Here is a 95,614-nt window from a genome sequence, read left to right as displayed (position 1 = left end):
GCTGGCGGCACCGGACCAGCCGGCGGCGCCGGACCGCGCCTCCCGCGAGCGTCCCGAGCTCGGCGGCGACCCACCCGGCGACCGTAACGCACGCCCCGCCGAACCCGGCCCGGACGGGGCGCGCGAACGCCGTACGCAGCCCGCCGCCCGGCTGCTCTGGACCCTGCCGCCGATCGTCGTCCTGGGACTCGTCTTCCTCTATCCGCTGGTGCTGCTGGTCCGCCAGTCCTTCTCGCCCGAGGAGGGCGGCACCTCCCTCGGGCCGTACACGGAGGTCTTCGCCTCGGAGGAGTTCCGGGAGGCGTTGTGGACCACCGTGGCTATCGCGGGCGGCGCGACGGTGGGCTGCCTCGTCCTGGGCCTCGTGCTGGCGTTCGTCCTCGCCTTCGTGCCCTTCCCCGGGAGTCGGGCGGTCGCCCGGTTCATCGACGTGTTCCTGTCCTTCCCGTCCTTCCTCATCACGCTCGCGCTGCTGTTCATCTACGGCAGCGTCGGGATGGCGAACGGCCTCTGGACGGACGTCACCGGCTCCGCCGAGGGCCCCTTCCAGTTCCTGACCACGCCGTGGGGCGTACTCCTCGCAGAGGTCAGCTATTTCACCCCGTTCGTCGTGCGCCCGCTGCTGGCGGCGTTCTCCCAGCTGGACACCGCGCAGTTGGAGGTCGCCTCCTCCCTCGGCGCCCGGCCGGCCCGCGTCGTCCGTCGGGTGATCCTCCCCGAGGCGCTGCCGGCACTGGCCGCCGGCGGCAGTCTCGTGCTCGTCCTGTGCCTCAACGAGTTCGCCATCGTGCTCTTCACCGGCGCCAAGGACGTCGTCACCCTCCCGACGCTCATCTACACCAAGGCCATCCTGGAATCCGACTACCCGGCGGCCTGTGTGGTGGCGACCGTCAACATCGCGCTGTCGGTGGGCCTGTACGCCCTCTACCGGCTGGCCGTGGGTCGTGCCACGCGTGCCGCGGGAGGGAGGTAACCGTGCTGGTGCACAGTAGAACGGGCCGACTGGGCGCCTGGCTCTGCTTCCTCGTGCTGTTCGTACCGTTGTTCGCGCTGCCGTTGCTGGTGATCGGCGCCGCCTCGTTCGCGACCAACTGGAGCGGCGCCCTGCCCTCCGGCCCCACGGCGGAACACTACGACGCCGCGGTGCGCGGCGAGTCGTTGGCGGCGCTGTCCGTCAGCGTGCAGACCGCCCTCGCGGCGAGCCTGATCGCGCTGCTCCTGGGCACCTGGGCGGCGCTGGCCGCCGACGCGCTGGGGCCGCGCGCACGCCGCGCGGTGGACGCGTTGTTCGTGCTGCCGGTGGCGGTGCCGTCGGTGGTGGTCGGGCTGTCGGTCCTGGTGGCCTTCAGCCGCGACCCGGTGCTCCTCAACGGCACCCGCTGGATCGTGATCATCGCTCATACGGTGCTGGTGACCGCCTTCGCGTACCAGTCCGTCAGTGCCGCGATCACCCGGCTCGACCCGGCGTACGAACAGGCCGCGGCCAGCCTCGGCGCCCGCCCCGCCCACGTGTTGTGGCGGGTGAAGCTTCCTCTGCTGCTGCCCTCGCTGAACGCCGCCGCCGGTCTCTGCTTCGCACTGTCCATGGGCGAGTTGAGCGCCACGATGATGCTGTATCCGCCGGACTGGGCGCCGTTGCCGGTCAAGATCTTCGCGGCCACCGACCGCGGCTCCCCGTACGCCGGTTCCGCGATCGCCGTCGTCCTGATGACCACGACGCTGCTGGTGCTGCTCGCCCTGTCCCGGCTCCGCACCAGGGCCTCGTACCGATGAGGCCCCGGCGCCGGCAGTCCGGCGCCGCGTCCCGCGCCCCCGAACCCCCGGGCCCCCGGACTTCCGGGCCCCGTGATCCGTCTCCACCCCCGCACTGGAGGTCAAGCTCCGCCATGCCACCCACCCCACACCGGCCGCGTTTCGCCCTCGCCCTGGCCGGCACCCTCACCCTCACCGCCGCCCTCGCCGGCTGTGGCGGCACCGGAACCGCCGGCGGCGACGGGAGGGTCGTCACCGTCTACAGCGCCGACGGGCTCAAGGGCACCAGCGCCGAGGGCTGGTACGACGCGCAGTTCAAGGCGTTCGAGAAGCAGACCGGCATCACCGTGAAGTACGTCGAGGGCGGCTCCGGGGAGATCGTGCAGCGCGCCGTACGGGAGAAGAACAACACCCAGGCGGACGTACTCGTCACGCTGCCGCCGTTCATCCAGCAGGCCGAGGGCGAGGGGCTGCTGGAGCCGTACAAGCCGCGCGGCTGGGGCAAGGTGGCCGCCGCGGACAAGGCCGCGGACGGCAGCTGGACCAGCCTCGTCAAGAACTACGCGGGCTTCATCCGCAACTCCGAGAAACTGTCCCAGAAGCCGGAGACCTGGCGGGACCTGCTGGACGAGAAGTACCAGGACAAGCTGCAGTACTCCACCCCCGGCGTCGCCGGCGACGGCACCGCCGTGCTCATCAAGGCCATGCACGACTTCGGCGGTCTGAAGCCAGCGATGGACTACTTCGAGAAGCTGCAGGAGAACAACGTGGGGCCCTCCTCCTCCACCAGCAAGCTCGGCCCCAAGGTGGACAAGGGCGAACTGCTGGTGGCCAACGGCGATGTGCAGATGAACTTCGCCCAGGCACGCTCGATGCCCAACCTCGACATCTGGTTCCCCGCCCGCGAGGGCGGCGAGCCCAGCACCTTCGCGCTGCCGTACGCCGCCGGGCTGACCAAGTCGGCTCCGCAGTCCGAGAACGGGAAGAAGCTGCTCGACTTCCTCCTCGGTAAGAAGGCCCAACTGGACGTCTCCGCCACCGGCGGCGGCTTCCCGGCCCGTACGGACGTCGACCCCGAGGACGAGAACGCCGCCGCACTCGACCGGATCATGGAAGGGGTGAAGGTCTTCCGTCCGGACTGGCGGAAGATCGACCGGAACTACGACACCTACATCGACGCCTGGGAAGGCGCCACCGGGAGCTGACCCCAGCGGCCGGAACTCCTGGCCCCAGCTCACGGGGGCGACGCGAGCCGCCGAAACCCGCGCACCGGCCCGCGCCCCGCGGCCGGTGCGCCGTACGGGCCCAGCACACCTCGTGTCAGAGCCACCGCATAGGGTGCCACCATGACGACATACGCGGCGCTCCTGCGGGGGATCAATGTCGGCGGTCAGCGGAAGATACCGATGGCCGAGCTGCGGGAGCTGATCAGGGGGCTGGGCTGGACGGACGTGCGCACCTACCTGCAGAGCGGAAACGCCGTGTTCGACGTCCCGCCCGGCAGTGAGGGGGAGGAGCGGCCACGGGAGCGGCTGGAGCGCGCGATCGCCGGGCACTTCGGCTTCGAGGTCCACTGCCTGCTGCGGACCCAGGCCGAGCTGCGGGCGGTCGCCGACGCCTGTCCGTATCCGGTGGCGGAGCTGGACCCGGCGAAACTCCTCGTGCTCTTCCTGGAGGAGAGACCCGCCCCGGACCACTTCGACTCCCTCGACCCGTCCACCTACGCCCCGGACACCTTCGAGGTCGGGGACAGCGCGGTGTACTGCTACTTCCCGCACGGCATGGGACGCAGCAAGCTCACCGACGCCCTGAGCGCGGTCCGACCTCCGCTGACCATGACCGGCCGCAACTGGCGTACGGTCACCAAGCTGCTGGAGCTGACCGCCTGAGCCGTCGCGCCCCCGCGTCGCGGCTCGTCACCGGCCCAGCACAGCGCGGGAGTTGCGCTGCTCGGGAGCCCTCTCGATTTCGCTCTGCGCGTGCACCGGCTGTGTTCCGGCCCGGTAGCGGACATAGTGAGCGGCATGCGACTACTCATACTGGGCGGCACCGAGTTCGTCGGACGCGCGTTGGCCGAGGCGGCCGTCGCCCGTGGCTGGCAGGTGACCGCGTTCAACCGTGGCCGGCAGCCGAGTCCGGCCGGCACCCGACCGTTGAGGGGAGACCGTACGGCCACCGACGGGCTGGCCGCGCTGCACGGAGGGGAGTGGGACCTGGTCGTCGACACCTGGTCGGGGGCGCCGCGGGTGGTGCGCGAGGCCGCTCGGGCGCTCTCCGACCGGGCGGACCGGTACGCCTACGTCTCCAGCTGCTCCGTCTATCCCTTCCCGGCACGCCCGGGCAACGACGAGAGCGACCCGGTCGTGGACGGTTCCCCGGACGCCGGGCAGATCGACTACGCCTCGGACAAGCGTGGCGGTGAACTGGCCGCGGTCGAGGCGTTCGGCGCGGAGCGCGCGCTGCTCGTACGTGCCGGACTGATCCTCGGGCCGTACGAGAACACCAGGCGGCTCACCTGGTGGTTGAACCGGATGGCGCGTGGTGGCCCGGTGCTGGCGCCGGGACCGCGCGAGGCGGGGGTGCAGTACGTCGACGTGCGGGACCTCGCCGAGTGGACCCTGGACGCGCTGACCGACGGCCGCGATGGACCGTACAACCTGGTGGGCCCGGCCGGTGCGACGACCATGGGCGAGCTGCTGGAGACCTGTGCCGGGGTGGCGGGCCCGAACGCGGAACTCCGTTGGGTCGAGCCGCGCGTCCTCACCGAGGCCGGCATCGAGCCCTGGACGGAAATGCCCATGTGGCTGCCTCCAGGCGACCCGAACGCGGCGGTCTACCAGCAGGGCGTGGCCAAGGCCCTCGCCGCCGGACTGCGTCCCCGGCCGCTGGCGGAGACCGTACGCGACACCTGGGCCTGGCTGTCATCCCGCGGCGGCGACGCTCCCCAGCGCCCCGACCGGCCCTCGGTACGGCTCGACCCCGCGAGGGAGGCGGAGGTGCTGGCCGGACTCGGGTGAGCCCGGGTGGGGCGGCCGGGAGCCCGGTTGGGGGAGCGCGGGCGGAGGCGCGTCCTCAGGCGGATAGCCGCGCCGAGAGCGGGTCCGCCCGACGGGCCTCGTCGTAGCGCAGCAGGAGCACCCGGACCAGTTCCTCGGCCGCTCCCAGCACCGGGGCCAGCACGTCGGCGCCGGCCTCCCCGGCACCCTCGACGATCCGCTCCGGGAGTCGTCCGGGCGCGATCACGTACGGCGCCACGGCCACCCGCTCGGCGCCCTCCGCGCGCAGTCGCCGTACGGCCTCGGCCGTCCCCGGTCCGGTCGCCGAGGCGAAGGCGGGACGTACCGCATGCCAGCCGCGGGCGCGTCGCCACTGCCGCGCGACCTCCGTGATCACCGCGTGGGCCCCCGGGTCGGTGGAACCGGCCGAGGCCAGTACGACGCCGGTCCGGGCGGCCTCGGCGGGTGTCGGGCGCAGGCCCGCCTCGGACAGCCGCCGCTCCAGGGCGGTGACCAGCAGCTGGTGCGGGCCCAGCACCTCGGCCTGCCGGACGCTTAGCCGGGGCAGCCGGCCGGCCACCGCGCGGAGCACACCCGGGATGTCAGTCTTGGCGTGGAAGGCGCGGCTGAGCAACAGCGGAAGCGCGATCACCTCCCGCGTGCCGGCACCCGTGCCGGTGCTCACCACGCCCGTACGACCTGGGCCGCGGCCGGCACGGCCCGAAGCCGCCAGCCGCTCCAACACCTGCGGCACGCTGGGCGCGTTGAACTCCAGATAGCCGGCCGTCACCCGCAGCTCGGGCCGGTGTGTCCGCAGGCTCGCGCACAGCGCCTGCACCGTGGCCGCGTGCCGCGGGTCGCGGCTGCCGTGGGCGACGAGCAGCAGCGTCGGCCCGGCGTCCTCCGACCAGACTGGCTCGGACGCCTGGTCCTCCGACCAGACTGGCTCGGACGCCTGGTCCTCCGACCAGGCGTCGGGGAGCCCGGCTCGCGCGGTCACCTCAGCGCTCCGCTCCGGTCAGGCCGCGCTGCCGCAGCACCCGCCGCTCCAGCGGGGTGAACAGCACGGACTCGACGAACACGCCCACCGCCAGGATCAGCGTCACCGAGGCCAGCACCAGGCCCATCGACTCGGTGTCCCGCCCCTCGGACAGCATCCGCCCGATGCCGGGCAGCGGTGTCGCGGTGATCAGCTCGGCGGTCATCAGCGCCCGCCAGCCGAAGGTCCAGCCCTGCCGCAGCGCGGACACGAAACTCGGCAGCGCTGCCGGTACGAGCACGTGCAGGGTGCCGTTCAGGCCGGTGGCGCCCATCGACTTGCCCGCGCGCAACAACAGTGGTGGCACCTGGTCGATCCCGGCCGCCACCGATACGGCGATGGACGGTACGGACCCCAGCAGCACGACCGCGTACACCGCCTCCTCGGAGTTGCCGAGCGCGATCACCGCGATCGGCACCAGCCCGGCGGCGGGCAGTGACTGGATCGAGGACAGGATCGGCCCCAACACCACCCGCAGGGCGGACAACCGGGTCAGCACCACCCCGAGCGGAATGCCCAGGGCCGCGGCGGCTCCGAAGCCGAAGACACAGCGCAGCAGGCTGTGCCCGATGGAGGGCAGCAGCGTCCCGTCCGCGTGCGCGTCGGCCAGCTCGCCCCACACCTGGGACGGGGAGGGCAGCGAGGCCGACCAGTTCAGGCTGTACGCCAACTGCCACAGCGCCAGCACGCAGACGACGGCGAGCACCGGCGGGGTGGCCTTGGCCAGCACCCGCTGCGACACGGCCTTGGCGTTGGCGCCGGCGGGCGTCTCCAGCGCGTCCAGGCCGGAGGCCATCTCGTCCGAGGGGTCGGTGGCCGCGTGTCCGGTGACCGAACGGTCCGTCGCCGAGGAGCCTGAGCCCCGGTCCGGCGTACGGGCCGTCGAGCGTATGTCGGACTCCGGCTCCGAGGGCCCCGGCTCCGAGGTCTCCGGCGGTGAGGCGTCAGTGGCGGGCATGGCGAACGATCTCCTCGTGCAGGTGGCCAGTGATCTCCCGGGTGAGTTCGGTGACTTCGGCGTCCTCGATCCGGCGCGGGTGTGGGACGCCGACCTGCCACTCCCGTGCGATCCGCCCCGGCCGTGAGGTCAACAGCACCACCCGCTCACCCAGCCGTACGGCCTCCCGCACGTTGTGCGTGACGAACAGTACGGTCAGTTTCCCCGCCGCCGACCCGGCCGCCTTCGCGGCGCTCCACACCCGGGTCAACTCCTCGTGCAGCAGGTCCCGGGTGATGGCGTCCAGTGCCGCGAACGGCTCGTCCATCAGCAGCACCTCGCTGCCCTGGGCCAGAGCCCGGGCCAGCGCGACGCGCTGCCGCATGCCGCCGGAGAGCTCGTGCACCCGCTTGCCGTGCGCGTCCGGGAGGCGTACGAGCCGCAGCAGCTCCTGGGCCCGCTCCCGTCGCTCGTCCTTCGGCACCCCGCGGAGCTTGAGCGCCAGCTCGATGTTGCGGCCGGCGCTGAGCCACGGGAAGAGCGCGTGGTCCTGGAACATCAGCGCCGGCCGCCCCAACGGCGCCTGGGCGGTGCCGGACGTGGGCTGGTCCAGGCCCGCCACGAGGTTCAGCAGGGTGGACTTGCCACAGCCGGAAGCGCCCAGTAGGCAGAGGAACTCGCCCGGCGCGGCGTGCAGGTGGATGTCGTCCAGCACCACCTGCCGGGCTCCGGCCGGCCCGAACGACTTGGAGACATGGTCCAGCCGCACGGCGTACGGCACGTCGTCGGGCGTGGCGGCGGGTCCCGCCGTCGGCTGCTGGGTGTCCGGGGCCGCGAGTTCGGCGTGCACGGGGGCGGTCCTCTCGTCGTCCCCCGCTGCGCGGAGGCGGCTGCGGCTGGCTGCCCTGGCGGGCGCTGAGTTGCTGCCGGTTGCTGTGTTCGGTACACGGCGGCCACGCCGAACCGGTCGGGTCCGTCCCGGGCGCGCCCGGGACGGTTTCCGATCCGGGCGGGTGGCGAGGGTCGGCCCCGTCCACCCACGGGCGCGGCACGCCCACGAGCGGACGGGACCGCCGTCGCCACCCGGTTTCGGTCAGAAGTCCCAACCGTCCTCGTCCGGTGCCGCCGGCTCGGCACCCTTAGTCTCCTTGGCGGCCTCGGCGAAGGCGTCACCCGCCATGCCGGCGGTCAGCGTGGTGCCGTCGGAGGGGTCGAGCAGCAGGAACGAGCCGGTGCGCCGCGAGTCCGCGTACGGGTCGACGGGCAGCGCCTCGGCCGTACGCAGCACGACACGTCCGATGTCGTTCGCGAGCAACTCCTCGGGCGCCGGGTGCTGGGAGAGGTCGTCCAGCGTCAGCCGGGACGGGATGTCCTTCACGATCGCCTTGACGGTGCGGGTGGAGTGCTTCAGCAGCACCCGGTCACCGGGCTTCAGCGGGCGGTCGGCGACATGACACACCGTCGCGGTCAGGTCCTGGCTCGGCCGCACCTGGGCCTCCACCGGGGCGATCAGGTCGCCCCGCGAGATGTCCAGGTCATCACTCAGCAGCAGGGTGACCGACTGCGGCGCCCACGCCTCGTCGACGCGGCGCCCCAGCAGGTCGATGCCCGTCACCGTGCTGGTGCGGCCGGACGGCAGGACCGAGACCCGGTCGCCCGTACGAAACACCCCGGAGGCGATCTGCCCGGCGTAGCCGCGGTAGTCCGGGTGTTCGGCGGTCTGCGGCCGGATCACGCACTGGACGGGGAAGCGCGCGGGGTCGTCCGTCGGGTCGTGGCTGACCCGCACGGTCTCCAGGTGCTCCAGCACGGTCGGCCCGCCGTACCACTCCATCGCGGGGGAGGAGGTCACGACGTTGTCGCCCATCAGCGCGGAGATCGGGATCGCGGTGATCCGAGGGACGCCCAGGGACTTGGCGTACCCGGTGAACTCCTCGGCGATGGCGGCGAACACCGACTCCTCGTAACCGGCGAGGTCCATCTTGTTGACCGCGAGCACCACCTGCGGGACGCGCAACAGGGCGGCGACGGCGGCGTGCCGTCGGGTTTGCTCGACCACGCCGTGCCGCGCGTCCACCAGCACCACGGCCAGTTCCGCGGTGGAGGCACCGGTGACCATGTTGCGCGTGTACTGCACGTGTCCCGGGGTGTCGGCGAGGATGAACCGCCGGCGGGGGGTGGCGAAGTAGCGGTAAGCGACATCGATGGTGATGCCCTGCTCCCGCTCGGCACGCAGCCCGTCGGTCAGCAGCGCCAGGTCCGGCGCCTCCTGACCACGGTTGCGGGACGCCGACTCGACCGCCTCAAGCTGGTCGGAGAGCACCGACTTGGAATCGTGCAACAGCCGCCCGACCAGCGTGGACTTGCCGTCATCGACGGATCCCGCGGTCGCGAACCGCAGCAGCGAGGTCGCGTTGAGCGCCGCCTCGCTCGTCTCGATGATGGTGGAACTCATGATCAGAAGTATCCCTCGCGCTTGCGGTCTTCCATGGCGGCCTCGGAGAGTTTGTCGTCGGCGCGGGTGGCGCCGCGTTCGGTCAGGCGGGAGGCGGTGATCTCGGTGATGACCTTCTCGATGGTGTCGGCGTCGGAGTCGACGGCTCCGGTGCAGGACATGTCGCCGACGGTGCGGTAGCGCACCCGGCGCTTCTCGAGTGGTTCGTCCTCGCCGGGTCCGCCCCAGTGGCCGGGGGAGAGCCACATGCCGTCGCGGGAGAAGACCTCGCGCTGGTGGGCGTAGTAGATGGCGGGCAGGTTGATGTCCTCCCGGGCGATGTACTGCCACACGTCCAGTTCGGTCCAGTTGGACAGCGGGAAGACGCGGACGTGTTCGCCGGGGGCGTGGCGGCCGTTGTAGAGCTGCCACAGTTCGGGGCGTTGGCGGCGTGGGTTCCAGCCGCCGAACTCGTCGCGCAGGGAGAAGACGCGTTCCTTGGCGCGGGCCTTCTCCTCGTCGCGGCGTCCGCCGCCGAAGACGGCGTCGAAGCGGTTGCCGTTGATGGCTTCCAGCAGGGGCGTGGTCTGTAGGGGGTTGCGGGTGCCGTCGGGGCGTTCGCGTAGTCGTCCGTCGTCGATGTACTCCTGGACGGAGGCCACGTGCAGGCGCAGGCCGTGCCGGGCGACCTCGGTGTCCCGGTGGTGGAGGACCTCGGGGAAGTTGTGTCCGGTGTCCACGTGCAGCAGGGCGAAGGGCACGGGCGCGGGGGCGAACGCCTTCAGCGCCAGATGGAGCATCACGATGGAGTCCTTGCCACCGGAGTAGAGGATCACCGGCCGCTCGAACTCCCCGGCCACCTCCCGGAAGATGTGCACCGCCTCCGACTCCAACGCATCCAGATGCGACAGCGCGAATGGACTGTCGGTGTCCTCCGGCACCGCGGTCGCGCTCGTCATACCAGTCCCCTTTCGGCGAGCAGCGCGTGCAGCACGCCCGCTGAGTCCTCAACGCTCTGCTGATGCGCCTCGATCCGCAGGTCCGGATCGGCGGGCATCTCGTACGGGTCGTCGACCCCGGTCAACCCCGTGAGGTCACCCGCCGCCTGGCGGGCGTACAGGCCCTTCACGTCCCGCTCGGAGCACACCTCCACCGGAGTGGCGACGTGCACCTCCACGTACTCCGTGCCCGCCGCCTGATGTCGCTTGCGCACCGCCTCCCGGCTGTCCGCGTACGGCGCGATGACCGGCACCAGAGCCTTGACTCCGTGCGAGGCCAGCAGCTCGGCGACGAACCCGATCCGCTGCACATTAGTGTCCCGGTCCTCGGGCGTGAAACCGAGCCCCTTGGAGAGGAACGTACGGATCTCGTCGCCGTCCAGCACCTCCACCCGGTGCCCCTCGTCCGCCAGCCGGTCTCCGAGCGCCCGCGCGATGGTGGTCTTGCCCGCGCTCGGCAGGCCGGTGAGCCACACCGTGGCTCCGCGCTCCGGGGCGTGACCGTCCTGGTCAGTGCGGCCCATTTCCCGCTCCCTACGTTCCCTGCGTTCCGTCCGTGTCAACAACCGCTGGCAACCGGGCGTGCGTTCACAGATGCAGACCGCACTCGGTCTTGTCGAAGCCCGCCCAGCGTCCGGCACGGGCATCCTCGCCTTCCCGCACCCGGCGAGTGCAGGGCGCACAGCCGACCGACGGGTAGCCGTCCATGAGCAATGGGTTGGTGAGGACGCCGTGCTCAGAAACGTACGCTTCCACATCCTGCCGTGACCAACGGGCTATGGGCGACACCTTGACCCGCTGGCGCCGCTCGTCCCAGCCGACGACGGGCGTCAACGACCGGGCCGGTGACTCCTCCCGACGCAGGCCGGTGGCCCAGGCGGCATAGCCACGCAGCCCCTTTTCCAGCGGACGCACCTTGCGCAGCGCACAGCACAGGTCCGGATCGCGCTCGTACAACCGTGGCCCGTGTCGGGCGTCCTGCTCATCCACGGACTGCTCGGGTGTGACGGTTATCACTTCGACGTCCATGACCGCGGCCACCGCGTCCCGGGTCCCGAGCGTCTCCGGGAAGTGGTAGCCGGTGTCGAGGAACAGCACGTGCACCCCGGGAAACACGCGGGACGCCAGGTGCGCGACCACCGCGTCCTCCATGGAGGAGGTGACGCAGAACCGGTCACCGAAGGTGTCGGCCGCCCACCGGAGGATCTCCAGCGCGCTGGCGTCCTCCAGTTCGCGGCCGGCGGCCAGGGCCAGTTGGCGGTTGCGGGCGGCTTCGCTCGGGCTCGGGTCCCGTGGGTGCTCGGAGCGCGGGGAGTGTGGGCTCTGCTGCGTGACGGTCATGGGGTGGTGTCCCTTTCGGTCCTGGTCCCCGGAGTCGGGCCGTCGGCCAGCAGCCCGAGGAAGGTGAGAGTGAACGCGCGCTGACAGCCGGAGCACTCCCAGGGCGTACCGCTGGGCGCCTGGGCCTCGGAAGGGCGCAGCTCCTCCTCGCCGCAGTACGGGCAGTAAAAGGGCGCGGCACGCTCGCTCACGTCAGGACCTCGTCGTCCGCCCGGGCCGCCCAGTCGGCGAAGCGTTCGCCCTCCGCCCGCTGGTCCTGGAACGCCCGCAGCACCCGTTCGATGTAGTCCGGCAGTTCCTCGGCGGTCACCTTGAGTCCCCGGACCTTACGGCCGAAGGCGGGCTCGAGGCCGAGCGTGCCGCCCAGGTGCACCTGGTAGCCCTCGACCTGATCGCCGTGCTCGTCGGTGACCAACTGCCCCTTGAGACCGATGTCCGCGATCTGGATACGAGCGCAGGAGTTGGGGCAGCCGTTCAGGTTGATCGTCAGCGGCTCGTCGAAGTCCGGGAGACGGCGCTCCAGTTCCTCGATGAGGTCGGCGCCGCGCTGCTTGGTCTCCACGATCGCCAGCTTGCAGAACTCCAGGCCGGTGCAGGCCATCGTGCCCCGCCGGAAGGCGGACGGCTCCGTGGTCAGGCCGAGCGCCGCCAGCTCCTCGGTGAGCGCGTCCAGCTGCTCCGCCTCGACGTCCAGGATGAGCAGCTTCTGCTCGACGGTCGTACGGATCCGGCCCGAGCCGTGTGCCTCCGCGAGGTCGGCCAGTTTGCTGAGGGTGCTGCCGTCGACCCGGCCGACCCGGGGCGCGCAACCGACGTAGTAGCGGCCGTCCCGCTGCTCGTGCACCCCGACGTGGTCGCGCCAGCGCTGCACCGGCTGGTCCGGCGCCGGGCCGTCCGCGAGACCGCGCAGCAGGTACTCCTCCTCCAGCACCCGGCGGAACTTCTCCGGGCCCCAGTCCGCGAGGAGGAACTTCATCCGGGCGCGGTTGCGCAGCCGCCGGTAGCCGTAGTCCCGGAAGATCGCGGTGACCGCCTCGTGGACGTCCGGGACGTCCTCCAGCGGCACCCAGGCGCCCAGCCGAACGCCGATCTTGGGGTTCGTGGAGAGCCCGCCGCCGACCCAGAGGTCGAAGCCGGGGCCGAGTTCGGGGTGGCGTACGCCGACGAACGCGACGTCGTTGATCTCGTGCGCCACGTCCAGCAGCGGCGATCCGGAGACCGCCGTCTTGTACTTGCGCGGCAGGTTGGAGTACGCCTTGTTGCCGACGACGCGACGGCCGATCTCCTCCACGGCCGGAGTGCCGTCGATGATCTCGTCCTTGGCGACACCAGCGACCGGGGAGCCGAGAATGACCCGGGGCACGTCGCCGCACGCCTGGGTGGTGGACAGGCCGACGGACTCCAGACGCCGCCAGATCTCGGGCATGTCCTGGATGCGAATCCAGTGGAACTGCACGTTCTGCCGGTTGGTGATGTCGGCGGTGCCGCGGGCGTACTCTTGGGAAAGCTCTCCGATGACCCGTAGTTGACGGGTGGTCAGCTGGCCTCCGTCGATCCGGACCCGGAGCATGAAGTGCTCGTCCTCCAGCTCCTCCGGCGCCAGTACGGCGGTCTTGCCGCCACTGATCCCCGGCTTGCGCTGGGTGTACAGGCCCCACCAGCGCATCCGGCCGCGCAGGTCGGCGCCGTCCACTCCGTCCACACCGGTGTGCGCGTAGATTGTCTCAATGCGTGTCCGTACATTGAGACCATCGTCGTCCTGCTTGGTCTGCTCGTTGCCGTTGAGCGGGGTGTGGTGTCCGGCTGCCCACTGTCCTTCGCCGCGGTGTCGGCTGACCTTTCGGCGGGATCGTTCCGGAGCGGGGCGCTGGGTGGTGTCGGCCATGGCGATACGTCCTTCAAGCTGCCGGGATATGGCTCATGACCTGCACGGATGCGGACGGGCGCAGCTTGGTGCAGGTGGGGTCACTCACATGCGGGGAGTGCTCGCGCCCGGTTGCGGGCGCCTGTGGTGCGGCGGTGCTGGGACTGTCAGCTCGCTCGACACATGGCACTGGACAGCCGGCCGAGGTCGACGTGGCGTCGACGGATCAGGGCGATTCCGGCTCGAGACATGGGGAAAAGCCTGACACGGGGCATCGGGGCCGTCCAGCATAGTCCGTATTACGGACGACAACGTCTCGCATGATGAAAGTGCCGTGGTCAGACGGAGCGCGGCGGATCACGCCAGCCCGGTCGGTCCCGCCTCGGGCCAGGGTCCGGGGGTGGCCCTCTCTGGTTCCGGGCCCGTGGTGGTGTCGTACAGCCGGAAGCCGCGTCGCTCGTAGTTCCGCAGCGCGTGCGGGCCGTCCTTGCTGCAGGTGTGCAGCCATACCCGGCTCGTGGGCGCGCGCCCGGGGAGCCGTTGTGCCATGTCCCAGGCGCGTGCGGTGCCGTACGAGAGCAGGTGCCCGCCGATGCCCCGGCCACGGAAGGCCGGCAGGAGCCCGAAGTAGCTGATCTCCACCGTGTCCGGGGGGACTTCGGCAGCCGTGTCGGCGTCCCCGCCGGCGCCGTTCAGCTCGATGAAGCCGGCCGGCGTCCCATCCACGTACGCCACCCAGGTCTCCACCCCGGGCCGCTCCAGGAACTCCCGCCACCGCGCGTACGTCCAGCCGAGCCGGTCGGTCCAGGTGACGTCGCCGCCCGCCGCCGTGTACAGGAAGCGGCTGAACTCCGGGCTGGGTGTGCCGGAGCACGCGATCCGTATGTTGGATGCGTCGTCCGGCAGGTGAACAGCGGCCAGGTCCTCGGGAGCGCGCTGCTCAAGCCACCAGGTGGTGACGGTGATGCTGGTCATGCCAGGAGCGTACGCAAGGAGCCCGCCGACGCGTACCCCGAGCGGATGTGCCACGAGTCACCGCCCGGCCCGCTCCCGGAGCTGGTCGCAACCGGAGTGAATCGGACGGCGGCCCTGCTGGTCACTCCCGGGTCCATGGCGGCGAAACGTTAATTTGGTCTGATGCCAGCCCGCCGAAAGTCCGCCGACCACTCCTCCGGAGCGTTGCGCCGGGCCCGTGTCATCTACCGCAACGTTCGGAAGCGGAGGATGGCCTGGTTGCTGCTCAAGGACACGGTGAAGTCCTGTATGGAGAACCGGGTGCTGGGCCTGGCCGCCGAGGCGGCGTTCTTCACCCTGATCTCGATTCCGCCCCTGCTGCTCGGCATGGTCGGCCTGCTGGGCTATCTCGACGCCTGGATCGAGCTGGACACCATCGCCTCCATGCGTCGCAACTTCCTCAAAGCGGCCGAGACCGTGCTCTCCGACCGAGCCGTCGAACAGATCGCCCGCCCGCTGATCGACGACGTGATCAGGGGCGGCCGACCGGACGTCATCTCCATCGGCTTCGCGCTGGCCCTCTGGTCCGGCTCGCGCGCGGTGAACGTCTTCATCGACACCATCACCGTGATGTACGGACTGGACGGGCACCGCGGCATCATCAAGACCCGGCTGCTGGCCTTCCTGCTCTACCTCGCCGCCCTTGTGATCGGACTGGTGGCGCTGCCCCTCATGGTGGCCGGCCCGGAGACCGTCATGCGGCTGCTGCCCGAGGCCACCTGGCTGGTGGAGGTCTTCTACTGGCCGCTGGTGCTGCTGCTGTCCATCGTCTTCCTCACCACGCTCTACCACGTGTCCGTCCCGGTGCGCTCTCCCTGGCGGGAGGACGTGCCCGGAGCGCTGGTGGCCCTGGTGATGTGGGTGGTGGGCAGTGTCCTGTTGCGGGTCTATCTCGCCAACACCGTCGAGGGTCCGACCATCTACGGTTCGCTCGCGGCGCCGGTCGCGGTGCTGCTGTGGATCGGGATCTCCGCGTTCGCGGTGCTCGTGGGCGCCGCGGTGAACGCCGCCATAGACCGGGTCTGGCCGTCCGTCGCCACCGCCGCGGCGCGCCGGCTCACCGAGCAGGCGCGCGTGGAGGCCGCGGCGGACCTGGTCGCGGCGGCCGAGGCGCGTCGGGCGGTGCGTGGCGCCGAGGGCGAGGGCGAGGGCGACGGTGGGGCGGAGGGTACGGAGGACTCGGGGCATCACGGATTGGCGTACCTGCCGGAGCGCTGGACCCGGTTGCTGTCCCCGAGTGACATGCGCGCGCGGCTGCGTTCCCATACGAAGGCGCGGTCCGAGGAGCGGCCTCCGGGCCCCGGCGCGTACGAGGGACCGAGCGAGGCCCGGCCGGACCGGATCGAAGGGAGCACGGAAGGGGGCCCGTCGGACACCGATGATCGTGGGAGCGACGAACCGGGCGGTGGCGACGACCATACGGCCGACCGCGCGGACGACCGCCCGGCCGACCAGACGGACGACCAGGCGAGTACCGGAGCGGACGGCACCGCCCGCCCGCGGCGGCAGGACGGTGATGATCCGCCGAGCGGGGGGCGCAAGACCTGACCGGCGGTCCGAGCACACGCAGGGCGACTTCCGGCCCCACCGCACCCCCGGCCGCGCTCCGGGAAGCGGCGTAGCTGGTCAGGACTCCAACAGCACCCTCGCGCGCTCTGTGAGCAGGGGCAGCAGTCTCTCTCGCCACTCGTTGAGACTGACCCCGCCACTGGACATACCACCATGAGCGAACTGGTCGCGACGCACCCACGGTTCCGCATGGGTGACCAGGTCGACCCCCACGAGCTCACTGAACGCCACCCGCACCAGGCTGACCGCCTCGTCGACCGATGCCGGCACGTAGGTCTCTGACAGGTGATCGCGAAGCGCCCGCCAGACGTGGGGGTCGCCACGAAGCCCCCATGTTATGGGCTCCGGGTCGAAGAGTTCGGCCATCTTCACGCCTGAGGCGTTAGCACGTGTCATGACGTCAGTTTGGCAAGCGACGTGGACGTCGGAGCGCCGCCAGTCCCATCGGGCGGCACGCCTACGAGCACGCCTACGAGCACGCCCACTTCATCTCGTGGACCTCGAGAGTAACCGTCAAATAATTGTTTGACGGTCGCCCGTCATGCCCCGCACACTCCTTCCGTGCCCCCTCTCCTCCAGCGTGGCCCGCTTCTGCGTACGCTGCGCCACCGAAGCTTCCGGAGTCTCGCCCTCGGACGCGCCCTGACGTACTTCGCGAACGCCATGGCGCCGATCGCTCTGGCCTTCGCCGTCCTCGACCTCGGCGGCTCGGCCGTGCAGGTCGGCGTGGTGGTGGGCGCCAGGTCGGTGGCCAACGCCCTGCTCCTGCTCTTCGGCGGGCTGCTGGCGGACCGGCTGCCCCGCGCGGTCCTGCTTCAGGGCGCGAGCGTCGCCGCGGCGCTGGCCCAGGGCGCGGTGGCGGCCACCCTGATCCTCGGCTCCGCCTCGGTGCCGGTGCTCGTCGTGCTCAGCGTGCTCAACGGCGCGGTGTCCGCCGTCTCCATCCCGGCCGCCGCGGCGCTCGTACCGCAGACGGTGCCGGCCGCGGAGCTACGCCCGGCGAACGCCCTGGCCCGGATGGGCCTGAACGCCGGCATGATCGCCGGGGCCTCACTCGGCGGCCTGCTGACCGCCCTGGTCAGCCCCGGCTGGGGCCTGGCCTGCAACGCGTGCGCCTTCCTCGTCGCAGCCGCCGCGTACCGTGCCGTGGGCCGTACGGCCAGCGCTGCCCGCCCACCGCAGGTCAAATCGCCCCAGTCGCCCTCGGCCTGGCAGGAACTGCGTGCCGGGTGGCGGGAGTTCGCGTCCCGGACGTGGGTCTGGGTGGTCGTCGGGCAGTTCTGCGTGGTCAACGCTGTGGCCGCCGGCGCCCTCCAGGTGCTGGGACCCACCATCGCCGACCAGACCTTCGGACGTACCGCTTGGGGCCTGCGCCACCCAGATGGCCGGAGCACTGGTGGGCGGGGTGCTGGTGGCGCGCGCCCGCACCCGGCACGCGCTGCGTCTCGGCGTCGCCGTGGTCGCGCTGGACGCGCTGCCGCTGCTGGTGCTGTCGCAGTCCGCGGGCCTGGCGCTGCTGGTGGTCGCGATGTTCGTCAACGGCATCGCCATCGAGCTGTTCTCGGTCGCCTGGGACCTCTCCCTGCAGGAGAACATCCCGCAGGACCGGCTGGCGCGCGTCTACTCGTACGACGCGCTCGGCTCGATGCTCTCGCTGCCGCTGGGCGAGATGCTCGCCGGGCCGCTCGCGGAGCGCGTCGGCACCCGGACCACCATGCTGGGCGGGGTCGTGCTGGTGGTCGCGGTGACTCTGGCGGCGCTGTGCAGCAGGGAGGTACGCGGGCTCACCACCCGCTCCGGCGGCCCCGCGGGAAGCTTCGTCGCCCCCGCCGGAGGTCCGGAGGGCACGTCCAACGAGGCCGGCGAGACGTCCGTGCCCGGCCCACTGGCGTACGAGAAGGACTCGCCGGGCTCGGACGACGGCGCGCCACGGGCGCTTTGATCGCCCCAGCGGGCCCCGGCATACTGAGCCGATGCCCGCGCCACGAGCCTCCGCCGACGTCGGCGGCCTGCGCGCGCTCGCCCACCCGCTCCGGTTGCGGCTGTTGTCGCTGCTCACCGCCGCTCCGTACAGCGCGGCGGAAGCGGCCCGGGCGCTCGACGAGACGCAGGCGAACGTCAGCTATCACCTGCGCAAGCTGTACGCCGCCGGGCTGCTCGACCTGGTGGCGGAGGAGAGCGTGCGCGGTGGCCGGGCCAAGCGCTACCAGCACGACCCGGACAGTGGCGAACGCCTCGGCACCGGCAGCCCGGAGGACCACCGGATGCTGGCCGCCGTCCTCGGCGAGGAACTGAGCCGGCGTACCGCGCACCGACTCCCGGACAGCCGGGGTGAGTTGACGGACGCCGAGTTGTGGCTCGCCCCGGAGGACTGGGAGCGGGTCCGGGAACTGGCCAGGGAGCTGAGCGTCGAACTGCACAACGCCGCCCGGCCGCCGGGGACACCGGAAGCCGTACGCGTCAGCGCGATGCTGTTGATGTTCCCCATGACCATCGACCAGCCGTCGGCGACCGAACCGCCCCAGCCGCCCGGGGCTTCCCGGACATCCGGGGCTTCCGGATGGTCGTACGGCCGCCCCGTACGACCATCCGCGCCGGAGTCGCGGGGCTGACCCGGAGCGGCATACGGGCAGCGGCGCCGCCCGGCGCGCGGGTCGCCGAAAAACCCTTGGACCTCCCTCGATCGCCGTGCCTAGACTCCGCGGTGGCGGTCGGTCAATCGGCCGCCCTCATGAACCACCGGCGAGGGAAGGGAGGTGCGGACCGTGACGACGGCTGAAGTCCGCGTGGGCGCTGCCCGCGCGCAGAAGATCACTTTCCCGCTTCCCGTGGCTCCCGGGCGTGCCGCTTCCTGAGCACACGCGCTCGGCCGGGCCACCCTGCTGAAGGGTTCAACCCATGAGCGACCTTCTCGCCTACGGCTGGGACTCCCAACTCGCCGACTCCTTCGCACCGTACGACGCCGAGGGCGTCGTGCCCGCCCGTGTGGTGCGCGTCGACCGGGGCCGGTGCGACGTCATCACCACCAACGGCCCGATCCGCGCCGGCACCACCGCACTGTCCGTCGCCGACGCCGCCACCGACCCCACCGGCGCCCTGTGCACCGGTGACTGGGTCGTGCTCGGCACGAACGGCAGGGGCGAGCCGGAGCTGAACGCGCTGCTGCCGCGGCGTACGGCCTTCGTACGCGCCACCTCCTCGAAACGCAGCGAGGGCCAGGTGCTCGCGGCCAACGTCGACCACGCGCTGGTCGCGGTGTCCCTCGCGGCCGAACTCGACCTCGCCCGTCTCGAACGCTTCGTCTCGCTCGCCTGGTCCAGCGGAGCACAGCCGCTGGTCGTGCTCACCAAGTCGGACCTGGTGCCGGACTCGGCAACCCTGGCGCAACTGCTCGCCGATGCGGAGGGTGCCGCGCCCGGCGTGCAGGTGCTGGCCGTCAGCGCCAGCACCGGTGACGGCATGGACGTGCTACGGGCCGTCCTGTCCGCCGGCACCACCGTGCTGCTCGGCGTGTCCGGAGCCGGCAAGTCCACGCTCGCGAACGCCCTGTTGGGGGAGCAAGCGCAGGAGGTGGCGGCCATCCGGGACCAGGACGGCAAGGGGCGGCACACCACCACCACGCGTGACCTGCTCCCGCTGCCCGGCGGCGGCGTCCTCATCGACACCCCGGGCCTGCGCGGCGTGGGCCTGTGGGAGGCGGAGGGCGGGGTGAGCCAGGCGTTCGCGGAGATCGAGGAGTTGGCCGAGGACTGCCGCTTCCATGACTGCGCGCACCAGAGCGAGCCGGGCTGTGCCGTGCTCGCCGCCGTCGACGACGGCTCCCTGCCGCAGCGCCGGCTGACCAGCTACCGCAAGCTCCTCCGGGAGAACGCCCGTATCGCCGCGCGTACGGACGCCCGGCTCGCGGCCCAGCAGAAGCAGCGGGTCAAGCAAGGTCAGGTGCTGCTCCGGCACGTGATGGAACGCAAACGCGGCCCACGCAAGGACCGCTGACCGTGCGCCGGGACGGGTGCGGGTCCGGGTACGACCGGCTCGCCCGCTCCCGTCCCGCGCACGCGGGTCCTGCTCGTAGGCGAACGGTCAGGCGTGGTCGACGAGTTCGGCGCGGCCCTGCATCCGCGCGCAGTGCGCGCAGCAGTAGAAGTGGCCCTGACTCTCCAGGCCGTGGCCGAGGATGCGGCACTGGCAGTGTTCGCAGATCGGCGCCAGCTTGTGCGCGGCGCACTCGAAGCTGTCGAAGACGTGCACCTCGCCCGCCGTACGGACCTCGAAGGACATCGCGTAGTCGTTCTGGCAGACCTCGCACTCGGCCATGACGATCACTTCTCCCAGGGGGGTCGATTGCTGCGGGGCGGGCCGCTGCCTCGCGGCGTCCCGCTGTCCGACCCAGCACACCGCACCGTCCCGCGCGCCGGCGGGGTGCCGGGCCGAGGCCGCCGGTGCGAATCACCCGCCCGGCTGACCTGCTCCGGTACGGCGGCCGGCCCCGCCCGCCGTACCCACGGAAGCGGCCGCCCGCCGCCGTGTTCCGCCGTACCGTGCCGTCCGATTTCCGCTAGCCCGGGCCTTACGGGAGGCGCAGACTGGACCTCGTGATGACGGAAGAGAGCAGGTACGAGGCGGTACGCAGCCGCGACGCGCGGTTCGACGGCGTGTTCTTCCTCGGCGTGATGAGCACCGGCATCTACTGCCGGCCGAGCTGCCCGGCCATGACGCCCAAGCGGGACAACGTACGCTTCCATCCCACCGCCGCCGCGGCCCAGCGAGCGGGCTTCCGTGCCTGCCGCCGCTGTCGCCCCGACGCCGTCCCGGGCTCGCCCGAGTGGGACGTACGCGCCGACGTGGTCGGCCGGGCCATGCGCATGATCGCGGACGGTGTGGTGGACCGCGAGGGCGTCTCCGGCCTCGCGCTTCGCCTCGGCTACAGCGCCCGTCAGCTCCAGCGGCAGCTGACCGCCGAGCTGGGCGCCGGCCCCGTCGCCCTGGCCCGCGCGCAACGCGCGCACACCGCGCGGCTGCTGTTGCAGACCACGTCACTGCCGGTCACCGACATCGCCTTCGCCGCCGGGTTCGCGAGCGTACGACAGTTCAACGACACCGTTCGGGAGATCTACGCCGCGACCCCCAGCGGACTGCGCGCGGCACGTCGCGGCGGCATCGGCTCCGTGGGGAAGGCCACGGTCGCCCCGGATACCGCGAACACAGCCTCCGCCAGCCCGCCCTCCGCCGCCCCCGCTGGGACCCCCTGCGCCGGCGTGCCGCTGCGCCTCGCCTACCGTGGCCCGCTCGACGCCGCCGCGCTCTTCGACTTCCTGGAGCGCCGTGCCGTCCCGGGCATCGAGGAGGTACGGCACGGCGGATCGGGCCGGGTCTACCGCCGGACGCTGACGCTCGACTACGGCGTCGGCGTCGCCGAGGTGGACGAGCACGCGGGCGGTGGCGGCGACCATCGCTGGCTGGCGGCGCGACTGCGGCTGGCCGATCTGCGCGACCTTACGGCGGCGGTTGCGCGGCTGCGGCAACTCCTCGACCTGGACGCCGATCCGTACGCCATCGCCGAACGACTCGGCGCCGATCCGCTGCTCGGGCCGCTGGTCACCGCCGCGCCCGGCATCCGCTCGCCCGGTGCCGCCGACCCGCACGAACTGGCCGTACGCGCGGTGCTGGGGCAGCAGGTCAGCGTCGCCGCGGCACGTGGCCTGACCGGGCGGCTGGTGGCCGGCTACGGCAAGCCGCTGCCCGCTCCGGACGGCGCGCTCACCCACCTCTTCCCGCGAGCCGAGACGCTCGCCGGCGCGCCACTCGAGGAACTGGGCATGCCCCGCGCCCGTAAGGACACCCTGCGCGCCGTCTGTGCCGCGCTCGCTGACGGGACCGTCGTCCTCGAACCGGGGGCGGAGCGGGCGGAGTGCGAACGGAGCCTGCTCGCGTTGCCCGGCATCGGACCGTGGACCGCCGGCTACGTGCGGATGCGTGCCCTCGGTGACCCCGACGTCTTCCTGCCCGGCGACGCCGGCGTACGCCACGGCCTGGCCGCCGTCGCGGGCGCCGTCGGTGGGGCCGCCGTGCGGGGAGCGCCTCCTGTCCGGGACCCCGGCGGGGCGACCGACGCCGAACGCTGGCGGCCCTGGCGCTCGTACGCCCTCCACCACCTCTGGCGCGCCGCCGCCCCCGGCCCGTTCGCCTCTGCCACCCGCGGCTCATGACCACACGGCACCAAGGAGACATGATGTTGTACACCACGCACCCCAGCCCGCTCGGCGAACTGCTGCTGTCCGGGCCCGAACCGGGCACCCTCGCATCGGTGTCCATGCCCGAGCAGAAGGGCGGCGCCACCGTCGGCGGGCACTGGCGGCGGGACGACACCGCCTTCGGCGCCGCGGTCGACCAGTTCGACGCCTACTTCGCCGGGGACCTCAAGGAGTTCGACCTGAGGTTCGCCACCGGTGGCTCTCCCTTCCGGGAGGCGGTCTGGGCGGCGCTGGACGAGATCCCGTACGGCAGCACCGTCACGTACGGCCGACTCGCCGCCATGGCGGGCCTCGACCCACGGGCCGTGCGGGCGGTGGGCGGCGCCGTGGGCGCCAATCCGCTGGCCGTCGTGCACCCCTGCCACCGTGTGGTCGGGGCGAACGGCTCGCTCACCGGATACGCGGGCGGCCTCGACCGGAAGCGCCGACTGCTCAGCCTGGAGGGCGCGCTGGACTCCGCGGGCACGCTCCTCGCCCGCTGAGTCCCCGCCGGCTGCCGGGAAGTGGACCGTCCCCACGGGCGGGTGCGGGCACGTCGCCGGTGGCCGGGAATCGTGTGGTGATGGCGTCCGGGCGCGCGTGGTCGGGGAGAATGACGATATGAGTGACGAGGGGGAGCGGCGTGGTCCGCGTACCGAGCAACAGGACGACTGGTGGCGGCAGTTGTACGAAGCCGACACCCGGGACACCGGCGGCGCCGAGGGCGGGGACACGCTGGATGACCGCTTCGCCTCGGTGACGCGCACGGTGGGATCGCGGGCCGGTCGGACCAGCGGCCCGACGGCCGAGCGACGGGACGGGGCTCCCTCGGACGTAACCCGGTCCGAGGAACCCGCGGGGTTGGCCGAACCGAACGGCTCGCGGAGCACAGACCAGCCGGAGGGGCCGGACCAGCCGGAGGGGCGAAGGGAGCCGGAGGCACGGGACGAGCCGGAACGGGCGGGGGAGCCACCGCGTTCGGACGACGTCCCAGGGTGGCCCGCGACCGATTCGCTCGACCCCTGGCACCTGGGCCCGACGTATCCGGAGCCGCCCGCGACGGACGAACCGGCGGCTCCGGAACGGCCTTCCACGGATCCGGCGCCGGAGGCCGCCGCTCCCGCGCCGGCGGCCCAGTGGCCGGTAGCCCCCGCGGCCGCGCATACGACGCAGGTGTCGCAGCACGTACCGGAGCCCGAGCCGGTAGCGGAGCCCAGCGCGTCGGAGCCCGCGCCCGACGCAAACGCCGCGCCCGAACCAGCCCCGACGACGCGGGCGGCGGAACCGGGCCTGAGCCCGCAAGCGGACCAGTCCCCGCAGCAGCCGGCTCCCTCCCCGGCCGCCGCCACCGGCCCGGAGCCCGCTGAAGAGCGGTCCGCGACCGAGCCGCCGACACCACCCGCCCGGCGCCCCGAACCCGCCGAGCCGCCCGCCGCACACCCCGAACAGCTCGCCGAACTGGTCCCGGACACGGTGCTGGACGGCGCCCGACATGGCCGACTCGCCCTGCGAGCCACCTCGTTGCGCGGCGACACGGCCAGGGAGCTGGGCGAGCCGCGTCGGGACGCGCTGTTCACCGCACGGTTCGGCCAGGGCGGGGACGCCCTGCTGCTGGTCGCCATGGCGACCGGGGCCGGACCCGCGGCCGTGGCGGGCGCGGCGGCACGGGACGCGTGCCACTCGATCGCCGAGACGGTGGGCCGCAGCCACACACGGCTGGCCGAGGACATCGCGGCCGGTCGGCGGACCGCGCTGAAGTCCGGCCTACAGCGACTCACCGACCGGAGCTACGGCAGGCTCTGCCTCTCCTCGGAAAGCGGTCCGCCGACCGATGAGGCGGAGCCGGCTCCCGCCCTCCGCTGCCTGCTGCTGCCGGCGGATCCGGACTGCCCGAGCAGGGTGTTCTTCGGGATCGGCGGGGGCGGCCTCTTCCGGCTGCGCGAGGGCGTATGGCAGGACATTGAGCCGAGCGTGGCGCAGCGTCCCGAGAGCGCGGAGCATCCGCCGAGCACGGCTGGTACGACGGGCGCCCCGGCAGCCCCCGGGCCAGCCGGAGCGCGGCAGCACGCCGAAGCACCGGCGGACTCGGCCGGCGCCGCGCCGTACGCCGCCACCGAGCCCGGCGCGGACCCGCGCGCCACGATGCACCTGGGCTTTCCCGCCCCGGCGACGCCGGAGCAGCCGCCGCCGGAACCGTTCCGGACCGAGCCGGCCCGCCCGCAGCCCTTCCTGTTCCGCGCCTCGACGGCCCGCCCGGGCGACACGCTGTTGCTTGCGAGCGCGGGCCTGGCCGAACCGCTACGGGAGGCAGCGCACTTCGCCGAACGCCTGGCCGCCCGCTGGTCCGACACGGCCGGCCCGCCGGAACTGGCCGCCTTCCTGGCCGAGGTGCAGCCCCGTCCGCGGGACGTGTACGGCGCGGACCGTACGGCCGCCGCGGTCTGGGAAGGGTGACGAACACCGCGCGCGATGAGGACGCCGGTGCCGGAGGCCGGTGGTGGCGGGGTGGCGCGGCCCGGAGCGTCACGCCGTCAGCGGGAGAGCTTCCGCAGGTAGGTGGCGAACTTCTCCAGGCCGTCGATGTTGCGCGGGCCGCTGATTCCCTCGTTGTAGTCGAGCACGAAGAAGTTCTCCTTGCGTACGGCCGGCAACCCACGGGTCTTGGGGGAGTTCTTCAGGAACTCGATCTTCTCCTTGGCCGGTTTGTCGCCGTAGTCGAGGATGATGATGACCTCGGGGGCGGCCCGGGTGACGGATTCCCAGTTCACCTGCGTCCAGCGTTGGTTGAGGCCCCGGAAGATGTTCTGACCGCCGGCGGCCTTGATGATGTCGTTCGGCGGCACCTGGTTTCCCGCGGTGAAGGGCTGGTCGCTGCCGGAGTCGTACAGGAAGACGGGCGTCCGGTCGCTTCGGGGCGCCTTCTCCTTGACCTTCGCCACCCGTTGCTGCATGCGTCGTACCACCTTCTCGGCCCGTTCGGGGACCCGGAATATCTGTCCGAGCCGCTTCAGGTCGGTGTACAGCCCTTCGAACGGGTCGACCGTCTCCGGGTGTTCGGGATAGTTGAAGCAGCTCTCACTGTGCATGAAGCTCTGGATGCCGAGCTTGTCCAGGATCTCGGGAGTGATGCCGCGCTGGTCGCTGAAACCGGAGTTCCAGCCGGCGACCACCAGATCGGCCTTGGCCTCCATGACGACTTCCTTGTTGAGCAGGTCGTCACCGAGATTCCGCACCTTGGCGTACTCCTCCGCCCAAGGGGACTCGCTCACTGGCGGGTTGGCGGGTGGCATGACGTACCCGTGTACGTGGTCGGTGAGCCCCAGCGCGAACAGCTTGTCGGCGCTCCCGCCCTCGTAGGCGACGGCGCGCTGGGGGAGCGTGTACTCCACGGGCTCACCGCATCTGCGCACGGTGGCCTTCCGACCGCTCTCGTCCGACGGGTCGGTCTGTGCACCGCAGCCGGTGAGCAGCAGCGAGCACAGCACGAGTGGCACGCCGATCCGGCGCGAGTGACGGTGGGTGGGTGGGGTCGCCGACATGGGGGACGGCACCGCCTTTCCGAGTTCTCCGGAGTGCCGGATGCTTTGGGTTTCCAGGGGGCCTTGGGTCATCGCGTAGCGGGATGGTCGAGATCGAACAACAGTTGTGGGCAGCCGTTCAGCGGATGCGGCACCACGCTGGCGCGCACTCCGAAGACCTCCCGAACCAGCTCCGCGCTCAGGACGTCCTCCGGAGTGCCGGCGGCCACCAGCCGACCCGCGGCGAGTACGCCGAGGCGGTCGCAGGCCGCAGCGGCGAGGTTGAGGTCGTGCAGGACCACGAGGACGCTGACCTCCTGCCGGCGCAGCAGCGAGAGCAGCTCCGTCTGGTGACGGAGGTCGAGGTGGTTCGTCGGCTCGTCGAGGATCAGGACCCTCGGCTCCTGCACGAGGGCACGCGCCAGCAGTACGCGCTGTCGTTCGCCGCCGGACAGCGTGACGACGCCACGGTGGGCCAGTTCGCGGATGCCGACCTGGTCCATCACCCGCTCGCACAGCTCCCGTTCCGCGCGGCCTGGTGTCCGACCGCCGCGCAGGTGCGGCGTGCGACCCAGGGCGAGCATCTCGGTGACCGTGAAGTCCAGGTCGAGATCGGCGTCCTGGGTCATGGCGGCGACGTGCTGGGCGGCGTGCCGGGCACTCATCCGGGGCAGTTCCTCGTCGTCCAGCCACACCGTGCCGGCGTTCGGGCGCAGTGCTCGGTACACGCACCGGAGCGCGGTGGACTTGCCGCTTCCGTTCGGTCCCACCAGTCCTACGACCTGGCCATCGGGTACCCGCAGGGAGAGTTCACGCAGCAGTGCCGCGCCACCTCGTCGGACGGACAGATCGTCAAGTGTCAGGTTCATCAGCGTCCTCCGAACAGATAGGCCCTGCGGCGCAGGAGAGCGACGAAGACGGGCACTCCGACGAGCGCGGTGATCGCGCCGAGCGGGAGTTCCCGTGGGGCCACCAGGGTCCGGGACACCAGATCCGCCCAGACCATGAACACTGCCCCGGCCAGCGGAGCCACAGCGAGCACACGTGCGTGGGTGGCGCCGACCGCCATGCGCACCACGTGTGGCAGTACGAGCCCGACGAAGCCGATCGCTCCACTGACCGCCACCATCGCGCCGGTTACCAGCGACACGAGCACCAGCAACTGTTTGCGCTGCCGGTCCGGGTCGATCCCCAGGCTGGCCGCGGCCTCGTCACCGAGGGAGATGACGTCCAGAGTGCGGGCGTACCGACGGAAGACCAGCACACCGAGCAGGACGAATACGGTGACCAAGGGCAGCGTGCCCCAGGTGGCCTTGCCGAAGCCGCCCATCGTCCAATAGAGGATCAGACTCGTCGCCTCGGCGCCCGGAGCGAAGTAGATGATCACGCTGAGCAGCGCCTGGAGTCCCAGCGAGATCGCCACTCCGCTCAGTACGAGCCGCAACGGCGAGAGTCCGCCACCCGGTCCGGCGGGTCCCACGGAAACGGCGTACACCAGCGTCGCCGTCGCCAGCGCGCCGAGGAACGCGCCCAGGGACACCGCGTGCACGCCGAACGCGGCAAGTCCCCCGGTCACCGTGATCGTGACGGCGCCTACCGAGCCGCCGGAGGAGACACCCAGTACGAACGGGTCGGCGAGCGCGTTGCGTACCAACGCCTGAATGACCACCCCGACCGCGCTGAGCCCGGCGCCGACCACCGCCGCCAGCAGCACCCGTGGGGTACGTATCTGCCAGATGATCTGGTAGGCCGTGACCTCGTCCGCCGCTATGTGCCCGCCGCTCAACGCGGCCCACAGATGGCGGGCCGTCTCGTCCGGTGCCACTACGGCGGGCCCGAGGCCGATCGCCAACAGCACTGAGCCGAGCAGCAGGAGGGCGAGCGGGACGCAGAGGGCGCCCAGCCGCACCCGGGAGGTGAACGGGCCGTCCCGCCGTGCGCGGGCGTCACCGCCGGTGTTCGTGTCGGTCTGGCCCGCGGCCGGCTCGTTCTTCGACTCCTCGGAGGTCACGGAGCCGGTGGTGCCCCGTCCCGAGCCGCCGGCCACCAGGAAGGCGGCCACTGACGCGAGGAGGATCAGGGAGCCGAAGACCACCGCGGTGCCCGCGTAGCCCGCCAACGCGAGACCGGCTCCGCCGAGCGTCGTACCGAGGAAGACCCCGAAGCTCATGCCCGCGGCGTTGACGCTCAGCGCCGAACCGCGCTGTCCCGCACAGCGCCGGACCAGCAGACTGACCACACAGGCGGCCACCGTCGCGTGACTGGCCGCGTGCAGCGAGGTGAGCAGCAGGGCCAGGGGCAACCACGAGGTGAGGAAGAACCCGACGACGGAAACCAGCGCGAGCGCCAGCGCGAGGATGAGTACCCACTCGGTGGAGACCCGCGCGGTGGCGGAGTTGGTGAACCGTCCGGTGAGCAGGTTGCTCACGAAGAACGAGGCCCCGCTGAGGGTCCACACGAACGCGAAGAGGCCGGGGGTCAGTTGGAAGCGTTCGTCGTAGTACGCCGCGAGGTAGGCGAGGTAGCCCATGAACACGGCGGTGCGCAGGCAGGCGATGAGCAGCAACGGCGGTACACCGGGCGTGGCGGCGAGCTTCCGGTAGGACGCCAGGTAGCCGGTCCTGGAGGCCGGACCTGCCTCGGTGGGCGGCTCGACGTTGTCACTTTCATCATCGGACCGGCTCCCGCCGCCGCTGGTTCCTCTTACGAGGAACGCCGCCAGCAGCACCGACAGGACCGCTACCGCGAGCAGGTCGCCGGCCCAGCCCCACAGCAGTGCGGGCAGCGCCACGACCGGCGCGGCGAGCATCGCCGTCATCGACTGGGTCGCTGTGACCAGCGTCGCGGCGCGGGCGGCGGCGACGTCCGTATCGAACCGGTCGGCCGCCGCGGCGGTCAGGGCCGGGTTCAGTACGGAAGTGGCGGCGCCGACCAGCAGGCAGAAGACGGCGAGCAACAGGAGGTCCCCGCTCGCGCCCAGCGCGGCCGCCCCGCCGAGCAGCAGCAGGGCGCCGGCACTCGCCCGCTCCCTGCGCACCCGGTCGAGTAGCGGCGCCAGCGCCGTACCCACCAACAGGGCCGCGATTCCGCCCAGGCCACGCAGGCTGCCGAGGCTGGCGACATCGCCGCCGGCCTCCTCTGCCATGGGCACCAGGTACGTGCTGAACACGGTGAACGGGAGCAGGCTGACGGCGGACGCCAGCAGTATCGGCCACAGGTTGCGGACCATCCGCCGGTCACCGGGTGGCCGGGGATCCGCCGTACCTCGCTCCGCCGCCGTGGAGTTGTGGACCTCGGCGCTCACGGTGCCCCCTGGACGGTCACGCACCCGGTGGCGGGGGAGCGGTAGCGGTACAGGGCCGTGGAGTCCGCGCTGCACTGCGAGAAGGGAAACGGTTCCGCGGACAGCGCGGTGACGCCGGCGGCCAGGAACGCCCGTACGACGGCAGCGCCGGTCTGGGCATATCCGATCAGTGGTGTGCCGTGCGACCGACAGTGTTCGAGAAGCCGGTCGAAGGTGCCGTTGCTGAGCGTCATGCCGGTGGCCACCACCACGTCGGCGTGTGGGAGGACGGTGGTCATGTCCTCGGAGACCGGGTCGTTCCACTGGGTGGAGCGCAGGTTCAGATCGCAGGGCAGCGGGATCCCGCCGCGCAGTCGTATCGCCGCGACGAGCGGGTTGACCACGCCGATCAGCGCCACCCGGGCACCCTCGGGGATGTCCAACAGCTCCGCGACGGCGGTGTCCCGGGCCTGAGCCCGCTCCTCCGGTACGCCGCCGGGCAGGGTGACCGCTTCGGCACCCGCCCCGGCGTGCGGCCGTACCCGCGTGAGGTAGGCGTCCAGGGCCGCGATCCGGACCGGCGTGCTGGGGTGGTGAAGCAGGCCCGCGAGGCTGCGCCCCGAGGTCGTCGCGCAGCAGTCGGGGGCCAGCTCACCCGGCTCGAACGCGGAGGCGCCGAACGCGGCACCGGTCCGCAGCAGCAGGTAGTGGTTGCGGTAGGTGACGTCCCCGCCGGTCAGACGGGTGGTGTGGTGGAGCCAGAACGCGCTGGTGACTGTCATGGTTGACGGCGCGGGGCCGTGCTGACCGGCGAGTACCGCCTCGGTCAGCTCGGCCACCGTGCTCGGTGGTGAGGGTGACATGTGCTCTCTCGTTCAGACATCGGTGCGGGCGTGGCCCGGCGCGTCGCCGCTCCGAGCGGGTGTGGCTATCGCCACGGCGCGGTTGACCAGGGGGCGCTCAACTCGCGGGGGCCGGTGACCTCGTGCGGCTTGAGGGTGTCGATGTCGAGGGCCTCGGCGTGGCGCGCGTAGACCTGCTCCACGTAGCGGTGGCCCGTGTCGGCGGCGACGAACAGGTGGGTCCGTGCGTGGTCCCGTTCCTGCTCCCAGCGCGCCGCGAGGTAGCTGGCGCCGGAGGACAGGCCGGCGAACACGCCGCTGTCCCGGAGCAGACCGACGGCGCCGGCCATGGCGTGCTCGAAGTCGAGCCAGTGCAGCTGGTCGTAGAGCCGGTGTCGGACGTTGCGGAACTCGATGGCGCTTCCGATGCCGGCGATGATCATGTCCGGATCGGTGATGTGCTCCGCGCCGAAGGTGACGCTGCCGAAAGGCTGCACACCGACGAGGCGGACGTCCCGCCCCTGTTCCCGCAGCCGGGTGGCGATGGCGCCGGTCGACGCCCCGGTGCCGACCCCGCCGGTGAGGCTGAGCGGACCCGTGGGGATCTCCCGGGCGATCGTCTCGGCGACCTCGCGGTATCCCAGGTAGTGGATGTCGTCGTGGTATTGCCGCATCCAGTGGTACGAGGGGTTGCGCTCGATGAGTCGGGTGATCCGTCGGACCCGCTCGCCCTGGTCCAGTCGCAGGCTGCGGGACGGGTCGACCTGTTCCAGCGTGGCCCCCAGCGCTTCCAACTGCACGCGGAGGGTGGGGTCCACGGTCGTGGAGCCCACGATGTGGCAACGCATGTCGTAGCGATGACAGGCGAGCGCCAAGGCGAGGGCGTAGATCCCGCTCGAGCTGTCGACGAGGGTGTCTCCGGCCCGGACGGTGCCGGAATCCAGCAGCCGGCGAACCGCCCCCAGCGCGGAGGGCACCTTCAGGATCTCGAACCGGAGACATATCAGCTCCGGCCGCACAGTGACCAGAGCCGGTTGCTTCACCACCTCCGCTATGTGGTCGTGCATGTGATCGCCCATCAGTCGGATCGTCCTTGTCGCCCGTCGGGTTCGGACCCCGGCCGTCCCGCCGGGGTGGGTCGCTCCGTCCGGACACGGATACGCACGGCGCCGGCGTCGGCCGGGGTCGGTGTTCCGCGGTGTGCCCCACGGTTCGGGCGCTGGCGTGCGCGCTCTGAGAGCATTCAGTAAATGAAAATGATTGTCAATATCGAATGTGCGAGCCGTGCTCTTCCGGCGACCGCTCTCGGTGACCACGGGAGTGGCGCGGGGCACACGAGAGCCCCCGCGCCGTCCCGCTCGAGGCGAGTGGCGCGAGGGCTCGATGCAGACCGGCTGGTGGCCGACTCAGCTGAACTGCCGCTCGATCTCCGCGAGTTTCTCCTCCAGCGAGTCGAGTCGCGGGCTGGCCTGGCTGGTGGGTTCCGCGCCCGCGCTCGCTCGCGTACGTCCCTCCGCCGGGTCCGTACGACGCTCGGTTCCGCCGTCCGTCACGGCCTGCAGCGCCGGACGTGGGAGCTCCGACTCCGCTCCGGGTGGCAGGGCGGCGCCTAGTGGACTCTCCGCCGGAGCGCCGGTCTGCTGCGCGGGGCCGGCGGAGACCTCCACGTCGGTCGTCGGCGACCCGGCCGGGCCCCGGCGCCACGACCGCTGCTGCCGGTGCTGGCGGTTGAGCGCCTTCACCCGTGCCCGCTCCAGCTTGCCGTGCTCCCGCCGGCGTTGCCGCTCCTGGGCCGCGCGGCGACGTTCCTCGCGCACGGCGTCCACGGCCTCGTCCAGCGTGCGTACGCCCTCCAGCAGCATCAGCGACCAGGCGCGGTACGTCTCACGCGGTGCTCGGAGCCAGCGTACGAACCGGATCTGCGGCAACGGTCGGGGCACCAGGCCACGTTCGCGCAGCGCGGCGCGACGGGTCTGCTTCAACGCCCGGTCGAAGAGGATCGCCGCGGACAGCGACATCCCGGCGAAGAACTGCGGTGCCCCGGCGTGCTCCGCGCCGCGCGGCGCGTGCACCCAGTTGAACCAGGCGGCGGCCGCGGCGAACGACCACACCAGCAGCCGGGAGCCCAGCGAGGCGTCACCGTGGCTGGCCTCCCGGACCGCGATCACCGCCGAGAACATCGCCGCGCCGTCCAAACCGAACGGCACCAAGTACTCCCAACCCCCTGAGAGGTTGAGGTTCTGCCGCCCGAAGCCGACCAGGCCGTGGAAGGAGAGCGCCGCCGCGACCGCCGCGCAGCAGAACAGCAGCAGGTACGAGGCGGTGGCGTAAACCGTCTCCTTGCGGCGGCGGCGCTCCTCCAGCCGCTCCCACGAGTCGGCCGCCGTCCCGTCTTCCACGTGCTGCTCCGCCGCCGCCCGCCGACCGCGTGCCAGCAGCGCCACCGCCGCCAGCATCCCGACGAAGAGCACGGCGCACGGCAGCACCCAGGTCATCGGTACATCCGTCCACGTCATCGACTCGTCCCTCGCCCCGGCGTCGTTGTCGCCGAGCATCCTGGGGGCAACCCCCCGCCGATACCGGGGGTTTGGGACAGAGGGCACGCCAACGGGCGGTGCCCGGGCGCGTGCCGACCGTTTTGCGTCGAACGGTTCAGCCCGGGTCGGTCAGGCGCTCGATCCGCTCGGCGTCGCTCGTGCGGGGACAGGTCACGCAGGTGTCCTCGGGGCGCAGGGTGTAGTAGAGGCAGCAACTCGCCCGATCCCGGGTGGTCAGCGGCTCGCCCGTCCGGGGCGTCAGGGTGCGGAAGCCCGCCCCCTGGACGTACGGCGGAGTGCTCCCCGGAAGCAACCGGCCGACCTCGGCCCGCGCGCGCTCCTCCGCGCCGAGCAGATGGCCCATATACCAGAGCCCTTCGGTGATCTCGTCGGTGGCCATCCCCCACAGGGCCCGCGCTCCGCGCCGTATCAGCGGGCGAAAGGCGTGCAGGACGGGCTCGAGGTGCGTGGCGATGGCGGTCCGTACGGCGACCCGCAGCGCTTCCTCGTCCGGGACGATACGGGCGCGCGGGTCGCCGGCGGCAGGATCACCGGGCAGGCAGGCGAACTCGTCCACGCGCACGGAGAGTTGACCGAGCCGCCGCTGGTAGGAGACCGCGTCCACGGGGATCGACGGGACCCTGCGGTACAGGAACCAGGGGAGGGTGACCAGCAGACAGGCCGGCCAGGCGTACCGGTGGAGACCGAAACTGGCCACCACGTCGGGTCGAGCCGGGCGGTCGTGGTCCCGGAGCAACTGCGCGCGGTCCCAGGCCAGGAACTCCTCCAACGCGGCTCCGCCTCGAGCCAACTCGGCCGCGGTGACCCAACCGTCCCCGGTGTGCGGCGTGTCGCTCTCGTGCACCCGCAGCGTCGGGAAGACCGCTGCCAACCGCGCGTACGCGGGGGAGAGCGGGGTGTCCCCGGCCTCCCTGGGCGGGGGCCGTCGCTCAGGCGCCGCGGGGGAGGCTACAGCAGCGGACTGGAGCATGGGACGGACCACCGGGGAGGAGAGGGCTTGCAGGCAAGGCTTACCTTATCCGACGGTGCGCCGGGATGCCTTGTCGGCACCGCCGCTGGTCGGGGCGTGTTGGCGCCGGTTCCTCCGGCCGCCTCGGGGGTGGCCTCGCGGGGTGACCCGCGCGCCGGGACTGTCGTACGGATGATCCCGCCGTCGTACCGTCCCCGGAGGTGGTGCTCCGCTCCCTCGGCCGCGCCGGCCGGCCCTCGTGCGCCTCGTGCGGCCGTGGTGGCCCGCGCCCAGCTCCCGTACGACCGCTTCCGCACGACTGCCCCGTCACGCCCCCGCCAGCTGCGCCTCCAGCCAGGTCGGCACGCCGCCGAGCAGCCGGAACAGGCGCTTGGCCTCGTCCCGCAGCCGGCCGGCCTCCTCGTCCGGCTGCACGTCGGCCAGCGCCGCCAGCGCCGGGGCCATCCCCACCAGGAAGCCGAGCCGCTCGCGCAGATGCAGCGACTCCGCGAAGCCGTGTCGGGCCTCGGCCAACTCGCCGTCCCGTAGCGCCAGTCCGGCCAAATGCCGCCAGGTGGAGGAGCACAGCAGCGTGTCGCCATGGGCGGTGGCGCCCGCGTGCGCCCGCCGGTACGCCGCCTTCGCGGCCGGTGGATTCCCGCCCAGATGCTCGGCGATCAGCCCGCGCCGGAAGTCCAGCAGCGGACGGCCCTCGGCCGTCGGAGCCAGCAGCGCGGCGGCCCGACCCAGCGCGGAGCGCGCCTCGTCGGCCCGGTCCCGCTTGCCCAACACGGTGGACGCGTACGCGAGATGGCCGCGCTCACAAGCTGCCGCCCCGCGCTCGTCGTCGTCGCTCGCCGTCGCCTCCGCCGCGCGCAGCGCGTCCTCCGCCTCCGCCCAGCCGTCGGCGGTGAACACACAGCGCTCCACCAGCAGCGCCGCCCGCTGGATGGCCGCGGTGGAGTCCGCGTCAGCGCGCGGTTCGAGCAGGGCGGCGGCGTCCGCCCAGCAGCCACGGGAGCGCAGGCGCCACACAGCCTGTTCGGACGGGGTCGCCCCGTTGAACGTGTCCGAGGGTCCCTGGTGGGAACTCCTTCGTGCCGGCCCTGGCATGGCGCTCTCCGCCACAGTGCCCTCCCCAAGCGCGCCGTTGAGCTGGATGTGCACGAATCTCAGCACGAACACGGGCGCGTCGCCAAGAGAAGGTGTGAAGCACTTCACAAAGTTTTACTCGGTGGCCTCATCTGCCAAGCCGCCGAGGGTGGCCGCTCGTCGGCCGCCCGGTGCTCGTACGTCGGTCGCACCCGCGGGCGTACGACCGGTGGTCACTCCGCTGACTCCCGCGGGAAGCCGTCCGTGCTGAGCACGAACGCGTCCAGGCTGTCCCCGAAATCGATCGGCTCCCCGAAGTCCGTGCTGAGCGTGCTCGCGAAGCCGCCGTCCTTCGGGTGGACGTGCAGCAGACACCGGCCGACGTACGGATCGACGATGAGGTACGCGGGGATACCGGCCTCGGCGTACGCCCGGAGCTTGGGGCCGTAGTCGTTGGGCGCCGTGGGGCGGGAGATGACCTCGACGATCAACTCCACGTCCGGCGGGGCGAATCGGTCACGACTGTCCGGTCGCGCGCCGTCGGCGATCTTCGCGAGGTCCGGTGCGAAACCGTTGAGGTGACCGGGAAAGTCGATCCGGACATCGGAGTCGATCTCCGTTTCCTCGCCGAAGTGTCCCTCGAGCTGGCGAAGGATCGTTCGGATGACCTTCCAATGCGTGCGGCGCTGTGGCGACATGTGTACGGACCCCTCGACGATCTCGACCTTGTAGCCCTCGGGAACAGGCATCCGGTCCAGTCGCTCGAACAGTTCGTCCAAGGTGAGCTCGCTCGGCTCCGTCATGGGCATCCTGTCGGCTAGTTCGACGGTCACGGTGACGCTCCTCCCCGCCGTGCCGGACGGCACAGCCGAGTGGTCCAACGATACGTCCGTACGAAGGTCACGGCCGAGGTCAGCACGCACCAACCCCGCAGCAAGCCGCGCCAAGGCGGCGCCAAGCGCATGCCCCACGCACGCCATGCCCCGCTCAGCTCATACGCAGCGCCAGGAAGAAGTCCAGCTTGTCCTCCAGCCGGGACAGGTCACGCCCGGTCAGCTGCTCGATCCGCCCCACCCGGTAGCGCAGCGTGTTCACGTGCAGGTGCATTCGGGAGGCGCACCTGGTCCAGGAGCCGTTGGCGGCGAGGAACTCCTCCAGGGTGGTGATGAGTTCGGCGCCGTGCCGATGGTCGTACGCCCGGATCGGGTCCAGCAGCCGGGCGGTGAAGGCCCGTCGCACGTCGTCCGGGACGAACGGCAGCAGCAGCACGTGCGAGGCCAGTTCCTCGTGTCCGGCCGCGCACACCGTGCCCGTACGAGCCGCTGCAACCCGACGGGCGTGCCGGGCCTCCTCCAATGCCCCGCGCAGGCCGTCCGCGCTGTGCACGGCTGCGCTCACCCCGAGGGTGAGCCGTCCGTCGCCCGCGAGGCCGCGCTCCAGCGGCACGCGTACGGCCTCCAAGAGGCGTTCCGCGCGCAGCTCCGCACGGCCCGGGCCCGCCTCGGCTGGGTGCGTCGCGTCCCGCGGGTCCGTGTCGGTGGCGCCCGTGTGGGTGGCGTCCCCGTCAGGAGCGTCCGCCGGCGATTCCGACCACCCCGAGGCGGATCCAGGGAAGGAGTGGTCCTCGCTGGTACGGCCGTCCCGCGTGGCCGGCAGGGGCACGAGCGCCACCGCCTCCCGCGCGGTGTGGGCGACCGCCGCGCGGTCTCCGCCCTCCGGCTCGGCGGCGGTCCACGGGCCGGACAGCGTCTCCTCCAGCAGCGACTGCGCGGCCCGCCCGTGCCCGGTGCCGTCCGGCCCCCACTCGACGCGCGCCACCAGCACCTGCCAGTGCGGGGTGTTCCCCAGCTCGGGCAGCAGCACCGGAGCGGCGACCCGTAGCCGGGCCGCGACGTCCCCGGAGGGCGCCCCGCTCTGCACCAGCTCCAGCACCTCCTGGGCCAGCCGTCGGCGTACCGTACGGGACGCGTCCCGGCGATCGCGCTCCGCCGCGATCAGCTGCGTGACCCCGCGCAGCAGGTCCAGCCGCTGGGCCGGCCAGTCACGCGGGTCGGCACGCACCGCCAGCAGCCAGTCGGACAGCATCGTCTCGCGCGGGTCGCCCTCCTCCGTCCGGACGGGCAGCAGGGCGTAGGCCACGTGTTCCACGACCGTTCGGTACGGGCCCGGCCGTCCGTTGCGTACGGCCGACAGGTACGCGCCAGCGAGCTGCGCCCGGACCCCGGAGGGCAGCGCGCGGGCGCCGGGCGCCTTCGCCGCTTCCGGTTTCGCCGCTTCGGTGCTGACCGGACGGCCTTCTCCGGTGCTTCTTCGTTCGGCCTCGCCCGTCCCCGTACCGCCCGCCCCGGCCACCTGGCGGCCGGTGGCCGAGAGCACCCAGGCGCGCAGGTCCAGGTCGCCGAGCAACAGGTCCAGCAGCGCCTCGGGTCCGCCGCCGCCCGGGCCGGCGGAGACCAGGCGGCGGTGCCGGTCCACGACGGCGGCCAGGTCCCCCGCTCGTTCGGTCGACACCTGCCGTACGACGTGCTCGGTGATCGTCGCGAAGGCGACGTCCTCCTCCACCGCGAACAGCGGCAGCCGGTGCTTCCGGCAGGCGGCGACCAACTCCTCCGGCACCGCCCCCAGCTCGGCCTCCCCGGCGGCCAGCGCCGCCACCTGGGCCCCGACCAGGATGCGTACGAACGGCTCCGCGTCCGCTGCCGTACGCCGCCACGCCAGGCCGGTGAGCACCAGCTCGCCCCCCGAGAGGTAGCGGCTGGGGTCGCGCAGGTCGGTGGTCATCACGCCGTGCACCGTCCGGTCGAGTTCGTCCTCACCGCCGAGCAGCCGCAGTCCCAGGGAACCCGTCTCCAACAAAGTGCGCAGCCGCATGTCCTCGCCCGCCGTTCCGTCGCGTCCTGTGCCAGTGAGTGGTGCGTGTGTGGACGACCACCCGTGCCCACGAACGTCGGCCCGATCCCGCACGGGTGCTGCACCACGTCGGCGGGAACCACGTACGGGCCCGAGGGCCATTATTGTGGGAATCTACAAGACGGGGTGGCGAGGACGTCAACCGGTTCATGGTTTCGGTGACTGCACCGTGCCGGGGCCCGCCCGGTCTACTGGGTCCCCTGCCAAGACCGGGCGGCTCGTCCATGGTTGGGCCGGGGCAGGCGCCCGGGCCGACAGGGCCAGCCAGGCGACCGACGGAGAGCAGCGAACCCGAGAAGCGAACGAGAGGCGAACGAGAACCGAACCGCTCCGCACCGGGGCGGCCCACGACCACCCCATCGGTATCGCCGGTGGAGTCCTCGCGAGGAGACTGATGGAGTTCCTGCGCCCCACGGGCTGGGACGAGGCGCTTGCCGCCAAGGCCGAACACCCCGGCGCCGTGCCCATCGCGGGAGGTACGGACGTGATGGTCGAGCTGAACTTCGACCACCGCCGCCCGGATCACCTGCTCGACCTGAGCGGCATCGCCGAGCTGCGGGACTGGGAGACCGGCCCGGAGACCGTACGACTGGGAGCCGCCGTCCCGTACACCCGCGTCATCGAGGACCTGCGGGACGAACTGCCGGCTCTGGCGCTGGCCGCGCACACCGTCGGCTCCCCGCAGATCCGCAACCGCGGAAGCGTCGGCGGCAACCTCGGCGCCGCCTCGCCGGCCGGTGACTCGCACCCCGCGCTGCTCGCCGCCGGCGCCGAGGTGGAGGCGGAGTCCGTACGCGGCAGCCGGCGGATTCCTGTGGAGGAGTTCTTCACCGGGGTCAAGCGGCACGCCCTGGCGCCGGACGAGCTGATCCGGGCCGTGCGCGTCCGCCGGGCGACCGGACCGCAGCAGTTCGCCAAGGTCGGCACCCGCAACGCCATGGTCATCGCGGTCTGCGCCTTCAGCGTCGCGCTGCACCCGGACACCCGTAGCGTGCGTACCGGAATCGGTTCGGCCGCGCCGACACCCGTACGGGCGCGGACCGCCGAGGACTTCCTGACCGCCGCGCTCGAGGACGGCGGCTTCTGGGACAGCGGCGCCGCCCTGCCTCCCTCCGTCGCCAGGCAGTTCGCCGAACTGGCCGGCGCGGCCTGCAACCCGATCGACGACGTACGCGGCAGCGCCGCCTACCGCCGGCACGCCGTGTCCGTGCTGGCCCGGCGCACCCTCGGCTGGACCTGGGAGAGCTACCGCGGCGGTCGTACCACCGAAGGAGGCGCACAGTGCGCGTGAGTTTCCGTGTCAACGGCCGCCGGCAGCAGGCGGACGACGTCTGGGAGGGCGAGTCGCTGCTCTACGTGCTGCGCGAGCGGCTCGGCCTGCCCGGCTCAAAGAACGCCTGTGAGCAGGGCGAATGCGGCTCCTGCACGGTTCGGTTGGACGGCGAGCCGGTTTGCGCCTGCCTGGTGGCGGCCGGCCAGGTGGAAGGCCGCGAGGTCGTCACCGTCGAGGGCCTCGCCGATTACGCCAACCAACGGGCGGCGGGCACCGCGGCGGCCGATCGGGGAGCCGCCCNGGCTCGGCCTGCCCGGCTCAAAGAACGCCTGTGAGCAGGGCGAATGCGGCTCCTGCACGGTTCGGTTGGACGGCGAGCCGGTTTGCGCCTGCCTGGTGGCGGCCGGCCAGGTGGAAGGCCGCGAGGTCGTCACCGTCGAGGGCCTCGCCGATTACGCCAACCAACGGGCGGCGGGCACCGCGGCGGCCGATCGGGGAGCCGCCCCGGGCGCCGCCTGGGAGTCCGCCTCGGCGGAAGCCGGGCCGGCGGGCACCTCGCTGGACGCGGCCCGTCGCTGGCAGGCCCGGCCAGCCCCCGGGGAGCAGCCGGACGGTGCCGAACTGGCGCCCGTACAGCAGGCGTTCATCGACGCCGGAGCCGTGCAGTGCGGCTTCTGCACCCCTGGCCTGCTCGTCGCCGCCGACGAACTGATCGAACGCACCCCGCAGCCCTCGGACGCCGACATCCGTGAGGCGCTCTCCGGCAACCTCTGCCGCTGCACCGGCTACGAGAAGATCCTCGACGCGGTCCGGCTGGCCGCCGCCCGTAGCGAGGACCCCTCGGCGACGGGGGAGGTGCGGAAGTGACTCCCCACGCCGAACCCCGTGGCGCCGAACCCCGTACGACCGAGAACCGTGCCCCGGAAGGCGCCGCACGCCCAGCACCCGCCGGCACGCCCCCGCGTGCGCAGACCGCCCCGAGCCGGGTCCCCACCAGCTTGGAGCAGGGCAGCGCCACCCGCGGCGGCATCGGCGAGTCGACCCTGCGCCCGGACGGCACCCTCAAGGTGACCGGCGAGTTCGCGTACGCCTCGGACATGTGGCACGAGGACATGATCTGGGGCTACACACTGCGCAGCCCGCACGCGCACGCCGAGATCGTCTCGATCGACGTCTCCGAGGCGCTGCGCCAGGCCGGCGTGCACACCGTGCTTACCCACGCCGACCTGCCGAGCGACACCACCCACTACGGCCTGGAGATGCAGGACACCCCCGTCCTGGCGAACGACCGGGTGCGGCACCACGGCGAGCCGGTAGCCCTGGTCGCGGCCGACCACCCGGAGACCGCGCGCCGGGCCGCCGCCAAGATCCGGGTGGAGTACGCCGTGCTGCCCGTCGTCCACGACGAGGAGTCCGCGACCGCCCAGGACGCCCCGTTGCTGCATCCCGGCCGCGCCGACCACCACGCGGAGCACGTCCCGCACCCGAACATCGTGCACCGCCAGCCCATCGTGCGCGGCGACGTGGCGGCCGGGCGGGACCGGGCGGACGTGATCGTCAGCGGTGACTACGAGGTCGGCATGCAGGACCAGGCTTTCCTCGGCCCGGAGTCCGGGCTGGCCGTGCCGTCCGAGGACGGCGGCGTGGACCTGTACGTCGCCACCCAGTGGCTGCACGCCGACCTGCGGCAGATCGCCCCGGTACTGGGACTGCCCGAGGACCGGGTGCGGATGACCCTCTCCGGTGTCGGCGGGGCGTTCGGCGGGCGCGAGGACCTGTCCATGCAGATCCACGCCTGTCTGCTGGCGCTGCGCACCGGCCGCCCGGTGAAGATCGTCTACAACCGCTTCGAGTCCTTCTTCGGCCATGTGCACCGGCACCCCGCCCGGCTGCACTACGAGCACGGCGCCACCCGGGACGGCCGGCTCACCCACATGACCTGCCGGATCGTGCTGGACGGCGGTGCCTACGCCTCGTCCTCACCGGCCGTCGTCGGCAACGCCGCCTCGCTGGCCGCCGGCCCGTACGTCATCGACGACGTGCGCGTCGAGGCGCTCGCGCTCTACACCAACAACCCACCCTGCGGCGCCATGCGCGGCTTCGGCGCGGTCCAGGCGTGCTTCGCCTACGAGGCGCAGATGGACAAGCTCGCCGCCGAACTCGGCCTGGACCCGGTGGAGTTCCGACAGCGCAACGCCATGTCGCAGGGCAGCGTGCTGCCCACCGGGCAGCGGGTGGACGCACCGGCGCCGGTCGCGGAGATCCTGCGCCGGGTGCGGGCCATGCCCATGCCGCCGGAGCGGCAGTGGGAGAGCGCCGAGCCCACCGGCGGCGCGTCCCCCGGCACGGCGGTGGACGTACGCGCCCTGCCCGGCGGACTCTCCAACACCACGCACGGCGAGGACGTGGTGCGCGGTGTCGGCTACGCCGTCGGCATCAAGAACGTCGGCTTCTCCGAGGGCTTCGACGACTACTCCACGGCGCGGGTCCAGCTCCAGGTCATCGGTGGCGAGCCGGTCGCGCTCGTGCACACCGCGATGGCCGAGGTGGGACAGGGCGGCGTGACCGTCCAGGCCCAGATCGCCCGTACGGAGCTGGGCGTCACCCGGGTCAGCATCCAGCCCGCGGACACCCAGGTCGGTTCGGCCGGCTCCACCTCCGCCTCCCGGCAGACGTACGTGACCGGTGGCGCGGTCAAACACGTCTGCGAGCTGGTACGGGAGCGGGTGCTGGAGCTGGGTCGCGCCCGCTTCGGGACGTACCACCCGGCCTGGGCACAGGCGGAACTCCTGCTCGAGGGCGGCAAGGTGGTCACGGACGGGGGCGAGGCGCTGGCCTCGCTCGCGGACGTGCTCGAGGACGAGACGATCGACCTCGAGAGCGAGTGGCGGCATCGACCCACCGAGGCCTTCGACCTGGTCACCGGCCAGGGCCAGGGCCACGTGCAGTACTCCTTCGCCGCGCACCGCGCCGTCGTCGAGGTGGACACCGCGCTCGGTCTCGTCAAGGTCGTCGAACTGGCCTGCGCGCAGGACGTCGGCAAGGCGATCAACCCGGACGCGGTGATCGGACAGATCCAGGGCGGCAGCACACAGGGCCTCGGACTGGCCGTGATGGAGGAGATCGTCGTGGACCCGGACTCGAAGGTCCGGAACCCGTCCTTCACCGACTATCTGATCCCGACCATCCTGGACACCCCGACGATCCCGGTGGACGTGCTCGAACTCGCCGACGAGCACGCTCCGTACGGCCTGCGGGGTGCCGGCGAGGCACCCACCCTGTCGTCCACCCCCGCGGTACTCGCCGCGATCCGGCAGGCGACCGGACTCGACCTGCCCCGGGTGCCCGTACGCCCGGAGCATCTGACCGGCACGGACAGCGGCACCGACGCCGGCTGAACACCGGACGGTAGCCCGCCGTACGGGCTGGCCAAGCCCTCCGGGCGGGGGGCACGGACTGTCACTCCTCGCCCCGCCCGGAGCCTCGGCACGGCGATCCCGGCCCCTCCGGCCGGTGGGTTGTCGCGCCCCCGCGCCTCGGGCCGTCCCCCGGGTCGTGCATATCCCACGTCCGTGCGCCCACGCGCGCCGGGCGCACCCGTGAACGCATCCTGGGAGAAGCACGCATGACCCACTCACACGTGGGGCCGGAGACCACGTCCGAGGACGCGGGCCGCGGCTCGCGCCCGCCCGCCGGACGGTCCTGGCTCGACCGGTACTTCCACATCTCCGACCGCGGGTCGACGCTCGCCCGCGAGGTACGCGGCGGCGTCACCACCTTCATGGCGATGTGCTACATCGTCCTGCTCAACCCGGTGATCCTGTCCGTCCCGGACGCCACCGGAGCCCATCTCGACCCCGGGGAGCTCACCACCGCCACGGCCTTCGCCGCCGCGGTCACCACCCTGACGATGGGCGTACTGGGCAACGTGCCGCTCGCGCTCGCGGCCGGCCTCAGCGTCTCCGCGGTCGTCGCCTTCCAGGTAGCCCCGGAGATGACCTGGGGCAACGCGATGGCCATGTGCGTCATCTACGGCGCGGTGATCATCCTGCTGGTGGTCACCGGGCTGCGCGAGATGATCATGAGCGCCATCCCGCTCTCGATGAAGCACGCCATCACCATGGGCATCGGTCTCTTCGTCTGCCTCATCGGCCTGGTCCAGGCGGGCTTCGTCACCAGCATGGGCGGGCCGGGCGGTGTGGCCGGCGAGAAGCCGATCCAGCTGGGCAGCGGCGACCAACTGGCCGGCTGGCCGGTGCTCTGCTTCTCCGTCACCGTGTTGCTGATCTTCCTGCTGCAGGTACGCCGGGTGCCCGGCGCCATCCTGATCGGGATCGTCAGTGGCACGCTACTGGCCGCGCTGGTGCACCAGTTCGCCGGCATGACGCGGAAGGACTGGGGTGGCCGGAACGCCCCCGAGGTCACCGGATCACTGGTCAGCACCCCGGACTTCGGGCTGTTCGGCGAGGTGTCGTTCGACGGCATCGCGGACGTCGGCGGGGTCACGGTGGCAGTGATCGTCTTCACCCTCGTCCTGGCGGGCTTCTTCGACGCGATGGGCACCATCATCGGCATCGGCCAGCAGGCCGGGCTGGTGCGTTCCGACGGCCGGATGCCGGGTCTCAGCAAGGCCCTGGCCATCGACGGTGCGGGCGGTGTCGTCGGGGGCCTGGCCGGAGCCTCGGGACAGACCGTGTTCGTCGAGTCGACGGCCGGTGTCGGCGACGGCGCGCGTACCGGCTTCGCCAGTGTGATCACCGGACTGGGCTTCTCCGCCTGCCTGTTCTTCACGCCGCTGGCGCAGGTGATCCCGACCCAGGTGGCCGCGGCGGCCCTGGTGGTCATCGGCGCCATGATGATGAGCAACGCCAAGCACATCGACTGGGACGACCCGGGCACCTCGGTTCCGGTCTTCCTGACCACCGTGCTGATGCCGTTCACGTACTCCATCACCGCGGGGATCGCCGCCGGGGTCATCGCCCACGTGCTGATCAGGGCGGTGCAGGGGCGCTGGCGGGAACCGGGCTGGCTGATGTGGACGTTGGGCTTCGTGTTCCTCGTCTACTTCGCGCTGGGGCCCATCGAGAGCTGGCTCGGAGTACGGTGACAGGACGTTTCGTACGTCCGGGTACGGCCGTGGGCGCCCGTACCCGGACGTACGGCTGACGCCCGTGCCGGAACGCCCGACTGACGCCCGCGGACCGACGAGGGCGGACCGACAACCGAAGGCATGGCCGTAAGGAGCAGCCCGATGCTGGACATCGCCGAAGAACTCGGCCGATGGTGCGCGCAGGACCGCGACTTCGCCGTCGCCACGGTGGTCGCGGTAAGCGGCAGCGCGCCCCGGCAGCCCGGCGCGGCACTGGCGGTGGACGCGGCGGGCACCGCCGTCGGGAGCGTGTCCGGCGGCTGTGTGGAAGGCGCGGTGTACGAGCTGTGCCAGTCCGCGCTCGAGACCGGACAGGCTGTGCTGGAGCGCTTCGGCTACAGCGACGCGGACGCCTTCGCCGTCGGCCTCACCTGCGGCGGCGTCATCGACGTCCTGATCACCCCGGTGCCCGCCGGGGCCCCCTGGCGGGCCCTGCTGGCGGAAGCGCTTGACGCCGCGGTGAGCGGCGCGACGACGGCGGTCGTGCGCGCCGTGGCCGGGCCCGCGGAACTCCTGGGCCGGTCGCTGCTGCTCGTGCGTGCCGACGGTTCCCACGACGGCGGACTCGGCGGGCCACCGGAGCTGGACCGTACGGCGCTCGACGAGGCGCGCGCGATGCTGGACGCGGGTCACACGGGCACGCTGGAGATCGGCGCCGACGGCAGCCGCTGCGGGCAGCCGGTGACGCTGCTGGTCGAGTCGCGGGTGCCGGCGCCGCGGATGCTGGTCTTCGGGGCGATCGACTTCGCCGCGGCGCTGGTGCGTACGGGCGCCTTCCTCGGATACCGGGTCACGGTGTGTGACGCCCGGCCGGTCTTCGCGACGGCCGCGCGTTTCCCCGAGGCGGACGAGGTGGTGGTGGAGTGGCCGCACCGGTATCTGGCGGCCACCGAGGTGGATTCCCGCACGGTGGTCTGCGTACTCACGCACGACGCGAAGTTCGACGTGCCATTGCTGGAGTTGGCCTTGCGCATGCCGGTGGCCTACGTCGGCGCGATGGGTTCCCGGCGTACGCACCTGGACCGGCTGGAGCGGCTGCGTGCGGAGGGGCTGACGGAGGCGGAGCTGGCGGCGCTGCGCTCGCCGATAGGGCTGGACCTGGGCGCGCGTACCCCCCAGGAGACGGCGCTGTCCATCGCGGCGGAGATCGTCGCCACCCGGCGGGGTGGCACGGGCGTGCCGCTCACCGGAGCGCACACGCCGATCCACCACGACGGTCACGGCGGCGCGGGCAGCGCGGCCGGCGCGGACGGCGCGATGGGTGAGGACGGCCGGGAGCCGGCGCGGTTGGACCCGGCGGCGTAGGTCACCACAGCGCTCGCGCGACGGCCGCGCCCGGCGTGCGCCAGCGTCACGCCGAGGATCACTCCGGGGGCAGCCGCCACGGTCGCGCACTCCCGCGCGCCACTCGCATGGCCCAGAGGGGCCCTTCGGTCTCCTCCGCCCGTCATGGTGCTGGGAGCCCCCTCCGACGAGCGCGTGTGGCGCGGAACACCGGCGGCCGGCGCCGCGGACGCCCCAAGGAGCTGCGACATCAGCCGGACAGATCTGTGGCATCGATTCCTCGCTACCGATGGATCTCGCTCCCTGAGAGAGCGACACACTGCTGGTCGCGGATTCGTCCCGGGCCGGCGGAAGGGATCAACCGGTGGTCAACGGGCCAATACGGTAGAGGACTTCATCGTGGTGAATCTCAGAGAAGAGGACGCTGGGAAACAGCACACGAGTCTCGATGGAGGCAGAGTGCTTATCGGCGAACCGCTTCAGCATCATGATGATCGACTTGTTCTCGGCACAGACGGTGGTTTCAACGTACCGGACACCCCTGGCCACCTCCTGGTCGGCCGCGGCCTGGAAGAGTTTTTCCCTGAGGAAGGGGATTCCGCGCCGCGGGTTGACGGCGGTTTGCCGGACGAAGTAGGTCTCGGGCTCGTCCGGGCGGCGGTAGCCAGTGAGAAAGCCGATGAGTTCGTCGTTCAGGGTTACAACCAGAGAACCGTCGGCGAAATCCAGGAACCACAGCGCGTAGTAATGGAGGCTGTTGGAGTCCAGGTCGGGGGTGTTCTCGGCCAGCTTCCACGCAGCTGGACTGTCCTCGGGCAACGGAACACGTAGAACGACTTGCTTGTTCGAGACGGTGCCGTCGTCTGCGCCGGCCGCGGATGTAGAGGTAATCGCCATCGTCAGACCACCTTGGAGCCCGACAGCAGTGGACGGGCGCCGTTCCCGTCGTGGTTATCGCCCCTGCTCACCGTCGAGTTGTACGATGCTGCTGACCTGGCCATGTGGGCTCGGAGGCAAGCGCGGAGAAGCACTCTGGCTCGGTGAAAACCCGGTCATGTCGAGTCGCCGTTCAGGTCAGGACAGGACGCGGCCCTGCCCAAGCGCATCCGCGGTGGGGAGCCGACAGTCCGCTACTGCGGCTATGTGCGGTCGTACTGCGCCTGAGTTTTCCGGTGCGCCCCTTGGGGAGGCGGTGCCGGCCGGTGGAGCGGACCTCGCCGGGAATATGAGAAATCGACAAAGCCCCGGCGGCTTGGCTGCCGGGGCTTTGTCCACGTATATTGAAGGATCGCATGTCAGATTTGGAAGTACGTGATCCTTTCTCTATGAGGAATCATATCCGGGTGGGAGTCGAATTGTCAAACGAGGAACTGCGTAGCGAGCAGGAATTCCTGGACCTGCTCCACGAACGTCTCGCCGAGCTGCGCGGTGGCGCCGAGTCCGCGGTGTCCGAGGCCCTGGCCCGCGAGGGGTCCACGTACCAACAACGCCTGGAGCGGGACGTCCTGGTGGCCGAGCAATCCGGTCTGCTCACGGCCTTCGACGCCGGCGAGCGGGGGCTCTGCTTCGGAAGGTTGGCCTTCCGGGACGGCCGTGATCACCACATCGGGCGGATCGGCCTGCGACGGGATGACGCGGACCGCACGCCACTCGTCGTCGACTGGCGGGCCGAGGTCGCCCGCCCGTTCTACCTCGCCACCGGATACACCCCGATGGGCCTGCGCCGCAGACGTCACCTGACCACTCAGGGAAGTCGGGTCACCGCGCTGCACGACGAGATCCTGGACCTCGCGGACGTCGAGCGCACCGGACACGAGGACACCGACGCGGACGCCGTGCTCTTCGCGGCGCTGGGCGCGGCACGGACCGGTCGGATGCGCGACATCGTGCGGACCATCCAGGCCGAGCAGGACCGGGTCATTCGCAGCCCGCACCGCGGGGTGCTGGTGGTGGAGGGCGGTCCCGGCACCGGGAAGACCGCCGTGGCACTGCACCGGGCGGCGTACCTGCTCTACGCCCATCGGGAACAGCTCACCCGGCGTGCGGTGTTGATCGTCGGACCCAATCCGGGCTTCCTCGGCTACATCGCCGAGGTGTTGCCCGCCCTGGGCGAGACCGGCGTCCTGATGGCCACCCCCGGGGAACTCTTCCCCGGGGTCACCGTGACCGAGGTCGACGGTCCGGAGGCCGCCCGAGTGAAGGGCGACACGGCGATGGCCGAGGCGCTGGCGCGGTTCGTACGGGATCAGCAGACCCTGCCGGATCCCGAGATCGTGATCCAACACGACGACGGTGAGCTGTCATTGGACGTGGAGATCGCCGCCGAGGCCAGGCGGCGGGCCCGGGAGACGGAGGCGCCGCACAACCTGGCCCGGCCGACGTTCGCCTTCCGAGTCATCGACGCGCTGACCGCCCAACTCGCGGACCGACTCGGCGCCGACCCCTACGGCGGCCCGAACTTCCTCGGTCCCGACGACATCGCCCAGCTCGGCAAGGGGATCGCGAGCAGCCCCGAAGTCCACGCGGCGATCGAGGAGTTGTGGCCGCGGCGCACCCCGGAGCAGTTGCTCGCCGACTTCCTCGCCGAGCCCGTCCACCTCCCGGAGGCCCACGCCGAGGCGATCCGTCGTACGGGCGGGGGCTGGACGGCGGCGGACGTGCCGTTGCTCGACGAGACCGCCGAACTGCTCGGCGTGGACGACTCGGCGGCCCGCGCGGCGGCGGAGGCCGAGCGCCAGGAGCGTATCGCCTACGCCCAGGGCGTCCTGGAACTCTCCTACGGCTCCCGCACCCAGGAGTACGAGGACCTCGACGACGAGGAGTCCGAGGTGCTGGCCGCACACGACCTGATCGACGCGGAACGGCTGGCCGACCGCAGCGAGGAGGCCGACCACCGCACGGCCGCCGAGCGTGCCGCGGCCGACCGCACCTGGGCGTTCGGGCACATCATCGTGGACGAGGCACAGGAGCTGTCGGCGATGTGCTGGCGACTCCTGATGCGCCGTTGCCCGACCCGGTCGATGACGCTGGTGGGCGACCCGGCCCAGACCGCGGAACCGGCGGGCTGCGGCAGCTGGGAGACGATCCTCGCGCCGTACGTCGGGGACCGCTGGGAGCACATCGGACTGGACGTCAACTACCGTACGCCGACCGAGGTCATGGACATAGCGGCGCGGGTGCTCCGGTCGGCGGACGGCACCTTCGAGCCGCCGCGTTCCATCCGCTCCACGGGGCACCGCCCCTGGGCGCGACGGACCGACCAGTTGCCCCCGGCCGTAGCGGCCGCGGTGGCGGGGGAGACGCCGGCGGAGGGACGCCTCGCGGTCATCGCGCCCGGCGGCTGCCACGCCGCGCTGTCGGCCGCCCTGCCGGAGGCGGCCACCGGTCCGAACCCGGATCTGACGCGTACGGTGGTGCTCCTCGATCCGCGGCAGGCGAAGGGCTTGGAGTTCGACACGGTGATCGTGGCGGAGCCGGCGCAACTCGCGTCGAGTGACCTGTACGTGGCCCTCACCCGGGCGACGCAGCGACTGGGCGTCGTGCACACGGGTCGGCTGCCCGAGGAGCTGACCGGGCTGGTCGAATCAGTCGGGTAGGGCTGGATCGACCGAGCGGGGTGGGCCGTACGGGCCGGCGGCGCGGAACCGTACGGCGGCACGCGGCCGGTACGGCGCCGGCCCGACGGCTTGGTGTCGCCGTCGAGGCCGGGAGGTACGGCATCGGCCCGCCCCACCCGCGTCTGACGCGGGTGGGGCGGGCCGATGGGAACGGTGGCCGGTGTCCGCCGGCACCGGCCACCGCCGTCATCGGCCGTGGCCTGGCCCGGACTCCGAGGCTCAGTAGGCGCTGTCGACGTTGTCGATCGAGCCGTACCGGTCGGCGGCGTAGTTGCAGGCCGCGACGATGTTGGCCACCGGGTCGTACTGGTCGTTCGGCGTGCCCTCGACGTGGTACGCGTCGAAGGTCGGCTTGATGACCTGGAGCAGCCCGATGGAGGGCGTGCCGTTCTGGGCGTTGATGTCCGTGTTGTTGATGGCGCTGGGGTCGCCGCCGGACTCGCGCATGATGTTGCGCTCGATGCCCTCGTAGCTGCCCGGAATGCCCTCTTCCTCCATGATGGCGAGGGCCTCGTTGATCCAGCCGTCCAGGTTGTCTGCGTACTGCTGGTCGCCGGACTGCTCCTCGCCGGACGCGGACTGCTCGGCGCGCGAGTCGTCCTCCGAGGGCTGGCCGGAGGCGCTGAGCGACAGCTCCTGACCCGGGAGGATCAGGTTCGGGTCGCCGCCGATGACGTCCTTGTTGGCGTCGTAGACCGTGGACCAGCCACCGTCGACACCGTTCTCCTCGGCGATCGTGTGCAGGGTGTCGCCCGCGGCCACGGTGTAGCTCTCCTCCTGCGCGGATTCCGAACCCTCGCTGCTGGCCTGTTGGACCTGCGAGTTGGGGGCCGCGGGGGCGGGTGTCGCGTTCGCCGCGCCCGCGGTGAACAGCGGTGCGGCGATACCCGCGCTACTGGCCATCAGGACCAGCGACATACGGGACGCACGGGAGGTAAGGGACAAGCGGCTGCGGCGATGACGGCCACGAGACATGGGTGTTTCCTCTCCTGCGCCTGCGAGGTGAGCTGTCGGATTCGGACTGGAGCAGCCCGGCCACTCCCGTGGCGCCCGTGGCGCGTGGGCGTGGCTTCACCCCAAGCCGGCCGCGGTTCGCGGCACGGCGCTTACCTGGTTCCCCCGCTCCTGCCGTAGCGGTTGCTGCGATTCCCTTGCCGGGCGGCAGGATTCGGCGTCCCGGCGTTGGGGCCTTCGTCGGGGTGCGAAGGCCCGGTCACAAAAACACAGCGAATTGCCGCAGACAAGTTGCTGGGATTCGAAGACGATTCGTACTGCCCAGGCCGGCGAGATCGTAATCGACGCAGCGCAGTGGATCTCTTTCCGTGCGTAAGAAGCGGCGTACTTCGGAATGGTGCCAAATATCGGTGCGCCGCACGGGAGTTGACGGATTCAGCGGGATGCGATTGTCCGCTCCCCGTGGGGCGGGCGGCGCCATTGCTGTGACTCCCGACACAGCACGTGCACGAAAAGTGCGAATTCGGACTAACGCCCCTAATAGGTAGGTGTCTGCGAAGTGAGGACACCTCTCCTTACTTGCTGCCCGTTTGCGCGGATGCTGTCCCGCGTTGCGGCCGGTTGTCCCGGATGTGCCGGAACGGGCCTTCCCGTGCGGATCGGCGCGGCGGGCGAGTGCGGACATGGGCGGGATGCCAGGCGGGCGTCCAGTGGGAAGCGGTGGCAAATAGCGGCATATTGTGCCCTTTGCCCGATTCTTCGCAGGCTCACCACTCCCTTCCGGGAGGACGTAGCCACGCGCTGACCGGTTCCGTCCGCGAGGCTCTTCGGCGCGCGTGTTTCGCACGCTTGTCCCGAGTCCACGGGTGCTCACGGGAGGTCGATCTGGGGGCATGGGCCATTTCGTTCAGCGATCCGCGGTGTGTGGACGAGGCCCCGTACCCGCACGATTTTCCTCGCGGTCAAGGGAGTTGGCCGGGCGACGGGTTCTCGCGCGATCGCCGTCCGGAATCCCTCGGCGGATATTCAGAATTCTTCCCCCCGGCGGTGGAGAATCGCCCGGACGCTGCCGATGTCTCTGGTGAACGGCGCCCACTCCGGGTGCCTCGCACAAGGAGCACAGGGAGCACACGGATGAAGTACCTGCTGATGATCCAGTCCAGACAGTCCGACTATGAGGCGATGGGCGGTGGGGAGCCGGTGAGCGGCGCTCGCTGGACCAAGGACGACATCAGGGCCATGGTCGAGCACATGAGTTCGCTCAACACCGAACTGGCGGAGACGGGCGAGCTGATCGACGCGCACGGCCTGGCCGAGCCCGCGCAGACCCGCCAGGTCGTCGGAAGCCGCGACGGGCGGCCCGTACTCTCCGACACTCCCTACGGCACGTCCCACGAGGTGCTGGCCGGCTACTGGCTGCTGGAGTGCGTGGACATCGAACGGGCGACGCGGATCGCCGCCCGGGTCAAGGAGTGTCCCCAGCCGGCCGGCGCGCCGGACTACCCGGTGCTCGTGCGGCCCGTCCCGGACACGCCGCCGAGCCCGGACGAGTGACGGGTTGACGGACTGACCGGCGCGCCCACTGGGGAGCGCCCCCGCGCCTCGCTTCGGGCGGAGCCCTCCGCCCGAAGCGGGCAACGCACGGCAATGGCAAGGAGCTTGCCGCTCCTTGCCATGCTCAACGTATAGCGCACCGGGGGCCTTGCGGCAAGACCCCCGTGCTGCCGCACACTCTCCGTCCGAGCGCCACAACCAGCCGGAATCCGGGATTTCCCTGACATGTTCGGCTTGATCAAGCCGTGATGGCGGCCGTGGCACACCAGCCGTGGGATGGGGAGAGTGATGTTGACGGACGTCATCGTGGTCGGTGCCGGACCGACCGGCCTGATGCTGGCCGCGGAGTTGCGGCTGCACGGCCTGCGCGTGGTCGTGCTGGAGAGGCTGACCGTGCCGACCGGGGAGTCCCGCGGACAGGGCCTGCACGTGCGGAGCGTCGAGCTGATGGACCAGCGCGGTCTGTTGGAGCGGTTCCTCGCCGTCAGTGAGCGGTTCCAGATCGGCGGCCACTTCGGTGGCGTCCACAAGCCGTGGCCGGTGGGCATGGACACGGCTCACCCGTACGGCCTCGCCACTCCGCAGCCGGCCACCGAGCGGCTGCTGGGCGAGCGCGCTCTGGAGCTCGGTGTGGAGTTCCGGCGCGGCTGCGAAGTGCTCGGGCTGAGCCAGGACGAGGCCGGGGTGAGTGTCGAGGTGGCGGGCGTGGGCAGCTCCGCCGAACAGGGCACGGCTGGTGGCGGAGGCCCCCGGCTGCGTGCCAGCTACCTGGTCGGATGCGACGGCGGGCGTAGTACGGTGCGCGGGCTGCTCGGTGTCGGCTTCCCCGGCGAACCCGCCACGGTCGAGACGCTGCTGGGAGAACTGGCGGCGACCGAGGACCCGGCGACCATCGCCGCCGTTGTCGCCGAGGTCCGCGAGACCCAACCGGTGTTCGGCGCGATGCCCCTGGGGGAGGGTCGGTACCGCTGGATCGTGCCGGCCGAGGGGGTGGCCGAGGACCGTACCGTCGCACCGACGCTCGAGGAGTTCGCTGAGCGGCTGCGGGCCTTCGCCGGCACCGACTTCGGCGTGCACGCGCCGTGCGGACTCGCTCGGTTCGGCGACGCCACGCGGCTCGCCGAGCGGTACCGGATCGGTCGGGTGCTGCTGGCCGGCGACGCGGCGCACGTCCACCCGCCGACCGGCGGGCAGGGGATGAACCTCGGGGTGCAGGACGCGTTCAACCTCGGCTGGAAGCTGGCCGCCGCCGTGCACGGCTGGGCCCCGGAGGGCCTGCTGGACAGCTACCAGGTCGAGCGGCGTCCGGTGGCCGCGGAGGTGCTGGACAACACCCGCGCGCAGATGACCCTGTTGGGCTCCGACCCGGGCGCGACCGCGCTGCGCGGGCTGCTCTCGAGGCTGCTGGACTTCGAGGAGGTCAACCGGTACGTCACCGGGATGATCACCGGGGTCGAGGTCCGCTACGACTTCGGCGCTGGCCACGCCCTGCTCGGTCGGCGGCTGCGGGACGTCCGGTTGAAACGAGGCCGCCTCTACGAGCTGCTGCACGACGGCCGGGGGCTGCTGCTCGACCAGACCGGACGGCTCTCGGTGACCGGCTGGACGGACCGGATCGACCATGTCGTCGATGTGGTCGAGGACGGCGACGTCGGCGAGGAACTGGACGTGCCCGCGGTGCTGCTGCGGCCGGACGGCCATGTGGTGTGGGCCGGCGACGACCAGCGGGAGCTGCTCGAGCAGGTGCCCAGGTGGTTCGGTGCCGCCGCCGGCTGACCCTCCGGCCCGGGCTGACCGTCCGCTCGGCACGATGCCCGTCAGTACAGCTTCAGGTCCGTCAGCAGCGCCCGGTGGTCGGTGTCCGCCAGGTCGACGAAGGTCGCGTCGACCGCCTCGAAGCGCTCGCTCAGCAGCACGTGGTCCAACTGGGCGCCCAGTGGCGGGGCCGTGGCGGTCGGCCAGGTCGGCGTGCGGGACTGCCCCTGCAGCCGCGCGGCGTCCCGCAGCCCGGTGTCCAGCAGGGCGCGGAACGCCGCGTGGTCCTGGGTGGCGTTGAAGTCACCGGCGATCAGGGTGGGTTGGCCGGCACGGTCGGCCGCGTACGTCCGCAGGTTCGCCAGCTCCGCACGCCAGGTCGGCAGGTCACCGGGCGTCGGCGGCATCGGGTGGGCGACCTGTACGTGCACCCGGGTGCCGGCGATGTCGGCGTACGCGCCGGGCATGGAGAGCAGCCCCTCGACCGGCGGGGTGCTCCGCAGCCGATAGGTGCTCAGCAGGGCGGAGCCCTCCGCCGCGCTGCCCGCCACGATCACCCGGTGTGGATACGCCTCCCGCATCTCGGGGGACCGCAGTTCGTCCGCGCACCGCTGGTCGCACTCCTGTACGGAGACCAGCTGGGGTCGCTCCCGGCGCAGCACCTCGAGCAGCGGGTCGACGGCCTGGCCGTACTGCAGGTTCGCGGTCAGCACCCGGAACCGGGCGGTGGCCGGCTCGTCGCTGGGTGGTGGCGCGTCGGCGCCGTACGGCTGGATGAACCAGGCGGTCAGGGCCAGCACCACCACCGCCCACAGCGCCGCGAGCCAGCGTCGGCCCAACACCGTCAGGGCGAGCGCCAACCAGCCGGGCGCCAGGAACCAGGGCAGGAAGGCCAGCAACTGCGGCACCGGAGTCGGCCCGTCCGCGTCCGCGAGGCGGAACCCCAGCGGCACGCTCACCGGCAGCAGAAGCAGTACCACCAGGGCCAGCAGCAGTCGGCTGCGACGCCTGCGCGGCGGATACCCGGCGTCCGGACCCCAGCCACCGGGTACCTCGGCGTGCGCTACGGCGTCCCCGCCCCCGGGCATGTCGTCCCGGCGCGTCGAGGGCCCGCTGTCGGTCTCGGCACGCAACTCGGGGGGAACCTCGCCCCGATACTCGTTCTCCTCTGCCCCCGCCCGCACGCCATAGATGGTGCCTCATCCGGCGTCGTACCCGGCCAACGGGGGCGCGCTCGCGCATGTCGGACCGGTGGGGCGGGTGACTCCGGTCCGCGCCGAGGTACGGACCTCCGAACAGCCGGCCCGGGGTCAGGATGGGGTGTGCCGGACGCTGACGGATGGTATCCGTCCGGGGGTCGGAGGGTGACCGTGTTCTCGTCGGCGCGGAGATTCGCGAGCCGCAGCGTGAGTCGGCCCTCTTCCGCGGAGGACAGACCAGAAATTGTTCATGACGTAGGCGTACGGATGCCCGTTGGTTTCGGTGAACCGCGAGGGCCAGGTGCCGCGGACCAGGTCGGAGGCGGAGAACAGCGGGCTGTCGGGGGCTGACCAACCGCGACGCCATGCCATGCCGGGCCGGGCCGTCGCGGAGTCGGGCGGGTCGCAAGAGACGCAGCCTCGACACGGGCGCCGGGGAAGTCGGGGCCGGTGACGCCTGGCGTCCGTCCGGTCGGGTGACCATGATGAAGGTCAGCAGCACGTCCGCACCTTCACCGGCATGGGAGTACGAATGCCACAGCTCAGCCCGTACGAGGAGTTCCGCGCCGCCAGGGACACGCTGCTGGAACACCGGGAGGACTACGACACCGCCCGCGCCGCCTTCACCTGGCCGCGACCGGAGTACTTCAACTGGGCGCTGGACTGGTTCGACCAGATCGCCGAGGGCAACGAGCGAACGGCCCTGCACATCGTGGAGGAGGACGGCGCCGAGACCCGGATCTCCTTCGCGCGGATGCGGGAGCGTTCGGACCGGGTCGCGGGCTGGTTGCGGCAGACGGCCGGGGTGCGGGCGGGCGACCGTATCGTGGTGATGCTCGGCAACCAGGCCGAGCTGTGGGAGACGCTGCTGGCCGCGATGAAGCTGCGGGCCGTCGTCATCCCCGCCACGCCGCTGCTGGGCTCCGCCGACCTGGCCGACCGGATCGCACGCGGCGGGGCCCGGCACGTGCTGGTACGGGACGCGGACGCCGGCAAGTTCGACGAGGTGCCCGGGGACTACACCCGGATCGCCGTGGGCTCTGCGCCCGCCGGCTGGCTGTCCTACGCCGAGGCGTACGACTCGGACGCGGCGTTCACCCCCGACGGGCCGACCCGCGGCGAGGACACGCTGCTGCTCTACTTCACCTCGGGCACCACCGCGCAGCCCAAGCTGGTGGAGCACACCCATCTCTCGTACCCGGCCGGACATCTGGCCACCATGTACTGGATCGGCCTGCGCCCCGGCGACGTCCACCTGAACATCTCCTCGCCGGGCTGGGCCAAGCACGCCTGGTCCAGCTTCTTCGCCCCGTGGAACGCCGAGGCGACGATCTTCGTGCACAACTACGGCCGGTTCGACGCCGATCGACTGCTGGCCGAGATGGACCGGGTCGGGGTGACCAGCTTCTGCGCCCCGCCCACCGTGTGGCGGATGCTGATCCAGGCGGACCTGAGCCGGCTCGTACGCGCGCCGCGCGAGGTCGTCGCTGCCGGGGAACCGCTGAACCCGGAGGTCATCGAGCATGTGCGGCGCGCCTGGGACGTGACCATCCGGGACGGTTTCGGCCAGACCGAGACCGCCGTGCAGGTCGCCAACCCGCCCGGTCAGCCGCTCAAGCCCGGCTCCATGGGCCGCCCCACCCCCGGATACTCGGTCGTGCTGCTCGACCCGATCAGCGGGGAGCCGGCCGAGGAGGGCGAGATCTGCCTGGACCTCACCGGCCCGGACGGCCGCCCGATCGGCCTGCTACGGGGCTACGAGGGTGACCCGGGGCGTACGGCCGAGGCGATGGCCGGCGGCTACTACCGCACGGGGGACATCGGCGCGCGGGACGCGGACGGCTATCTCACCTACGTCGGCCGCTCGGACGACGTCTTCAAGGCGTCCGACTACAAGATCTCCCCGTTCGAGCTGGAGAGCGTCCTCCTGGAGCACGAGGCCGTCGCGGAGGCCGCGGTGGTGCCATCCCCTGACCCCGTACGGCTGGCGGTGCCCAAGGCGTACGTGGTGCTGGCCGAGAGCTGGCAGCCGGGAGAGGACACCGCACGGGCGATCCTGGAGTACGCGCGGTCGCGGTTGGCGCCGTACAAGCGGGTGCGGGTGCTGGAGTTCGCCGAGCTGCCGAAGACGATCTCCGGCAAGATCCGCCGGGTGGAGCTGCGCGCGCACGCGGCGGGCACGGGGCTGAGCGAATACCGGGAGTGAGCCGCGCCGCCGGCCTGCTCGTACGGGTTCGGTTCGTACGGACGGGCCGTCGGGCCGGCGGCTCGCTCAGGCGGTGGCGCGGATAAGCTCCTCGGCCGGATCGTTGACCGGCTGCGGAGTGCCGGTGAGGTCCAGAACGAATAGCGCGAGGGCGAGTTCGTCGGCCCGCTGCCGCGCGTCCCGCGAATAGCCCGCGAGCGAGAAGCACACGGCGGTGGCCGACTCGTTGAGCCCGTTGAGCCACAGGGTCTCGATGTCCCGCAGCGTGGTGGGGCTGGTCGTCGGGTCGACGTGCGCCACCACCTCGGGGCTGCGCAGATCGACCCCGGACGCGGGGCGGTTGCCGGCGATCCGTACCTCGGCGAAGCCCAACCAGCGCAGATACTGCGCGGCGGCCGTCTTGGCGTCCTGCGCGGTGCGGATGGTGACCGGATCGAAGGCCGGGCGGCGGGTGGGAGCGCGGGAGGGCCGCCGCTCGGCGGCGGGCCGGGCCGCTGGCTGCTCACCGGTGGTCGCACGACCGCTGCCGGGCTGCTCCCCGGCCGAGCCCGTGGGACGTACCGTCCGCTCCGGGCCGGACTCGCCGGGAGTCCCGGGGGGTTCGCTCGCGGTATCGGACGGCCGGGGCGCCGACCGGCCGGTGCTCCGGCCGCCCGACACCGCACCGACCCCGCCGTCGGAGGGCTGCGAGGCCACCGGCACCCGCACCATCGTGCCGCAGACACAGCCGAACTCCGGCTGGGGCCACTCGTCCAGGGTCCCGCAGCTCGTACAGCGCACGGACACCCAGGACCCCGCCCAGGTGCGTCGCTCGATCCGGGTGGGGACGCCGCCGCGCAGCAGCGGCAACCGCACGGCCACGCCACAGGCGCACGGATAGCTCGGGGGCGCGTACGTGTGCTCACGGCGGCAGGTGGGACAGCGCACGGACACGCTCTCGGCCATCTCGGGGACTCCAACGGGAAGGCGGGTGACAGGGATTCGAGTCATATCGTCCCCTATGAGACCGGCATTCCGAAGAGTGCCGAGGTGCAAACCTCCCTCGCGCGCGGACGCTTGAGAGCGCCCCGCGGCGCCGACGTTCCGGAGCGGCGAGGAGGCCGCTGGCCCGTACCGTACGGCGGGGCCACGGCCGGCCCGCCCGCCCTCGCCCGCCGTACGGGGACACCCGCTCAGTCCTCGCGCAGCTGGTGTACGGCCTCGGTCACCAGCTTGCCGTACTCCGGGTCGGCGGCGTGGAAGTGCGTGAGGTTGGCCTCGACCACGTCCTCCCGGCTCACCTGGGAGAGGCCGCCCGCGATGTTCGCGACCAGTCGGCCGCGCTCCTCGTCGGACATCAGCCGGTACAGCTCGCCCGCCTGGAAGAAGTGGTCGTCCTGGGCGTGTTGGGGCGCCTCGTGGGTGCCGGTCCGGCCGGTCAGCGGGCGCGGCGCGGACAGCGGAGCGCCCGTCTCGACCGGACCGGCGTACGAGTTGGGCTCGTAGTTCTTCGCGTGCCGGTCCTGCGCGTTCGCGGCCATGAGGCCGTCCCGGCCGTAGTTGCGCGCCGTCGTCGCCTTGGGGGCGTTCACCGGCAGCTGCGTGTGGTTGACCCCGAGACGGTAGCGGTGCGCGTCCGCGTACGCGAACAGCCGACCCTGGAGCATACGGTCCGGGGAGGGGCCGATGCCCGGCACGAAGTTGTTCGGGGAGAAGGCGGACTGCTCGACCTCGGCGAAGACGTTGTCCGGGTTCCGGTCGAGGACGAGCCGGCCGACCCGGTGCAGCGGGTAGTCGGCGTGCGGCCAGACCTTGGTGACGTCGAAGGGGTTGAAGCGGTAGTTCGCGGCGTCCTGGGCCGGCATCACCTGCACGTGCAGCGTCCAGGACGGGCACACGCCACGCTCGATGGCCTGCAGCAGGTCGGTCTGGTGGCTGTTCGGGTCGCTGCCGGACAGTTCGGCGGCCTGTTCGCTGCTCAGACAGCGGATGCCCTGGTTCGTCCGGAAGTGGTACTTGACGTAGAAGACGGCGCCCTCGGCGTTCGTCCACTGATAGGTGTGCGAGCCGTAGCCGTTCATGTGGCGGTAGGACGCGGGGACGCCGCGGTCGCCCATCAGCCAGGTGACCTGGTGGGTGGCCTCGGGGGAGTGCGCCCAGAAGTCCCATACGTTGTCCGGCTCCTGCTTGCCGGTGAACGGGTCACGCTTCTGGGAGTGGATGAAGTCCGGGAACTTCAACGGGTCCTGGATGAAGAAGACCGGCGTGTTGTTGCCGACCAGGTCGTAGTTGCCCTCCTCGGTGTAGAACTTGAGCGCGAAGCCGCGGGGGTCGCGTGCCGCGTCCGGGCCGCCGAGGTTGTCCGCGACGGTGGAGAACCGGGCGAATACCTGCGTACGGCGTCCGACCGCGCCGAGGAAGTGCGCGCCGGTGTAGGCGCTGATGTCGTCGGTCACCTCGAAGTGACCGTACGCTCCGGAGCCGCGCGCGTGCACGACGCGCTCCGGTATCCGCTCGCGGTTGAACCGGGCGAGCTTCTCCAGCAGGTGCTGGTCCTGTAGGAGCACCGGACCGCCGGCACCGGCGGTGGCGGAGTTCTGGTTGTCCGCGACGGGGGCGCCGGACTCCGTCGTCAGAGTGCGCGGTGCCGAGGTGGGTTGGGGCATGGGGGACCTTCCTCGTTGGGTGCTCGGCCCGCCTCCGAGCGCTCGAACCGTTCGACACACCGGACCGCCCCCGCCGTTGGCGGGTGGCCGCGGGCGTACTCGCTGATCTGCGGGATCAGCACGGACATGGGATTCCGTGTGCTGGAGCGTAGGGAGCGCCCCGCGGTGGCGTCAACAGTTTGTTGAATGTTTGGGTGTGTCCGCCTGTCGGATCAGCTCAGCGGCAGCACGGCGGTGGGCGCGTGACCGGGCTCCGTGGCCAGCTCCTCGAACTCGTTGACGCTGCCGAGGTCGCTGCCGCTCATCGAGATGTTGGTGACCCGTTCCAGGATCGCCTCCACGATCACCGGCACCCGGTGCTCCGCCGCCAGCTTCCGGGCCTCCTCGAAGGCCGGCAGCAACTCGTCCGGCTCGCTGACCCGGAGCGCCTTGCAGCCCAGGCCCTCGGCGACCCGGACGTGGTCCACGCCGTACCCGCCCAGCTCGGGGGCGTTGATGTTCTCGAAGGACAGCGAGACCTGGTAGTCCATGTCGAAGGTGCGCTGCGCCTGGCGGATCAGGCCCAGATAGGAGTTGTTCACCAGCACGTGCACGTACGGGATGTGGAACTGCGCGCCGACCGCCAACTCCTCCAGCATGAACTGGAAGTCGTAATCCCCGGACAGCGCCACCACCTGCGCCGTCGGGTCCGCGGTGGCGACGCCGAGCGCAGCCGGCACGGTCCAGCCGAGCGGCCCGGCCTGTCCACAGTTGATCCAGTGCCGGGGCTTGTAGACGTGCAGGAACTGCGCGCCGGCGATCTGTGAGAGGCCGATCGTTGAGACGTAGCGGGTCTCGGGACCGAACGCGCGGTTCATCTCCTCGTACACTCGCTGCGGCTTCATCGGCACCTCGTCGAAGTGCGTGCGCCGCTGCATGCTCGCCTTGCGTCGCCGCGCCGTGGCCGCCCAGCCGGAGCGGTCCGGGAGGGCGCCGGCCTCCCCGCGTTCCCGGGCCAGCTCCACGAACAGCTCGAGTGCCGCCCGGGCGTCCGAGACGATCGAGTAGTCCGGGGGGAAGATCTTGCCGATCTGTGTGGGCTCGATGTCGACGTGCACGAACGTACGATCCGCCCGGTACGCCTCCAGGGCGCCGGTGTGCCGGTTCGCCCAGCGGTTGCCGATTCCGAGGACGAAGTCCGACTCCAGGAAGGTGGCGTTGCCGTATCGGTGCGCCGTCTGTAGGCCGACCATGCCGGCGTTCAGCTCGTGGTCGTCGGGGATGGTGCCCCAGCCCATCAGCGTGGGGATCACCGGCACTCCGGTCACCTCGGCGAACTCGGTGAGCAGCGCGGAGGCGTCCGCGGTGATCACCCCGCCGCCCGCGACGATCAGCGGACGCTCGGCCTCGGCCAGCAGATCCAGTGCCTTCGCCACCTGCCCGCGGGTGGCGGCGGGGCGGTGCACGGGCAGCGGCTCGTAGGTCTCCGGATCGAAGTCGATCTCGGTCAGCTGCACGTCCAACGGCAGGTCCACCAGCACCGGGCCGGGCCGGCCGGAGCGCATCAGGTGGAACGCCTCCTGGAAGACCCCCGGCACCTGTGCCGCCTCCAGCACGGTCGTCGCCTTCTTGGTGACCGGTGACGCGATGGCCTGGATGTCGACGGCCTGGAAGTCCTCCTTGTGGATCACGGGCGTCGGCGCCTGGCCGGTGACGCACAGGATCGGCACGGAGTCGCCGATCGCCGAGTACAGACCGGTGATCATGTCGGTGCCGGCGGGGCCCGAAGTCCCGACGCACACCCCGATGTTGCCCGGGGCCGCACGCGTGTAGCCCTCCGCCATGTGCGAGGCGCCCTCGACATGCCGGGCCAGGGTGTGGCGGATGCCGCCTCCGGCGCGCAGCGCCGCGTAGAACGGGTTGATCGCGGCACCGGGCACGCCGAACGCCCTGTCCACACCTTCCCGTTGGAGGATCTCGACTGCCGCGCGGGCAGCGGTCATTCGGGGCATGAGTATCTCCTGTTCCGGGCCCTGGCCGTGCGGTGATCGGGCCGTACGGATATGGGTCGTGGGTCGGGGCGCGATGGTTCGGGGCGCTGTCCCCGTCGGGGGGGTCCGGACGGCGGCGCCTGGGCGCGACAGGACAGGTGTCAGCGCCGCCGCCCGGAGAACGGGCCGGCCCGACGGGCCGGGTGGTGCCCAGGGTCAGCCGTCAGCGGTCAGCCGTCGACTGGCTGGCCGGACAACCGCTCGACGCCGCGCAGCAGCGCGGAGTGGTCCAGTCCGCCGTCGCCCTGGGCACGCAGCGAGCCGACCAGGTTGGCGACGACCGCGCCGACGGGCAGCGCGGCGCCGACGTTGCGGGCGGCGTCGCTGACGATGCCCATGTCCTTGTGGTGCAGGTCGATCCGGAAGCCGGGTGTGAAGTCGCGGTGGGCGAAGTTGTCCTTCTTGCGCGCCAGCACGGTGGAGCCGGCGAGTCCGCCGCCCAGCACGTCCAGCGCCGCGGGGAGGTCCACGCCGGACTTCTCCAGGAACACGACGGCCTCGGCGCAGGCTTCGATGTTGACCGCGACGATCAGCTGGTTGGCGGCCTTCACCGTCTGCCCGCTGCCGTGCGGGCCGCACAGCACGACGGTCTTGCCGAGGGTGTCCAGGACGGGCCGGGCACGCTCGAAGTCGGCCTCTTCGCCGCCGACCATGATGGAGAGTACGGCCTCCACCGCGCCGGCCTCGCCACCGGACACCGGAGCGTCCAGCACCGCGACGCCCTTGTCCGCGGCGGCCTTGGCCAGGTCGACGGAGGTCTGTGGCGTGATCGAGGACATGTCGATCAACAGCGCGCCGGAGCGAGCGTTCTCCAGGATGCCGTCCGGCCCGTACGCCACGGCCTCCACCTGCGGGGACGCCGGCACCATGGTGATGATGACGTCGGCCTCCCGGACGGCGTCGGCTATGGAGGAGGCGGCCGTGCCGCCGTTCCGGCCGAGGCGGTCCAGCTTGTCCTTCTCCAGGGTGAAGCCGGTGACCTGGTAGCCGGCCTTGAGCAGGTTCTCGGCCATGGGGGAGCCCATGATGCCGAGGCCGATCCAGGCGATCTTGGGGAGCTTGCTCATCGGGTTCGCCTTTCGCGAGAGGGTGCGGGGAGGGGCGTACGCGCGTCCAGCCGTCGTGGCGAGCGTCCGCGGTTGGTGGCGTCACCAGGGCCATGGGTCAGCGCTACGGACTTGCTGGGTCAGCACCGCGGACCGGCGCAGCCGGAGCATCGCCACGGGTCAGCGCAACGGCCTGGGCAGCCACTCGAAGGCGCTGGCACTCGGCCGGTCGCCGGGCTTGTACTCGAGGCCGACCCAGCCGTCGTAGCCCGCCTTCGACAGCCGCCCGAACAGGTCGGTGAAGTCCAACTCGCCGGTGCCGGGGGCGCCTCGGCCAGGGCAGTCGGCGATCTGTACGTGCCCGGTGGCCGCGGCGTGGCTGGCGATGACTCCGGGCAGGTCCTCCCCGTTCATGGCCAGGTGGTAGAGGTCCATCAGGAACCGTGCGTTTCCCAGGCCGGTGGCGGCGTTCACCGCGTCCACCACCTCGAGCGCCTTCGGCGCGCTGACGAGGGGATAGTCCGGTGACTCGGGTGCGTTGAGCGCTTCGACGAGCAGCACCGCGTCCGCCCGGTCGGCGGCGCGGGCTGCCAACGCGAGGTTTTCCAGAGCGAGTTCGTCCTGCTGGGCCTCGGGGACTCCCGGCACCCGGTTGCCGTACAGGGCGTTGAGCGCCGTACATCCCACGGAGCGGGCGAAGTCGGCTGCGACGTCCACGTTCGCCCGGAACCTCTCGGACTCCTCACCGGGGAGGGACAGGGCGCCGCGGTCCGGGCCGGGCAGCTGTCCGGCGTAGAAGTTCAGGCCGGTCAGCTGGGTGCCAGCGGCGCGCAGGGCGGCGCGCAGGGCGTCGAGTTCGTCCTGCGGCGGGACGGGCGCGTCGACCCAGGGCCACCACAGTTCGACGGCGCCGAATCCGGCTGCCGCGGCTGCCGCGGGGCGCTCCAGCAGGGGCAGTTCGGTGAAGAGGATCGACAGGTTGACGGAGAAGCGGTGTTCCGTACCGCCGATCTCGGCGAGGGGGGCCACAAGCGCTCCCTTCCGTATTGCGGAAGTAAGTTTCTATACAACGGAAGAGTGGCGAACGCGGTGCCGGGCTGTCAAGAGGTGCCGCAGCGGTACGTGAGCCGCGGGGCGACTGATGGCCTGTGGACACACGCCTGGCGGGACCCTCGGGCACACGGTGAGAGGGCGGCTTCGGCCGCGACCGCACGCCAGGGGCGGGAAACGACGCCGGCTGACGGGACGTTGGCGGGCGCGGACCCGTACGTCACGCCGGGCCGGGACTGAACAGCCGGGGCCACGCGCGCGGGGACGGGCGGGTGCTGCCCGGTGAGCCGTCCGACCGGTAGCCGGGCATGAGCAGCGGTAGCCGCTCGTGGCGGGCCGGCCCTCCGTTGCCATCGGGTCGGCCGGCGGACGTAGGGTCAGTCGCGGAGGGCGGTCGCGCACGTCGTCACGACGCGGCACGTCCGTGACCTCAGCCCCGAGGGGATGCCGCGCTCAGCCAGGGCAGACCTTGGCGCGAGTGCCCGCGAGGTGCCCCACGCCCACGGTGGACAGGGAAGACGTAGGTCAACGGGATAGGGAGGGTCCAGGGTGCGATTGAAGGTGGAGTTCACGACGGAACCGTTCGACCTCGACGAGGCGCCACGGCACGCGGTCGTGGCGCGGGAGACCGTGCAGTCCGCGGGGCTGGACGCGGTCGATGTCGGGCCGTTCGGCAACACGGCGGAGGGCGCGGCACCGGCGGTGCTGGAGGCCGTGCAGGCCATGTTGGGTGGTGCGCTGGAGGCCGGCGCCACCCGGATATCGGTGCAGTTGAACGTCGTGCCCGACGAGGGCGAGGGGGAGCGGTGAGCGAGGCCGGGGAACGGCGAGGGGAAGCGGCGAGTGAGGCCGGGGGAGACCCCGACCATCCGTTCGCCGCGGCGGTGAAGCCGCTGGTCGACGCGATGGGCGGGGAGATGATCCGGCCCGGCGACGCGGAGGGCGACGATGTCGTGCTGGCCTGGGAGGGCGCGGACGTGGTGGCCGTACGGTTGCCGCACCTGTCCGACTCGCTCGACCACATTTTGGCCGAACTGGAGCGCCGGCACGGGATGCCGCTGGCGCGGTTGGACCGTAAGACCAAACAGTCCGTGGTACGCATCCTGGAGGTGCGGGGGGCGTTCACCGTACGGCACGGGGTGGAGACGGTGGCGGGCGCGCTGGGCGTCTCCCGGTTCACCGTCTACAACTACCTGAACCGGGAGAACGCGAAGGAGTCAGGGACGTAGCGGCAGCGCGGAATTCCGTAGCCGCGGCACGTGGGACCCCGCCGGCTTCGGTACGCCGGCGGGGGTCCTCGCGAACGGTCAGGACGGGTCGCGTTCGGGGGCGGCGTCGGCGGACGGAGTGTCGTCGCCGGCGCGCAGTTGCGTGCCCACATCGATCTCCGCCCGCTCCGCCGCGAGCAGCCGCAGCGCTTCCGCGTCGCTGATCGTCTGGCGCGGAGTCACCAGGCTGACCAGCACACCGCAGATCAGTGCCGCGACCAGTGACGGGATCACCGGGTTGCCCCAGTACTCGGTGAGGGAGTCGCTCACGTTGACGGTGGTCGCCGCGGCCGCGCCGCCGATGATCGCACCGATGCCACCCTGCCAGGTGGAGCGACTCCAGAACTTGCCGAGCAGTGTGGCGATCAGCAGCCCGCTGAGCACCGTGGCGATCATCGTCGTGATGTAGTCGATGATCGTTTCCGCCATCAGGGCGCCGGCCAACGCGAACAGCAGCACCGCCACCAGGGCTATTCGCGAGTAGACCACCATGTTCTCGGCGCGCGGCATCTTCCCGGTGACCAGTTTGACGACATCCCGCAGGAAGATCGTCACGCCGGTGAGTGCTTCGGAGTCGCCCGAGGACATGGTCGCCGAGAGCCCGGCGATCAGCAGCAGCGCGCCGACCCACAGCGGGAAGACCTCGGTGGCGAGGACGGGGAAGGCCATGTCGGGGTTCTCGATCTCGGGGCTCAGGGTTCTTGTGGAGAGCCCGACGATCGGCGGAGTGATCGCGAACGCCGCGAAGAGCACGCCCACCAGCGCGAAGCTGCGCCGTGCCGTGCGCACGCTGTCCGCCGAGTAGATGCGTTGGCGGTGTGAGGGAGTGGCGAGCACACCGACAGCGATCACCACGGCCATCGAGATCGCCGGTATCGTGCCGAGCGTTTCGACACCGAGGAAGGACGTCACCTCGGAAGGCGCCTTCTCGTTGATGGGTCCGAAGCCGCCCACCTTGACCAGCGCCAGGACGGCGAGCAGGGAGAACCCGAGGAAGAGGATGGTGCCCTGGACCATGTCGGTGACCACGACCGCCCAGTAGCCGCCGATCACGGTGTACAGGCCGAAACCGACCGCGACCACGACCTTGGCGAGTGCCATGTCCATACCGGTGAGGAAGGAGAGGTACAGCGCCCCGCCGAGAATGTGCGCCCCGAGCCAACCGACCGTGGCGAGGAACAGGACTATCGCGACCGCGCCCTTGATGACCCGGTTCGCACCGAAGTAATAGCTGATCTCCTCCGGGAGCGTCATGAAGCCGTGCTTGCGCACGTCGGCGAACAGCCAGAGCAGCAGGAAGATCCCGGCCGCGCCGCCCAGCCCGTACAGCGCGCCCGCCCAGCCGTTGGTGTACGACAGGCTGACCGCGCCGAGGCTCGATCCGGTGCCGACCAGCGTGGCCAGCGCGCTTCCGGTGACGAACGGTACGGACAGCCGCCGTCCGGCGAGGAGGAAGTCCTCCCCGGTGCGGTTGCGGCGGGCGACCCAGATGCCCAGAGCGAGCATGAGCACGAGCGAGCCGATGAAGGTGAGCAGGTACACAGAGCTGGATTCGGGAATCTCGTTCATGAGCGAACTTTCCGTTCGTCAGATGGTACTTCTCTCGATCGGCAGCAGGGCGCCCGCCGTGTTTTCCGTGGCGATTCCGTCCAGTGTCGCGAACTCGCCGTTGACCAGTACGGCGCGGACGTGTTTCGGGAAGTGGCGCGGAGCTGCGAATGTCGCGTGATCCTCGATCCGTTCGGGACTGGCGACGACCAGGTCGGCGGCGGCGCCCGCGCGAATGACACCTCTCCCGGGAATCCGGAAGCGTTCGGCGGGCAGCGCGGTCATGCGTCGGGTCGCTTCCTCGAGGGTGAGCAACCCGCGCTTGCGGACGTATTCGGAAAGCACCCGGGCAAAGGTGCCGTACATGCGTGGGTGGGTGTACGGCGACTGAACGGGCAGGCCGTCTGATCCGATCAGGGACCACGGCCAGGAGAGAGCGGTGGCGACGTCGTCCTCGTGCATCTGGAACATGACGACGGTGAGTTCTCCGCGCTCCTCGGTCATGAGTTGGCAGAGGCATTCCGCGGCGTCGATGCCGCGCTTCTCCGCCACTTCGGAGAGTCGGGCACCCTCGTAGGACGCGTTGTCGGGCTGCTGGAATCCCGCCAGCAGAATGCCGTGTGCGCCCAGTGCCTGGAAGTTGTTCTCCTTCTGCTGCCACGGCTGGTACATGCTCGTGATGATCCTGGCCCGTTCCGCTGGGGTTTCCAGCGAGGCGAGCAGGCCCGGCACACCGTCCGACAGCGTCCAACCGGGAAACAGCGCCGCGGCGGTCGTACTACCCGCGGGATACGGATAGACGTCGGCGGTGATGTCGATTCCCTCGGACCGCGCGGCGTCGAGCAGCGCCAGGATTTCCGGCATACGCCCCCTGTTCCGCGGCGACACCACTTTGAGGTGACTCAGCTGCACCCGGACTTCGCTGCGTCGCGCGATGTCGAGCAGTTCCCGCAGGGAGCCGATGATGTCGTCACCCTCGCTGCGGATGTGCGCCGCCAGAATCCCGTCGTGAGCGGCGACGACGCGTGCCAGCGCGACCAGTTCGGCCTGATCGGCCACGTCGCCCGGGGCGTACATCAGGCCCAGCGAGAGGCCGGCCGCACCCCGTGCCAGGGCCTCGTCCAGATCACGCGTGGCGCGGGCGAGTTCGCGGGTGTCCAGCGGCCTGCGGGCGTAGCCGGTGATCGACGCGCGCAGTGCTCCATGCGGTACCAGCGCCACGGCGTTCGTACGCAGCCCGGTGGTGCTCAGCTGGTCCAGGTACTCCGGGAAGCTCTGCCAGGGGAGAGTCTCCGGAAAGCGGCCGAGAACCGGCCCGGAGTAGGACGCCTGCATCCGCGGATCGGTGGCGACCGGCGCGCAACCGTGTCCGCAGTTCCCGACCACGTCCACGGTCACGCCCTGCATGACCTTCGGCTCGACGCCCCCAGGCCGTAGCAGCGCCAGGTCGTCGTGCGCGTGCACGTCGATGAAACCCGGGAAGACGACTGACTCCGAGACGTCCAGGCGGTGCGCGTCCGTACCGGACGCGGTATCGGACGCGATGTCGGGCCTGACCTCGGTGACGGCGCTGATCCGGCCGTCCTCGACCCACACGTCGGCCCTGCGGCGTTCGGCACCCGTTCCGTCGACGAGGTCGCCGCCGTGCAGCAGAATCCGCCCCGGGCTCACGCCGTTATCCCTTCCGCCAGTGCGGCGTGCGACCGGAGTCGGCTCACCGCCTCGTCGGTGTCGGTGATCACCGGGCCCGGGTCGACCTCGGTGGACAACGTCTTGACGCCGTTGCCGGTGAGCATGCACACGACTGTCTGGTCGGCGCGGATCGTGCCCTGACCGCACAGGGTGCGTACGGCTACCAGGCTGGCGGCGGCGCCTGACTCGATGAGCAGCCCTTCCCGGTACGCGAGCTGGTTCACGGCCTCACCTGCCTCGACGTCATCCACCGCCGCCATGGCTCCGCCCGTGTCGCGTACGAGCCGCAGGGTGTACGTGCCGTCGGCCGGGTAGCCGCGCAACGGATCGGATATCGCCGAGATCCGGGTCCGCACGTGCTGCCACGGGGCGACCTCGGTCGCACCGCTGTCGAAGGCTTCCGTGATCGGCGCGCAGCCCTCGGCCTGGACTCCGAGGATCCGCGGCACCGCCCTGACCGCGCCCGCGTCGCGTAGCTCTCGGTAGGCCGTCACGATGCCGTGTACGAGCGGGCCGGAGCCGACCGGTACGACGATCCAGTCCGGCGGGTCGGTCAGCTGACTGGCCAGCTCGTATCCAGCGCTCTTCAGGCCGGCGACGGCGACCGGATTGACGAAGGTCGTGGTGAGGTTGATCCACCCGAAGCGGCTGGCCAGTTCCCGTGCCGTGCGGAAGGCGTTGCTGTAGTCCCCGCGTACCCGCAGCACCGCCGCGCCGTGCGCGCGGGCGACGGCGGCTTTGCCCGGCGGAACCGCCTCGGGCATCAGCACCACCGCCGGCAGGCCCGCTCGCGCCGCGTACGCGGCCGTCGAACCGGCCGCGTTGCCACTCGAGGCGCACACGACGGCGCTCGCTCGCTGTTCCACGGCCTGCGACATCCCCACCGCGGTCGCCCGGTCCTTGAAGGACCCCGAAGGGTTGAGGTGGTCGAGCTTGAATAGCAGGTTCTCGACGCCGCACCAGTCGGCCGAGCCCGCCGCGGAAACGATGCGGCTGTTGCCTTCCCCCATGCTCAGCCAGGCGGTGTCCGGTGTGATCGGCAGCCGGCCCGCGTAGCGCCACACGCCCGGTAGGTTCGTGGTGTCCGGCAGGGGGTGCGAGGTGGGAGGGAGAACGACTGACCCGCCGCAGCGGGCGCAGTAGTCCGGGAACGCCATGTCCTGCTTGCAGCCGCACATGGTGCACTCACCAGTCACTGCGGACGATTCGGTCTGTGCCAAGTCATTCCTCCAGGCCGATTCACGAACACGCTGAGGGTGGCAGTACGGAACCAGCCTTCACTTGCATATATCGCAAGTGCCTTGCGTATAATGACGCGAAGCTAATCCAGTTGTCTCTGTGCCGTCAAGGGTCGGCACGTGCCGACCAGCGGAACGAGGAGTTCGGTTACATGAGTGAGAGCCTTCGGCGCGGGCTGAGAGTCCTCGCCGCGTTGTCAGACGAACCAGCCACGGCGAGCCGGATCGCGGAGTCCCACGGCGTCAGCCTCTCCACGGCCGTGCGCCTGCTCCAGCTGCTGACCGAGGAGGGTTTCGCCAGACGTGACGAGACGGGCAAATACCACGTCGGAAGCCAGTTGTTGCAGGTCGCCTACCACGTGGTGGCGTCGATGGACGTCCGCGAGATGGCGGCCCCGATTCTGCGCGAGCTCAACACACAGACCGGTCAGACGGTGCACCTCGGCTATTTCGAGAACCCCACGGTGCTGTACGTGGACAAGTACGCCGGACGTTCGGCGGTCCAGATGTACTCGCAGATCGGCATGCCCGCACCGCTGCACTGCACGGCCATGGGCAAGGCGGTCGCCGCGTTCCTGCCGGAGGCGGAACGGATCGCGCTCGCCGGGAGTCTCGACTACCGGATGAGCACCGACCGTACGATCACCAACGCCGAGGACTACCTGCGCGAGTTGGACACCGTCCGGCAGCAGGGCTACGCGCTCAACCTGGGCGAGCACGAAGCCGTCGTCTCCGCCATCGCCGCGCCGGTCAAGCAGCCGGACGGGCGCGTGCAGTACGCCATCGACCTGGCCGCGCCGAACGTGGTCGTTGGCGAGGACGAACTGCGCGCCTTCGTCCCGCGGGTGCTCGCGGCCGCAGCGGACATCGAGCGGGTTCTGGGGTACTGAGTCGGTCGGTCACGACGTACGTACGGCCTGTGGGCCCGGTGTCGCCGTGAGGGTGGAGGGCGTTCGTTCGTGGCTGTTCAAGAGGGGTTCTGCCGTGAAATGCGAGCAGAGCCCTCGCTCTTGCGAGTCAAGCCCAGCCCGTCGAGGGATACCTGGGCTCCGCCGCTGAGGTAGCGGTGCAGGGCGCTGGCGCCATGGTGTTTCCTTCGTTCGCCGGGGTGTGGGGGATGTTAGAGGAATGATTCGCGGACGCGGTGGTGGAGTTGAGCGGATCCGGGGACTTTGCGTGGGTGGCGAGGGCGGGGCGGATGGAGTCGACGGCTTTGCGAGTGCCGTCGAAGGCCATGCCGTCCATGAGGTCGAGGCCGTGGTCCGGGCGGTGATGGTTTCGTCAACAGGGGCCTGGGCGGTGTGGCTGGCGACGGTTCCGGCCGTGGGGCCGGAGACGAGAGAGTCTCTGGGTTGGGGCCCCTACGGCGGACAGCAGGGTGCGGGCGGCGGGTTTCTCTCCGACGCAGGCGTCGTGCCCGGCGCACACGAGGGTGATAGTCACAGGTGATCGAAAGGAGGAATGACGCGTACAACGACGATCAGACGGTCTCTTGGAATGGCGAGGAAATAGAACCATCCCCCTGCGGCATCCATCCGACGCAGCCCACCGGGTCGTGAACCATCGCCGATCTCCGCGATGTCGACGCCGACATCAGCCAGCTCGGCGAGTTGGGACGCGAGATATTCGACTTCGGTGACCAATCCGTCGGGTAGACCGTTCGTCACATGCTCCTGGCTGGGGTCGTACTCCCAGCGCCAGGCGTCGCTCAAGACTGGTTCCCGGCGACGGAGGCACGGGCGTCGTCCAGCATTCTGCCGAGTTCCGCAGCAGCGTGGCGGGCCTGCGTGGCGTCGCCGCTCTCGGCCAGATCCTCGAGTTCGCGGAAGCGACGCGCTGTCCCAGGGTCACGGTTGATCTGGACGAAGATGGCCCACTGGGCCGTGAACCGGCGTAGTGGGGACAGGTCGGACCCGTGCCTGGCCAGGTCTGCTGCCTTGTCCAACTCGCGCGTGAAGGCGGGCAATGAGGCGGGCGCGACCTGTGCGACGGCCTGACGCAGGGCCGAGACAGTCTCTGGGGGCTGTGGGATGCGTGGTCTTCCCGATCCGCTGGCGATCATGGTTTCTCCCATGCCTCGATTCTGGGCCGCTCGACAAGACTACTTACCGAAACGTCGAGTCTTTCCTTCGTCCGTGTGCTGTGAGTCGTGTGATTGACGGACTTCGCGAGCGTTGATCGAGTATGGGCTGTGACACTGCGGTGCGAGTGGATCGCCCGCATTACGAGCGCTGTATCCGGGCGAGGTACGAGTGCTAGGGCGCGTACTCCGGTGACAGCGGTGCTCGAGGTGCCCGTCCCGTCCGTACCCCATGTGGGCCGAGATCGCTGACGCTCCCGGCGAACGCCGGCGGAGATCTCACGCCGCCGCACCGGCGTGAGTCTCCGGGTCCGTTCGTCCGTACGTCCGCGGGCGGGTCAGGCCGCGGCGGGGTTCCCGCTGAGCAGCCGGCCGGCGTTCGGCACCACCGGGGGCAGCGACAGCTCCTGGAGGATGCGGTACGTCGTCGCGGTCGCCGCGGACAGCACGGGCAGCCCGGACGCGTCCTCGACGTGCTGGATGGCGGACAGCGAGGGCATCTGCACGCAGGCCGACAGCACGATGGCCTCCGCCCCCTCCAGATCCAGCCGCTTCCAGTGATCCCGCAGGTCGTCCGGGTTCAGCCGGGCCACCTCGAGGTTGTCCGGCACCTCCAGGCTCAGTGAGTCCACGACCTCGATCTCGGCGTCCTGGATGTAGTCGACGACCAGCGCGGTGAGTTCCTTCATGTACGGGGTGAGTACGGCGACGCGTCGTACGCCCAGCGCCTCGATTCCGCTGAGCAGCGCGCCGGCACTGCTCACCGCCGGGGCCTGGGAGCCGGCGCCGCGCAGGGCCGTGGTGATCTCGTCCTCGGCGGTGCAGTGATAGCCGGGCCCCTGGGCCATGATCGCCACCAGGCAGGCGGAGGCGACGACGTCCGGCCGGGCGTCGGCGAGTTCCTCGGAGGCGCGCTGGGTCTGGGCGTTCATGCCGCGCAGCTGCTCCGGGTTCACCTTGGTCATCCGCATGCGGCTGCTGTGGAAGAGGAATCGGTCCTCGGGGTGCGCTTCCTCCCGTGCCCGGAGCATCCGGGGCAGCTCGGTCTCCATGGTGAGGTTGGAGCTGGGGACGATGAGTCCGATGTGGTGGTCAGTCATGGTTTCTCTCCGTGGAGTTCCGATCCCGATGGGGTGCTGATGGGGGAGGTGCTGTCCTCGGTGGCGATCAGGGTAGTCCGAGTACGTACTAATTGGTGGTGCTGGTGCCCCTTCCGCGACCGCAGGGGACTGGCCGGTTCGGCACCGCTCGGCCGTGTCGAACCGGGCCAGCGCGCCCGTGGTCGTTCTACGAGCGGGCACCGCAGCGCGGTGCGCCAGGTTTCGCTCGGTCCCTGCTCAGTCCTCGCTCAGCTTCTCCCAGTGGTCCGCGAGCGCCGTCAACTGTCGGAGCAGCTCTGCCCGTTCGTCTCCCGGGGGGTACGACTCCAGGAGTCGTTCGTCCAGGGCGCGTGCCCGGTCGTTCGCCTCGCGCAACACCCGCTCGCCCTCGGACGTGAGGTAGAGCAGCTTGCGGCGTCCGTCGTCGGCAGCGGTCCGTCGCTCCAGCAGCCCCCGGCGCTCCAGTCGGCGGGCGATGTCCGCCATGGTGGAGGTGTCCAGGGCGACGGCGGAGGCCATCGAACTCTGGTCGTGGCCCGGCGCCGAGTCCACCGTCGTGAGGACGGCGAACTGCGGCCCGGTGAGGGTCGGGTCCACCGCCCGCACCCATATCGCGAGGTACGCCTGGTAGAGCCGGCGGGCCTGGTATCCGGGGGCGTTGGCGAGGGCGGCCGGGGGCATGGCGGAGGTGGCGGGCGCTGGATGCGGGTCGGTCATGGGACCCACTTAAACACGCCCGCCGGGCGGGGAGTCGGCGGTGCCCGGAATGTATTGGTCCGCTGCCAAAACTCCGCCAATGGCCTCGCGCGCGGCGGCGAGCGCGACATCCGGATTGTCCCAGAAGACCATGTGTCCGGAGTCCGGTACGGCGACCAGCCCGGCGGCTGCGTTCGTACGCGCGGCCTCCTCGGCACCGGCGCTCGTCACGACGGGGCTGTCGCTGCCGTACAGCATCGTCACGGGAGTGGGAACTCCGGGCCACCAGTCGAAGAAGTCCTCCGTCTCGAAGCCCCGGTGGGTCGCCCGCAGCGCCTCCTCGCCGCAACTGGCCAGCCAACGGGCCCGCAGACCCTGCTCGCGGCGCGGCCACCGGGGCCACGCCCGGGCCACCTCGTCGGCGTCGGTGCCGCGTTGGGCCTGCTCGAGCTGACCGAGGAAGGCGGCGAGGGTGGTGGGGTACGGCTCCCGGGCCGGTCCGCTCATCGGCGGATCGACCAGGACGCTGCCGCGCAGCGCCACCTTGGCGCGTACGGCGGTGGCCGCGGCGATCCGGGCGCCCATGGAGTGCCCGAAGAGGATGGGACGTTCCAGCCCCAGCTCCTGGATCACGGCCTCGGTGTCGGCGGCGTAGCTCTCCAGGTCGTAGCTGTGGCCGTCGTCCGAGAGGCCCCGGCCGCGTACGTCCAGGACGAGGGGGCGCACGAGGTCGGTCAGCTCCCGGGCGACGAAGTCCATGGTGACGGCGGGGCTGGTGATGCCCGGCAGGACGACCAGGGGGACCCCGTCGCCGCCGTAGTCGAGCAGGTGCAGGCTCACCTCACCGGACGGACCGGAGCGCGCCCAGCGGCTGGCGGCGGGCACGTCGGCGAGGTCGGCGAGCGCGTCCTGGTAGAGGAATCGGGTGGACACAGCGGGCTCCTGAGGGATACGGGTCATGCGGTCGGGCGGTTCGGTCCGGTGGCCGTACGGGGCGGCAGGCCACGGAGGTAGCCGAGCGCGTCGGCCTGGCTGATGACGTCGCCGTACTTCGCGTCGATGTCGAAGAGCGCGGCGTCGTGCGGCCCCCGCGCGCGGTCACCGGCGCAGTCGCGCGGCACCAGCACGGGGAAGCCGGACTGGACGGCGTCGACCGCGGTGGCCCGTACGCAGCCGCTGGTGGTGGCGCCGCACACGAGCACGGTGTCGCACCGCAGCGAGGCGAGGAGCGCGGCGAGCGAGGTGCCGAAGAACGCGGAGGCGCCCTTCTTCGCCACTAGGTGGTCGACGGGCTCCCGGGGGAGGCGGGGGTCGAGGTCGACGGCCTCGCTGCCCTCGACCATCGCGCGCATCCCGGTGGCCTTGTCCAGCCAGGCGAGCGGGCTGCCGTCGGGGCCGGGGCGCGCCTCCGCCGGGGTGTAGGAGATGACGGTGTAGATGACCGGGACCTCGGCCGGGCGTGCCGCGTCGACCAGTTCGGAGGTCGACCGTACGACCTGGGTGAGGTCGCTGCCGGAGGCGAAGTCGTCCTCGGTGAAGCCGCGTGTGAGGTCGACGACGACCAGCGCGGGGCGTACTCCCCGGCGCACCCGCGCGCCGAAGCCGGCCCGCTCGTACACCTGGTCGGTCTCCTGGCCGTACCGTCCCCGGTCGGGTTGCTCGGCGGTCACTGGTTCCTCCGTACGGCGCGCAGGTGCTTCTCACCGGTCACCAGCCGGCCCCACAACCAGCCCTGGAACAGCCCGAAGGCGAACGCGGCGGCCACCGGACCGTACTTGCCCAGTGCCGGGCCCCCGAGGACGGACAGGCCGTTGAGTTCGGTCTCCGGAGTGAAGCCGACCGGCGCGCCAGCCTTCGGGGCGGCGGCCGGCGCGCCGGAGTGGGTGGCACCGCCGGCCGCCGGCGCGGGAGCGGTCGCACCGTCGGTCGCGGTTCCGGACGGGCCGCCGGCCGTGGTGGCGCGGTCGTGGTCCAGCAGGCCGCCGAGGTTACGGGCGAACTGCTGGAGGATCTTGTCGGACACCGAGCCGATGGCGCCCTTGCCGAACTGCGCGATCTTGCCGCGGATCACGAGGTCCGTGGACAGCTCCAGCCGAGCCCCCTCGGGAGCCTCCGTGACGACCAGCGAGACCTCGGCCTCGGCGTCGCCGCTGCCGTGCGTGTCGGCGCCGCGGGCCTGGAGCCTCAACCGCCGCTGCGCGCTGTCCACTTCAAGGAACTGCACGGTGCCGGAGTACGCCGCGGTGATCGGCCCCACCTTGACCTTCACCCGGCCACGCCAGGTGTCGCCCTCCCCGCCCTCCAGGGCCGCTCCCGGCATGCAGGTGACGACCCGCTCCACGTCGTTGACCAGCGCGAACACCTCGTCGGGCGGCGCCGACACGGTGACCGTGTTACTCAGTTGCATCGGTTTCTCCTTGTGCTGTGCCCGGCAGGGCGGTCCGGGACGGTCCGTGGGAGCTGCGGGTTGCGGCTCAACGGCTCTACTGGCTCTGTGACGCAACACCCGTACGTCTCTACGGCTGCCGGCACCGCGGGCGTACGCGCGCCCGCCGGCGTCGCGCCGCCGGGGCGGGTCACGGCGACTCACCGTCCAGCTGGGCCTGGAACGCGGCACGGCGCTTGGTCGCGCAGTCCTCGATCGCGTCGACGATGGTCTGGTAGCCCGTGCACCGGCACAGGTTGGAGGCGACCGTCTCGCGGATCTCGGCCCTGCTCGGCTCGGGCCGCTCGGCGAGGAAGCCCTCGGCGAGCATCAGGAAGCCCGAGGTGCAGAAGCCGCACTGCAGACCGTGGTGATCGCTGAACGCCTGTTGCAGGTCGCTCAGTTCCTCGCCGTCGGCCAGCGACTCCACGGTGCGTACGGCCGACCCCTCAGCCTGCGCGGCGAACATCAGGCACGCCCGTGCGGGCGCACCGTCGAGCAGCACCGTGCAGGCGCCGCAGATGCCGTGCTCGCAGGCGAGATGGGTGCCGGTCAGGCCGAGGTCCTGGCGTAGCACGTCCGCGAGGGTACGGCGGGCCTCGGTCACTACCTCGTACGTCTCGCCGTTCACCTGCAGCGAGACGAGTTGGCTGTTCTCGTACTGAGCGGTGCTGTGGGGAGGAGTCGAGGCGGTCATGATGCGTGCTCCAGTGCGCGGGCTACGGTCTCGGGGGTAACGGGTGTGCTGTCGAGCTCCACGCCGGTCGGGGTCAGGGCGTCGTTGACGGCGTTCAGGACAGCCGCCGGCGCCCCGATCGTGCCGCCCTCGCCCACGCCCTTCGCGCCGGTCTCGGTGAACGCGCAGGGCGTCTCCAGGTGGTGCACTGACACCTCGGGAGTCTCCAGGGCGGTGGGCACCTTGTAGTCCATGAAGCTGGTGGCCGAGGGCTCGCCCTGGTCGTCGTAGGTGATCCGCTCGAAGAGCGCGCCGGCGACGCCCTGGGCGATACCGCCGCGGGTCTGGCCGTCCACGACCCGCGGATTGATCGCCACGCCGCAGTCCTCGACGCAGACGTACCGCAGGATCTCCACCTGCCCGGTGCCCGGGTGGAGTTCGACGACGGTGCCGTGGGTGGCGTTGGAGAAGGTGCCGTCCGTGCTGACGTCGAAGCTCGCCGTCTCGCTGAGCCCGGGCTCCAGCTCCGGCGGCAGCAGGTGCGACTTGAGGTAGGCGACGTCGGCCAACTCGGCGAAGGTGAGCTGGGCGCCGTCTGCCCGGTGGCGTACGGCGGCCCGTCCCAGCTCCACCTCCGCCACCGGCACGTCCCAGCGGGCGGCGGCGATCGCGCACAGCTTCTCGCCGAGTTGCCGGGCGGCCCGGCGTACAGCGCTGCCGCCGATGGAGACGGAACGGCTGGCGTAGGTGCCCCAGCCGTAGGTGACGCGGTTCGTGTCGCCCTGGTGGACCCGGACCCTCGACAGCTCCAGTCCGAGTTCGCTGGCGGCGATCTGCGCGAAGGTGGTCTCGTGGCTCTGCCCGTGGCTCATGGTGCCGGTGGTGACGACCAGGGCTCCGCTGACGTCCATCCGGACCTCGGAGATGTCGAAGCCGGGGACGACCTCCATCTTCCGCTGGGCGAACGCCTTGGAGCCGTAGCCGGTGCGTTCGCTGAAGCAGGAGTAGCCGATGCCCAGGTGGCGGCCCTCGGCGGCGGCCCGTTCCCGCAGCTCGTACCAGCCCTCGTCACGCATGGTCTGCTCGCACAGATTCAGCGACTCGAGGTAGGAGCCGGGATCGTACGTGACGTTGTTGACGCCGGTGTAGGGGAACTCCGTGATGAGGTTGCGTCGCCGCAACTCCACCGCGTCCATGCCCAGTTCCCGGGCGGCCCGCTCGAAGAGCCGCTCCACCACCTGGACGTACTGCGGCCGGCTCACGCCCCGGTAGGGCGCGGACGGTGCCTTGTTGGTGGTGACGGCCCGGGCCCGGACCCGGTAGGCGGGCAGCCGGTAGACGCTCGGCATCTCGGAGGAGGCCATCATCGGCTCGATGCCCGCGGTGAACGGGTAGCAGGAATAGGCGCCCATGTCGCACACGATGTCCGCGTCCAGCGCCAGCAGCCGGCCCTCGGCGCTGAACGCGGCGCGGGCGTCGTAGTGCTGCTCCCGACCGAGGAACGAGGCGGTCAGCGCGTCCTTGCGGTCCTCGGTCCACTTCACCGGCCGCCGGAGCCGCAGCGCGGCGGCGGCCGTCACGATCTCCTCGCGGCCGACCACGCACTTGAGCCCGAAGCCGCCGCCCATGTCCGGGACGATCACCCGCACCGCGCTCTCGTCCATGCCCAGGCAGGCCGCGGCCACCGTGCGCACCTGGTGCGGCACCTGGCTGGAGGTGGTCAGGGACAGCTGCCGGTCGCGGTCGTCCCACTCGGCCACGGCCCCGCGGGTCTCCAGCGGGAGCGCGTTCTGCCGCCCGGTGCTGGTGTTGACGGTGACCACGTGACCCGCCTCGGCGAAGACCTCGTCGATGCCCTCGGTGGCGAACATCGAGACGTCCAACAGCGTGTTGGCCGGTGCCTCGTCGTGCACCAGGGTTGCCTCGGGAGCCAGCGCCTGGGCGGCGGAGGTGACCGGCTGACGCAGGTCGTACTCCACCTTGGCGGCCTCCACGCCGTCTTCCGCCGCGTACGGGTCCCGGGCCACCACGACGGCCAGCGGCTCGCCGGCGTAGCGGACCCGGTCCCGGGCGAGGACCGGCATGCCGGTGGGCACGAACTCCGAGACGGGGCGGTCCAGCCGGGCGGTGATGTCGACCAGCTTCAGGTCGTCGGCGGAGTACGCCGCGACCACCCCCGGCACCTCCAGCACCGGGGCGAGGTCCAGCGAGGTGACCGTGCCGTGCGCGACCCGGCTGCGTACGAACTGGGCGTACAGCATCCCGGGAAGCCGCAGGTCATCCGTGAACCGGCCCCGGCCACTGACCAGCCGGGGGTCCTCCTGACGCGCGACGCTGGCCCCGATCAGGGAGCCGTCGGACGGCTTGGGTTCTGTGGTCAACGGGTCATCGCCTCCTCACAGGCACGTCGCACCAGGGTGCGGGTGAGCAGCCGGCGGTAGTGCGCGCTGCCGTTGTCGTCGCTGGGCGGGTCGATGTGCTCGGCCGCGGCCTCGGCGCACTCGTCCAGGACACCGCCCGTGCCGGGCCGGTCCCGGGAGAGCACGGCCTCGGCCTCCGGGCAGCGCACCGGCAGCGCGTCCACCCCACCGAGGACGATACGGGCGCCGCGTACGGTGTCCCCGTCCTCGGCGAGGTCGAGGCTGACCGCTGCCGAGACGGTGGCGAAGTCACCGTGGCGTTCCGCGAACTCCGTCAGGGCGGAGTGTGGTGCGGGGCGCGGGAAGACGATCTCGGTGAGGAGTTCGTCCGAGTCCAGCGCGGTGGTGAAGTAGCCGTGGAAGAAGTCGGCGGCCGGAACGGCGCGTTCGCCGTCCGGGCCACGGACGGTCAGCTGGGCGTCGAGCAGGATCGCGAGCAGGCACCACTCGGCGGTGGCGTCCGCGTGCGCGAGGCTGCCTCCCACGGTGCCCCGGGTGCGGATCGGCAGGTGCCCGACCCACCGCATGGCCTCGCGCACCACGGCGTGGTTCCGGCCGACGCGGGTGCTCGGCGCGGTTTCCACGGCGTGGTGGGTGGTGAGGGCGCCGATGCGCAGGGCGCCGTCCGGATCGTTGTGGATGCCGACCAGCTCCCGCAGACCGGCGATGTCGACGAGGTGCTGGGGGCGGGCCAGCCGGAAGTTCATCATCGGCACCAGGCTCTGGCCGCCGGCGAGGACCTTGGCGTCCTCGCCGAGCTCGCGCAGCAGCCTCGTCACGCCGTCGACGTCACGCCCGCGGTGGTAGGTGAACGCGGCTGGTTTCATCGGATCTCTCCTTTCCTCAACCGCGGACGGGGTCGGCCTTCGGTGGCACCGTCGTGTCGTCGTCCGGGCCGGCCCCCGGGGTGGTCGTGGCGGGATCGGCGTCCTCGTTGACGGTGTCGAGTTCGAGTCCGTTGGTCTCGGGCGCGGCGACGGCCATCCAGAGCACGGCGAGCACCACGGCGACACCCAGTACGACGAAGGTGACCGGCAGCCCGAGCTGCGGCCACATCAGGGAACCGAAGAGCATCGGGGCGAATCCGGTGCTGACCCGGCTGACCGAGGAGGCCCAGCCGAAGCCACTGGCGCGCAGGGTGGTCGGGTACATCTCGGAGACGTAGGCGTACATCGCGGGGATGGTGATCTGCATCAGGAAGCCGAAGACGCCGATCCAGATCATCGCGGCCGTGTTGACCTCGAGCATCAGCGCGAAGGCGACGAGCGCGGCGCTGGCGAGCGGGGCGGACAGCCCGATCAGCCACTTGCGGCCGAGGACGTCGACCAGCCAGGTGGAGGCGACGACGCCGAGGATGCCGATGCCGCTCATCAGCGTGGTGCCGGTGAACGCGGCGGTGTCGGCGTATCCCTCCTCCTTGAGGATCGAGGGCATCCAGGTCAGTGCGGCGTAGTAGACCAGCAGGACGGTGATGAAGAGCAGCCAGGAAACGGAGGTGATCTTCGGATTGTACTTCCACAGTCGCATGAACTGCTGCGCGCCCGCGCGTATCCCCTTGGGCCTGTCGTCACCCTCGCCGGCACCGGGCTGCGGGATGGAGTACGGCTCGGGGGTGGCCCCCGTCTTGGCGACCAGGTCGTCGATCACCGCGCGGGCCTCCTCCTCACGGCCGACCTTGGTGAGGTAGACCGGGGACTCCGGCACGCCGCGACGTATCCAGAAGAGCAGCAGCGCGGGGAACACCATCATGCCCAGCATCCAGCGCCAGCCGTGGTCCAGCGGCACCATCATGGTGGCCACGACACCGCAGAGGGTGACGCCGATGGGCCACCACAGGTCCAGGGCGGTGAGGATACGACCGCGGTACTTCTTCGGGGAGAACTCACTGACCAACGCGTAGTCGACGGGGATGCAGCCGCCGAGGCCGACGCCCGCGAGGAACCGGAAGAGCAGGAAGATCTCGTAGTTCGGGGAGAGGACGCCCAGGACCGAGAACAGCGCGAAGATCAGCAGGGTGTAGCTGAACGCTCGCTTACGTCCGACCCGGTCGGCGATGGCACCCCATACGACGGCGCCTACCGCCATGCCCACCAGGTTGAACGTCGCGACCAGGCCGCGGGCGCTCAGGGAGAGGTCGAACTCGGCACCCACCAGCGGCATGAGGAAGCCGTTGAGTGCGATGTCCCAGGCGTCGAACATGTAGCCCAGGCCGCCGATGATGAAGATCCTGCCTTGAACCCCCCATTTCCAGGGGAGTTGCTGCACTATCTGATCGCCAGTCTTCACGATGACTCCAGGTGCGGAGGGGACGAGCACGCCGCGGCCCCGGCTGTGTGGGGAAGGGCCGCGGGCGCGTCTCAGCGGGCGAACGGGTAGGAGAACCGTTCGAGGTCGGGGTCGTTGAGTGGCGTTCCGCTCCAGAGCCAGTCGTAGGACACGTCGGATTCGCCGTCGAACTGCTTGAGCTGGGCGTCCCGAGCACGCTGCTCGGGCCCGTCGGGGTAGTGGTAGAAGGTCTGGTTCTGGTGGGAGGCCGCCTGAACCATGCCGGCGTGCTTGGCCCGACGGTTCACGTAGCGGCGCAGCGCCTCCGGGATGTTCTCGGAGGTGACCTGGCCGAGTTCCTCGGCCAGCACGGCGGCGTCCTCCATCGCCTGGGAGGCACCCTGTGCCTGGTACGGCAACATGGCGTGGCTGGCGTCTCCCAGCAGGGCGACATGGCCGTCCATCCAGACGGGGTCGCGGCGCCGGTGGTACAGCGCGAAGCAGGAGACGTCGTCCTTGGCCTTGGACAGCATGGCCGGCACTCGGTCGTCCCAGCCGGGGAAGGCGGCGGCGAGTTCATCCGGGGAGGAAGGCGCCGACCACTTCTCGGCGACCTCGTCGGTGCAGGGGACGCAGGCGACGATGTTGAGGAACTCACCGCCCCGGATCATGTAGTGCACCAGGTGCCGGTCCGGTCCGAACCAGATGGTCGACTGGAACCGGTCGACCAGCCACCGGGTGCTCGGGTCCGCGGCTATCAGGTCGCCGGGGATCAGCGCCCGGAAGGCCATGTCGCCGGAGAAGATCAGGGTGTCCTCGCAGCCCATCAGGTCACGGACCTGGGAGCGGACCCCGTCCGCGCCGATGAGGGCGTCCGCCTCGTAGCGGGTGCCGTCCGCGGCGATGGCGACCGGCCGCTGCGGGTTGCTCCGGTCGAGGTCGGTGACCTGCTGATTGGTGCGCAGGTTGACCACCGGGCCGGAACCCTCCGGGTCCGTGCACGCGTCCATGATGACGCGGTGCAGATCGGCCCGGTGGTAGTGCCAGTACGGCGCGTCCTGTTCCCGCTTGCAGCGCTCTCCCAGGGGCGTCAACGCGATGATGCTGCCGTCCTGCCAGCGCCGCCGAACCTGGTCCAGCGGCTCGGTGTGGATCGCCTCCATCTGCTTGCGCAGCCCGAGCCCGAACAGTACCCGGCTGGCGTTCGGCGCGGTCTGGATGCCCGCCCCGACCTCTCCGAGCTGCGGGGCCTGCTCCAGCACGGTCACCTTGATGCCGCGCTGTCGCATGGCGAGGGCCGCGGTGAGACCACCGAGTCCTCCGCCGACGACCGTCACTTCGTACGACTGGCTGGACGCCACTGTTCCTCCATGCTTCGGGACGTGTCTGGGGGCCGCCGGTACGGCGACCGGGTTTCAGCGCTCGGTGAGCTGTCCCGCCGTGACGACCTGGGTGTCGTCGACGGTGATGGAGCAGTCCCGCATGCCGACGTCCACGTGGGCGTACGACTCGCGTCCGAGGATCGGGTGCGGTCCGGTGGACCAAAGGAAGTTGCCGGCGAAGGCCCGGGCGTCCATGCCCATCAGGTCGCCCTTGCTGTACAGCGCGGTGGCGAACCAGTCAGCGCTACGCATCAGGCCCCAGCCCATGTGGGAGAGGCTGCGAGCCCACTTGTCGTCCGCGTCGTCCAGGAAGGTGGCCAGCATCTTGGCGTCCGCGCCGCCCTTGATGTCCGTGATGTGGCCGCCCGCGACCTCCAGGGTGACGGGGGCGCGCACGTACTCCTTGAACGGCAGCAGGATGTCGCCCTCGGCCAGCACGATCCGGCCGTCGGAGATCTCCGGCCAGCACAGCACCATCGTGCTCGGCCAGTGGTCCCAGCGGCCCGGGTCGTCGGCGAAGCCGACCTGGTACTCGGGGTGGGCGTTCTGCAACTGCACGGTCAGGTCGGTGCCGGCGACGGAGGTGACGCGCATTGTGGATGAACGTTTCATCAGCGCCGCCTCCCGCTCGACGAGGGCCTTGTCACCCTCCTTGGGGAGGTTGCGGATCAGCACGTCGGGGGCGTCGCAGACGAAGATGATGCGGGTGCCGGTCTTGAGGATCTCCTGCTGCACGGGAGCGTGGATGAAGCCCTCCCGGGTGAGGTCCACGACCAGGTCGGCGGACTTCAGCAGGTCCTGCGCAGCCTCGTCGTCCAGCACCGAGGACAGGCCGGGGCCGGCCCCCGTGTGGGTGCTCGGTGAGGGGTCGGGGTTGCCGCCCGGCACGGTCGCCGCGATCACGCGCGCGCCCAGGGTCTTCGCCGCGCCGAACGCGGCGGCGACGTAGTCGCCGCGGCTTCCCGGTTCGGAGAGGACCACCACGTGCTCGCCCTCTCGTACCTTGCAGAGCTGGAGCTCACGGGTGAACGCGTCCAGGAGGTCCACGGACGAAAAGTCGAACATAACAACCTCTTCCCGGTTAAATCGGATACGGAGCCGCCAGTGGCGTTCCGATGTGGGCGGTGGCGGGGCACGCGGGCGACGGGGAGACGCTCCGAGGAGGATCCGCGGCTCGGAGAGCCTTCGTGCTGCGGTCTGGGCAACCGGCGGTGAGGGTGAGCCGGCGTCCTGATGAAATTGATCCGAACACGTACTAACCCTGTCGGGCAAGACCCGCCGGCGAGGGAAATTCCGACGGCTGAGCCAGGGGTGCCGGTGTCTTCGGTATAACACCAGGTCAGCGGCCTTTTGTGGGTCACGAAAAAAGTGTGGTGACCGACACGGCGGAAACCGCTTCTCGGATACCTGGCGCATGCCGGCATCCACGGTGTGTAGTCGTGTCCTTCGCGTCGCTCGCGTGCGGGCTGTCCCGGCTCGGAGAGGTGCGGTCACTGTTTCCGGCGGGGCCGTGGGGAGAAGTTCCGAAGAATTTCAACAAAGTGTTGACGTCTGCTTCGGCGGGCACTTAGCTATTCCCATCCCGAAAGCCCCACGGCCTCGGAGGCCCCCGTGACTTCGACTCCCACTCCGGGTCTGACCTGGTTCAACAGTGCCGAACCGGCCCCCGCGCGCGACGCGTTGCACGAGGTGTGCGCGTCGACTGCCTGGAGTGACCGGCTGCTCGACGGGCGGCCGTACGCCGACGCCGACGCGCTGTGCCAGGGCAGTGACCTGGCGACCTCGGCGCTCACGTCGATGGACCTGGCGGAGGCCATGTCCGCGCACCCGCCCATCGGCCGACCGAAGCCGGGCGACCCGGCCTCGACTCGCGAGCAGCGCGGCATGGCCGGCGCCTCCGAGGAACTGCGGGAGGAACTGCTCGAGTTGAACCTCGCCTACCAGGAGCGGTTCGGACACGTCTTCCTGATCTGCGCGACCGGACAGAGCGCCGAGGCGATGCGGGACGCGGCGCGCGAGCGCCTGGGCAACTCGCCGGAACAGGAGTGGGAACGCGTCCGCGCGGAACTGCGGAAGATCAACCGCATCCGGCTCACCCGACTCGCACACGAAGGAGCATGACGATGAGTGGCGAGAACCCCGCGGGACGCACCTCGGTGTCCACGCACATCCTGGACACCAGCGTCGGCCGGCCGGCGCCGGACGTCGCAGTGCGGCTCGAACTGCGCGGCGCCACCGACGGCGACTGGCGGGAACACGGCTTCTCGCGCACCGACGCCGACGGGCGCTGCAGGGACTTTCCGGCGCTGCCGGAGGGCACGGCGCGAGTGCGGCTCACCTTCGAGACCGGGCCGTACCTCGCCCGTACGACAGACAAGCCAGCCGAGGAACAGCAGGACGCCCCCCGCACAAGGGACAGCGCCTCTCCGGAAAGGGAGAGTGGCAGTTTCTTTCCCGAGGTGACCATCACCTTCACGGTCGCCGAGGGCGAGCACTACCACGTGCCGCTGCTGCTCAACCCGTACGGCTACTCCGTGTACCGAGGGAGCTGACACCCACATGCCCACGATTCTCGGCCAGAACCAGTACGGCAAAGCGGAGAACCGCGTCGTCAAGATCACCCGGGACGGCGACACCCACCACATCAGGGACCTGAACGTCTCGGTGGCCCTTTCCGGTGATCTGGACGAGGTGCACTACTCCGGATCAAACGCCCATGTGCTGCCCACCGACACCACCAAGAACACCGTGTACGCCTTCGCGAAGGAGCACGGCATCGATTCTCCCGAGGATTTCGGCATTCGGCTCGCGCGGCATTTCGTTACGAGTCAGGAGCCGATCGGGCGGGCTCGTATCCGGGTGTCCGAGTACGCCTGGGAGCGCATCGCGACCTCGGACGCGAACTCCCGGTTCATCGGCGCGGACGAGGTTCGGCACTCGTTCGTACGGCAGGGCCAGGAGACGCGTACCGCCCAGATCACCTTCGACGGCACGGACTGGGAGGTGCTCAGCGGCCTGAGCGGGCTGACCGTGCTGAACTCCACGCACTCGGAGTTCTGGGGTTACATCAAGGACCGCTACACCACGCTCCAGGAGGACTACGACCGTATTCTGGCGACGGAGGTCACCGGAGTCTGGCGGCACAACTGGGTCGATTCCGAGCAGCGTCCGCCGAACTGGAACAAGTCCTACGCACAGACGAAGAAGCACCTGCTGCAGGCATTCGCCGAAACCTATTCGCTCTCCCTACAGCAGACCCTTTACCAGATGGGTGCGCGGGTGATCAACAGTCGCGCGGAGATCGACGAGATCCGCTTCTCCATGCCGAACAAGCATCATTTTCGGGTGGATCTGGAGCCGTTCGACATCAGCAACGCAGCCGCCGACGGGGCCGTCTACTACGCTGCCGACCGGCCGTACGGCCTGATCGAGGGAACCGTGCTGCGGGACGGCGCCGAGTCACGCATTCCCGTCGACCTGACGAACCTCTGAGGACCGACCCCGAATCCGACCGCACACCACAACCGAACGGCGCGTGACACGCGCCGTGCAGCGGCACCCGGAGCACGAACGGTGCGGCGAGCCCGTCCCGTCGGCCGCCGTACGGCCCCGGCACTCAAATCCCCAGGGCCCTGCCGTGCCCATCCGCCCGGAAGAACGAGGACTCCATGGCAGACCCAGCAGCCCCAGCAGCCTCCGCGGACCCAGCAGCCCCCGCGGCTCCGGAACAGCGCGTCATCATCGAGAACTGCGCGATCGCCACCGTGGACGACGCGGACACGGAGTACCCCTCCGGGCATGTCGTCATCCGCGGCAGGGTGATCGAGTCCGTGGGAGCCGGCGCCGCTCCGGCGGGGCTGGAGCACGTCGTGCGGCGGGTGGACGGCAGCGGACACCTGCTCACGCCGGGCCTCGTCAACACGCATCACCACTTCTACCAGTGGCTTACCCGAGGACTCGCCCAGGAAGCCAACCTCTTCGACTGGCTCGTCGCGCTCTATCCCACCTGGGCGCGGATCGACGAGCCGATGGTGCACGCCGCGGCCCGCGGTTCCCTGGCGATGCTCGCCCGCGGCGGTGCCACCACCGTCTCCGACCACCACTACATCCACCCACGCGGCGCAGGAGACCTGCTCGACGCCGAGATCCGGGCGGCGCGAGAGACCGGCGTGCGCTTCACCGCGGCGCGTGGCTCCATGGACCGAGGCGTCTCGGACGGTGGACTGCCCCCGGACTTCGCGGTGGAGACCACGGACGGAGCCCTGCGGGCCACCGAGGAGGCCGTCGACCGCTATCACGACGCCTCCTTCGACTCCATGCTGCGGATCGCGGTCGCGCCCTGCTCGCCGTTCTCCGTGTCCACCGAACTGATGCGGCAGAGTGCCGAGTTGGCCCGCCGCAAGGGCGTACGGCTGCACACGCACGGCTCGGAGACGCGGGAGGAGGAGCAGTTCTGCCACGAGCTGTTCGGCATGGGCCCGACCGACTACTTCGAGTCCACCGGCTGGCTGGGCCAGGACGTGTGGATGGCGCACTGCGTCCACCTGACCGACTCCGACATCGCCGCCTTCGCCCGCACCGGTACGGGCGTGGCGCACTGCCCGTCCTCCAACGCCCGGTTGGCCGCCGGCATCGCGCGGGTACCGGACATGCTGGCGGCCGAGGTTCCGGTCGGTCTCGGCGTGGACGGGACGGCCTCCAACGAATCCGGTGAACTGCACACCGAGTTGCGCAACGCGCTGCTCGTCAACCGTCTCGGGGCGCATCGTGAGCGTGCCCTGACCGCCCGGCAGGCACTGCGGCTCGGCACCCATGGAGGCGCCCGAGTGCTGGGTCGGGAACGGGAGATCGGCTCGCTGGAAGCCGGCAAGCTCGCCGACCTGGTGCTGTGGAGACTCGACGGGCTCGGCCACTCCACCATCGCCGACCCGGTGGCGGCCCTGGTCTTCGGTGCCGCCGCCCCGGTCACCCTTTCCATGGTGGGTGGCAGCCCGGTGGTCGAGCAGGGCCGACTGACGACGGTCGAGGAGGAGGACGTCGCACGCGCCGCGCGGGACGAGGCCAGGCGCCTCGCCCGTATCGCGGCCGAAGCCTGAACAGCACGCTGAGCAGGACGGAACGGACGGACAGACCGCTCGGAGCCGTGTGATCCACGGTCATCGGGCACGTACCGCGGGGAGCCGTGGGCCGCTACGCCGGTCACGGCCCCGGCGGGGAATCCGCGGCGCTGGCCGGACATCGGCCGAGAGCGCGACAAGAGGAAGCACGGCGTCCCGTGGGGGAATTGCCACGGGCGACGGTGCCGCGCCGGCAGGAGCGGCCGGCGCCGTACCGCCAAGACCTCACCCACACCCGCCGCCACCAACGAACTGGCGTCACCGAGGCACGCCGCCACCGGGTACGAACGCCAGGCGGCGAACCGAGCGCGGACGGCCGGTCGGCGCGTGGCGCGCGGCGGCGCAACAAGGACTCCGGCCGAGGGGACGGCCTCGGCCGGCTCCAGGCGACCGAGCGGGTCGCCTGGCGGAACCGTTCCCGGAGGCACGGCCGCACGCCGAGCCTCCGGGAACGTCCACCGAAGGATCACGGCGCGACAGGACCGCACAACCGCATACCGAGCACGTGCACCACCTCCCTGAAACCGCGTGTCGACGGCGACACCCGTGCAACCGACAGGAGGAACCGGCGTGGCCAAGACGCCCAGGTTCAGCGCGCAAGGCAGGACCCCGGACGCTCCCGGGGAGCCACCAGTCCCCGATGTCCATCCGGATCCGACGGAGAAGCACCCCGTCGATCAGTCCCTGCCACCCTTCAAGCTGCTCACCGCCGGCCTACAGCATGTCGCGGCCATGTACGCCGGCGTGGTGGCGCCCCCACTGGTCGTCGGTACGGCCGTGGGTCTCTCGGTCACCGAACTGACCTTCCTGATGGGCGCCAGCCTGTTCACCGCCGGCATCGCCACGCTCCTGCAGACACTCGGAATCTGGAAGATCGGTGCCAGACTACCGTTCGTCAACGGCGTGACCTTCGCGGGGGTCGCCCCGATGCTCGCCATCGTGAACTCGGAGGGGCCGGACGACGCGCTCCCGGTGATCTTCGGTTCGGTACTGGTGGCGGGGGCTCTCGGCTTCCTCATCGCGCCTTACTTCAGCAAGCTGGTGCGGTTCTTCCCGCCGGTCGTCACCGGCACCGTGATCACTCTGATCGGGATCTCGCTGCTGCCCGTCACCTTCAACTGGGCACAGGGCGGGGACGAGGCCGCGGACGACTACGGCGCGGGGCGGAACATCGCCATGGCGGCGGTCACCCTGGTCGTCGTACTCCTGCTCCGCCGCTTCACCCGCGGCTTCGTGAAACAGCTCGCCGTGCTGCTCGGGCTGATCATCGGCACCGTCATCGCGATCCCGGTGGGACTCACCGACTTCAGCGCGCTCGGTGAGGCCGATGTGGTCGGTTTCCCCACGCCCTTCCACTTCGGCGGTCCGCAGTTCGCGGCCGCGGCCATCATCTCGATGTGCGTCGTCATGCTGGTCTCGATGACCGAGTCCACCGCGGACATGCTGGCACTCGGCGAGATCGTGGAGCGGCCCGCGGACGAGCGGACCATCGCCGCGGGGCTGCGCGCGGACACCCTCGGGTCCTTCCTCAGCCCCTTCTTCAACGGCTTCACCTGTAGCGCCTTCGCGCAGAACATCGGTCTGGTGGCGATGACCCGGGTGCGTAGCCGCTTCGTGGTGGCGGTCGGCGGCGGCTTCCTGATCCTGATGGGCCTGTGCCGATCGCGGCGGCGCTGATCGCCACCGTGCCGCTGCCAGTGCTCGGCGGCGCGGGCGTGGTGCTCTTCGGCTCGGTCGCGGCCAGCGGCATCCAGACCCTGGTCAGGGCGGGCCTGGAGCGGGACAACAACGTGATGATCGTGGCCGTTTCACTCGCCATCGGAGTCATCCCGATCACCGCCGACGGCTTCTATCACGCCTTCCCGGAGAGCGCCCGGATCGTGCTGGACTCCGGCATCTCCACCGGCTGCATCGTGGCCATCGTGCTGAACTACCTCTTCAACCACCTCGGCGGGAAACCAGCCGCCGCCCCGGACCCGGAGCCGGCCCATGCCCCGGACGAAGCGGCCAAGGAAGGGGCCGGGGCAGCGCCCGACGACGCGACCGCCGAGTCCGCCCCCGAACAGACTGTGCGCGTCGGCCGGCAGCGCGAGCCGAGCGTACGGGACTCGCCGGCGGCCTCCTCCTGAGGCGCCGCCCGCACGCGGCACCGGCGGCCGGAGCGCCCGTGGTCGGTGTCCGGATTCCGTACCAACTGCATATCGATGCGGACACCGGACTTCCTCGCGGTGGTCCAGCGACAGGTGGAAACCGCAGCTCAGCAGGCTGTCCTGGCGGACCAGCGGCGGAGTGCCGAGCAGAGGGGTGGCGAGGAGCGACGTGCCGGATGGGTGATGATGATCCCTTACGTCATGCCCCGAAGGAGCCCGCCCCTTGCACGCCACCAGCACCCGCCGCCAGGTCCTCGCCGGGGGGACCGTCGCCCTGGGCCTGGCCGGACTCACCGGGACGGTCGCCACCCTCGCCGAGAGCGGGGTGGTCCGGGAGGCCACCACGGCGGTGGGCGGGGACGGTGAGAGACCCGGACCCAACATCGTCGTCGTGCTGGCCGACGACCTGGGCTGGGGCGAGTTGGGATCGTACGGACAGCGACTCATCAGCACACCGCGGCTGGACCAACTCGCCGCCGAGGGGATGCGCTTCACCAGCGCCTACGCCCCCGCCCCGGTATGCGCGCCGTCCCGCTGCTCGATGCTGACGGGGCTGCACTCCGGACACGCGACCGTCCGCAACAACCCCCTACACGGCGCCCAGGCGTCGCTGGGGGAGGAGGACACCACCTTCGCCGAGATCCTGCGGGAGCGTGGCTACCGCACCGCGTGCTTCGGGAAGTGGGGCTTCGGGCCGGAGGAGCCCAACCAGCCGAGCCACCCGAACAACCGTGGCTTCGAGGAGTTCTACGGCTATGTCTCGCACGGCCGGGCGCACGACTTCTATCCCACGATGCTCTGGGAGAACGACAAGCAGGTCGCCCTGCCCGCCAATAAGCACGGCCGGCGTGCGGTGTACGCGCCGGACCTGTTCCGGCAGCGGGCACTCGACTACGTCACCCGGCGGGCGTCGGCCGACGAGCCGTTCCTCCTCTATGTCGCCCCGAACACCCCGCACGCGCCCAGTCGTTACCTCGAGCACGCCTCGTACGCCTCGCGCTCCTGGTCAGCGGCCAACAAGGGGCACGCCGCCCAGATCAGCCATTTGGACGGGCTCGTCGGCGACCTCGTCGACCTGCTGGTCGAGAAGGACCTGGCCGAGGACACCATCGTGCTGGTCAGTAGCGACAACGGGCCGCACGAGGAGGCCGGGGTCAACCCGGAGCGGTTCGACGCCAACGGCGGACTGCGTGGCTACAAACGGAACCTCTACGAGGGCGGCATCCGGGTCCCCCTGATCGCTTGGGCGCCCGGCCGGGTCTCGGCCGGCACCGAGACCGACCGTCGTACCCCGCTCACCGATCTGCTGCCCACGCTCGCCGAGTTGGGCGGAGCCGAGGTGCCGGAGGACCTTGACGGCATGTCCATAGCGGGCCTGGTGACCGGGGGCGAGCGGCCCGGTGCCCATCCGTACCTCTACTGGTACCGGAACGACCCGCACACTACCCCCCGTTCGCAGGCCGCCGACCGCGGTCGTGGCGCGCGGCTGTGTGAGGCGCTGCGGCAGGGCGACTGGAAACTCGTGCGCTTCGCCCCGGGGCGACACCGCGAGATTCCGGACCACCGCTGGCAGGTGGAGCTGTACAACCTCCGTCAGGACCCGGCCGAGTCACAGAACGTCGCGGACCAGCACCCGGACCTCGTACGGCGCATGATGGGGCTACTCCGTGAGGCGTGGACCGAGCCGGTACCGGTGGCCGTGTGAGCGGTACGCCCGCCGGCGACGTCGCTCGGCGGCGGTGCGCCGGCTGAGGCGCTCAGTCCGGTGCCGGGTCGCGGCTCGGCTTCCCGCCGTCCTCGCTGTCGCCGGTGTCTCGGGTGGTTCGGCCGTCTCCGCTGGTTCCCTCCTGCGGGTTGGCGAACTCGCACCACACGCACTTGCCGGTGCCCCGCGACTCGACGCCCCACATGTCCGCCAACTGGTCCACCAGCAGCAGACCCCGGCCGGCGAGCGAGGTGTCGGAGGGCGTACGCAACTGCGGGTGGGTGCTCGAGCGGTCCGTCACCTCCACCCGCACCCGCCCACGCTCCTGGCTCAGCGGATACACCGTCACCACCGCGCCTCCGCCGGTGTGCAGCAGCGCGTTGGTGGTCAGCTCGTCCGTCACGAGCACCATCTCCTCCACCCGTTCCCCGGCACGCCAGGAGCGGGCCGCGGCCCGCACCATGTCGCGTACGGCGGACAGCCCCTCGGGGTCACCGGCGGCCACGTGCTGGTGCAGCCGGCGGCCGGGCTGGGTGGCCGCTGTGGCCTCGCGCTGCAGCAGCACCAGCGCCATGTCGTCGGTGCCCGGGAAGCCCTCGGGCACCTCGCACAGGGCGTCCGCCAGCCGCTCCACGTCGCCGGGGCCCGTACGGATGCGTTCGGCCAGCGCGCCGAGGCCGTCCTCGAGGTTGCCGCCCGGCACTTCGACCAGGCCGTCCGTGAAGAGCACCAGGGTCTCGCCCGGCTCCAGCTCCACCGTGGTCACCGGATGCTCGGTGAGTTCGAAGTGAGCGGACAGTCCCAGCGGCAGCGCGCCCAGCACGGGGAACTGCCGGCAACTGCCGTCCGGCCGGCGCAGTATCGGCGTCAGGTGACCGGCTCGTACGACCCGCAGCCAGCCGCTGACCGGATCCGCCTCGACGTACAGGCAGGTGGCGAACCGGCCGGTGTCCATGTCGTTCAGGAAGGCCGAGGCCCGGGAGAGGACGCTGGCCGCCGAGTGCCCCTCCGCCGCGTACGCCCGCAGGACGATCCGCAACTGCCCCATCACCGCGGCGGCCTGCGTGTCGTGCCCCTGCACGTCGCCGACGACGGCCGCGACCCGGCCGCCGGGCAGCGGGATGACGTCGTACCAGTCGCCGCCGATGTCCCGCCCCTGGTGCGCGGGCCGGTACCGCACCGCGGCCCGTACGCCCGGGATGTCCGGGACGGTGTGCGGCAGCATCGCCTCCTGGAGGCCCTTTGCGAGCTCGTGCTCCTGTTCGTAGAGCCGGGCCCGTTGCACGCTCTGCGCGACGCTGCTGGCCAGCGCGGTGAGCAGGTCGCGTTCCTCGGGCGAGAAGTCGCGCTGGGACTGGTAGAGCAGTCCCAGCGAGCCGATGGAAGTGCCCTGGGCGATCAGCGGAAGGTACGCCCCGGCGGACGCGCCTACGCTCTCCACGTACGGCAGCACGCGCGGGTAGCGGAAAGCGAAGTCCTCCCGGGAGACGACGAACCGCGGCGTGCGGGTGCGTACCGTCTCGCTCATCGGCAGCGGGTCGTCGAGCCGGTTGTACGGCAGTTGCGGCGGATGCTCGGCCGGACCACCGCCGAGCAGCCGGACACGTCCGTTCTCGACGAGCCCCACGAGCACGCTGACGGCCCCCACCTGCTCCATCCCGCGCGAGCTCTCCAGCGCCTCCAGGACCTCGCGTACCGTACGGGCGTGCGCGAGCGCCGCGGTGGTGCGCTCCACGACGGAGGTGTGCCGCAGCCCCTCCGCGTTCAGCGCGAGCCGCTCGGTGGGCTGGCTCAGCTCGTCGGTGGCGTCCCGCATGATGCCGATGACCCGGCTCGCCCGCCCCCGCTCGTCGCGCCAGACGGTGCCCTGGGTGTGTGCCCAGCGCACCGTGCCGTCCCGTCGCTGGATCTGGAAGTAGGCGCCGTAGTCGGGCTTCCCGCTCTCCAGCGCCTGGGCGATCAGCGTGTCCAGCCGGGACGACTCGGGGGCGGGCAGCCGGCGGGAGAGACTGCGCGGGTCGTCGTCGTACTCCGCACGGGAGAGGTCCCAGACGGCCAGGGCGGGTGCGTCCAGATGCAGGACACCGCGCTCGATGTCCCAGTCGAAGGAGCCGGTGCGGTTCAGCGCGAGAGCGGTTTCCGTGTCGATCGGCCAGCCGGCCGGGGCGGTTTCCGGCGCGGGTTCGGCGTCCGGTGCCCTACCGGACGTGCTTCCACGAGCCTCCATGCCGCACTCCCGACCGGTCAGCGGCGTTCGGTGGTACGCCAGCTGGTTGACGCGACTCACTCTGACACTGTATGCCCCGATTCGCATGCTTTGGCGGGGTGGTCGGTCAAGGTGTGCGCGGGCTCGTGACCGGGGCCGTACGCGAGCGTACACGCACGTCAGGGGCGGACCGAGGCCGCGGGGAGCGGCACCGACCGCATCCCCGCGGGTCCGGAACGGGCGTACCGTCAGTCCAGCAGGTCGTACGCCGGCAGGGTCAGGAAGTCCGCGTAGTCCTCGTCCAGCGCGACCCGCAGCAGCAGGTCGTGCGCGGTCTGCCAGCAGCCGGCGGCGAAGGCGTCCGGGCCTGCCTCCGCCTGGACGGCGGCCAGGTCCTCCGCGGCGACCCGGCGAACCAGCTCCGGGGTGACGGTCTCCCCGGTGTCCAGCACCACCTCGGCGTTCACCCACTGCCAGATCTGGGAGCGGGAGATCTCGGCGGTCGCCGCGTCCTCCATCAGCCCGAAGATGGCCACGGCACCCATGCCGCGCAGCCACGCCTCGATGTAACGGATGCCCACCTGCACGGCGTTCCGCAGCCCCTCGTACGTCGGACGTGCCTCCAGCGAGTCGACGGCGATCAGGTCGGAGGCGGTCACCCGGACGTCCTCGCGCAGCCGCTCCTTCTGGTGCGGACGCTCGCCGAGCACCGCGTCGAAGGACTGCCGCGCGACCGGGACCAGGTCCGGGTGCGCCACCCACGAGCCGTCGAAGCCGTCTTCGGCCTCCCGGTCCTTGTCCGCGCGCACCTTGGCCAGCGCGAGCTCGTTCGCCTCCGGGTCCCGGCGGTTGGGGATGAACGCCGCCATGCCGCCGATCGCGTGTGCTCCCCGCCGGTGGCAGGTGCGTACCAGCAACTCCGTGTAGGCGCGCATGAACGGCGCTGTCATGGTGACCGAGTTGCGGTCCGGCAGGACGAACCGGGCGCCGCCGTCCCGGAAGTTCTTCACGATCGAGAAGAGGTAGTCCCAGCGGCCGGCGTTCAGCCCCGAGGCGTGGTCCCGCAGCTCGTAGAGGATCTCGTCCATCTCGTACGCCGCGGTGATCGTCTCGATCAGGACGGTCGCCCGGATGGTGCCGTACGGGATGCCGCAGTACTCCTGGGCGAAGACGAAGACGTCGTTCCACAGGCGCGCCTCGAGGTGCGACTCGGTCTTCGGGAGGTAGAAGTACGGGCCCTTGCCCAGGTCCAGCAGCCGCTGGGCGTTGCGGAAGAAGTACAGCCCGAAGTCCACCAGGGCGCCGGGCAGTGCCTCGCCGTCCAGCCGCAGGTGGCGCTCGTCCAGGTGCCAGCCGCGCGGTCGGGTCACCACGGTGGCCAGCTCCTCGGCCGGGCGCAGGGCGTACGACTTGCCGCGCTCGTCGGTGAAGTCCAGCCGGCGCTCGTAGGCGTCCGTCAGATTCAGCTGGCCGCCGATGACGTTCTCCCAGGTGGGAGCGGAGGCGTCCTCGAAGTCGGCGAGCCAGACCCGGGCTCCGGAGTTCAGCGCGTTGATGGTCATCTTCCGGTCGGTGGGCCCGGTGATCTCCACCCGGCGGTCGTTCAGCGCGGCGGGGGAGGGGGCGACCCGCCAGTCGCCCGCGCGTACGTGCGCGGTCTCCGGGAGGAAGTCGAGCGTGCTCGTGCGGGCGATCCCGGCCCGCCGCTCCTCCCGGGCGGCCAGCAGTTCCGCGCGGCGCGGGGTGAACCGGCGGTGGAGTTCCGCCAGGAAGGCGAGGGCCGCGTCCGTCAGCACCTCGTCCTGGCGGTCCACGGGTGGCGCGTCGACCGTGATCGGCTGGGACGGCGCTGGTGCGGACATGTGTGTCACTCCTTCGGTGACGGGCCCGGACCGCGGGGCGGGCGGGGCCTCCGACACCCGGTGTCAGACCTTCCCGGCCCGCCGCGAGCACGGCCACGGACGCGTCACGGCTTCTAGGATGCTTCTGACCTGTGGATACTAGTTTCCCTATAGTGGAACTTCAATCCTTTGTTGATGTCGAGACACGTGGCGTACGACCCATTCGCATCGTTCGTGGCGCGGAGTGCCACACAGTGGTGGGCGTGCGGCTCAGTCCTGCGCGTGCCACGCGTGTCACGCGCGCGTACCACCGCTGCCGTCACGAGATGCCTGAGGCGGATCGAGGTGGATCGCCCGCTGTCCGGTCAGCCTGTCGCCCCGCCGCTCAGGGCGCCAGCCGGCTCAGATCCTCCGGGGTGTCGACGTCCTCCGGGGTCGCCACGTCGCCGCACTCCACCAGCCGAAGCCGGTCGGCGTGCGTACGCAGATAGGCCCGTGCCCCGCGGTCACCGGCCGCGCTCGCGTGCACCCCGCTCCAGTGCCGGGAGCCGAGCAGTACGGGATGCCCCCGACGCCCCGCGTAGGACGCCGCGGCGAGGACGTCGGGGGCCGGGCCCGCCCGGCGTACCCGGTCGACGGCCGCCGCCGTGACGCCCGGTTGGTCGACCAGGAACATCAGGGCCGCGTCGGCGTCCGTGTCACGCAGCGCGTCGAGGC

At 71.2% G+C, this 95,614-nt stretch carries 79 protein-coding genes, 4 pseudogenes and 1 riboswitch; of the genes and pseudogenes, 32 read left to right on the top strand and 51 right to left on the bottom strand.

What is annotated here, in order from left to right; all coding sequences use genetic code 11:
* Position 1 precedes the first annotated feature (1 nt).
* The 5 genes from AN216_RS09165 (at position 2) to AN216_RS09145 (ending at position 4,769) form a co-directional block, all read left to right on the top strand.
* Positions 2–973 carry a 2-aminoethylphosphonate ABC transporter permease subunit gene (locus AN216_RS09165; RefSeq protein WP_079166401.1) on the top strand — a complete coding sequence of 324 codons (972 nt, stop codon included), beginning with the start codon at positions 2–4 and terminating at the stop codon, positions 971–973.
* A 2-nt stretch (positions 974–975) separates the two neighbouring features.
* Positions 976–1,773: an ABC transporter permease gene (locus AN216_RS09160; protein ID WP_070196081.1), complete on the top strand. Its 798-nt coding sequence runs from the start codon at positions 976–978 to the stop codon at positions 1,771–1,773.
* A 113-nt stretch (positions 1,774–1,886) separates the two neighbouring features.
* Positions 1,887–2,957, top strand: coding sequence for a 2-aminoethylphosphonate ABC transporter substrate-binding protein (locus AN216_RS09155; RefSeq protein WP_070196080.1), 1,071 nt, complete (start codon positions 1,887–1,889; stop codon positions 2,955–2,957).
* Positions 2,958–3,098: 141 nt separating this feature from the next.
* Positions 3,099–3,641: a DUF1697 domain-containing protein gene (locus AN216_RS09150; RefSeq protein ID WP_079166400.1), complete on the top strand. Its 543-nt coding sequence runs from the start codon at positions 3,099–3,101 to the stop codon at positions 3,639–3,641.
* A gap of 135 nt (positions 3,642–3,776) precedes the next feature.
* Entirely contained in the window at positions 3,777–4,769 is a 993-nt protein-coding gene (locus AN216_RS09145) for an NAD-dependent epimerase/dehydratase family protein (RefSeq protein ID WP_070196079.1), read from the top strand.
* A gap of 55 nt (positions 4,770–4,824) precedes the next feature.
* On the opposite strand, the gene AN216_RS09140 is transcribed toward AN216_RS09145, so the two are convergent.
* The 11 genes from AN216_RS09140 to AN216_RS09095 form a co-directional block, all read right to left on the bottom strand.
* Positions 4,825–5,634 (bottom strand): sirohydrochlorin chelatase, encoded by an 810-nt coding sequence (locus tag AN216_RS09140; protein WP_070196147.1) that lies wholly within the window; start codon positions 5,632–5,634, stop codon positions 4,825–4,827.
* A 115-nt stretch (positions 5,635–5,749) separates the two neighbouring features.
* Entirely contained in the window at positions 5,750–6,745 is a 996-nt protein-coding gene (locus tag AN216_RS09135; RefSeq protein ID WP_079166399.1) for an ABC transporter permease, read from the bottom strand.
* The gene (locus AN216_RS09130; protein WP_070196078.1) at positions 6,732–7,574 is read right to left on the bottom strand and encodes an ABC transporter ATP-binding protein; all 843 of its coding nucleotides are present in this window, start codon (positions 7,572–7,574) and stop codon (positions 6,732–6,734) included. Before AN216_RS09130 ends, AN216_RS09135 begins: the two co-directional genes overlap by 14 nt.
* A gap of 243 nt (positions 7,575–7,817) precedes the next feature.
* Positions 7,818–9,179, bottom strand: coding sequence for a sulfate adenylyltransferase subunit 1 (locus AN216_RS09125; protein ID WP_070196077.1), 1,362 nt, complete (start codon positions 9,177–9,179; stop codon positions 7,818–7,820).
* A 2-nt stretch (positions 9,180–9,181) separates the two neighbouring features.
* On the bottom strand, positions 9,182–10,117 hold the full coding sequence (gene cysD, locus AN216_RS09120; RefSeq protein WP_070196076.1) for a sulfate adenylyltransferase subunit CysD: 936 nt from the start codon (positions 10,115–10,117) through the stop codon (positions 9,182–9,184).
* A complete protein-coding gene (cysC, locus tag AN216_RS09115) occupies positions 10,114–10,680 on the bottom strand; it encodes an adenylyl-sulfate kinase (RefSeq protein WP_070196075.1) in 567 nt (188 codons plus the stop codon). Before cysC ends, cysD begins: the two co-directional genes overlap by 4 nt.
* Positions 10,681–10,744: 64 nt before the next feature.
* Positions 10,745–11,497 carry a phosphoadenylyl-sulfate reductase gene (locus AN216_RS09110; RefSeq protein ID WP_079166398.1) on the bottom strand — a complete coding sequence of 251 codons (753 nt, stop codon included), beginning with the start codon at positions 11,495–11,497 and terminating at the stop codon, positions 10,745–10,747.
* Complete coding sequence (locus AN216_RS09105; protein WP_070196074.1) at positions 11,494–11,688, bottom strand: hypothetical protein; 195 nt, start codon at positions 11,686–11,688, stop codon at positions 11,494–11,496. The genes AN216_RS09110 and AN216_RS09105 overlap by 4 nt, the downstream gene beginning before the upstream one ends.
* Positions 11,685–13,382: a nitrite/sulfite reductase gene (locus AN216_RS09100; RefSeq protein WP_070196073.1), complete on the bottom strand. Its 1,698-nt coding sequence runs from the start codon at positions 13,380–13,382 to the stop codon at positions 11,685–11,687. The genes AN216_RS09105 and AN216_RS09100 overlap by 4 nt, the downstream gene beginning before the upstream one ends.
* Before the next feature lie 146 nt (positions 13,383–13,528).
* Entirely contained in the window at positions 13,529–13,612 is an 84-nt protein-coding gene (locus AN216_RS30985; protein WP_420855701.1) for a putative leader peptide, read from the bottom strand.
* A 106-nt stretch (positions 13,613–13,718) separates the two neighbouring features.
* Entirely contained in the window at positions 13,719–14,336 is a 618-nt protein-coding gene (locus tag AN216_RS09095; protein WP_070196072.1) for a GNAT family N-acetyltransferase, read from the bottom strand.
* A 162-nt stretch (positions 14,337–14,498) separates the two neighbouring features.
* Here AN216_RS09095 and AN216_RS09090 point away from each other — a divergent pair, with 162 nt between their 5' ends.
* A complete protein-coding gene (locus tag AN216_RS09090; RefSeq protein WP_079166397.1) occupies positions 14,499–15,923 on the top strand; it encodes a YihY/virulence factor BrkB family protein in 1,425 nt (474 codons plus the stop codon).
* A 78-nt stretch (positions 15,924–16,001) separates the two neighbouring features.
* On the opposite strand, the gene AN216_RS09085 is transcribed toward AN216_RS09090, so the two are convergent.
* Positions 16,002–16,340, bottom strand: a complete 339-nt coding sequence (locus AN216_RS09085) for a hypothetical protein (RefSeq protein WP_070196071.1) — start codon at positions 16,338–16,340, stop codon at positions 16,002–16,004.
* A gap of 165 nt (positions 16,341–16,505) precedes the next feature.
* On the opposite strand from AN216_RS09085, the pseudogene AN216_RS30045 reads away from it, so the two are divergent.
* The 4 genes and pseudogenes from AN216_RS30045 to rsgA form a co-directional block, all read left to right on the top strand.
* Positions 16,506–17,237: pseudogene (locus tag AN216_RS30045) on the top strand (MFS transporter); the annotation flags it as partial.
* A gap of 88 nt (positions 17,238–17,325) precedes the next feature.
* Entirely contained in the window at positions 17,326–17,886 is a 561-nt protein-coding gene (locus AN216_RS30040; RefSeq protein WP_070196069.1) for an MFS transporter, read from the top strand.
* A 31-nt stretch (positions 17,887–17,917) separates the two neighbouring features.
* A complete protein-coding gene (locus tag AN216_RS09070) occupies positions 17,918–18,556 on the top strand; it encodes a helix-turn-helix domain-containing protein (protein ID WP_070196068.1) in 639 nt (212 codons plus the stop codon).
* A gap of 286 nt (positions 18,557–18,842) precedes the next feature.
* The gene (gene rsgA, locus AN216_RS09065; protein WP_070196067.1) at positions 18,843–19,937 is read left to right on the top strand and encodes a ribosome small subunit-dependent GTPase A; all 1,095 of its coding nucleotides are present in this window, start codon (positions 18,843–18,845) and stop codon (positions 19,935–19,937) included.
* An 87-nt stretch (positions 19,938–20,024) separates the two neighbouring features.
* Here rsgA and AN216_RS09060 read toward each other — a convergent pair whose 3' ends face one another.
* Positions 20,025–20,258 carry a hypothetical protein gene (locus tag AN216_RS09060; protein WP_070196144.1) on the bottom strand — a complete coding sequence of 78 codons (234 nt, stop codon included), beginning with the start codon at positions 20,256–20,258 and terminating at the stop codon, positions 20,025–20,027.
* A 281-nt stretch (positions 20,259–20,539) separates the two neighbouring features.
* Between AN216_RS09060 and AN216_RS09055 the strand changes: the two genes are divergently transcribed.
* The 3 genes from AN216_RS09055 (at position 20,540) to AN216_RS09045 (ending at position 24,628) form a co-directional block, all read left to right on the top strand.
* On the top strand, positions 20,540–22,150 hold the full coding sequence (locus AN216_RS09055; RefSeq protein ID WP_070196066.1) for a DNA-3-methyladenine glycosylase 2 family protein: 1,611 nt from the start codon (positions 20,540–20,542) through the stop codon (positions 22,148–22,150).
* Between the two features lie 20 nt (positions 22,151–22,170).
* Positions 22,171–22,677, top strand: coding sequence for a methylated-DNA--[protein]-cysteine S-methyltransferase (locus tag AN216_RS09050; protein WP_107401926.1), 507 nt, complete (start codon positions 22,171–22,173; stop codon positions 22,675–22,677).
* Between the two features lie 118 nt (positions 22,678–22,795).
* On the top strand, positions 22,796–24,628 hold the full coding sequence (locus AN216_RS09045; protein WP_070196064.1) for a protein phosphatase 2C domain-containing protein: 1,833 nt from the start codon (positions 22,796–22,798) through the stop codon (positions 24,626–24,628).
* Positions 24,629–24,705: 77 nt separating this feature from the next.
* Here AN216_RS09045 and AN216_RS09040 read toward each other — a convergent pair whose 3' ends face one another.
* From AN216_RS09040 to AN216_RS08990, 11 genes and pseudogenes are all read right to left on the bottom strand, one after another.
* On the bottom strand, positions 24,706–25,713 hold the full coding sequence (locus AN216_RS09040) for an ABC transporter substrate-binding protein (protein ID WP_070196063.1): 1,008 nt from the start codon (positions 25,711–25,713) through the stop codon (positions 24,706–24,708).
* A gap of 68 nt (positions 25,714–25,781) precedes the next feature.
* A complete protein-coding gene (locus tag AN216_RS09035; RefSeq protein WP_070196062.1) occupies positions 25,782–26,561 on the bottom strand; it encodes an ABC transporter ATP-binding protein in 780 nt (259 codons plus the stop codon).
* Positions 26,561–27,601: a FecCD family ABC transporter permease gene (locus tag AN216_RS28080; RefSeq protein ID WP_212732689.1), complete on the bottom strand. Its 1,041-nt coding sequence runs from the start codon at positions 27,599–27,601 to the stop codon at positions 26,561–26,563. Before AN216_RS28080 ends, AN216_RS09035 begins: the two co-directional genes overlap by 1 nt.
* A gap of 498 nt (positions 27,602–28,099) precedes the next feature.
* Positions 28,100–28,921: pseudogene (locus AN216_RS28075) on the bottom strand (MFS transporter); the annotation flags it as partial.
* A gap of 71 nt (positions 28,922–28,992) precedes the next feature.
* Positions 28,993–29,838 carry a Rossmann-like domain-containing protein gene (locus AN216_RS09020; RefSeq protein ID WP_070196061.1) on the bottom strand — a complete coding sequence of 282 codons (846 nt, stop codon included), beginning with the start codon at positions 29,836–29,838 and terminating at the stop codon, positions 28,993–28,995.
* A 65-nt stretch (positions 29,839–29,903) separates the two neighbouring features.
* A complete protein-coding gene (locus tag AN216_RS09015; protein ID WP_070196142.1) occupies positions 29,904–30,884 on the bottom strand; it encodes a pyridoxal-phosphate dependent enzyme in 981 nt (326 codons plus the stop codon).
* Positions 30,885–31,223: 339 nt separating this feature from the next.
* Positions 31,224–32,333 (bottom strand): DUF2637 domain-containing protein, encoded by a 1,110-nt coding sequence (locus tag AN216_RS09010; RefSeq protein ID WP_070196141.1) that lies wholly within the window; start codon positions 32,331–32,333, stop codon positions 31,224–31,226.
* A gap of 136 nt (positions 32,334–32,469) precedes the next feature.
* The gene (locus AN216_RS09005; protein WP_079166396.1) at positions 32,470–33,345 is read right to left on the bottom strand and encodes a (2Fe-2S)-binding protein; all 876 of its coding nucleotides are present in this window, start codon (positions 33,343–33,345) and stop codon (positions 32,470–32,472) included.
* A gap of 306 nt (positions 33,346–33,651) precedes the next feature.
* A complete protein-coding gene (locus tag AN216_RS09000) occupies positions 33,652–34,437 on the bottom strand; it encodes a hypothetical protein (RefSeq protein ID WP_079166410.1) in 786 nt (261 codons plus the stop codon).
* Positions 34,438–34,649: 212 nt separating this feature from the next.
* A complete protein-coding gene (locus AN216_RS08995; protein WP_070196059.1) occupies positions 34,650–35,249 on the bottom strand; it encodes a Uma2 family endonuclease in 600 nt (199 codons plus the stop codon).
* A 154-nt stretch (positions 35,250–35,403) separates the two neighbouring features.
* Positions 35,404–37,287, bottom strand: coding sequence for a PucR family transcriptional regulator ligand-binding domain-containing protein (locus AN216_RS08990; RefSeq protein ID WP_070196058.1), 1,884 nt, complete (start codon positions 37,285–37,287; stop codon positions 35,404–35,406).
* Positions 37,288–37,720: 433 nt separating this feature from the next.
* Between AN216_RS08990 and AN216_RS08985 the strand changes: the two genes are divergently transcribed.
* The 6 genes and pseudogenes from AN216_RS08985 (at position 37,721) to AN216_RS08960 (ending at position 45,053) form a co-directional block, all read left to right on the top strand.
* Positions 37,721–38,617: an FAD binding domain-containing protein gene (locus AN216_RS08985; RefSeq protein WP_070196057.1), complete on the top strand. Its 897-nt coding sequence runs from the start codon at positions 37,721–37,723 to the stop codon at positions 38,615–38,617.
* Positions 38,608–38,880: pseudogene (locus tag AN216_RS08980) on the top strand ((2Fe-2S)-binding protein); the annotation flags it as partial. The gene AN216_RS08985 and the pseudogene AN216_RS08980, both read left to right, overlap by 10 nt.
* Positions 38,846–39,466, top strand: coding sequence for a (2Fe-2S)-binding protein (locus tag AN216_RS08975; RefSeq protein WP_070196139.1), 621 nt, complete (start codon positions 38,846–38,848; stop codon positions 39,464–39,466). The pseudogene AN216_RS08980 and the gene AN216_RS08975, both read left to right, overlap by 35 nt.
* Positions 39,467–39,597: 131 nt before the next feature.
* Positions 39,598–41,997, top strand: coding sequence for a xanthine dehydrogenase subunit D (gene pucD, locus AN216_RS08970; protein WP_070196138.1), 2,400 nt, complete (start codon positions 39,598–39,600; stop codon positions 41,995–41,997).
* Positions 41,998–42,224: 227 nt separating this feature from the next.
* Positions 42,225–43,706 carry an NCS2 family permease gene (locus AN216_RS08965; RefSeq protein ID WP_070196056.1) on the top strand — a complete coding sequence of 494 codons (1,482 nt, stop codon included), beginning with the start codon at positions 42,225–42,227 and terminating at the stop codon, positions 43,704–43,706.
* Between the two features lie 144 nt (positions 43,707–43,850).
* Complete coding sequence (locus AN216_RS08960; RefSeq protein WP_070196055.1) at positions 43,851–45,053, top strand: XdhC family protein; 1,203 nt, start codon at positions 43,851–43,853, stop codon at positions 45,051–45,053.
* A gap of 336 nt (positions 45,054–45,389) precedes the next feature.
* Here the strand turns inward: AN216_RS08960 and AN216_RS08955 are convergent, their stop codons facing one another.
* The gene (locus AN216_RS08955; RefSeq protein WP_107401925.1) at positions 45,390–45,929 is read right to left on the bottom strand and encodes a GNAT family protein; all 540 of its coding nucleotides are present in this window, start codon (positions 45,927–45,929) and stop codon (positions 45,390–45,392) included.
* Positions 45,930–46,357: 428 nt separating this feature from the next.
* Between AN216_RS08955 and AN216_RS08950 the strand changes: the two genes are divergently transcribed.
* Positions 46,358–48,628 carry a HelD family protein gene (locus AN216_RS08950; protein ID WP_244502374.1) on the top strand — a complete coding sequence of 757 codons (2,271 nt, stop codon included), beginning with the start codon at positions 46,358–46,360 and terminating at the stop codon, positions 48,626–48,628.
* Positions 48,629–48,868: 240 nt separating this feature from the next.
* Here the strand turns inward: AN216_RS08950 and AN216_RS08945 are convergent, their stop codons facing one another.
* Positions 48,869–49,624 (bottom strand): LysM peptidoglycan-binding domain-containing protein, encoded by a 756-nt coding sequence (locus AN216_RS08945; RefSeq protein WP_070196053.1) that lies wholly within the window; start codon positions 49,622–49,624, stop codon positions 48,869–48,871.
* A 2-nt stretch (positions 49,625–49,626) separates the two neighbouring features.
* A riboswitch (cyclic di-AMP (ydaO/yuaA leader) is annotated at positions 49,627–49,804 on the bottom strand.
* A gap of 933 nt (positions 49,805–50,737) precedes the next feature.
* On the opposite strand from AN216_RS08945, the gene AN216_RS08940 reads away from it, so the two are divergent.
* Together AN216_RS08940 and AN216_RS08935 are read left to right on the top strand one after the other, a co-directional pair.
* A complete protein-coding gene (locus AN216_RS08940) occupies positions 50,738–51,157 on the top strand; it encodes a YciI family protein (protein WP_070196052.1) in 420 nt (139 codons plus the stop codon).
* A gap of 291 nt (positions 51,158–51,448) precedes the next feature.
* Positions 51,449–52,933 carry an FAD-dependent monooxygenase gene (locus tag AN216_RS08935; RefSeq protein ID WP_070196136.1) on the top strand — a complete coding sequence of 495 codons (1,485 nt, stop codon included), beginning with the start codon at positions 51,449–51,451 and terminating at the stop codon, positions 52,931–52,933.
* 41 nt (positions 52,934–52,974) lie between these two features.
* Here AN216_RS08935 and AN216_RS08930 read toward each other — a convergent pair whose 3' ends face one another.
* Positions 52,975–54,096 carry an endonuclease/exonuclease/phosphatase family protein gene (locus AN216_RS08930; RefSeq protein ID WP_244502373.1) on the bottom strand — a complete coding sequence of 374 codons (1,122 nt, stop codon included), beginning with the start codon at positions 54,094–54,096 and terminating at the stop codon, positions 52,975–52,977.
* 547 nt (positions 54,097–54,643) lie between these two features.
* Between AN216_RS08930 and AN216_RS08925 the strand changes: the two genes are divergently transcribed.
* Positions 54,644–56,317: an AMP-binding protein gene (locus tag AN216_RS08925; RefSeq protein WP_070196051.1), complete on the top strand. Its 1,674-nt coding sequence runs from the start codon at positions 54,644–54,646 to the stop codon at positions 56,315–56,317.
* A 66-nt stretch (positions 56,318–56,383) separates the two neighbouring features.
* On the opposite strand, the gene AN216_RS08920 is transcribed toward AN216_RS08925, so the two are convergent.
* From AN216_RS08920 to AN216_RS08900, 5 genes are all read right to left on the bottom strand, one after another.
* On the bottom strand, positions 56,384–57,262 hold the full coding sequence (locus AN216_RS08920) for a hypothetical protein (RefSeq protein ID WP_070196050.1): 879 nt from the start codon (positions 57,260–57,262) through the stop codon (positions 56,384–56,386).
* A gap of 227 nt (positions 57,263–57,489) precedes the next feature.
* A complete protein-coding gene (locus tag AN216_RS08915; RefSeq protein ID WP_070196049.1) occupies positions 57,490–58,962 on the bottom strand; it encodes a catalase in 1,473 nt (490 codons plus the stop codon).
* A gap of 212 nt (positions 58,963–59,174) precedes the next feature.
* Positions 59,175–60,953: a glyoxylate carboligase gene (gene gcl / locus AN216_RS08910; RefSeq protein WP_070196048.1), complete on the bottom strand. Its 1,779-nt coding sequence runs from the start codon at positions 60,951–60,953 to the stop codon at positions 59,175–59,177.
* Positions 60,954–61,162: 209 nt separating this feature from the next.
* Entirely contained in the window at positions 61,163–62,059 is an 897-nt protein-coding gene (locus AN216_RS08905; RefSeq protein WP_070196047.1) for a 2-hydroxy-3-oxopropionate reductase, read from the bottom strand.
* Positions 62,060–62,218: 159 nt separating this feature from the next.
* A complete protein-coding gene (locus AN216_RS08900) occupies positions 62,219–63,067 on the bottom strand; it encodes a TIM barrel protein (protein ID WP_420855697.1) in 849 nt (282 codons plus the stop codon).
* A 570-nt stretch (positions 63,068–63,637) separates the two neighbouring features.
* Here AN216_RS08900 and AN216_RS08895 point away from each other — a divergent pair.
* On the top strand, positions 63,638–63,898 hold the full coding sequence (locus AN216_RS08895) for a hypothetical protein (RefSeq protein ID WP_070196046.1): 261 nt from the start codon (positions 63,638–63,640) through the stop codon (positions 63,896–63,898).
* Between the two features lie 95 nt (positions 63,899–63,993).
* Positions 63,994–64,317, top strand: coding sequence for a helix-turn-helix domain-containing protein (locus tag AN216_RS08890; protein WP_070196133.1), 324 nt, complete (start codon positions 63,994–63,996; stop codon positions 64,315–64,317).
* A 78-nt stretch (positions 64,318–64,395) separates the two neighbouring features.
* On the opposite strand, the gene AN216_RS08885 is transcribed toward AN216_RS08890, so the two are convergent.
* Genes AN216_RS08885 through thrC form a run of 3 tightly spaced genes read right to left on the bottom strand, consistent with a single transcriptional unit; the run spans position 64,396 to position 68,816 of the window.
* On the bottom strand, positions 64,396–65,925 hold the full coding sequence (locus AN216_RS08885) for a sodium:solute symporter family protein (RefSeq protein ID WP_170843063.1): 1,530 nt from the start codon (positions 65,923–65,925) through the stop codon (positions 64,396–64,398).
* An 18-nt stretch (positions 65,926–65,943) separates the two neighbouring features.
* The gene (locus AN216_RS08880) at positions 65,944–67,575 is read right to left on the bottom strand and encodes an N-acyl-D-amino-acid deacylase family protein (protein WP_070196045.1); all 1,632 of its coding nucleotides are present in this window, start codon (positions 67,573–67,575) and stop codon (positions 65,944–65,946) included.
* The gene (gene thrC, locus AN216_RS08875; RefSeq protein ID WP_139140878.1) at positions 67,572–68,816 is read right to left on the bottom strand and encodes a threonine synthase; all 1,245 of its coding nucleotides are present in this window, start codon (positions 68,814–68,816) and stop codon (positions 67,572–67,574) included. Before thrC ends, AN216_RS08880 begins: the two co-directional genes overlap by 4 nt.
* Before the next feature lie 170 nt (positions 68,817–68,986).
* On the opposite strand from thrC, the gene AN216_RS08870 reads away from it, so the two are divergent.
* Positions 68,987–69,724 carry an IclR family transcriptional regulator gene (locus AN216_RS08870; RefSeq protein ID WP_070196043.1) on the top strand — a complete coding sequence of 246 codons (738 nt, stop codon included), beginning with the start codon at positions 68,987–68,989 and terminating at the stop codon, positions 69,722–69,724.
* A gap of 549 nt (positions 69,725–70,273) precedes the next feature.
* Here AN216_RS08870 and AN216_RS08865 read toward each other — a convergent pair.
* The 13 genes from AN216_RS08865 to AN216_RS08805 form a co-directional block, all read right to left on the bottom strand.
* Positions 70,274–70,546, bottom strand: coding sequence for a hypothetical protein (locus tag AN216_RS08865; RefSeq protein ID WP_070196042.1), 273 nt, complete (start codon positions 70,544–70,546; stop codon positions 70,274–70,276).
* On the bottom strand, positions 70,543–70,896 hold the full coding sequence (locus AN216_RS08860) for a DUF6247 family protein (protein WP_070196041.1): 354 nt from the start codon (positions 70,894–70,896) through the stop codon (positions 70,543–70,545). Before AN216_RS08860 ends, AN216_RS08865 begins: the two co-directional genes overlap by 4 nt.
* A 356-nt stretch (positions 70,897–71,252) precedes the next feature.
* Positions 71,253–72,014, bottom strand: coding sequence for a maleate cis-trans isomerase family protein (locus AN216_RS08855; protein ID WP_070196040.1), 762 nt, complete (start codon positions 72,012–72,014; stop codon positions 71,253–71,255).
* 237 nt (positions 72,015–72,251) lie between these two features.
* Positions 72,252–72,731, bottom strand: coding sequence for a MarR family winged helix-turn-helix transcriptional regulator (locus tag AN216_RS08850; RefSeq protein ID WP_070196039.1), 480 nt, complete (start codon positions 72,729–72,731; stop codon positions 72,252–72,254).
* Positions 72,732–72,740: 9 nt separating this feature from the next.
* On the bottom strand, positions 72,741–73,670 hold the full coding sequence (locus AN216_RS08845) for an alpha/beta fold hydrolase (RefSeq protein WP_070196038.1): 930 nt from the start codon (positions 73,668–73,670) through the stop codon (positions 72,741–72,743).
* Entirely contained in the window at positions 73,667–74,380 is a 714-nt protein-coding gene (locus AN216_RS08840; RefSeq protein WP_070196037.1) for an isochorismatase family protein, read from the bottom strand. Before AN216_RS08840 ends, AN216_RS08845 begins: the two co-directional genes overlap by 4 nt.
* Positions 74,377–75,117 (bottom strand): SRPBCC family protein, encoded by a 741-nt coding sequence (locus AN216_RS08835; protein ID WP_070196036.1) that lies wholly within the window; start codon positions 75,115–75,117, stop codon positions 74,377–74,379. The genes AN216_RS08840 and AN216_RS08835 overlap by 4 nt, the downstream gene beginning before the upstream one ends.
* 169 nt (positions 75,118–75,286) lie before the next feature.
* Complete coding sequence (locus tag AN216_RS08830; protein ID WP_070196035.1) at positions 75,287–75,832, bottom strand: (2Fe-2S)-binding protein; 546 nt, start codon at positions 75,830–75,832, stop codon at positions 75,287–75,289.
* On the bottom strand, positions 75,829–78,192 hold the full coding sequence (locus AN216_RS08825) for a xanthine dehydrogenase family protein molybdopterin-binding subunit (protein WP_070196034.1): 2,364 nt from the start codon (positions 78,190–78,192) through the stop codon (positions 75,829–75,831). Before AN216_RS08825 ends, AN216_RS08830 begins: the two co-directional genes overlap by 4 nt.
* Positions 78,189–79,058: an FAD binding domain-containing protein gene (locus tag AN216_RS08820; protein WP_070196033.1), complete on the bottom strand. Its 870-nt coding sequence runs from the start codon at positions 79,056–79,058 to the stop codon at positions 78,189–78,191. The genes AN216_RS08825 and AN216_RS08820 overlap by 4 nt, the downstream gene beginning before the upstream one ends.
* Positions 79,059–79,074: 16 nt before the next feature.
* Positions 79,075–80,517 carry an MFS transporter gene (locus AN216_RS08815; protein WP_070196032.1) on the bottom strand — a complete coding sequence of 481 codons (1,443 nt, stop codon included), beginning with the start codon at positions 80,515–80,517 and terminating at the stop codon, positions 79,075–79,077.
* A 71-nt stretch (positions 80,518–80,588) separates the two neighbouring features.
* Complete coding sequence (locus AN216_RS08810; RefSeq protein WP_070196031.1) at positions 80,589–81,857, bottom strand: FAD-dependent monooxygenase; 1,269 nt, start codon at positions 81,855–81,857, stop codon at positions 80,589–80,591.
* 54 nt (positions 81,858–81,911) lie between these two features.
* A complete protein-coding gene (locus AN216_RS08805; protein WP_070196030.1) occupies positions 81,912–82,943 on the bottom strand; it encodes a 2,5-dihydroxypyridine 5,6-dioxygenase NicX family protein in 1,032 nt (343 codons plus the stop codon).
* A gap of 546 nt (positions 82,944–83,489) precedes the next feature.
* On the opposite strand from AN216_RS08805, the gene uraD reads away from it, so the two are divergent.
* The 6 genes and pseudogenes from uraD (at position 83,490) to AN216_RS08775 (ending at position 90,850) form a co-directional block, all read left to right on the top strand.
* The gene (gene uraD / locus AN216_RS08800) at positions 83,490–83,999 is read left to right on the top strand and encodes a 2-oxo-4-hydroxy-4-carboxy-5-ureidoimidazoline decarboxylase (RefSeq protein ID WP_070196029.1); all 510 of its coding nucleotides are present in this window, start codon (positions 83,490–83,492) and stop codon (positions 83,997–83,999) included.
* Positions 84,000–84,001: 2 nt separating this feature from the next.
* Positions 84,002–84,430, top strand: coding sequence for a hydroxyisourate hydrolase (gene uraH / locus AN216_RS08795; protein WP_070196028.1), 429 nt, complete (start codon positions 84,002–84,004; stop codon positions 84,428–84,430).
* A gap of 7 nt (positions 84,431–84,437) precedes the next feature.
* Entirely contained in the window at positions 84,438–85,370 is a 933-nt protein-coding gene (gene pucL / locus AN216_RS08790; RefSeq protein WP_070196027.1) for a factor-independent urate hydroxylase, read from the top strand.
* A gap of 176 nt (positions 85,371–85,546) precedes the next feature.
* A complete protein-coding gene (locus AN216_RS08785; RefSeq protein WP_070196026.1) occupies positions 85,547–86,974 on the top strand; it encodes an 8-oxoguanine deaminase in 1,428 nt (475 codons plus the stop codon).
* A gap of 591 nt (positions 86,975–87,565) precedes the next feature.
* Positions 87,566–89,124, top strand: a pseudogene (locus AN216_RS08780) (nucleobase:cation symporter-2 family protein).
* A 244-nt stretch (positions 89,125–89,368) separates the two neighbouring features.
* The gene (locus AN216_RS08775; protein ID WP_070196025.1) at positions 89,369–90,850 is read left to right on the top strand and encodes an arylsulfatase; all 1,482 of its coding nucleotides are present in this window, start codon (positions 89,369–89,371) and stop codon (positions 90,848–90,850) included.
* Positions 90,851–90,902: 52 nt separating this feature from the next.
* Here AN216_RS08775 and AN216_RS08770 read toward each other — a convergent pair whose 3' ends face one another.
* The 3 genes from AN216_RS08770 to AN216_RS08760 form a co-directional block, all read right to left on the bottom strand.
* Positions 90,903–93,077, bottom strand: coding sequence for a SpoIIE family protein phosphatase (locus AN216_RS08770; protein ID WP_070196024.1), 2,175 nt, complete (start codon positions 93,075–93,077; stop codon positions 90,903–90,905).
* A 227-nt stretch (positions 93,078–93,304) separates the two neighbouring features.
* The gene (gene aceB, locus AN216_RS08765; protein ID WP_070196023.1) at positions 93,305–94,918 is read right to left on the bottom strand and encodes a malate synthase A; all 1,614 of its coding nucleotides are present in this window, start codon (positions 94,916–94,918) and stop codon (positions 93,305–93,307) included.
* A 364-nt stretch (positions 94,919–95,282) separates the two neighbouring features.
* Positions 95,283–95,614: nucleotidyltransferase family protein (locus tag AN216_RS08760; RefSeq protein ID WP_170843062.1), on the bottom strand; the 332-nt coding region annotated here is incomplete at its 5' end.

The sequence above is a fragment of the Streptomyces oceani genome, from assembly GCF_001751245.1.
Taxonomy (GTDB): domain Bacteria; phylum Actinomycetota; class Actinomycetes; order Streptomycetales; family Streptomycetaceae; genus Streptomyces; species Streptomyces oceani.
Note: the sequence above shows the minus strand (reverse complement) of the source record. Positions and strands in the feature narration are given on the sequence as shown.

Bases quoted from the DNA above. Each gene is read 5' to 3' on its own strand.
- AN216_RS09155 (WP_070196080.1), top strand. From the start codon at position 1,887: ATGCCACCCACCCCACACCGGCCGCGTTTCGCCCTCGCCCTGGCCGGC.
- AN216_RS09150 (WP_079166400.1), top strand. From the start codon at position 3,099: ATGACGACATACGCGGCGCTCCTGCGGGGGATCAATGTCGGCGGTCAG.
- AN216_RS09145 (WP_070196079.1), top strand. From the start codon at position 3,777: ATGCGACTACTCATACTGGGCGGCACCGAGTTCGTCGGACGCGCGTTG.
- AN216_RS09135 (WP_079166399.1), bottom strand. From the start codon at position 6,745: ATGCCCGCCACTGACGCCTCACCGCCGGAGACCTCGGAGCCGGGGCCC.
- AN216_RS09125 (WP_070196077.1), bottom strand. From the start codon at position 9,179: ATGAGTTCCACCATCATCGAGACGAGCGAGGCGGCGCTCAACGCGACC.
- cysD (WP_070196076.1), bottom strand. From the start codon at position 10,117: ATGACGAGCGCGACCGCGGTGCCGGAGGACACCGACAGTCCATTCGCG.
- cysC (WP_070196075.1), bottom strand. From the start codon at position 10,680: ATGGGCCGCACTGACCAGGACGGTCACGCCCCGGAGCGCGGAGCCACG.
- AN216_RS09110 (WP_079166398.1), bottom strand. From the start codon at position 11,497: ATGACCGTCACGCAGCAGAGCCCACACTCCCCGCGCTCCGAGCACCCA.
- AN216_RS09100 (WP_070196073.1), bottom strand. From the start codon at position 13,382: ATGGCCGACACCACCCAGCGCCCCGCTCCGGAACGATCCCGCCGAAAG.
- AN216_RS30985 (WP_420855701.1), bottom strand. From the start codon at position 13,612: ATGTCTCGAGCCGGAATCGCCCTGATCCGTCGACGCCACGTCGACCTC.
- AN216_RS09095 (WP_070196072.1), bottom strand. From the start codon at position 14,336: ATGACCAGCATCACCGTCACCACCTGGTGGCTTGAGCAGCGCGCTCCC.
- AN216_RS09090 (WP_079166397.1), top strand. From the start codon at position 14,499: ATGCCAGCCCGCCGAAAGTCCGCCGACCACTCCTCCGGAGCGTTGCGC.
- AN216_RS09085 (WP_070196071.1), bottom strand. From the start codon at position 16,340: ATGACACGTGCTAACGCCTCAGGCGTGAAGATGGCCGAACTCTTCGAC.
- AN216_RS30040 (WP_070196069.1), top strand. From the start codon at position 17,326: ATGGCCGGAGCACTGGTGGGCGGGGTGCTGGTGGCGCGCGCCCGCACC.
- AN216_RS09070 (WP_070196068.1), top strand. From the start codon at position 17,918: ATGCCCGCGCCACGAGCCTCCGCCGACGTCGGCGGCCTGCGCGCGCTC.
- rsgA (WP_070196067.1), top strand. From the start codon at position 18,843: ATGAGCGACCTTCTCGCCTACGGCTGGGACTCCCAACTCGCCGACTCC.
- AN216_RS09060 (WP_070196144.1), bottom strand. From the start codon at position 20,258: ATGGCCGAGTGCGAGGTCTGCCAGAACGACTACGCGATGTCCTTCGAG.
- AN216_RS09055 (WP_070196066.1), top strand. From the start codon at position 20,540: ATGACGGAAGAGAGCAGGTACGAGGCGGTACGCAGCCGCGACGCGCGG.
- AN216_RS09050 (WP_107401926.1), top strand. From the start codon at position 22,171: ATGATGTTGTACACCACGCACCCCAGCCCGCTCGGCGAACTGCTGCTG.
- AN216_RS09045 (WP_070196064.1), top strand. From the start codon at position 22,796: ATGAGTGACGAGGGGGAGCGGCGTGGTCCGCGTACCGAGCAACAGGAC.
- AN216_RS09040 (WP_070196063.1), bottom strand. From the start codon at position 25,713: ATGTCGGCGACCCCACCCACCCACCGTCACTCGCGCCGGATCGGCGTG.
- AN216_RS09035 (WP_070196062.1), bottom strand. From the start codon at position 26,561: ATGAACCTGACACTTGACGATCTGTCCGTCCGACGAGGTGGCGCGGCA.
- AN216_RS09020 (WP_070196061.1), bottom strand. From the start codon at position 29,838: ATGTCACCCTCACCACCGAGCACGGTGGCCGAGCTGACCGAGGCGGTA.
- AN216_RS09015 (WP_070196142.1), bottom strand. From the start codon at position 30,884: ATGCACGACCACATAGCGGAGGTGGTGAAGCAACCGGCTCTGGTCACT.
- AN216_RS09010 (WP_070196141.1), bottom strand. From the start codon at position 32,333: ATGACGTGGACGGATGTACCGATGACCTGGGTGCTGCCGTGCGCCGTG.
- AN216_RS09005 (WP_079166396.1), bottom strand. From the start codon at position 33,345: ATGCTCCAGTCCGCTGCTGTAGCCTCCCCCGCGGCGCCTGAGCGACGG.
- AN216_RS09000 (WP_079166410.1), bottom strand. From the start codon at position 34,437: ATGCCAGGGCCGGCACGAAGGAGTTCCCACCAGGGACCCTCGGACACG.
- AN216_RS08990 (WP_070196058.1), bottom strand. From the start codon at position 37,287: ATGCGGCTGCGCACTTTGTTGGAGACGGGTTCCCTGGGACTGCGGCTG.
- AN216_RS08985 (WP_070196057.1), top strand. From the start codon at position 37,721: ATGGAGTTCCTGCGCCCCACGGGCTGGGACGAGGCGCTTGCCGCCAAG.
- AN216_RS08965 (WP_070196056.1), top strand. From the start codon at position 42,225: ATGACCCACTCACACGTGGGGCCGGAGACCACGTCCGAGGACGCGGGC.
- AN216_RS08960 (WP_070196055.1), top strand. From the start codon at position 43,851: ATGCTGGACATCGCCGAAGAACTCGGCCGATGGTGCGCGCAGGACCGC.
- AN216_RS08955 (WP_107401925.1), bottom strand. From the start codon at position 45,929: ATGGCGATTACCTCTACATCCGCGGCCGGCGCAGACGACGGCACCGTC.
- AN216_RS08950 (WP_244502374.1), top strand. From the start codon at position 46,358: ATGAGGAATCATATCCGGGTGGGAGTCGAATTGTCAAACGAGGAACTG.
- AN216_RS08945 (WP_070196053.1), bottom strand. From the start codon at position 49,624: ATGTCTCGTGGCCGTCATCGCCGCAGCCGCTTGTCCCTTACCTCCCGT.
- AN216_RS08940 (WP_070196052.1), top strand. From the start codon at position 50,738: ATGAAGTACCTGCTGATGATCCAGTCCAGACAGTCCGACTATGAGGCG.
- AN216_RS08925 (WP_070196051.1), top strand. From the start codon at position 54,644: ATGCCACAGCTCAGCCCGTACGAGGAGTTCCGCGCCGCCAGGGACACG.
- AN216_RS08920 (WP_070196050.1), bottom strand. From the start codon at position 57,262: ATGGCCGAGAGCGTGTCCGTGCGCTGTCCCACCTGCCGCCGTGAGCAC.
- AN216_RS08915 (WP_070196049.1), bottom strand. From the start codon at position 58,962: ATGCCCCAACCCACCTCGGCACCGCGCACTCTGACGACGGAGTCCGGC.
- gcl (WP_070196048.1), bottom strand. From the start codon at position 60,953: ATGCCCCGAATGACCGCTGCCCGCGCGGCAGTCGAGATCCTCCAACGG.
- AN216_RS08905 (WP_070196047.1), bottom strand. From the start codon at position 62,059: ATGAGCAAGCTCCCCAAGATCGCCTGGATCGGCCTCGGCATCATGGGC.
- AN216_RS08890 (WP_070196133.1), top strand. From the start codon at position 63,994: ATGGGCGGGGAGATGATCCGGCCCGGCGACGCGGAGGGCGACGATGTC.
- AN216_RS08885 (WP_170843063.1), bottom strand. From the start codon at position 65,925: ATGAACGAGATTCCCGAATCCAGCTCTGTGTACCTGCTCACCTTCATC.
- AN216_RS08870 (WP_070196043.1), top strand. From the start codon at position 68,987: ATGAGTGAGAGCCTTCGGCGCGGGCTGAGAGTCCTCGCCGCGTTGTCA.
- AN216_RS08860 (WP_070196041.1), bottom strand. From the start codon at position 70,896: ATGATCGCCAGCGGATCGGGAAGACCACGCATCCCACAGCCCCCAGAG.
- AN216_RS08855 (WP_070196040.1), bottom strand. From the start codon at position 72,014: ATGACTGACCACCACATCGGACTCATCGTCCCCAGCTCCAACCTCACC.
- AN216_RS08850 (WP_070196039.1), bottom strand. From the start codon at position 72,731: ATGACCGACCCGCATCCAGCGCCCGCCACCTCCGCCATGCCCCCGGCC.
- AN216_RS08845 (WP_070196038.1), bottom strand. From the start codon at position 73,670: ATGACCCGTATCCCTCAGGAGCCCGCTGTGTCCACCCGATTCCTCTAC.
- AN216_RS08835 (WP_070196036.1), bottom strand. From the start codon at position 75,117: ATGCAACTGAGTAACACGGTCACCGTGTCGGCGCCGCCCGACGAGGTG.
- AN216_RS08830 (WP_070196035.1), bottom strand. From the start codon at position 75,832: ATGACCGCCTCGACTCCTCCCCACAGCACCGCTCAGTACGAGAACAGC.
- AN216_RS08820 (WP_070196033.1), bottom strand. From the start codon at position 79,058: ATGAAACCAGCCGCGTTCACCTACCACCGCGGGCGTGACGTCGACGGC.
- AN216_RS08805 (WP_070196030.1), bottom strand. From the start codon at position 82,943: ATGTTCGACTTTTCGTCCGTGGACCTCCTGGACGCGTTCACCCGTGAG.
- uraH (WP_070196028.1), top strand. From the start codon at position 84,002: ATGAGTGGCGAGAACCCCGCGGGACGCACCTCGGTGTCCACGCACATC.
- pucL (WP_070196027.1), top strand. From the start codon at position 84,438: ATGCCCACGATTCTCGGCCAGAACCAGTACGGCAAAGCGGAGAACCGC.
- AN216_RS08785 (WP_070196026.1), top strand. From the start codon at position 85,547: ATGGCAGACCCAGCAGCCCCAGCAGCCTCCGCGGACCCAGCAGCCCCC.
- AN216_RS08770 (WP_070196024.1), bottom strand. From the start codon at position 93,077: ATGGAGGCTCGTGGAAGCACGTCCGGTAGGGCACCGGACGCCGAACCC.
- aceB (WP_070196023.1), bottom strand. From the start codon at position 94,918: ATGTCCGCACCAGCGCCGTCCCAGCCGATCACGGTCGACGCGCCACCC.